This is a genomic window from Mesorhizobium sp. M8A.F.Ca.ET.208.01.1.1, assembly GCF_004791315.1.
In the GTDB taxonomy this organism is placed as follows: Bacteria; Pseudomonadota; Alphaproteobacteria; order Rhizobiales; family Rhizobiaceae; genus Mesorhizobium.
The window spans coordinates 1-115343 of record NZ_SRUT01000003.1 but is presented as its reverse complement, the minus strand read 5'-3'; the positions used below and the strand labels follow the sequence as shown (position 1 = coordinate 115343).

The window sequence follows — 115343 nt, the reverse complement described above, 5'->3', positions numbered from 1 at the left end:
GGGTATGGAGTTCATCCTTGGCTCTGTCTCGTCGGGTTCAAACCTCCAAAGGGAGAAATTGACATGAAGAAGCTCATGACGATGACCCGGCAGTTCCGCGACGATGAAAACGGCGCTGCCATGGTCGAATATTCCATCCTGATCGGCATCATTGCGGCGGCATCGATCATTGCGGTTATTGCCATCGGCGGATGGGTCGGCAGCCAGTTCACCGGCCTCTGCACGAAGCTGAACGGCAAGGGCCTGAAGGCTGATGGTACCGCTGGCGGCACCTGCTGAGGCGAAGGATACAGCCATGAAAAGGCTTATCATTGCAGCCAGGCAGTTCCGCGATGATGAGAACGGTGCTGCCATGGTGGAATACTCGATCCTGATCGGCATCATTGCGGCCGCATCGATCATTGCGGTTATTGCCATCGGCGGATGGGTCGGCAGTCAATTCACCGGCCTTTGCGCGAACCTGAACGGCAAGGGCCTGAAGGCTGATGGTAGTGCCGGTGGCACTTGCTAAAAACCTTCTGGGCCGGAATCGCTCGATTTCGGCCCAGAATTCTGCGCTTTGAAGGGGCTGACATTCGCCCGGCGGGCGATGGTGGGGTGGGAAGATGCGCGCTAATACGCTTATCATGATTGTCCTCGCCGGCGTGTTCGGCGTACTGGCGGTGGTGCTCGCCAATATCTGGCTGGCCAGCCAGCGCAATGCCATGGCGCGGACGGATGACGTCCCGCATGATACGGTGGTGGTGGCGGCCGTACCTTTGAAATTCGGTGACACGCTGACCGACGACAAGTTGCGCGAGATAGCGTGGCCGGCGGGCGCGGTTCCGGCCGGCGCTTTCAAGACAACGAAAGAGATGCTGGCTGGCGAAGGCGTAAAGCAGGCGCTGCAGGCGATCGGCACCAACGAGCCCGTTCTCGCCACCAAGATCACCGGCCCCGGCCAGCGCGCCACGCTCTCGGCGGTGCTGGGCGAAGGCATGAAAGCCGTTTCCATCAGGGTCAACGACGTGCTTGGGGTGGCTGGATTCGTTTTCCCCGGCGACCGCGTCGATATTCTGCTGACGCGCACGGTGCGTGGCGACGACGGTGCGGACAAGAGTTTCGTCGACGTGCTGCTGCAGAGCATGAAGGTTCTCGCCATCGACCAGGTTGCAGATGTGAGCAAGGACAGCCCGACCGTCGTCAAGTCAGTGACGCTCGAGGTCAGCACCAAGGACGCACAGAAGCTGACCCTGGCAGCCGGCGCCGGCCAATTGTCTCTGGCGCTGCGCCAGGCGGCGGCCAGCAAGGGCGAGGCCACCGAACGGGTGACGCTTTCCGACCTGACCGGCGAAATGCCAGAAGACGTCGCCAAGCGACAGGCCGAGCTCGAGAAGAAAGCTGCCGCGGACGCATTGGCGGAAGCTGAGCGCAAGCGTGCCGAGGACAAGATTGCCGGGCTCACCCAGGCCGTGGAGCGCGTTGGAAGCCGGCTTGACGAGCTGGGCAAGGCTAAGCCCGCTCCAGCGGCGGCAGCTGAAGTGCGGGAAGTCGTCAAGGAAGTGGTCAAGTATGTGCAGCCCGAGCCGCCGAAGAATGTGTCGGTGGGCGTGTTCCGGGGCGTGAAGCTCGAGACATATGACGTGCCGCGACAACCATGATAATATTGCGGCATAGTACCGCGCGACACGGTGGCTGCCTTAAGCAGCATTTGGGAGACGGGGATGCAGGGGACTTGGTTGAGGATGGCGGCGGGCGCGTTGGCCTGTCTGGTGGCGTTTTTGCTGTCGAGCCTCGTGGCCGAGGCGGCTGACCGCTTCATCGACGTGTCCAACCCCAGCGTCCATCGTGTTTTCCTGCCGATGTCGCAATCGGTGACAATCCAGGTAAATGCCAATCTCGGCGACATCGTCGTCGGCGACGAGAAGATCGCCGATGCGCAGCCAATGACCGACCGCACGCTCTATGTCATCGGCAAGGGTGCCGGCACCACCACGGTCAACCTGTTCTCGCCCGACAAGCGCTCGCTCGGCGTCATCCAGATCGAGGTCGGCGTCGATGTCAGCGACATGGCGGCGGCGATCCGTCAGGTTTCGCCGAGGTCGCGCATCGAAATCGGCTCGATCAACGGCAAGGTCAGGCTTGGCGGCCATGTCAAGGACGGCGCCACGCTGTCGGCGATCATGGAAGTGGCCCAGCAATATGGTCCCGACGCCATCATCAATTCCGTCACTGTCGACGACAGCCAGCAGGTCAATCTCGAAGTGCGTGTGCTGGAAGCCAAGCGCAACGCCGGCCGCGATCTCGGTGTGTCGTTCAGAAGCAGGGACAGCAATGCAACTCATTTTGGAACGGGCATCGCAGCTACCACGCCAACAGGAACGGCCCCAGGGACCCTGCTGACGGGTTTGCTGTCGAAAAGCAATCCTTTCGCGACACTGATCACCCAGATCATCGACAGCAACATCAAGGTCGACCTGATTATTGAAGCGCTCGAAGAGAAGGGCGTCGTGCGGACGCTCGCTAATCCGAACCTCACCACGCTTTCCGGTGAGCAAGCTAGCTTCAACGCCGGCGGCCAGGTCCCCATCCGAAGCGTCGACGCCAATGGCGAGGTCCAGATCGAGTACAAGCAATTCGGCGTCAATCTTCTGTTCACGCCGGTCGTGCTCGACGACGACAAAATCCATATCAGCCTTGCCCCTGAGGTCAGCGACCTGACCGGCTTCACCAGCGCCGGCGATCCGATCTTCACCAACCGCAAACTGTCAACCGTGGTCGAGTTGCGCGATGGTCAGAGCTTTGCCGTCGGCGGGCTGCTGTCCAGCAAGATCACCAGGCTGCAGGAGCAGGTGCCGTGGCTCGGTCAGGTGCCGGTCATCGGCACGCTGTTCCGCAACTCGAGCAGCCAGAAGGAAGAGACCGAACTGGTCGTCATCGTCACGCCGCACCTCGTGCGGCCGGTGAAGCCCGGCGAACAGCTGGCGACGCCTTTCGACAAGACCCGGCCCGCCAACGACCCGGAGCTCTTCCTGCTCGGGCAGCTCGAAGTGAACAAGGACATGATCCGCAAATATGAAAAAGGCGACGGCGTCACCGGCCCGTACGGCCACATGCTGGACTTCAAATCGAAGGACAAGATGCTCTATGTCAAGAAATAGCGCCTTGATCCTCATTCTGTGCGCCGGGTCGCTTTCGGGCTGCGCCGCGGACTATCTGAACCACTACGACACGGTGACCTTGGCCGCCGGCGACACGCAGAAGTTCAACTCGATGCTTCAGACGGTCGACCCGCTCAATCCGGCCTCCAGGAACACGCATATCGAAGGCGACGGCACGCGCGCCGCCGCTATCGCGCACAACTACAAATTTCCGCCGCCACCCCCGCCACCGCCGGCCATCACGGTCAATGTCGGTGGATCGGGTGTGACGACGCCGTGAACTGAACGGAAGGATGCGGAGGGCGCTGGGCATGCGAGGGGCCCTTGCGCGAGAGAGCAGAGAGTAAGGTCATGTTGGGGACCATTCGAGCCTTCTGGAACGATCAACGCGGCATAGCGATGATCCTCGTGGCAATTATGATACCTGTGCTCATCGGCTTCTCGGTGCTTGCCATCGACATGAGCCGGGTCAACGGGCTCCACAACGATCTGCAGAAGGGCGTCGATGCGATGGCGCTTGCCGCCGCCGCGGAACTGGACGGCAGATCGGATTCCATCACCCGGGCCAACTTGGCCGTGACAACCCTCGTCACCAACAACACCCTGTTTTCGACATCGGGGGATCATCCGCTGGTTTTAGCCGATATGACCGTCACCTATCTGACCGGCATCCCCGCCAGCGACGAAACCGCATTGAGCGCTGCCGGCGTCGATGCCGATGGCACAAACTGGGCAAGCACCGATCCCAAGGCTGTTTCATTCGCTGAAGTCACGATCAACGCTTCCGGCGTTGCGGCTGGCGCAGGTGCCTTCGCGACGATCTTTCCGGCAAGTCTGGTCGGCAGCAGGGACACCATGGATATCCAGCCGCAGGCGGTGGCCGGGTTCGTTCAATCAATCTGCGAAACCGTTCCCCTGTTCATGTGCAACCCGTTCGAGACAGCGGATTCTTCGACCAGCAAGACGATCCAGCAAGCCTTTGCCTCGGGCGATACTTACGGGCGAGAGTTCCGTATTTTGAAAGTCGATTCCAATCCTGGCCCCGGCAATTTCGGCCTGATCGACAACAATCTCAGCTCGCTGCGAGATGCCATTGCGATCGGCACCTCGGGAACCTGTTACAATCGCAACGCACTGACCACGAAGACCGGCGTCACCCTTGGCCAGGTCAACACTGGCCTCAACACCCGATTCGATCTCTACAGCGGCTCGTTGAACAACGACAGCAAGGACTTCAATTACAGGCCGGCGACCAACGTTCGCAAGGGCCAGAAGACCGGCTGCAGCAAGTACGATCCCGTGACGGACAACACCGCGTTGCCTTTGCCTCCGGGCACCAACTACGTCGATGCGAAGGGAATGTCCGACGCGATCGGATCGCAGAGCTTCTGGACGAGCTACTGGCAGGTCAACCACGGGACGGCGTATCCGAACGTCCCCAGCACCACCAACCCGACCGGCTCCACGAGCGCTCCCGCATCAAGATATGACGTCTACAAGTACGAGATCGCCAAAAGCCTTGTCGGTGACAAGTCGCTGAATCCGACCAAGGAAAGCGGCGATCCATCCTGCTACAAGGGTCCTAACCCGACACTCGATCCAGATCGCCGGCTGCTCAACATGGCGATCGTCAACTGCCTCGCCAACGAGGACAAGCTAAACGGTCACGTCTCGATCAAGCCGGACGGCTATGTCAGCGTGTTCATTAACACGCCGGTTCAGAAGCAGGACAACACGAAGGATCCAGACGATCCTTCCGCAGGCGAGAAACCCATCAGTCTGGAGATCGTCGACGTGGATGGCGCCTTTGCCAATAATACCCTTGTCGACAAGGCGTTTCGCAACGAAGCGCAATTGTACCGGTAGCGCCATGTTCATCAAACTAAGGCAGTTCCTCCAGCGGTTCCACCATGACGAACAAGGCTCTGCCTTGGTCGAGATAGCGATCGTCATGCCACTCGTGTTGCTGCTGTCGGCCGGCGTCTTCGAATTCTCGAACATCTTCAACACGCGCCTGCTTCTCGCAGCTGGCGTCGAGGATGCCGCTCGCTATATGGCGCGCTGCAGCAGTGACTGGAATACTTGTTCAACGTTGGCAAAAAACCTCGCGGTAAACGGGGCCGTCACGAACGGCAGCCAGAGGGTTACCGGGTGGACCGTGGGTCAAGTCACCGTCACGCCAGTACAATCGCTCCAGGCGATCGATCCCACGACCGGTACCGAGCTCTATCTCAGCAGCACCGGCACTGTCGTTGTCGTGCAGGTCAGCACCGCATATCCATATCCCACCCTGGGCCTCTGGTCTTATCTTGGCTTTGGTGCCCTTACGCTCAATGTTTTCCATCAGGAGCGTGTCTTGGGATGGTGATGTCGCGCGGCAGGTTCTGGAGAAACCAATCCGGCGCGACAATGGTGGAGGCGGCCATCGCAATGCCCGTGCTGCTCACTCTGCTGCTTGGTTTCGTCGACTTCGGTTACGCCTTCTACCAATGGAATGCCGGAAACAAGGCGGTGCAGGCTGGCGCCAGGCTGGCGCAGATTTCCGCTCCGATCGCCAGCGGACTTCTGCTCGAGGCAAAAACCCCCAGCGACCCACTGGACGTGGGAAAGGCGGTTCCAGCCAACACTTACAGCTACATCTGTACCGCCAGTGCCGCCGGAGCAGTATCTTGCAGCTGCGGAACAGGCGCCACGTGCCAGAACCTCAATGTGAGCCAAGCCGCTTTCGACTTTATCTTTAGCGGCAGCAGCTCCCGGCCGGGCATGCTGACATTCCTGCCAACCCTTCTGAAATCCGAGGTCCAGATCCAATATCAGGCTTCAGGCCTCGGTTACTGGACACGCCCCAGCGGGCCGGTGCCAACGATCACCGTCAGCATCGTCAATCATCCCTTCCAGTTCTTCTTTCTGGCCGGGTTTCTCGGATTCGGAACCATCACCATGCCCTCCATGCTGAGCACGGTCACGGGCGAAGACATGAAAAGCACCTATCCATGAACGCCATCAACACCAAGGTCCTGCCCACCAAGCGAAAGCAGGTCGCGCTGTTTTCCTCCGATCCGAATTTCAAGCGCGATGTGGCGACCCGGCTCGATGCGCTGGCGATCTATGACGTGCGGGTTGCCGAGACGGGCGACTTCCTCAAAGGCCCGCCGGCCGAGACGCGCCCGGGCATCGTCATCCTCGATCTCGGCAATGGCGAATTGCTTGGCAATCCAGGCATTGTCGAGGCGCGTGGACTGTGGGCAACCGTGCCGCTGATCGCGGTTTCGGACGAGCTGACGTCCGAACAGACGCGCGTGCTGGTGCGCATGAACGCCTCCGACTGGCTGCACAAGCCGCTCGACGGCAAGGAACTGCTCAACGCCGTCACCTTCCACGACAGCGGCAACCAGGGTACCAAAAGCCGAATCATCACCTTCGTCGGCGCCAGCGGCGGCGCCGGCGCCACGACGCTGGCGTTGTCGGCAGCTGAATTCCTGGCCTCGAAATCGACCGAGCGCGCGGCTTCGACCTGCCTGGTCGACCTCGACTTCCAGAGTGCCAATTGCGGCGCCTATCTCAACCTGTTCAACCAGTTCGACCTTGCCGGCATCATCGGCCAGCCGGAACGGCTCGATGTCGAACTGATGGATGTCATCAAGCTGTCGCGGCCTTCCGGCCTGACGCTCTATGCCTTCGAGCGGCCGCAGTTGCCGTTCGAGCGGCAGGGCGCCGATTTCGTCTTCCGGCTGCTCGATCTTGTCGCCTACCGTTTCGACGACATCGTCATCGACCTGCCGAACATCGAAACGCCCTGGCAAAATTCCGTGCTGTCGACGAGCGACGAGATCTTCATCGTCTTCGAGCTCAATGTCGCTTCGCTGCGGCAAGGCAAACGGCTCTACAAGAAGATCCGCGAGCTGCGCGGCAATAACGTCAGCATCACGCTGGTGGCCAACAAGCACAAGCGCAAATGGTTCGGCAACCACTTCTCGCGCGGCGAGCTGGAGAAGATCTTCAAGGCGCCGAACATCAAATCGGTCAGCCTCGACAACGCCCTGCTGGCCGACGCCCTGAACCGCGCGATGCTGCCGTCCGAAGTGGATGGCCGGGCCCGCTTCAACAAGGATCTGAAGAGGATGTTCCGCGAGCGGCTCGACGATGCGGCCCGCTAGCGGCCATCGCTTTCGACTGACGGCCGCCTGCCTCCTCGGCCTGGCGCTGGCGCTTCCAGCCGGACAGAGCGCGTGGGCGGACAGCCGCCCGCCTTTGCCGGCGATGGGTCCCAGCCTGCGCAAGACGGTGGCGTTTCCCACGGCCGAGAAGATTGGAACCATAATCATCCGCAAGCAGGAAAAAGCGCTCTACCTGGTGACCGGCAAGGGCGAGGCCCTGCGCTACCGGATCAGCGTCGGACGCGATGGGTTTGGCTGGACGGGTACGGTCCAGGTGGGGTCAAAGACGGAATGGCCGGCTTGGCGCCCGCCCAAGGAAATGCGCGCCCGCCGGCCGGAGTTGCCTGAGATGGTTCCCTCGGGGCCGTACAATCCGCTCGGCGCAAGGGCGCTCTATCTGCTTCGGGACGGTCGCGACACGCTCTATCGCATCCATGGCACCAACGACCCTTCGGGCGTGGGTTTCGACGGCACGTCGGGCTGTTTTCGCTTGACCAATACCGATGTCATCGATCTTTTCAGGCGCGTGCCTGTCGGCACCAAGGTGGTGGTCCAATGACAACGATCAGCGATCCCGATGAACTGCTGGCGGCGGTCGAACCGCCATTGCTCGACAAGGAGAAGAGCCGGTTCAGAGTGGCCGTTGCCGTCTGCGTCGGCCTGGCGCTGTTTGCCCTTCTGAACGCCACCGCTGCCGTCTATCTCTACCGTGGCATCAACGACCTGCGTACGATCGAGGCGCGGCTGGAGGACCTCGGCCAGTTCGAGCAGCGAATGAGCGCGCGGCTGGACACGGTCAACAACGGATTTCAAAGCCGGTTCGAGGCGCTGGACGACCGGTTGCGGGCGAGCTTCGGCGAGGTCAACGCCAGCATCGCCAAGCAGGCACCGGAAATGTCGGGAAATCACGGTGGCGACGAGCCGCGCGTCGTGGAGCTCCCCCCGCCCGCCGAAGATACGGCGGCGGTTGCCAGCGCCACCGAGGCGGAACCGGCCACCGAGGATATGCCGCGCTCAACGCGAAGGAGGCCGGCTCCGGCAGCGCCTCCCCCGCCAAGTTCCAACTACCAGCGGATCGTATCCCCGGAAGGCAAGGTCACCTATCACAAGATAAACTAGCTTTGGCCTCGGCCACGCTGCGCTAGAAATCTCTCTGCAGTGCCATGAGCCGGACACGCATCGGTTCAACGCGCATGCCGAGTTCACGCATATAGGCAAAATGGCAATAGGCGCACGCCGTAACCCCGATGACCGCCAGCAGGCAGTTCAGCCAGGTGAAGTCCATCGTCAGTGAGAACTGAAAGCCGCTCGGCGCCGAGAACCCGGCAATGGTGCTGGCGGTCTGCGAGTGGCCGCCGATCAAAATCATCAACGCCGCGAGGATCAAGGTGCCATGGTTGGCAAGAAAGAAAGCGGCCGACCTTCTGGCCTGACTTGCCATCCAGCAGATCCCCAGCGCCGCACCCAGCAGGGCGAAATCCAGGACCATCGACCCTCCCAGATAGACATCGACCTGCTGCCAGACCATTCCGGACGATGGGTGGAAGGTGAGCCAGACCTTCCACATACCGGGGCTTGCGGGATAGGTTCCGAGCAGGATCGTGGCCATTCGCTCCGCCGCCAGGATCAGCAGGACAAAGGCCGGGAAGGCGAAAAGCAATAATGGTTTGCGCTTCATGGTGCCTCGCAATCTGGCGGGCAGTCTATGCTGCATAGATTGCATGAAGCTTAACGGCGCGTTTTGCTTGCCAAATCAACAGCGTCTGCCCGTAGCGATCAGTGTCGGGGCCCACCCGTGCCACGACGGCCTCGCGTCTCCGCCCTCAAGCCGATTCTGCAAATCTGCGTGAGCTCGGCAGCCAGCGAGCCGCTGATGTGGGTCCGGCAGGCGTTCGTAGCAGACAATGAGCGGAGCCGCCGAGTCTGATCCATCGGTATCGCGAAGAGCGGCCTAAGGATTAGCCAAAGCAGAAAATGTCAGCCCTATCGCCAGTGCCGTCACTGCGTAGATAGCCGGCAAAACCTGACGGTTCACACCAATCCGAAGCAAGCTATGACCAAGGTGATCCGTGCCGCCCATCCAGGGCCTGCGCCCCTGTAGCAGGCGGCGAGTCGTTACGAATATTGCATCAATCAGCGGGACGGCAATCCACGCCAACGAGGCGTCAAAACCTCTTTTCGAGGCAAGAAGCACGATTGCCGCCCCGAGGAGAAGGCTGCCGCTGTCGCCCATGAAAACGCGGGCGGGCGGATAGTTGAAGCAAAGGAACCCGACACACGCACCCGCGCCGGCCATCCCGATATCGCCGCCGAGCCCCAGGAAGGCGGCCGTGATTGCACTCGCGGCAAGACCATCCGCATGGTCGAGCATGTTGACCGCGTTGCAAGCTATCCAAATGACGATCGGGACCCACCACAGACCTGTAATGATGCCAGCTAAAATCGCGGCAGCGGCCAATGCCGCTGCCTTGACACCGGCGGAAAGGGATCGGACGTCATCCAGCGCGCCGATCAGGCAGAAAACAGCCAGCAGAAGAATATACTCAACCGGAAGCCACGGAGACATCGCGATCAGCATGGCCGGCCCTGCCAGCCGGGGAACCTCGCCCGATGTGTGCCATCGGTCGCTCTTGACCTTTGAGACCGCTCCGATGCGTATCGCCAGACGCGCAAACAGCCACACACAAACGGCCGATATGAGCAGAGCCCCGATGAACGGGACCAATGGACCAGGTGTCAAGCCATTGCTCGTTCGGCACGCATGTGCTCGATGCAGTCGACCACTGTCTGTTTGGTGCTTCGCAGTGGTCGCCATCCGGTCATGGAGGTCAACAGACTTGTGTCAGGCACGCGGTCATGCGTCACGGCAAACCGCTCACCAAAGACCGCACTGGAAGGTTTCATAACGATGGGCGCACTCGTCCTGGTGGCGTCAACCACCATCTTGGCGAGATTTCCAATCTGAACCGCCTCGCTGCCGCCCAGGTTGACTGGCCGGCCTCGCAACGACCGGCACTGCATCACCAGAAGCAACCCCTCGGCGGCATCGGCTACGTGGAGAAACGCGCGCCTCTGCTCGCCATCGTCGTGAACCACAAGCGGTTCGCCCCGCAACGCCGCGTTGACAAACACTGGCAATACGAGGCCGGTCGCCGAGCGCTGGCGCGGTCCGGCCATGTTGAATGGTCGAACGATCCAGCTAGGGATGCCCAAATCGAAAAACAGTCCAGCAACCAGATGCTCAACGGCTGCCTTGGCAGCGGCATAACCCCATCGCGGTCGGAGATCCGTCATAACTGGATCGGACTCTGTGATTGGCCGGTCCCGACCGGAGCCGTAAACTTCTGAACTCGACGTATAAAGAAGCGGGCGCCTGTGCAGCCGGCATGCTTCGACGATTGAACAGCCTGATTCGAGAATGCCGCTGGTGACGGCGAAGCGTTCCTTGTGAGCACGCTCAACGCCGATCGGACTCGCCAGATGGAAGACGGCATCGGCAAGGCCAACCTCATCCTGGACCGCCCCATTATATGCCGGATCGCCGACCCTGAAGGTACGGATCGTCAGGCGAGGGTCACCAGTCGGCAGATTGCGAAGCAGGCCGTTCGAAAGATCATCGACAACGGTCACGGTGCAATTGCGCGCAAGCAACATATCGACCAGTGCCGACCCTACGAAGCCTGCGCCACCAGTAACCAACACATGTCCGTGCTGGCCGAATTCAACCATGTCCGCGCTATGGTTGTCCAACGTTGACAGCCTCCAGAACGACCCGTGGCCTCGCAACGCACGGGACAATCTTCTATACAGTCAGGGACGGGACGAACAACCCGTTTTTCTATCAAGCGACCAAGTTTTCATCGCCCCGATATCATTGACGAATGAATACTCCCTCCGAAAAGCCGCCACTGGTCCGATGCCCCGGTCCAGGAGCAGGACTGATTCTGGCACACGCGCACCAATGTTTAGGTTTTCGTCGCTCCACCGCGAAACAAATTGTGAGGGTATCCCCACGTTTCTCGAAATGCGACTTGTAAGTCGAATCGCGGGTGCCGCCGTTGCATATGTCCGGCCATCGACTCATGATACGCAATTGGGCTGTGAGGCCGGGAAATAACCCGGAGGGAGCCGTGAAGTCCGACTATCGGCCAGATATCGACGGATTGCGCGCAATCGCAGTGGTCGCCGTCATTCTTTTCCATTTTGACGTGCCCGGCTTTCGAGGCGGCTTCGTCGGCGTCGATATCTTCTTTGTCATTTCTGGCTACTTGATCACCCGCCTTTTGGTGGCTGAAGGCGGCGAACTGTCCCTGATCGAGTTCTACGCCAGGCGCATGCGCCGCATTCTGCCGGCGATGCTGGTAACGATCTGCTTCTCGCTCATTGCGGGATGGTTTCTGTTGCTCCCCGGGGACTATGCCGACTTGGGGCGCAGTGCCACCTATTCGACGTTCGGGTTGGGAAACTACTACTTTCTCTGGAATACGGGCTATTTCGATCGCGAGTCGGCGCTTCTGCCGCTGCTCCATCTCTGGTCGCTGGGCGTCGAAGAGCAATTCTACCTGGCATGGCCGATTTTGCTTCTGGCCGCGAACCGGTTGGCGCGGGGCCGCCATCTGCCGGTCATCGCGCTCATCTGTGCCGTCGCACTGATTAGTTTCTCGATTGCCCTCCATCTGGTGGCGATCGATCCAAAACAGGCGTTCTATCTTCCCTTCAGCCGAGCTTGGGAACTGGCTCTCGGCGGCCTGCTGGTCTTTGCGGCGCCCCTTCGCCGCCGGGGCGCTTCCGAGGTTTTCGGACTGGTCGGCCTTTGCCTGGTCGCCGCCAGCACCATCTGGCTATCGCCGAGCCAACCGTTTCCAGGCTTGAGTGCTCTCTTTCCGGTGATCGGCGCCGTCCTGCTCATCTGGGCGCGTTCGCAGTCAACGGTCTCGGCGCTGCTTGCGAGCCCGCCTTTGCGATCGACGGGAAAGATCTCTTATAGCCTTTATCTCTGGCATTGGCCGACCCTGGTCTTCTTCCGTCACTATGCGGGCACCGCAATGCCAACGACGGCAGAGGCGTCTGTCCTTGTCGCCGTGGCAGGGCTGGCGGCGTATTTCTCTTGGCGGTTCGTCGAGGAACCCCTTCGCCGTCTGCGGGCGCCTCCATCCAGGGCATTTGCCGCCGGTGTTGCCGCTGCGGTGATAGTTTGCCTGAGCGGCAATGCGATCTTCGAAGCCGGCGGTTTCACCAGCAGGATTCCGAAAGAAGCCGAGGCAATGCGCAGCCTCGAGGTGATGTGGGACTGGCCGTGTCCACAGACGGTCGTCATTCCTGAACTGGGCAGCACGTTTTGCGCGTTTGGGGCGCCCTGGGGCAAAGCGAGACATCACGCCGTCCTGTGGGGCGATAGCCACGCCGAACACCTCGCCCCGCTGTTCGATGCTGCCGGCCAGCACGAGAATACCGCCTTCTTTCTTTATCGCGCGTGCCCGGCCGCATTCGGAGAAGGTGTCCATCGCGATTTTCCAGAGCACCCCGACTACCAGGAAAGCTGCGCGTCTTCCCGAAAGGCGGTCGTCTATATGCTGAGACAGCGAAAAGATATCGACCTCGTGGTCCTGTCTTCCGCCTGGACAAACCTTGCTGACACCAATGTCGTCGCCGATGACGGCCGGCAGGCGGACAGGGTCCTGCTGTTGCGCGATGGCTTGCTCAGCCTCGTAAAAGAAATCACCGCTCGGCAACGACGCATCGGAATCATTGGACAGGTGCCTGTGCCAGGCGTGGATCTGACGTCCTGCGCGGCAATGCGCGAAAGCGGCATGCTGAGACGTTGTTCGACAGACATGGATAGCGAGCAAATCCTACGGCGTTGGTCGCCGGTGGTGACCGCGTTAGAGTCGCTTGCGGATGAAAATGGGGTGTTCTTCGTCGATCCACTCAAAGGCATGTGTCCGGACAGGCATTGCGCCACCTACATCAATGGCGAGTTCATTTACCGCGACAAAGCTCACCTGCGCCGAAACTTGACACCGGAGACCGACGTCGGCCTTGCGCGAACGATCGGTCTCCACCAGGCCCTAGCCGCAGCCGACGGGCGAACTCGTGTATCGACAGCGAACGCCATGCAGCCTTCGACAACCAGCATGAGCAATTGAGCCCGCAGCTCTGTGCCATGCGACGACAGCGCCGGACATAGCCTCTACGTCGACGATCATCACCTGTCGATCTTCGGCGCGAGACTTATTGTTCCGAAAATCATCCGGAGGCTTTAGACCGACTTGTTAGTGGCGTCACGGCAGCCACAGTTGCAATCGACCATGCAATGATCGTGCCCAGAAGAATGAAGCATAGTGCACTGACCGACAGCGGAACGGCGACCTCGTAGGTTCGGTCATTGCTGCGAGGGTCGCTCGAATCCGTGGGCGCGAACAGCACAGCATCCGGCCGGCGAAAAGTATACTCGCCCTGCCTGACGGCAGGCCATGCGTGAGAAGACCAGCCGACGCGATGTAGCGATGTTCCGTTTTCGCGCAGATAGGATGCTTGCAAAGGCGAAGTGCCAGTCAGGTTGCCTAACTGGAAAAGGCCGGGAAATTGTGGCCGCGGAAGCAGCGTTTCGTATCCGCCTCGGGCGGCAAACATGGTTTCGTTCTGCAGCCGCCCGGTAATAAGCGGTGGTGTGACGAGCAGTATCGCGATGCAGCCGGCCCCGAAGGCGGCGACGCCTGCCACTGTTCCGCAAGCAAAGCTCCAAGGCTCGCCTTTCTCTGTCGGCGACGGCTTTGCGGCAGCCAGTTTTCGTGCGGCGAGCATGCCGCCAATTCCGAGCGCGATTGGAAGAAAGAGACTTGGTGTCAGCAAGAGGTCATGCGAGGTCAGCGCCACCCCCATGACCGCGACACCAATGGCAAGATCACCGGCGTTCCGGGCAAAGCAAAAGGCGAAGCAGACCAAGCCAATCGGAATCAGCCAGCCGAGGTGACCGAAAGCGATTGCAAACAGGACGAAGGTGTTGTGCGGCGCAAGGGCTTGCGCCTGTTCAAGTCCGCGACCGAAAAAACCGCCTTCTCGATAGGCGAGCAGGCCGCGCTCGAGAAAGAGAGCCCTTGCCGAGATCGAGTTCCTCTTGCCTTCATCCGTCAGCCGTTCGCCGAGCGCCTGCATCTTGGCGACGTTCGTGGATTGGTTAGCCGCGGGCGCGGGGCCGGATGGCAGAGGAGACGAATTTACGGCGTCCGCGGATGCACCGCCCTTAGCGGCGGCCGAACCGCTCGGGGGTTCGACGGCGAGGGGCGTGGTAGTGTCAGCAGAACTTGCCCGAGGCGGAGCCGGTTGATTTGCCGACGCCCCTTCAGGCGGTGGCGCAATTGACACCGTAGCGGCTGGCGGAGATCGATCGACAGCCTTCGATGCTTCGTTGAGCGCCGTGCTTACAGACAAAATTCCGGCATAGGATTCGTCCGTGGCAATACGGAAGGAAGCATTTGTGGTCAACGCGATGCCGATCGCCCCCAGCAGTGCAAAAGCGACGACGACCGCACGGCCCAAGCCCCCAAGATCGATCTGAAAACGACGGCCGCTGCGAAATTGTTGCCAAATGCGGACGACAATCGGAACCGCCACCGTTGCAAGGGCGGCAAGAAGGGTCGAGCGAGAAAGCGTCGCGAGAAGCGTTATGGCTACGAGCACGAGGAAGCTTGCACGCCACTTTTGTGCGACGGCGCGGTAGCTCGCCGCAGCCCCAAGCAGAAGTCCGGCCGCTGCGATATTGGGATTGACCGCCAAACCGGCGGCCCGGCCAGGCGTGTTGGTGAAGCCGCTGGCAAAGAGGAGGTCGAGCAAGCAAACCACCGCATTGAGCGCTGTGACTGACGCCGAGAGGCGCAACACGATTGCGGGAGCTGAGGCAAGCATGAGCACAATCGCCGCGCCGCCGAGGAAAAGTGTGATCAGGTAACACTTGGCGACGATCCCGATCGGATGAAGCGCAACCGGGACGACTGCCATGGCGGCGGTGATAGCAAGCAGAAGGATCGCGCTACGCACGTCTCGACGCGTCACAAGAACGGCGATCGAAACAATCAGCACGCCGCCATAGAGCGCATGGAACACCAGCCTGGCGAACTCGTCCCGCCCGGTGAAGAACGGCAGAAAGTATGGCATGAACCAGGACTGGTATATGACGATGACGAACGCGCAAAGCCCTGCCGAGATGCTCGTCAGGATCGCCCGCAACGGATGCGTCGAGCTCGCCGAGCGTTCCGAGTGGGCAATCCCGCTCATTCGTCAGCCCACGAGATAGAGGCGTTCATATGCGTCGACCATAGCTCCTGTCGAATACCGCTCGCGCATCATCCGTTGCCTAAATTCCCGGTCGGCTGTCGGCTCCGGCAATCGGTCGAGAACGGCTAGAAGCCCGCGAGCCAGATCGGCAGGGTCACGAGATTTCACCAATACACAACCCGGCATACCGGAGATAGCCTCCGGATTTCCGCCGACATTGGTGGCGACAACAGGAAGACCCGCCGCGAGCTTTTCCATCAGGGCATTGCAAAAACCTTCCTCATGGGAGGCGATCACGCCAACATCCATGCCGGCGAGCAATTCCGGCACCTCGCTCTGTGATCCCAATGCATGGACTTTCGATCCGACGCCGAGCCGCCGTGCCTCTTCCGCCAGGCCCGGCCCGATGCCTCGGTCCTGTCCCGCCATGAACAGCCTCAGATTCGGCCGGCTTTCGCTCGCAAGAGCGAATGCTTGAATGAGATCCCTGTGCCCTTTGTATGGGATTAAATTCGCGACTATGATGATGCCGACTTCGTCCTGGCTGAGGCCGAGCCGCCGCCGGGTTTCGTCCCGGCGATGGACGATGTCATCGAAGCGGCTGAGATCGAGACCGTTCGGGATCACCCTTATTCTGTCGATATCATAGGCGTCGCGAGCCGCCATATCGGCCGCGACCGCATGCGAATTCGCGACCACCACATGGGAAAGCCGATTGGCGATCCGGTCCATTCGCTTGAGCCTGGGCCACCGTTCCTGATGGTTGCCGAGACCGCGTCGCGACGTGATGACAAATGGCGCCAGCGCAACCCGCCCCGCCAAGGCGCCCAGGAAATTGGTCAGCGGCAGGAAGGCGTGGACCACGCGCGGCCGGGTCAAGACGATGCGCAGGACAAGCGAAGTGACGGCTGCGCCGAGAACCAGCATCGCCTTCACACTCGGGCGCCTCGTCGGCGCCGCGCCCGACTTGGCACCCACTTTGGCCACTGTCGGCGACGCAGGTAGGGGATTCGGCCGATGAAGTCCGTACAATACCCGGATCCCGGCGCGATTCAGCGTCTCCGAGAGAACACCTCCTTGTGAAAGCGCAAAGACTTCTACCTTCCAGCCGCGCTGCTTCAATTCCTTGGCAAGCAGCACGAGCTGGCTCTCGGTGCCGCCCAGGTCAAGCGTTCCGATGACAAAGAGTACTTTGCGACGAGGCTTTCTAGCCAGTGCGGCAGAAGGCCCGGCAGCCGACTGTTGGCCTTCAGCATCAGTCATCGGAAATTTCTCTCGCAGCGTCATCCGCTCCGCCGCCTTTCCTCATTGGTCGCCGGTTGCCGCTAGGCGCAGCCGCTTGCAAGCGGAAGCCTCTGCGAGGCGATGGCTTATAGAAATGGTCACGAGCAAACGAAATCAAGAGGACCGAGCAATTCCGCGAACCCGCTGCAGCACAAGCCGGCCGCGTCCTACAAGAAGATACTGGAGCAGAATGCCGATGGTGACGAGTAAAATACCAATGGCAAGGAACGCAAGCGGCGGAGCCCATTTCAGGCGTTCGAACTTTGCCTCGTACGCACGCACGCCGTTGAAGTCTTCGGCAGTTCCGAGCGGTTGCCAGTCCTGACCATACGCCCTTCTTAGCAGAGGCAGCATCGGCCCGAATTGCGCGTAGTACGTGTCGATGATCGACGGGTCTTGTTGTACATCCTCAAGCGAGTGAGGAACGAAGACACCATAGTCGGAATCGAGAATGTTGCCATTTGACTCAACTACAGTGTGCTCGGGCGCACTGTAGATCGTCGCTTCGATGCCCTGATCGGCAAGGACAGAGTAGACGATCTTCGAAACCTGGGAACAGAACCCATAGCCGCGATCCAGTGCCTTTCGGGGAGTTACAAATTCATAGTTCCCCAGGTTTTCCCGATATTCCGAAAGAAAGCTGAGCATCCAGAGCAAGTAATTGTCGAAAACCCCGATCCGGGTGTAGGACGCATCGGCCTCCGACCAGCGGTCACCTTCTGTCCAATAGTGTACCATTCCACGCGCGACCGCCGTTGTCAGACGCTCAAGATATGGCTGCATCGGCTCACCCGTGCGGCGATAGAGATCATCAACGTCCGCAACTCTCTGTGCAAACCCCAGTGGCCCCTCAATTGCCGAAGCAGGTGGTGCCGGGTAGGCGCTGACCAATCCGAGCGGGTATGCCGACACAAAGAACAGAAATGCCGTCCCCACCCCTGCCGAGAACACGCCGAGTGCACGAAGCAATGCCGCAATTAAGGCCAGCCGCTGCCTTCGATCCCGAATCTTTATAGCGTCACCCATGATTGAAGCATATCACCTCACCGCAATCACGGTCTCTGGCCCATACGCGCAGTTGTGGACAGGTCACCTTCGCGCTTCTGTGATAAAGTTGCCAGCGGGCATCTGTTGTGACTTGTCGTGGAGCGCCGAACGTGTGCATTGAGCGCTCTGAATGCGGACATCGATTTGGCATTGAGCGGAAACCGAAACTCGGGCAGCACTCTCGACACACTGCGACGCTTGTGGCGGCAGGTATCGAAGCCTAGACAAAGGCAGTTTTTCGGCCTCCTTGTCTTGATGATGTTCGGAGCACTTGCGGAAGCCGCTACGCTTGGTGCCTTGCTGCCGTTTCTTGCGCGCATCGCCAATCCCGAGGCGGTTGGCGGCCAGTCGTTCCTCGCTCGCCAGCTTGCCGGCTTTCGGCTGACCAGCTCTTCAGACAGCCTTCTCGATTTGACGATTCTGTTTTCGGTGGTGGCGATCATAGCCGGCGCCGTGCGCATATTCCTTGCCTGGGCCACGAACTCTTATGTCTTCTCGCTGGGACACGAAGTGGGCGTGAAGGTCTATGACCAAGTACTCCGCCAACCCTACAGCTACCACGTTTCGCGCAATTCCAGTTCGGTGTTGGCCGCGCTTCGCCAGGTTCAAGCCATTACCGCGGGTGTAATGCTGCCCCTGTTGCAATCGATCAGCGGCATAGTCATCGGCGTCTTCATCGTCGCTGCCCTTTTTGCTCTGAGTTCTTTCATCACCTTCGTTATCTTCGCGGGCTTTGGGGCGGTCTACCTCGCCATGTCGCTCGTCATCCGCAAGCACCTCAAGAAGAATGCGCAAATTATCGCCAGCGCGCAGGCGGAAGGCATCCGATCTGTCCAAGAGGGACTGGGTGGCATCCGCGATGTTATCATCAACGACACCCAACCGTATTTTCTGTTGCGGTACACCGAACTCGATTTACGCCTGCAGCGCGCGAATGCAATGAACGCACTTGCCGCGGGCGCTCCGCGTTTCGCGATCGAAGCTGCGGGTATGGTGATCATCGCGGCGCTTGCTTATTTCCTCATCACCCGCTCGAACGATGCCGGCCAGGTTCTGCCGATACTTGGAACATTTGTCCTTGGAGCGCAGCGTCTGCTCCCATCCATGCAGCTTGTATACGGCAATTGGGCCCTGATACTGAGCAATCTTGCCGGCGCCGAAGTCGTGCTCCAGGCGCTCGAGGCACCACTCGGCCCAGAGTGGAACCAGCCGCCACCTAAGCGTCTCCCATTCGATCGAGCGATCATGCTCAAGGATGTGTCGTTCCGTTACGCTTCTGACCAAGCGCCGATACTCGAGCGATTCAATCTCACGATCTCGAAAGGAAGCAAGGTCGGGTTCATCGGCAAGACGGGCAGCGGCAAGAGCACGACGGTCGATCTGATAATGGGTCTGCTCGAGCCGACTGGCGGAGTGATCGAGATCGACGGGCAGCGGCTGGACGGAACCACACGGCGTGCCTGGCAAAGACAGATTGCCCATGTGCCGCAAAGCATCTTCCTGGCGGACGCCTCGATCGCCGACAATATCGCCTTCGGCATCGATCCCGCCAACATCGACCGCGACCGCGTGCGCAATGCAGCGCAGCAGGCCGCACTGGCGGATTTCATCGAAAGTTTGCCGCAAGGCTATGAGACGCGGGTCGGCGAGCGTGGAGTCCGTCTATCGGGTGGTCAGCGCCAGCGCATCGGCATCGCCCGGGCGTTGTACAGACAGGCTTCCGTGCTCGTCTTCGACGAAGCCACGAGCGCGCTCGACACGGAGACCGAGGCCGCGGTCATGGAGGCGATCCGCGAGCTGCCCGCCGGCCTGACGGTGCTGATCATCGCGCACCGGCTCACAACAGTCGAAAATTGCGACGAGATCGTCACCCTCGAAAACGGCCGGCCACATATCTGGACGAGAGCCGGCGGACAGACCGCTTAAAGCGACTTGCTCCGTTTGGGCGGCCGACTGTTCGGGCTCCGGAAAAGGAACTCCGTGCATGCCTCACCCGTAGATATCCTGACGAGCTCGAAATCGAACCGTTTCTTCAGGAAATCGATCACCGCCTGGTCGTCGGCAAACTCCATAGGCCAGCCGCCCAGCCAGTCGCGGATGTCGGTCATGTAGCTCATGCCGCGACCTTTTTTCTTTTGATAGATCTGCTTCACGAGCAAGGGCAGTTGAAGTGGATTGCGACCGAGCCCGAAGCGCCAGATGTACCAGTACTCCATCCACCGCCTTTGGCGAGGGTTGGCGCCGTTGTATCGCCGTTTCACGTCGAGCCAGAATTGCGCGGACGGCTTCACGACATTCGACGAATAGAGAGCGATGAAGAATAGACCGCCGGGGGCAACCGTGCGCGCCGCATTTTCGATCGCCTGCCACATCGCGCCGGTGTGGTGGAGCACGCCCCAGGAATAGACGAGGTTCCAGGTGCCTAGCTTCTCCATATAGTCGGCGTCGAGCACGTCGCCGCGTTCGACGATCCAGTTCGTCGGCTCACCCGCCAATTGCCGCAACTTGCCGGTTGTGCTTACCGAGAGCGGGTCAAAGTCGAAGGACTGTATCCTATCCGCTTTTGCATCGAAGGCGGCAAGCGAGTGCAGCCCGCTGCCGCTGCCGATATCGAGGAAGTCGAAGCCTTCGAGGGTCTGCTTGCCGAGGAAGGACAAGAGCTTCTCCGCCGCCATGCGGCGGCGTTCCGCCGAGTAGTGCTTGTCGATGAACGACGCCCAATTGGCTCCGAACTCGTATCGGTTCGACGATGGATTTCCCGCGAACGTCATTCTGTGGCTCGGTGCCGGGCTTCGATGATTTCCATCATATGAGCGGTAACTTTCCGAATATCATAGCGCTCTTCCGCGATCGATCGACTGTTTTTGCCCATGCATTCGGCTTCACCTGGGTTGTCGATCAAGCGGATCATGGCTTCCGCCAAGGGGGGCGCGGCGCCGACCGGCACCAGCAGGCCGCTCACGCCGGGAACGATCGGCGCGCGACAACCCGGCGCATCTGTCGTGATCACCGGGCGCCCCATTGCCATCGCCTCCAGGACAGATCGCGACGTACCCTCGCGGTAGGATGGAAGCACGAAGATACGCGAATCGGCGATCACCCCGCGGACGTCTTCCACAGGCCCGTGATAGCGGATGGTTCCGTCCGCGACCGCTGCCTCAACTTCCGATACCGGAAATCCCGCGGGATTTGGATCCGTATCGCCGACCAGGTCGAAACGGGCTTCAGGTCGAATTGCCTTAACCAGCCTTGCCGCACCCAGATATTCGCCGAGGCCTTTGTCGCGAAGCAGGCGTGCGATCATAAGAAATCGCGGCTTCTCTGGTAATGGCGCAACCTTGAATCGATCGAGATCTACCCCTGAACCGTTGGCTACATTGGCTGGTGTACGTCCGAGCAGTCCCAGACGACCGAAGTCATTGCGGTCATCGTCGTTCTGGAAGGTGGCCGTGGTGGCAACACGCAGGCTCGCGGCATAAAGAAGCCGGGCCACCGCATTGACCATCCTCCACCGTAGAGATTTGTGACGGTCCGTGAACGCATAGCCGAGGCCCGTGACAAGGGCGTGCCGGCGCGGTACCCCCGCAATCAGCGCCGCGGGTATGCCGTAGACGATCGGCTTGATCGCACAGGTCAGCACGGCCTGGGGTTTGAGCTCTCGTAGCTTCCTGCAAAGACGAAAAGCCAAAAGCGTATCGCCGAATGGCGCAATAGCCGCACGCTCCATGGGCAATGGATGAAAACGGATGCCGTTCTCGGTCAGCCAACGAACGGTCATGGCATCGACTGGCGCCAGGGCATGTACTTCGTATCCGGCGGCGCGCAGCGCAAGCAGAAGATGTCCCCGCGTGGTTGCAAGGGATCTTGGTTCGCTTACGACAACAACGATGCGATCCATGCATTCAGGTTCTTGGCTGACTGGTCCAGACCATTCGGCTCTTGTAGGGTCTTGAGGCTCGAAACCCAATCCTGCCGCATCTTATCCACAACATCGAGCGCCACGAGACGATGGCGACACGCGCATCGATCAGGCGCTATTTTGAGTGGAGAGTTCCCACTTCGCAACTACACATCGTTGAATTGGCGTGCAGCCTGCCATACAAGCGCTGGACATAAGTGACTTAGGAACTCCGCCGATGTCCGAACGCATCGCCGTTATCGGTCTGGGATATGTCGGCCTGCCGGTAGCCGTCGCGTTTGGGAAGGTTTTCCCGGGCACCATTGCTTTCGATATAAGCGAAAGCCGGATTGAGGAATTGCGTCGCGGCGTCGATCGCACCGGAGAGGTCGACACGGCGGCGATCAAGGAATCCTCGATCGCGCTTACGACCGACCGAGAGATGTTGAAAGGCGCGACTTTCTTCATCGTTGCCGTGCCAACGCCTATCGACATCAACCGTGCTCCCGATCTTTCGCCTTTGAAACTGGCATCGGAGCTTGTCGGTGAAGCGGTGAGCAAAGGCGCCGTCGTCGTTTTCGAATCGACGGTCTATCCAGGCGTGACCGAGGAATTTTGCGGGCCGATCATCGAGCATATATCCGGCCTGCGGCATCCTCATGACTTCGCGCTCGGCTATTCGCCTGAAAGGGCGAACCCAGGCGATCGGGAACACTCGCTGCGGCGGATCATCAAAGTCGTCTCCGGTGAGAACGCAGAGACGCTGGAGCGCGTAGCCAGCGTCTATGGGAGCATCATCGATGCCGGCGTCTACCGCGCGCCGTCGATCAAGGTGGCCGAAGCGGCGAAGGTCATCGAGAACACACAGCGCGACCTCAACATCGCGCTGATGAATGAACTGGCAATGATCTTTGAACGGCTTGAGATCCGCACGCAGGATGTCATTGATGCCGCATCGACAAAATGGAACTTCCTCCCCTTCAAGCCGGGCTTCGTCGGCGGTCACTGCATCAGCGTCGATCCGTATTATCTGACTGCCAAGGCGGAGGCCGAAGGCTACCATCCGCAGATTATCCTCGCCGGACGCCGCATCAACGACGGCATGGGAGCCTTCGTTGCCCAGCAAGTCGTCAAACAGTTGATCCGCTCGGACATATCAGTCAAAGGAGCTTCCGTCGGCATTCTCGGACTGACCTTCAAGGAGGACGTTCCGGATTTGCGCAACAGCCGCGTGTTCGACATGGTCAAGGAACTGAGACAGTTCGGCATCGTGCCCAAGCTTCACGATCCCCTTGCCGACGCCGAATCCGCTCGACGCGATCACGGCGAAACGATCCTGCCGCTCGATGAGATAAGCGATTTGCAGGCGCTTGTCTTGGCGGTACCGCACAACGTCTATCTCACCAGTGAGAGAGCGCGTCTTTTTCAAATGATCAAGCAGGGCGGGACGCTGTTCGACATCAAGTCTGCCATCAAGCCGAATGAAATCCCTGACAATTTGAAGTATTGGAGTCTGTAAGGCTCGGCCTGAATTCAACAGTGGGATCTACCGTGAGGTTAAGCAGGCCGATTCTGACCACCGACGCAGCCGGTCTTAGAGGATTCCATCTCCACAAGAGGCGGGCGTGGCTCGACCGGCTGAACGCATTCGTTTCGGGACTTCTATCTGGCATCAGCTAAGGCTTCGGTCATTCGGAAAGGGCGACGGTGGGAAGCTTATGAACGCGCGTTATGATTTCGGCCGCAACTGGTCCGAGCTTGCTGCGCGCTTCGAGGACGAGCATCTGGATCGGGCTTGCGAGGATCTTCGCCGCCTGGTGGGCGATCTGGAGGGGAAGACATTTCTCGACATGGGCTGCGGATCGGGCCTGCATTCAGCGGCCGCTCTTCGGCTGGGGGCAGCGAAGGTTCACGCCGTTGACTATGATCCGGGTTGTGTCGAAACGACCAAGGCCGTGCTTTCTCGCTTCGCGCCGGAAGCCGAATGGAGCGTGGAGCGTGCCGATATCCTCGACAGGGCGTCGCTTCCGACCGGGACGTTCGATGTCGTCTACTCGTGGGGCGTCCTGCATCACACGGGCGACATGTGGGCGGCGATCAGCAACGCAGCCGGCCTCGTTGGTCACGGCGGAAGATTTGGCATTGCGATCTACCTGAAAACGCCACTTTGCGGACTGTGGACGGTCGAAAAAAGGCTCTACTCCTCTCATCGCTGGCTGCGGCCTCCGGTCAAAGCGCTGTTTGTCTCGGCCTACATGTCGGCGAGAACGCTGCGCCATCGGGACACGATCTCGTTTGTAAAGAACTATCGCGCGCGCCGAGGCATGGAATTCCTGGCGGATGTCGACGACTGGCTAGGCGGCTATCCCTATCAATCCACCTCGGCCGAAGAGTTGGAGACGTCAGTCGAAAAACTTGGGTTTCGCACGAAGCTGCGCTTCAATGCAGTGCCTGGAATTGGCCTCTTCGGCACCGGCTGTGGTGAATGGTGTTTCGAGCGAATGGATTTATAGCCGCTGGTTTCCTCCTCTGATTTCGCGGCAGAGAGAGAAAGAACCGAGCCTGGTCATTGGAGAGTAACGCCGGATGTGCGGTATCGTCGGCATTGTGGGTGGAGCGGCCGCGACAAGCAGCGGCCCCTTCAGCGTGCGCCGCATGGCGGACATGATCCGGCATCGCGGACCGGATGGCGACGGCATCTGGACTGACGCCGAGGCCGGGGTCGCGCTCAGTCAGCGCCGACTGGCAATCATCGACCTGTCATCGGCCGGCGCGCAGCCGATGATTTCGCACAGCGGTCGCTATGTCATCGTCTTCAATGGAGAAATCTACAATCACGGCGAGATGCGGACGCATCTCGATCGGGACTTCGGCGCTCATGCATGGCGCGGTCATTCCGACACCGAGACCTTTCTGGCTGCAATCGAGGAGCTTGGAACCAACAAAGCGCTTGGACTGGCTGTCGGCATGTTTGCTTTCGGCTTGTGGGACCGCAAGGAGAGAACGCTCGTTCTCGGACGTGATCGCCTGGGGGAAAAGCCGTTATATTATGGCCGGATCGGCAAGGCCTTCGCGTTTGCCTCGGAACTCAAGGCCTTTCAACCGCTGCCGGATTGGCGCCCGGACATTGACCGGAATGCGCTGGCTTTGCTGGTGCGCCACAATTACATCCCCGCGCCTTACAGCATTTACCAAGGCATTCGGAAATTAAGACCCGGCCATCTCCTCGTCCTTTCCGACCCGATGCGTGAGCCACATGTCGAGAGCTATTGGAGCGCCAGGGAAGCCGCTGAACAAGGCCAGCGCGACCCTTTTCAAGGGAGCCCCGAAGAGGCGGTCGACGAACTCGAACGTCATCTTCGCCGCGCCCTCGAAGGGCAGATGATCGCTGACGTGCCGCTCGGCGCCTTCCTCTCGGGCGGCATCGATTCTTCCGCCATCGTGGCGGTCATGCAGTCGATCAGTTCGCGACCGGTACGGACCTTCACGATCGGATTTGACGAAGTCGGCTACAACGAGGCGGGCCATGCCAAGGAAGTCGCGCGCCACCTTGGCACCGACCATACGGAACTTTATCTCAGCGAGCGGGACGCGCTAGAGGTTGTGCCCAATCTGCCCGGCATTTATTGTGAGCCCTTCTCCGACTCCTCGCAAATCCCGACATTCCTCGTCTCCAAACTGGCGCGTGGCAGCGTTACCGTGGCGTTGTCGGGCGATGGCGGCGACGAGCTGTTCTCCGGCTACACGCGCTACGCACTCGCCGATGCGTTATGGAACAAGCTTTCCCGCGTCCCGATGGGGCTGCGCCGCGCGTCGGCCAGCCTGGCGACACTGCCCTCGCCCGGTCTCTACAACAATGTCGCGGGTGGGATCATGCCGCTTCTGCCGCAGCGCCTGCGCCGTGAGCGCGTCGGCGACAAGATCCACAAGGCGGCGTCGGTTCTTTCATTGCGAACAATGGACGATGTCTACCGCCGCCTCTGCTCGCATTGGGAAGCGACCGAAATCATCCCGGATGCGGACGAGCCGCCCACCATGCTGACGGGATTGGAGGCGCTTCCAGCGCTGCCGGGCAACGTCGAGCGGATGATGTACATCGATATGATGAGCTATTTGCCGGACGACATCCTGGTAAAGGTTGATCGCGCGGCAATGGCAGTCAGCCTCGAGACCCGCGTGCCGCTGCTTGACCACCGGCTGATAGGCTTTGCACTTTCGCTGCCGCTTTCCATCCTGCGAGCCGGCGACCAGACAAAGTGGCCGCTCAGGCAACTGCTTTATCGACATGTTCCGAAAGCGCTCGTCGAACGTCCGAAAATGGGCTTCGGCGTGCCCATCGACACCTGGCTGCGCGGCGCGCTTCGCGAATGGGCGGAGGCGCTGCTCGACGAGCGCCGATTGCGGGAAGACGGGTTCTTTCGAGCCGATGCAATCCGGCGCGCGTGGTCTGAACACCTCTCCGGACACCGTAACAATCAGTATCTGCTTTGGGACGTCTTGATGTTCCAATCCTGGCAGGAAGGAACCCAGGGAGCTTCATCGGCGGTCGCGGCCTGAACAGGCATCAGGGCCAGGTTTTTTCACTCGCGCAGCCGGATCGGGAGCGAGACGGTCCCGCACTATCAGATACCTGAGCAAGCAGCTATACGGGTTCGAGGACAGGGGCGAAGCACGGGTGAGCAAGGATCGTTCGAACGATTCGCACGCGACCCGGAACATTGCGAAGCAAGGCATTGAACTCGTTTACATCGCTACGGCGCCACCTGACGGCAGAACAGGTCAACCGTGGCTTCTCGATCATCTGCTTCTTTTCGCCGCCAGTGCTCGGGTCGGTGGTGAGCTTCGTATTTCATGGTGGAGCGCTCTGGTCGGTGGTGTTGCTGGTCGCCAGGCGACGCCGCTTTAACATCGACCGGCCGATGCTCGCCATGACCCTTGCGATCTATGCCTATTGCGCGGCGATGGTCCTGGCATCGATCGTCAACGGCACCCTGCGGGCTGATGTCACGCACTTCCTGCCGCTGATCACCTTGTTGGTGTTCCCGATCTCCTATTCGACCTGGAGCATCACCGACAAGGCGACGCTTGCACGCATTGCTGTGCGGGCCAGCGCGGCAGCATGTGCCGGAGCGCTGGTGCTGACCATTGTCCAATATTACTGGATCGGGATGCTGAGAGCCGAAGGAGGGGCTGGAAATCCGATCGTGTTCGCGACGGTCACCTGCCTCGCCGTGATGATGTGCCTTGCGGGCGCTGTGTCGGGAATAGAGAAAGCCTGGAAGACACTCACCGTCGCCGTACTCGCCGGCGCCGTAGCGACCGTCTATTCCGGCTCGCGCATGATCTGGGTAGCCTTGCTGATCGCCATTGTCGCCGTCCTTGTGATCAATCGCCAGAGATTCACGCGATCGAATATGAGGCGGTTGCTGGTGATTGCGGGCGCCTGCTGCCTGCTCACCGCGGCAATCACCTCTCCAATCATCGTAGGTCGCACTCATTTTCTGTTCGATGACTGGAACGCCCTCGCCACCAAGGATGATCATTCCACTCCGCTCGGGCTACGCGTTGGGCTCTGGGACATTGGGATGGATGCATTTCGCGAAGCGCCATTTTTCGGCCACGGCATATCCGCCAGCCGGGCGATTTCACAGCAGGGTTTCAAAAAGCAATTTGGGGTGAGCCAGGGCTTCAACCATTTTCACAACGGCTTTCTGACAGCCTTGGTGCAGGCCGGACTTGTTGGCGCGTTATCATTGGCGGCGATCTTCATCGTCGCGATCTGGAACGCAACGAGGGTTCTTCGCTTCAGTGCCGATCCGTTAGAGAGGTTCGGGGCGACCATGATAGTGGTCGCCGTCATCGTATACCTTGTTGGTGGCCTAACAGGCATCCTTGTCGGCCACGACATTCTCGATTCAACGCTAATGATCTTCCTGATTTCGGGCACATACTTGGCTTGCGGACGAACCGTTTCGCCGATCCGTGAAAGTCAGACGACATAACGGCTGCCGCGACGGCAGGCCCGTGATGTTCTCGCGGGCCGCGTGTCGAATTTATGCGGCCACGACGACGTGGTGAAGCCAGTCGCCCGCGATTGTCCCGCGCAGCCCTAAATCACGTACGCTGTCCATGTGGTTGCGCGCCGTGAGCACGCCCATCGATACACTCAGGTCCTGCCCTATCAGACGATCAGCAAACAATCTGGCTTGCAGGTGAAACGGCTGTGTTTCCCGCTCGCCGACCAACATCCTGACTTTTGTCCGCGAAGAGTGGGATTTGCTTATCGGCGAAAATGCCGCAACTTCCGCGTCGGTCAAGCCTATCAAAGGCTCGAGGAAGGAATGCTGAAGAGGCTTCAAATCATACAGGCCGCCGAGCAGAAGTGCCGCCGAGGGGGGATGTGTCGAATCCTCGTTGAACAAAAAGGTCGCCAGATGCGCGCCGGCGGAATGGCCACTGACGCTTAGCCGACCGGGATCGCCGCCATGGCTGGCGATATTATCCTGCACCCATTGCCTCGCGCGCCGGACCTGGTCGACGATTGCCGCCATCCTGACGGCAGGCATCAGCGCATAGTCGATCACGACCGCGATTGCCCCTGCGCTCGTGACCGTTTCGGCAACGTAGGAATAATCGCTTTTGGTGAACATGCGCCAATAGCCGCCATGGATGAAGATGTGCACCGGGAGGTCCTTGCGCGGTCCCTCCGGAAAGAACAGGTCGAGGCGCTCGGCCTCGTGCGAACCATAGGCGACATCCGCCAGCATAGGCAGCGAAGCCCGCGTCGCAGCGCTGCGGGCGACGATATCGGCCACGATGTCATCGAAATCGGCAACGTGGTCGCGGGTGCGAAAAGGATCCTTCGACATGGCGTCCGCTCAAAAGGTTACAGCGATGTATTTGGCCTCCATGAACTCGGAGATACCGTGGTGCTGGCCCCCTTCCCGTCCTAGGCCGCTCTGCTTGACTCCGCCAAAGGGCGCGGCGGGATCCGACATCAAGCCGCGGTTGAGGCCGATCATGCCGGCCTCGATCTCCGAAGCAACCCGCATGCCGCGCGCCACATCGCGGGTGTAGAGGTAAGCGGCAAGGCCGTATTCGGTGTCGTTGGCGTGGAGGATGGCCTGTGCCTCGCTCTCGAAGCGGGTGATGGGCGCCACCGGTCCGAAGATTTCTTCATGCGCCATGTCAGCGTCCGGCGAGACTTCGGACAAGACGGTCGGAGGATAGAAAAAACCATCTCCCTCAAGCACCGAGCCGCCGCACAGCACCTTGGCACCCCGATTGACCGCGTCCTTGACCAACCGGTCGATCTTGTCGACCGCTTTCTTGGTGATCATGGGTCCACATTCGGTGTCCGCCTTGGTGCCGGCGCCGATCTTGAGCGCGGCCATGCGCCGGGACAGGCCGTCGGCGAACGCATCGTGGATGCCCGACTGGACGTAGATGCGATTGGCGGCCGTACAGGCTTCGCCGGCATTGCGCATTTTAGCGATCATGGCGCCATCGAGGGCCGCACCGAGATCAGCATCGTCGAAGACAATGAAGGGTGCATTGCCGCCGAGTTCCATGGAACAGGAAATCACATGTTTGGCGGCCTCGGCGAGCAAGGCCCGGCCGACCCCGGTCGAACCGGTGAAGGAGAGCTTCCTGACGCGCGGATCGGCCAGCATGGCCGACGTCAGGGGGCCTGGGGTCGACGTCGTCAGCACGTTCACGACACCGTCCGGAACGCCGGCTTCGCTGTAGAGCGCGGCCAGCGCATAGGCCGTCAGCGGCGTCTCGCTGGCCGGCTTCAAAATGACCGTGCAGCCCGCCGCGAGGGCCGGTGCGATCTTGCGTGTCGCCATCGCGGCAGGGAAATTCCAAGGTGTGATGAGGACGCAGATGCCGATCGGCTGGTAGTCGACCACGATCCGGTTGGTCCCGGACGGAGCGGTGCCAAACTCACCGGTGATGCGAACAGCTTCTTCGGCGTTCCAGCGGAAGAATTCGGCCGCGTAGGCCACCTCGCCGCGCGCGTCGCGCAGGGCCTTGCCGTTCTCCAGCGAAATCAGCATGGCAAGCGTCTCCGACCGCTCGACCATCAGTTCGAAACAGCGCCTGAGAATCTCGGAGCGTTTGCGTGGCGCGGTCTCACGCCACCCCTTGGCGGCTTTGGCCGCTGCCTCGACCGCAGCGGTGGCGTCCTCCAGGGTCGCATCGGGAACCGCCGCGATCACCGCCCCGGAGGATGGATCGGTGACCTCGATGAGCCTGCCGTCGGCAGACGGCAGCCATTGTCCGCCAATATAGAGCCGGTGCGGGAAACCCCGCACATCGTAGGGATCCTGATCGAGCTGGAAGGCATTGTAAGGAAGGTTCATCGTCTTGTTCCTGACGTTCACATGGCGCAGGCGGTGAGATCGCCGTCATAGGCCGCCTGGACAAGGCGGCGCATGGCGGCGAGGTCGAATGGGCGCGGGTTGTTCTTGATCAGACGATCGATGCCAAGCGCCTGCTCGGCGGTCCAGTCGAGCCTGTCGGCCGGAAGCCCCAGACCGGCCAGCGTCGGAGTGATACCGATCGCGGCGAACAAGCGTCTGATCTCCTCGATGGTCGCTTCCGCCATTTCGTCGGCGCCACGACCGTTCGCCTCAAGGCCGAGAGCAATCCCTATCTCGGCGATTTCCGCCGCGGCCACACGGCTGTTGTAGCTCATGACATAAGGCATCATCGTCGCCACCCCCAGCCCATGCGGCGTGTGCGTGAGCGCGCCGGCCGGGTATTGCACCGCGTGCGCCGCCGCCGTGCCAGCAGTGCCGAAGGCGCAACCCGCAGCCAGCGCTCCCATCATCACGTCGGCGCGCGCCTCGGCGTCATCGCCGTCGGTGCACGCCTTCTCCAGACTGCGGCCGAGCAGTTTGACGGCCAGCAGCGCGAAATGATCGGTCAACGGCGTCTTGCCGATGAAAACGTGGCGCTGCGGCAGGCTGAAGTCACCGTCCCGATGCATGGCCGTGAAGGCCTCGATCGCATGGGTGAGCGCGTCGGCACCGGCGATCGCGGTCAGGCCCCGCGGACAGGTCATTGTCAGTTCGGGGTCGCAGATGGCAACCGCGGCAATGAGATGGGGGCTCGATATGCCTACTTTGAGCGTCCGGTCCGGATCGGATATCACCGCGACGGGCGTCACCTCCGATCCTGTGCCGGCCGTGGTCGGTATGGCGATGAGCGGCAGCGTTGGTCCCGGGACTTTGAACTCGCCATAGTAGCCCTGCAACTCGCCACCGTGGCTGATCAGCAAGGCGGCGCATTTGGCGAAATCGAGACAGCTGCCGCCGCCGATGCCGATCACCATGTCGGGCCGGAAGCCCCTCGCTTCCTCGACGCAGACCGCCACCGAGTCGCGCGGCACGTCAGGGAGGACACTGTCGTGAACCAGCACGTCGATCGATGCTGCCTGCAAGGATTCCATGATTTCGGCAAACACCGCCGTGCCGGCGAAACGCTCGTCGGTGCAGACCAGGGCGCGTCGGCCATGGCGACAGGCCACGGCTGGCAGTGCATGACGTTGCCCCTTTCCGAATAGAATTTCGCGTGGGAGCCGGAGGGCTGTGAGAAGGCTCATGACAGGCTGCATCCTTGAGGGGTGTCGGAGAAACTCGCATTGCAAAATCCGCACCGAAGGGAACTGAACGGCGCCGATAAAATCGTATAGGATATAGTATTGCATCGGTCAAACCCTCGTGTTAGCAGTCTCCCCTGTCGAGAGGCGAAAGATGCAACCTGTCAGTTTGAGCAATAATGGTGAGGCGCCCACGGGAGCGGGTCGCATCCAGCGCGCGAGCAGCCTGGCCGAGGACGTTTACGAGGCCATCTTCGCGCAGCTGATGTCGCTGAAGATCGCGCCCGGTTCACGCATCACCGTCGACAATCTGGTCAAGGAATTCGACGTTTCCCATACGCCGATCCGCGAGGCGCTCGGGCGTCTGGAAGGCGAAGGCCTGGTTCTGAAAACGCATCTGATCGGATACCGCGCCGCACAGCAGATCACCCGGCGCCGCTTCGACGAATTGTACGAAATGCGTCTCCTGCTCGAACCGCACGGCGCGGCGAAGGCCGCCGCCGCGATGGACGAGGCCAAACTCGGCACACTGCTTGAGGCGGCAGGCGTGATGTCGCGCCGCGAAGGCAAGGACGAGCGCCTGCGTTATTCAAACTTCGCCCGGCAAGACGCGATCTTCCACGACAAGATCATGGAATATGCCGAAAACGAGCTCATTCGCGAGACGCTGGGTCATCAACACACCCACTTCCACATATTCCGCCTGATGTACCACTCCCGCGTCACCGAGGAGGCGCTGGACGAGCATGAGGCGATCCTCGCCGCGTTCGGCTCAGCCGATCCCGATGCCGCCGCGAAAGCAATGCGCGCCCACATCGAGCACTCGCGCGATCGCCTGCTGCCGGCCTTCGATTGAGGCGAAACCGATGTCCGCGCCGCTGACCGCCAAACACAACACTGAGGAATACCACGCCCCCCACTCGCCATTCTGAGGACGGACAAAGCCAATGCGGGCGCAGCATGGTTCGCCCCGCTCTTTTCACACGACGGAGGAACCGACTATGTCAGGCAAGAAAATATTGATGCTCACCGGCGAGTTCACCGAGGAGTACGAGATCTTCGTATACCAGCAGGCGATGGAAGCCGTCGGCCACACCGTCCACGTGGTCTGCCCGGACAAGAAGGCCGGAGACCTCATCAAGACCTCCCTGCACGACTTCGAAGGCGACCAGACCTACACAGAAAAGCTCGGCCATTTTCAGGTGATCAACAAGACGTTCGCCGAGGCGGAAAAGCAGCTCGATCAATACCACGCCGTATATTGCGCTGGCGGCCGCGGCCCGGAATACATCCGCACCGACAAACGGGTGCAAGCCATGGTGCGCCACTTCCACGATACCCAGAAGCCGATTTTCACGATCTGCCATGGGGTTCAGATCCTGATTGCCGTGGACGGCGTCGTGCGCGGCAAGAAGGTTGGCGCGCTCGCCGCCTGCGAACCGGAAGTGACGTTGGCCGGCGGCACTTACATCGACCTCTCGCCGACGGAGGCCTATGTCGACGGAACCATGGTGTCGGCCAAGGGTTGGACAGCGTTAGCCGCCTTCATTCGCGAGTGTCTGAAGGTTCTGGGGACCGAGATCCGCCACCATTAGACTCGATCGGCGCGTTTCAACAATGCGCCGATTTGCGTTGCGGCAAGATGTGCATCCACGCTTCTTTGAAGCAAGCCCTCGGTCGATGAGATCGAGGGCCGCCCTACCAATCAATCGAAGAAGCCGGCATCCTCCGCCAGCAAATACTTCCTGGCCCCTTCGGCATCGATATCGAGGCCGAGCCCCGGTGCCTCCAGCAGATCGACCATGCTGTCCTTCACGATCTGCTTGGGCAGGCCGATGACGATGTCGTTCCACCAGGGGTCCGAGGCGCTGGGATATTCGAACGCCACGTAGTTGGCGGGCAAGGTGGCGCAGACATTGACCAGCGCGCCGAGGCCCAGCAGGCCGTTCGCGGTGCCGTGCGGCGCCATCAGGATCGAGTGCATATAGGCGTGCTCGGCGACCCATTTGAGCTCGGCAATGCCGCCGATGTCGGCAGGATCCGGGCCGATGACGCGCACGGCCTGGGTCTCGATCAGTTCCTTGAAATTGTGCCTGAGGTAAATCTGCTCGCCGGTATGAATCGGCGTCGAGGTCGAGGTGGTCAGTTCCCGATAGGCTTGCGGATTGACCCACGGCACGTAATCGCCGGTCAGCATGTCCTCGAGCCACATCAAATTGTACTTCTCGACCGCGCGGGCGAACTTGATCGCGTCGGGCAGCATCCAGCCCGGGCCGCAGTCGAGCGCCAGGCTGACCTTGTCCCCCAGCACTTCCTTCATCGCGATCACGCAGTCGAGCATGTGGTTGAAACCGCGCTCACTGATCATGCCCTGATCCATGGCACCGTGATAGCCGGCCTTCTTTTGCGTCACACCGTAATGGAAGTCCTCGACGGTGTCCTTCATGTTGGAATGGAACGAGATTCCCTGCTTGACCATGAAGAAGTTCTGCGGCTGCTCCATCATCCATTTTACGTCGGCGGCGTAGTCCTCCGGCCGGTCGCCCGTGCGTTTCTGGCGGATCGAGCCGTTATAGACGCGCACCTTGTCGCGCACCTTGCCGCCGAGCAGTTTGTATGCCGGCACGCCCGCGGCCTTGCCGGCAATGTCCCAAAGCGCATGCTCGATAGCACTGACCGCCGCGCCATAAGGCTTGAACGAGCCGCGCTGGCGGATCTTCAACATGACCCGCTCGACGTCGGTCGGATCCTCGCCGATCAGCGCTTCGCGGAAATGCAGCACCCAAGGCTTGAGATAGGTCTTGGTGAACTCGACTTCTCCCAGTCCATAGAGGCCCTCGTCGGTTACGACGCGAACGATGGGATGCTTGCCGATAACGGCACAGCGAAGGTCGGTGATCTTCATGGCGCAGTCCTATTTCACAGACGAGAAAGCTGTCGGCGTGAGCATCTGGCTGCTGATATTGGCAACGATCTGCCCGTCGCGCTCAGACTCGTCCCGGGCCCTGTGCCATGCCGGATCGGTGACGAAAGCCGCCCATTTCGCCTCACGCTCGGCCAGCGATTCCCAGGCGAGGAAATAGGTGAGGCGATTGCTGTTTTCGCCGATCGCCGTGGTGAAAAACCCGGCTTGGCGGATGCCATGCCTCTCCCAGATGGCCAGCGTTTGGTCGGAAAAGCGCTTAAGCAAAGCCGGCAGCCTGCCCGGCAGGCAGTCATAGATACGCAGTTCGTAGATCATGGTTTCGTCCGTTTCTTTCTTCGCCTCTCCCTTGGGAGAGGTCGACACCAATGGTCGGTCGTTGGCCCTGTGAGCGTGGGGGGAATGAGGATAAGGGGTCTGGGCTAACTCCAGGTCCGGTCCCAGCTATATTCATTGTCCCAATGCTCGGTGGATTGCCATATCCCCGTGACACCGGGCTGCAGATGCTGGCTGATCACCTCGTCGACCACATCGTCTATGCCCAGCCCCGGCTTGTCGGGCACGGTGATGAAGCCGTCCTTGACGAGCGGCTTGGGCAGGCCGGTGACGATATCGTCCCACCAGTCGACATCGGCGGAGTGGTATTCGAGCGCCATGAAGTTCTCGGTCGCGGTGGCGACATGCGCGGCGGCCATCGCGGCGATCGGACTTTCGGCCATATGGATCGCCATGGCGACACCGTGATCCTGCGCCATATCGCCGATCTTCTTGGTCTCGAGAATGCCCCCGCTGGTGAGCAGATCCGGGTGGATGACCGAGAGGCCGCCGCTCTTGAGCAGCGGCTCGAAGCCTTCCTTGAGGTAGATGTCCTCGCCCGTGCAGATCGGCACCGTGGTAGCCTGCTGCAATTGCCGGTACTGCTCAGGGTATTGCCAGGGGATCACGTCCTCCAGCCAGGCCGGAACGTATTTCTCGATACGGCGCGACAGGCGTATGCCATCCTGCAGCGAAATGTGGCCGACATGGTCGATGGCGAGCGGGATCTCGTATCCGATCACCGCGCGAACCTCGTGGATGTACTGCTCGAGCAGATCGATCCCCTTTTCGGTGAAATGCAGGCCCGTGAACGGGTGCTGCACGTTCTGCGCGTCATAAGCGAGATTGCGGGCCTTGCGCTCCTCGGGCGTGCCGCCACGGCCGCGCGGATTGGCATGAAAGCCTTCGAGCGCGCCGGCAGGCGCGGCCACGGCGCCCGGTACATGGGCGATCTGCATCAAGCCCAGGTCCATCTTGAGGAAGGTGAAACCCCGGTCCATGCGCTGCTTGAGGCGCTTTCCGGTTTCGGTGCCGCTCGGTTTCTCGGCGTCGGTATCGCAATAGACACGCACCTTGTCGCGGAATCGTCCCCCAAGCATCTGGTAGATGGGGACGCCATAGGCCTTGCCGGCGAGATCCCAGAGGGCGATTTCGACCGCCGAGACGCCGCCACCCTGCCGGCCATGCCCACCGAACTGCTGGATCCGGCGAAACAAGCGGTCGATGTCGCAGGGGTTCTCGCCAAGCAACCGGCTCTTCAGCATCAGCGCGTAGGTGGCGCTTGCGCCATCGCGCACCTCGCCAAGCCCGACGATGCCCTGGTTGGTGTAGATCTTGAGCAGCGCCGAGGTGAACGGCGCGCCGACGATTTCGGCCACCCGCATGTCGGTGATGCGAAGCTCGGACGGCTTCGAGTTGGTGTTGACCCGGTTGAGGGCCTCGTCGGCTCCATCCGTCTTTGGCATGACTTATCCTCGTTGTGGTCGGCGGGGCCTGTCGCCCCGCATGCTGCCGATGACGTTGCTAGCCCAGTTGGATCTCATGGGCTTGCAGGTAATCGCGGTTCATCTCGATGCCGAGACCCGGCCTCAACGAAAGCTTGAGGCTGCCGTTCGAAACGTCGAGCGGCCTGTCGATAAGATGATCGTACTTGCCCAAATTCCACTCCGACGTTTCGAGCTTGTAGAAATTGGGAACGGTCATCATCACCTGCGCTCCCGCAACCACGTTGATCGGTCCCGCGGCGTCATGGGGTGAGACCGGGATGTAGTAGGCTTCGCACAGAGCGGAAATCTTTTTGAGTTCGGTTATGCCGCCGGTCCAGGTGACGTCGGGCATGATGTAGTCGGCGAGCTTGTTCTCGAGTACCGGGATGAAATCCCACTTCGTGTGGCCGCGCTCGCCCCACGAGATAGCGGCGCTGACCTTGTCGCGCACCTGCTTGAGGGCGTTAAGGCTCTCGGGCGGGCAAGGTTCCTCGAACCAGTCGATCTGGCCGGCTTCCTCGAGGCTGCGACAGAGGCGAATGGCGGTGGGGACGTCGAAGCGGCCATGCGCATCGATAAGGATGTCGACATCGGGGCCTGCCGTTTCGCGGATCAGAGCCGTGAGTTCGGCCGCCTCGCGCTCGTCCTTGCGGGTCATGCCGCCATCGAGGTAGCCGTCCCGCTGTTCACGCGACACGCCGTCGGCACCGCGACCCTGGTGGGGGAAAGGATCGAACTTGAGAGCTGTGTGCCCGGACTCGACAATGTCCAGGATCTCGCGGACCACAGCATCCTTGCTGGTGAATTTGGCCTGGTTGGGATGGGTATAGAGCGCGATTTCATCGCGGACCGGCCCGCCCAACAGTTCGTAGATCGGCTTGCCGAGGACTTTGCCCCTGAGATCCCAGAGAGCTATATCGATCGCGCTCACGCATTCGACCGCGGCGCCACGGCTGCCCATATAGGTGAAGCTGCGGAATATCTTGTGCCAGAGGTATTCGATGCGCGCCGGGTCCTCTCCTGTCACCGCGGCTCCGATCTGTCGAAGGATCGTGCACAGCGCGCGGTTGGCGAGCTTGGTGGTGGTGGTGATCTCTCCCCAGCCACTCACCCCCTCGTCTGTCGTCACCTCGACGAACAGGAATTCCCCCCAATAAGAAGCACCAGACTTGATCAGCCACGGCCGAACGCTCGTGATTTTCATTTCAATACCTTTGTCAGCAATGGTCAGCCACGATGTTCCAGACTTGACCCCTGGTCCTATCCGGCCCGAGCGGCGTTGCGCGCACGCATCTGTTCGAGAACATGCCGGCCGGAACCCTCGACATGACGGGAAATGAGTTCGGCTGCCTTGTCTGCCTCTCCCGCCTTGATGAGCGCGATGAGTTCGCGGTGCTCGCGAATGATCGCCGCACGCCGCGCCAGCGTGAAATTGAAGCGCCGGCTCACCGCCCGCAGCACTTCGCGATGCTTCCACCAGAGCTCGGCGGCATGGCGGTTATAGTGCCGCTGGTACATTACGGTGTGAAAGGCGGTGTCCAGTTCACTGTGCCTGAAGGTGTCGGCGAAATTGTTCTCTTCAATCAGCGCCTGGATACGTTCGAGCTCGGCGATGTCCTCGCCTGTAGCCATATTTACGAACCATCGCGTCAGGGCCGGCTCGATCAGCACACCGATCTCGTAGATATCGCGGACGAAGTCCTGATCGATGGGCCTTACACGCGCTCCGCGGTTGGGTGAGAAGATGACGAATCCCTCGCCCCGCAACAGCTGCAGGGCCTCGCGCACGGGATTGGTGGAAGTGCCGTGGCGGCGGGCGAGATCGGTGACAACAAGCCGTTCGTTGGCGGCGAGCCGTCCCTCGATGATGTCTTCCCTTATCAGCTCGTAAAGGGAAGCGCCCTCGCTGGAGGCTCCAATAGTGTCGATCCCCGGAGGTGGTTTTGCTTTGAAATCGTTTGTTTCGGCCAAGGCCGGTTCCCCAAATTAATACACAGTCAGTCCGATATCATGCACGGTCTCCATAAACAATGTACGATCTGAAGCGTTGACAGGCAATCCGTGATCTGAAAACGTACTAAGTGATCGAGAGGATACACCGTACTGAAAAAAAGCCATCCTCGCGATCGCAGGGGCGGAGAACCAGGGAGGATACCTATGACGAGGATCATGCTCGGCAGTGCGGTCCTGCGCGGCACTGTCGTCGGTGTTTTGGCGGCATCGCTTATGTCCACATCGGCGCTGGGTGCGCCGCCGGTCGACCTGAGCAAATGGTCGCCTGAATATGTGCGCTCGATCGCCGGAACACAGGATTTCGACACGGCCGGCGATTGCGCCAAGGTCACCCCGCTCGATTACAAGGGGCGACTGACTTTCTGGTATCAGGGCGTGTTCGAGGGCGATCCCGACCTCCTGCGCCAGTACTACAAGGATTTCTTCGAGACTTTCCGCAAGACCTATCCGAACATCCAGCTCGAGGAACAGGCCCTCACCTATAACGACCTTCTCGACAAATTCCGTACGGCACTGCTGGGCAATGCCGCGCCGATGGCGGTCCGTCTGCAGATCCTGGGTGGTACCGAATTCGCCTCGAAGGGCTATCTGCAGCCGCTCAAGCCGGAGGATGTTGGCTATTCGACCGAGGATTTCTGGCCGGGCGCCATGAAGGCGGTGACCTGGGATGGGGTGACCTACGGCGTTCCAACGAACAACGAGACGATGGCGTTCATCTGGAACGCCGACATCTTCAAGCGTGCGGGCCTCGATCCGGACAAGGCTCCGGCAACCTGGGACGACGTCGTCAAATATTCCAAGCAGATCCACGACAAGCTCGGCATTGCCGGCTACGGCCTCGTGGCTCGCAAGAATGCCGGCAACACGCCCTATCGCTTCATGCCGCAGCTGTGGGCCTATGGCGGCGGCGTCTTCGACGAGGCCACCGCGAACCCGACCTACAAGCAGGTGGAGCTCGACAGCCCGCAGAGCAAGGCGGCGCTGCAAGCCTCATATGACATGTACGTCCGCGACAAGTCGGTTCCGGTCTCTGCACTTACCAACCAGCAGGCCGACAACCAGCCTCTGTTCGTCGCCGGCCAATTGGGCATGATGGTCTCCCACCCATCCGACTACAACGTCATGCTCGACCTCCAGGCAAAGGCGACCGGGACCGACAAGGATAAGGCGCAGACCGTCATCGACAACATGCGCTACGGCCTGATCCCGACCGGCCCCAACGGCAAGCGCGCCGTCGTGTTCGGCGGCTCGAACATTCACATCCTGAAGCCCGAATATGTAGAGGGCGGCAAGGTGGACGAGCCGGCCGCGAAGGCGATGATCTGCATGTGGGCTAGCCCTGAATGGTCGCTGAAAATGGCCTATGCCGGCTCCAACCCGGGCAATCTCAACGGCTTCAAGACCAAATGGATGAAGGAACGCCTGGACAATATCAAGTTCCTCGATGTCACGACCTCGATGCTGCCGTATGGCATCCCGTTCCCGGCGCTGCCGGAGTCCCCCGAGATCATGAACATCATCGTCCCGGACATGCTGCAGAATGCCCTGACCGGAGCTATGACCGTCGATCAGGCAGCGGACGACGCGGCCAAGAAGGTCAAAGACCTGATGGGCGGACTCTAGTCCGGACCTGACCTCCGATCTGGCCGGCTGCGCCGAGAGCGCAGCCGGTTCGTTCCGAAGAACAAGGGCACGCCACAGTGACGATCGTGACCGGCAAGGCCGAGGCTCGCCGAAAATTGCAACCCGGCAGGTCCGGCGTATTGCGGAACATCTGGGCTCATCGCGCCGACTACGCATACGTGCTTCCGGCAATCGCCGTGATGCTCGTCGTCATCGCCTATCCGATCTACTACACGATCGAGCTGTCGTTCTATAAGACGCCGCCCGGCCTACAACTCCGCGACAAGACCTTCATCGGCTTCGACAACTACACCACCATCCTGACCAGTGAGGTGTTCTGGAAAGTCACCTGGAACACCCTGGTCTGGACATTCGGATCGACTTTCATCTCCTTTGTCCTGGGTTTTGCGACGGCGCTGGCGCTGCATCGAGATTTTATCGGTCGCGGCGTCCTGCGTGCCATCCTGATCATTCCCTGGGTGATCAGCGCCGTCGCCGCCTCCTATATCTGGAAGTGGATCTACCATTCGGATTTCGGCATCATAGGCGCGGTACTGGTCGGCCTCGGATTGACCGACCGGCCGCCCAATTTCATCGACAACGTCAGCACGGTGCTGCCCTCCCTGATCGTCGTCAATATCTGGCGCGAGTTCCCGTTTGCCATGATCATGATGATGGCCGGCCTGCAGACAGTTCCCGACCAGTTGTTGCGCGCCGCCAAGGTCGACGGGGCCAATGCATGGCAGCGCTTCTGGCACGTCACCTTTCCGCACTTGCGCAACGTCTCGGTGGTGACGATCCTGCTGCTTGCGGTGGCCAACTTCAATTCCTTCATCATCCCCTGGATCATGACCGCAGGCGGGCCGTCGAACGCATCGCATATCTGGATAACCCATATTTACGAGCTCGCCTTCGGCCGGCAGCGCTGGGGTGTGGCATCGGCCTATTCGGTGCTCCTGTTCCTCATCCTGATGACCCTCGGCTATTTCTACGTCCGTGCGCTGAGCGGCAACGAGCGAAAAGAGGGTGGCGCATGAGCACGATCGCCGAGACAGCCTCTCGAGGCCAGACCCGTCGCCGTATGCGCTTGGACGGATGGCGGTGGGCCGGGCGCATCTTTCTTCTGTTCATGCTGCTCTACACCGCTCTGCCGATGATCTGGATGCTGATCACCTCGATCAAGTCCGGCTTCGCGGCGACGCAATTCCCGCCGCAATGGTGGCCGGACGAGCCTACGCTTGCCAGCTACCAGAAGCTGCTCGATCCGCAGAACAGCGTCGGCCAGGACTTCCTGCGCTTCTTCTGGAACAGCCTGTTCGTGTCGACCGTCACGACAATCCTCTCGGTGATCGTGGCTGTCCCCGCGGCCTACGCGTTTTCGCGCTTCACCTTCCCGGGCCGCAACTTCCTGTTCTTCGCAGTGCTGCTGCGCAACATGTTCCCGGCGGTGATCTTTCTCGTGCCGCTCTTCATCCTGATGCGCGCGATCGGGCTGGTGAACACGCATGGCTCGCTTGTTCTCACCTACCTCACCTTCGGCCTGCCACTGGCAATCTGGCTACTCAAGGGTTTCTACGACAACATTCCGGTGCAGCTCGAGCAGGCGGCGCGCATCGATGGCGCAACACGGTTCCAGGCCTTCATCATGATCGTGATGCCGCTTTCGACGCCGGGGATCATCGCCACCGCGATCTACTCCTTCATCGGCGCCTGGAACGAGTACATCTACGCCTACACCTTCCTCTCCAAGAACGAGCAGCTGACGCTGCCGGTCGGCATCCAGCGCTTCTTCTCGGAAAATACGACGGACTTTCCGGGCCTGATGGCGGCGAGCTTCATGATGAGCGTGCCCGTCGTGGTGCTGTTCCTCGTCCTGCAACGATACTTCGTACGCGCCCTGACAGAAGGCGCGGTCAAGCATTAGGGAGTTGCCGATGGCCCACGTGGTCCTCAAAGATCTCGTCAAGACCTACGGCAACTTCAAGGCCGTCAACGACGTTTCGCTGACGGTCAACGACGGCGAGTTCGTTGCGCTCGTCGGCCCTTCAGGCTGCGGCAAGACAACCACTCTCAATCTCGTCGCGGGGCTGACCCCGATCACCTCGGGCGACATCGTCATCGGCGACCGGGTGGTCAACGACCTCGACCCCAAGGACCGGGACATCGCAATGGTGTTTCAAAACTATGCGCTCTACCCGCAAAAGTCGGTTTATATGAACCTGGCGTTCCCGCTGCAGATGCGCAAACTGCCAAGGGACGAGATCGACAAGAAGGTCAAGGAGGCGGCGCGGGTGCTCGACATGACGCACCTGCTCGAGCGCAAGCCACGCGAACTTTCGGGAGGCCAACAGCAGCGTGTGGCCCTCGGCCGCGCCCTTGTGCGCGATCCCGCCGTGTTCCTCATGGACGAGCCGCTCTCCAACCTCGACGCCAAACTGCGCGTACAGATGCGGTCCGAGATCAAGCGCTTCCACCAGGACCTCAAGGCGACGATCATCTATGTGACGCACGACCAGCTCGAAGCCGTGACGATGGCCGACAAGATGGCGGTGATGAACGGTGGCTTCCTGCAGCAATACGATTCGCCGGCGCAGGTCTTTGCCCATCCGGTAAACATGTTCGTCGCCAGCTTCATCGGCAGCCCGGCGATGAGCCTCATTCCGCTGGAGATATCGACAGCGAACGGCGGCACCGTGTTGACCAGCGCGGAGGGCTGGAGCCTCGGGCTCTCGCCGCGCAACGTCCAGAAGGTCACGAAGGCAACGACCAAAAAGGTCGTGCTCGGCGCACGCCACTCGACGATCAAGCTGCACAAGACTGCAGTGCCAGGCAGCATTCCGGCCAAGGTCTACACGGTGGAGCCAACCGGAGACGTCACCTTCGTGCAGGCGTTCCTATCCGGTGCCATCGTCAACGTCAGCGTGCCACCGAACATTGCCGTGACGCCCGACGAGCGGATCTGGCTCGAGTTCGACCAGGAGCGGATGCATCTGTTCGATGGCGAAACCGAAATGGCCCTCGAGGCCAGTTGAGCAGGCGGATGCGTATGGAACGTGGGCGTGGATGACCAGGAAGCTTAAGATTACCGCGATCAAGCCCTATCCGGTGTGGGTGGGAACGCGCAACCAGATGCTGGTCAAGGTCGAGACCGATCATGGCATCTTCGGCTGGGGCGAGAGCGGCCTGAGCGGCCGCGAGAAGGCCGTGGCTGGCGCGGTCGAGCACTATCGCGAGTTTCTGGTCGGACGCGAGCCCATGCAGATCGGGCGGATCTGGCAGGAGCTTTATCGCAGCCAGTATTTCGAAGGCGGCCGCGTTCTGCAGGCGGCGATATCCGCCATCGACATCGCCCTTCACGACATCAAGGGCAAGGCGCTGGGGGTACCGGTCTACGAGCTGCTGGGCGGCAAGCAGCGCGACCGGATCCCCACTTTCGCCTCGACCGGAGACGAGGCCGAGGGCGACGTGGCCATCGAACGGGCCCGCGAACTGCACGCGCAGGGCTGGCAGGCAATCCGCTTCTTTCCCGTCGGGCAAAACAGCAAGGATGTCTTCGAGCCGCGCGAGTCGATCGGCGCAACAGCGACGATGCTGAACAAGGCGCGCCAGGCACTGGGCGACGACGTGGTCCTCGGCATCGATTATCATCATCGCCTGTCGGTGGCGGAGGCGGCGAGCTTCTGCAACAAGCTCGACCGCGGCGTGCTCGATTTCCTCGAGGAGCCGATACGCGACGAGACGCCGGAAGCCTACGAATCCCTGCGCAAGATGACCGAGATCCCCTTCGCCATCGGCGAGGAATTTGCCAGCAAGTGGCAGTTCCTGCCCTATGTCGAGCGCGGCATCCACCAGTTCAACCGGCTCGATATCTGCAATGTCGGCGGCTTCACCGAGGCGATGAAAGTCGCCGGCTGGAGCGAGGCGCACTATGTGGACCTGATGCCACACAATCCGCTGGGTCCAGTGTGCACGGCCGCGACCGTGCATCTCGCCGCCGCAGTGCCCAACTTCTCGTGGCTCGAGACCAGGGCGCCCGAAGCAAAGCTCGGTTTCGACAATTCCGACTTCTTTCCGGTGCAACCACGGCTCGACGGCCCCGATTATCCCGTCACCGATCTGCCGGGGCTCGGCGTCGAGGTCAACGAAGAGGCGGTCCAGGCGCAAAGCTTCCGTTTCTGGGAAGCGCCCCACCTCAAGCGCCGCGATGGTTCTGTCACGAACTGGTAGTTCCCATTCAATCGGAGTCCACAATGACGCATACTTCCGACATCACGCGGCCGCCCAGGGATCTGATCGACGCGCTAAAGGAGATCGGCGCCGCGACGGTTGCCGGCACGCTTGGTCATATGGGTTTCCGCAATCCGCATATGGTCGGCCCGATGGCGCAGAACCATGGCAAGTCGATCGTCGGGCCGGCGCTGACGCTGCAGTTCCTGCCGCAGCGGCCCGATCTTTTCAACGAGGGAGAATATGCCGATCCGGAGACACAGCTGCACCGGCATGTGCTGTACCACGCACAAGAGGGGGATGTGGTCGTGGTCGACGCGCGCGGCGACATGAGCTCGGGCGTGTTCGGCGATATGATGTCGACATACTTCAAAGGCAGAGGCGGCGCGGGTATCGTCATCGACGGCTGCATGCGCGACCGGCCTAATGTCGAAAAACTCGACCTGGCCCTATGGCTGCGCGGCTGGACGCCCAACTACCATGTGCAAACCAGCATCTATCCCAATGCCGTCAACGTTCCGATTGCCTGCGGCGGCGTCACGGTGATCCCCGGCGACATCATCGTCGCCGATGATGACGGGGTGGTCGTGCTGCCCGTTGCAATGGCTGCAAAGGTGATCGAGGAATCCCAGAAGCATCACGACTGGGAGGAGTTCTCGCGAGAGAAACTCATGCAGGGCGGGTCGTTGCAACGCTATTATCCGCTGCACCCAAGTGCAAATGATGAGTATGAGGCTTGGCGGAAGGCTAACCCGAAATCTTGATGGACGGACGAGGTCACGGGTATCTCCCAGTCGTCCATTGCCTTGTCAGGCACGGGCTTATTGCCGCGCCGTCGGCTCTCGCACCAAGCTGATCGCGTCACCGATACCGTGCCTGGTTCCATTTGTGGCCAAGCAGCGAAAGGATGATGATCAGCCCGTTGAAGAACTGGACGTAGAAGCCGCTCAGGCCAGCCGCCACGACGCCGGTTTGGATAAACGACACCGTGACGGCGCCGATCGCGCCGCCGGCCACCGTGCCGATGCCGCCCCAGGTCGGCGTGCCGCCGACGAACACCGAGGCCAGCACCGGCAAGAGATAACCGTCGCCGGCCGTTGGCCACCAGGTGAAGTTGATCATTACGGAGAACGTGCCGGCGATCGCGGCCCCGATGCCGACGAAGACGAACACTTTCACCCGCACGCGCTTGACGTCGATGCCCATCTGCTGGGCACTGTCGGGATTGTCACCGACCACCCTCACCTGCGCGCCGAAGCGGTGGCGGTTGTAGAGCATCGCCGAAAAGACGACGAAGGCGATCGCCCAAAAAATCTGCACCGGAATGCCCCAGATCTGGCTGGAGAAGATCCGGTAGGCCCAGCTGTCGGCAAGGCTGGTCAGCGAGGTCGATCTGCCCTCATTGATGATCTGGATCAGGCCGCGCAGCAGGAAATTCATGCCGAGCGTGGCGATCAGCGACGACAGCCCGCCATAGACCACCAACGACCCGACGAGGAAGCCGAGCAGCGTGCCGGTGACCAGCGCTGCCGCAATGCCGAGGAACGGATCATAGCCGGCCTGCACCACCAGCGCGAAGACCCAGGAGGCGAAACCCATCGTCGCGGGAAACGACAGGTCGATCTCGCCGCAGGTGACGACGAAGACCAGCGGCACGACCACGAACAGCGCCACCGGAAGCGTGGTAAGCACGGCGCTGTAGAGATACCAGGTTGTGAAGACCGTCGGGTTGGCGATCATGAAGACCGCCATCATGACGATGAACACGGCGAGCGTGCCAAGCGACGCCCGATTGTCGAGGACGAAGCCGCGCAGCCAGTGGTCGGACGGGTGCTTCCACTCGTTCCGGGAACTGCCTTGGCGGGAGATGCCGGCCGACGGCTCGTGCAGATCGGGCTCCATGGTCTTGCTCATCGTGCTCTCCGCTCCGCGTCGCCGGTGTCGTGCAGTCCGGCCAACCCGCCCGGATGCGCGATGTCTTCCATGAAGTTGATGAGATCCTCGGCCGACTTGACCTCGCTCCGGTCGGCGGTGAGCGCGACCTTGCCGCGGTCCAGCACCACGAAGCGATCGGCGATGTCGAAGACATGATGGATGTTGTGGCCGATAAACAGGATCGAGCGGCCGCTCGCCCGCACCTGGCGCACGAAATGGAAGACCTTGGCGGTCTCGGTCAGAGACAGTGCCGTCGTCGGCTCGTCGAGGACGATCAGCTCCGCCTGCTTGTAGATGGCGCGCGCGATCGCCACGCCCTGGCGTTCGCCGCCCGACAGCTGGCCGACGATCGAGTGCGGCGTGAATACTTTCGAGGTGAAGCCGATCTCGCGCATCAGCCGACTCGCCTCCTCGATTTCCTTGCCGACCTTCAGCCAGCCGAGAAAACCGGTGAGTTCGCGGCCCATGAAGATGTTGCGCACGATCGTCTGCTGTACGGCCAGCGCCCGGTCCTGGAACACCGTTTCGATGCCGGCCTCGCGCGAACGTGCCGCATTCCATCCGGTCACCGGCTTGCCGCGGATGAGGATCTCGCCGCTGGTCGGCTTTACCACGCCGGAGAGGATCTTGATCAGCGTCGACTTGCCGGCGCCGTTGTCGCCGATGAGGCCGACCACCTCGCCGCGGTCGACGCTGAGATTGACCCCGCCAAGTGCGTAGACGTGGCCGTAGGACTTGGCGATATCGCGCAGTTCTATGAGACGTTCGGCCATCGGATCCTCGCTTGATTATCTCGCACCGGCCTTCTCGCCGGCGGTGCCGCCGGCCGGGGCCTGATCCCGGCCGGCGGCTTGGGAGGTCAGCGCAGCGCCTGTTTGGCGAGTTCTGCGACGATTGCGTAATTTTCGGGCGTCACGAAACCGGCGCCGGTGTCGACATTCATCGGCGCCAGACCCAGCACCACTTGCTGGCAAAGGCTGAGGATCGGCAGATAGCCCTGCAGGAATGGCTGCTGGTCGGCCGTCAGCTGCACCCAGCCGCCCTTGAAGCCCTCGACGATCTGCGGGCTGGTGTCGAAGCCGAAATTGAAGATATCGCCGGGCTTGCGCCCCGCCGCCTGCATGTAGGTGGAGACATTGCCGAGCATCTGTCCGCCGGGATAGCCGACCGCCTTGATGTCGGGGTGATTGAGGAGCGCCGCCGTGATCACCGGGATGGCGAGGTTGGGGTCGGACGCCCACTCGCCGCTCGGCGGCGAGGACAGCTGGATGACCTCGACCCCCGCCTCCTTCAGCGCCGCCACCGTGCCGCGCTCGCGCGCGCCGCGGTTCTCGTTCTCGAACGGACCGATCATGATTGCCTTGTCGCCGGCCTTGAGCTTGCCGAGCTTGAACGCTTCGGCGCCGAGCGCGCGGCCCTGCTGTTCCTGCTGCGCGCCGACATAGCCGCCACCAAACGCCGCCGTCACCTTCGGCACCGGGACGTTCTGGTACATCATCTTGATGCCGTCCTTATGCGCCTCTTCGGCGAGCGGCATGATCGCGGCGTCGCCCGGATGGCCCATCATGGCGATGCCCTGGGGCTTGACCGCGACCGCTTCGCGCAATTGCTGCACCATCTTCTCCGCGTCCCACTGGGAGAAGATGTAGTCGACCTTGGGCCCGAGATCGGCCGCGGCCTGCTTGGCGCCATTGTAGACGATTGTGCCGAAGGCGTCGCCCTCGGCCCCGCCGACGAAGAAGCGGATGTGGACGTCCTTGCACCATTGGGCGTCGAGCGCCTGCGCCGGCAAGGTGGAGATTGCGGCGGCAAGCGCCGTGGCCGTCGCCACGACGGTCGTGCGCAGAAGTGTCGTTCTGGTCGCGATGCTCATGCACGTTCCTCCCATTGTTTCCCTCGTCAGCCGAGGGGTTTTTCGAACGATTGCCTTGGCAGTACCACTTACGGCCGGCTCCTCCCGCCGACCGGTCCTCACGCCGGATTTGGCAGGTAGCTCGCACCTCCCCGGCATAGCTTGAGATACTCCAGGGCGCGTGCTTGTCCCGTGATCTCGAGGTCACCGCGATAGACCGGATCGTGCCAGCCTTCGATGTCGATGGCGCCCTTGTATCCGGCCAGCCGCAATTCGCTGATCACCCGCGTCCAGTCGCTGTCGCCGAAGCCCGGCGTGCGCATCTGCACGAATGGCAGCCGGCCGAACACGCCGTGCTCGCGAATGACGTCCCAGCGCACCGTCGCGTCCTTGCCATGGACGTGGAAGATGCGCGGCGCCCATTTGCGGATCTGTGGCATCGGATCGATCAGATAGACGAGTTGGTGGCAAGGCTCCCATTCGAGGCCGAGATTGTCGTCAGGCAACTCGTTGAACATCAGCTCCCAGGCGTCCGGATTGTGGGCGATGTTCCAGTCTCCGGCAGCCCAGTTGCCGTCCATCGCACAGTTCTCGAAGGCGATGCGAACGCCCTTGTCGGCGGCTCGCCTGGCCAGCGGCCCCCACACCTCGCGAAAGCGCGGCAGGCTGTCTGTCAGCGGCTTACCGCGGAGCCGGCCGGTAAAGCCGCAGACCATCGAAGCGCCGAACAAATGGGCATTGTCGATGACCGTCTCCCAGGCCTGGAGGACGCCACGGTCGACATGGCCGCCCTCCAGCGGATTGCCGAAAACGCCGATCGAGGACACCGTGACATCGGCATCGCCGATCGCCTCGCGGATCTGGCCGGCCAGCCGGGGCAGGTCCTTGCCACCAAGTGTCTGCCAGAAGAAGGGTTGAATGCTCTCGAAGCCGAGCGGCAGGATTGCCTTGATGTAGGCGGCCGGGTCGTCGAGGTTGGCCCGCACCATGGTGCCGATCCTGATGTCGAGAAGCGGGTTTGGCATCATTGTGCTTCCTCTGCGATCATCACGCGACGCCCGGTTTCGGCGCTTTCGATGGCGCCAAAGACCATGGCCAGGCTCTTGATGTTGTCGGCGCCGCGCGTTTCCGGTTCTGTGCCGGTCTCGATGGCACGCATGAAATCCCTGATGATGCCGAGATGGCCGTCGACGCGGTCGGCTGGATCGAGCGCCGGCACCTCGATTGGCTGGATCTTGTCGAACATGCCGTCGCGGCCTTGCACCACCACTTCCGCCTTCAATCCGTCATGGCCGTCCCAGATCAGGCTGCCCCGCTCGGCGACGATGCGCCAGCTGCCCTCCCAACTGGTGCGGAAGCCGGCCGCGCACCAGCTGCCCGCATAGGTGAAGATCTTGCCGCCGCCGAGATCGAAGACCGCGCTGGCCGATGAGCCCTGTCGGTACCAGGAATTGGCCGGTTCCCATTCCTGGCAATGGACGGCGGCCGGCTCGCCATTGACCATGTAGCGGGCGGCGTCGAACGTGTGGATCGCCATGTCGAGCAGCAGCACGTGCGCCATCTCTTCGCGAAAACCGCCGAAATGTGGTGCGACGAAAAAGTCGGCGTGGATGCTGGTCGCGGCACCGATGGCGCCGGAGTCCAGAAACCTCCGGATGCGTCGGACATTGGCGACGTAGCGGCGGTTTTGGACGACGGCATGGATGCGCCCGGCCTGGCGGGCGGCCTCGACGATGGCGCGGGCATTCTCCGGGCTATCGGCGAGCGGCTTTTCCGTCAGCAGATGGCAATGGTGGGCAAAGGCGGAAAGCGCAACGTCGCGACGGGCGGCGGGAACCACCACATCGAACACCGCTTGCGGTCGGGTCTGATCGAGCACAGCGTCGAGACTGGTGCCGATGACGGCACCACCGAGATCGTATTCGCGAGCCCTCGCCTTCGCCCTGTCGGCATCGAGGTCGACAAGGCCGACAATGGCGAGCCCGTCGATCTGCCGCGCGGCATCGAGCCAGGCCTTGCTCATCGCTCCGCAGCCGACAAGAACGGCGTCGATCATCCAGTGCTCCTCCTCTCGGCCCCTCCAGGCCGATGGTTCCGGCGTTCACGGCGTGACCGTAAACGTTTTTCCGTAAACGTTTACGAGAACACACCCGAAGGCGTAGAATGTCAATCGGCCGCCGGCGAAAATCGTCATTGCGCCTTGGCCCCGGCGGCCACCGGTGCTAGCCAAGCAAGGGGAGAACAGTCACTTGGCGTCCAGCATTCACGACCTTGCCCGTCACCTGAACATTTCGATCGGCACGGTGTCGCGGGCACTGAACGGCCGCGCCGACGTCAATGCCGACACGCGCCAGCGCGTTCTCGAGGCGGCCAGGGCTCTCAACTATTCGCCGAACCAGTCCGGCCGCAGTCTCAGGCAAGGCGCTACCCACTCGATCGCCTTCATGCTGCAGCCGCATCCGGGCGACCAGGAATATGGCGAGCCGTTCTTCATTCCGTTCCTGACTGGGTTGCAGGGCCGGCTCGCCGAAAGCGGACTGGACCTGATCGTGGTGATGGGCGCGCCGGGCGACTATCAGCAGGAGCGCCTGCGGCGTGTCGTCGAGACGCGCCGTGCCGACGCGGTGGTGCTGGCCTGGACGCGGCGCGAGGACGAGCGCATCGACTATCTCACCCAGGCCGGCTTCCCCTTCGCCACGCTCGGCCGTAGCCGCTCCGGCGACAAGGCCTACCCCTCGCTCGATCTCGATTTCGAAAAAGCAGGCGCCGACGCGGTCGACCGGCTGGTGGAGCGCGGCCACCGCCGCATCGCTGCCATCCGCCCATCGCTCGATCTGAATTTCGGCTATCTGTTCCTCGACGGTTACCGCAAGGCCTTGCGCCGGCATGGCATCGCGGTCGATCCCCACCTGATTGCCGACGGCTTCATCAACGAGGCCGGTGGCTACGAAGTGACCCCGCGGGTGATGCGCCGCAAGGACCCGCCGACCGCCATCATCTTCAACAATGACGCAATGGCGCTAGGGGGATGCAAGGCGCTGGCCGAGATGGGGATCAAGCCGGGTCACGACATGGCGGTGACCGTCATCGTCGATACGCCGCTCTGCCGCTATTTCTCGCCGGCGCTGACTGCTTTCCGCCCGGCGCTGCAGCCGATGGGACGGCGGCTCGCCGAAATGCTGCTGGCGTCGCTTCCTGCCTTCGCCGGCCCGGAGGGTCCACGTATCATGCGCGACGTCTGGCCGCTGGAGCTAATTGCGCGCGATAGCGATTGATGTACCAGATCCCGGTTCGGATCGAGGCCGCGGCCGCCTGAACGAGGAGCTTTGCCGGATACCAATTGTCCGTGGCCCGGAAACGATGCCGCTTCAAGCGATCGCGGTTCGGCTTCCACCGGATCACGGCAGGCGTCGCCGGTGACCTGCCGGGCGTCAGTCGCGCGACATGGACAGCCCCGTGAGAAGCGGAGCGTACGCGGCGAGCCTGCCGGATACGAACTCCGTGAAGAGCCGCACGCGCTTCGTCTTGCGTGTGTCCCCCTGTGTGAGAAGCCAGAGCGTTCCGTACATGTGCAGGTCGGTGCCTGGCACCCTCACCAGCAGGGGGTCGGCATCTCCGACGAAGCACGGCAGCGTCGTGATCCCGAGCCCTTGCCGAACGGCAACGATCTGCGCCTCGCCGTCCGTGGTCCTGAATGGAACCCCGGTTGTGCGAACCTCGCCCTCGCTGGCCCAGTCCGGTATTCCATGAATGCTTATGACGATCCACCGGATGGGATCCGGCGCGCCCGCACGCCACGCGGCCAGTCGATCGCGGGACATGTAGACGCCGCCGAACAGCTCCGGTCCCTTCAGTCCGTGAAGATTGAGCGGCAGGGTTTTGCGGTCGTAGACGACGCGGATCGCCACGTCGGCCTCTCGGTTGGTCAGATTTGCCAGCTCGCCGACCGACAAGATTTCCATCTCGATGTCGGGATGCAGACGCGCGAAATCGGCGAAGTCCGGCATGAGCAGGTGTGTCGCGAGGGGCGGTGCCAACGTCACCCGAAGAAGCCCGCGCACACTCTGGTCGCGACCGAAGACGCGGGTCTCCAGCTGGTGCGAGGACGCTTCCATCTGGTTCGCGAGCTCGAGGACCTCTTCGCCTGCGGCCGTCAGGCGGTAGCCCGAAGGCAGCTTTTCGAACATCTGCGCCCCGAGGCGTTCCTCGAGCTGTGCGATGCGTCGCAGCACGGTCGAGTGATACACCCCGAGGCCCTCGGCGGCTGCCCGCACCGAGCCTCCGCGCGCGACGGCGAGAAAATAGCGAATGTCATCCCAGTCGATCATGGTGCAATCCAGCACCGCGCGGTGCGCCTTCCAAAGCCCGTATCTAACGCCATCGTACAGCAGTACGGCCGTCATCATAGCCTATGTCGATGAGCGCAGCCCAATTTTCGAACGGCAGACACCGATCACCGTGGCTGGCATTAGTCGTTCAACCGGATCGATTTTGCACCACCGATGTGCGCCCTTCCGCACTCAACGCCTGGCTGCAGCGAACCCATCTTGAGGTTCTCGGGGGCCTCCCCGAACGACCAAAGTTGGAGTTTGAAAGGAAAAATCATGGGAAAGCTCGAAGGTAGGGTTGCCGTCATCACGGGTGGATCGAGCGGCATGGCGCTGGCGACCGCCAAACGGTTCGTTGAAGAAGGCGCGTATGTTTTCATCACTGGCCGGAGGCAGGAGGCGCTCGACGAGGCCATCAGGCTGGTTGGCCGGAACGTGACCGGCGTGCGCGGCGATGCGGCCAATCTCGACGACCTCGACCGCCTGTTCGATACAGTCAAGCGGGAAAAGGGCAAGATTGACGTCCTGTATGCGAGCGCCGGCACGGGCGAAGCCGTCCCACTGGGCGAGATTACCGAGCAGCATTTCGATGCCACCTTCGGCCTGAATACGCGCGGCACACTGTTCACGGTGCAAAAGGCGTTGCCGCTGTTCAACGATGGCGGATCGATCTTCATGACCGGATCAGTTGCTTCGGTGAAAGGTTTTCCTGGTTACAGCGTGTATGCGGCGAGCAAGGCGGCGTTGCACGCATTCGCACGCGGATGGCTCAACGAGCTGAAGAGCAGGAATATCCGGGTGAACGTGCTGCACCCCGGGCCGATCGCCACACCGATGCAGGACCAGGTTCTCACCGAGGAGGCGAAGCGGATGTTCGAATCCCTGATCCCGCGGGGAAAGATGGGGCGTCCCGAGGAAATTGCGGCGGCCGCGCTGTTTCTTGCTTCAGACGATTCGAGCTTCGTGAACGGGCTGGAGTTGTCTGTCGACGGAGGCTTCTCGGCGATCTGAAATCGCGCCGGATAGCGGGAAACGGCTGATCGGCGAGAACGGACAACCCAGCGCCGTTGAAGGCCCGGGAATCAATATCAACATGGATCGGAGAAATATTATGAGCTACGCAATTGTAGGGTTCGGTAAGGTAGGCCAGGCCCTCGCCCACGCCTTCGCGCGTAAAAACATCAAGGTTGCCGTCGCGAGCCGCCGGCCGCCCGAGGCGTTGGCGCCGCAGGCTGGGGCAATTGGACCCACGGTCGTCGCCAAGTCGCTGCGGGACGCACTCGAGGCCGACACAATCATCCTGGCGGTCCCGTTCGGGGAGCACCGCGAGGTTGCGAGGGCCCTGCCGAGCTGGAAAGGCAAGACGGTCATCGACGCGATGAACGCGTTAGTCCCCCCTGAGGAGTTGGACGGTCTCCTGTCCTCCGCCTTCGTCGCGAAGGCGTTCTCCGGCGCCAAGTTCGTGAAAGGTTTCAATCACCTGATTGCGGCCACTTTGGCTGCCGATCCAACCGTGGAGGGCGGCCACCGGGTCGTGTTTCTGTCTGGTGACGACGAGGACGCGATCGCTCCCGTGGCGGCCTTGGCCAAACAACTCGGGTTCGCACCCGTCAAGCTGGGAAAGCTCGACGAGGGTGGCGCGCTGGTGCACGCACGCGGCCGCATTTGGGGCCAGCTCATCTTCCAGGATTTGTTCAAGAAGGAGCAGTGATCGATGTACGAACGTGTGATCTGGCCCGAGAAGTACGATCCCAAAACGTCGGCCATCTATGCGCTCAATGACATCGACGTGAAGGCGCCCCCTCAAGTGGTTTGGAGGCTGCTGGCCGACGCCGAGAACTGGTCGAGCTACTTTCCTGCCGAAGACCAGGTCAAGATCCTGACCGGTGAGCCGGAACTGGCGCTCGGAACCAAATACAGCCGGGTGACGGTCGGATTCCCGATGAGTCTGGTCGTGACGGAATGCGCGCCCTTCCGCAGGCTTGCGTGGTCGACGACCGTCGATGGCGACGAGACCGGCTCGAGCGCGTACCACGGCTGGGTCATCACACCGACGGCCAACGGCTGCCATGTGCTGACCGAGGAAACGCAACAAGGGCCCTGGTTCATCGAGGAGCTCGGACACAAGCATCCCGGTGCGCTCTACCGCTATCACCAGAAATGGGTCGAAAGCCTCGCCCGCGCGGCGGAGGCGGATGTCGCGAAAAAGGCAGGTTAGTGCATTTGTCCTGAGGCTTGGGCCGCACGGGCCAGGTTTCAAGGCTCTCGGTCGAGGGGAACGATGCGCTTCGGCGCATCGATCGCCTTAGCTGCTCACAATAGGAGATGAATGACATGAATATCGAACTCAAGGGCCGCACAGCGATCGTCACCGGGTCGACGGCAGGCATCGGCCGCGCCACCGCAGAAGGTTTAGCTCGTGCAGGGGCGTCGGTCGTCATTAATGGTCGTGGGAATGCCCGGGTCGACGAGGCGGTGCGGCAGATGCGCCAGTCTTTCCCGGACAGCGAGATCTCCGGCGTCACCGCCGATCTTTCGACCGCGGAGGGCGCCGAGACATTCTTCGCGCAGGCGCCCGACGCCGATATCCTCGTCAACAACGTGGGTACGGCTCACATCCGGAACTACAACGGCATCGAGGACATCGCGAAGATCCCCGACGACGACTGGCTTGGCCTGTTCCAGCTGAACGTGATGAGCGGCGTGCGCATGACGCGCCACTACCTGCCGCGGATGGTGGCGAAGGGCTGGGGCCGCGTCGTGTTCGTGAGCAGCGAGTCCGCGGTCAACATTCCCAAGGAGATGCTCGACTACGGCATGACCAAGACCGCACAGCTGGCGGTCTCGCGCGGTCTTGCCGAGGCGGTCGCGGGCACGGGTATCACCGTCAACGCCGTCCTGCCGGGGCCTACCCGGTCTGAGATCCTGGGTGACTTCATGGCGAAACAGGCTGAGGCAAACGGAATCATGCAAGAGGAAGCCGAGCAGGGCTTCTTGAGGGCTATGCGTCCGACCACCCTCATCCAGCGTTTCGCGACGACCGACGAGGTCGCCAACATGATCGTCTATGTGTGCTCAGAGCAGGCTTCCGCAACCACTGGCGCGGCTCTGCGCGTGGATGGCGGCGTGGTCCGCTTCGTCGCCTAAGCGTCTAGACTAGTCTAGGGGCCTTCGCCGGCTTTGAGGTCTCGTTGCCCGCGAGGTAGACTGCTCGCATGACCTTAAGGCTCATCTTCCTCGGCACCTCGGCCAGCGTGCCCTCGGCCGAGCGCAACCACCCGGCGCTGCTCGTTGAAGCCGGCAGTCAACGGGTGCTGGTCGATTGCGGGGAAGGCACCCAGCGTCAGCTTCTGCGCAGCGGCGCCGGATTCAGGCGACTTGATCGCCTGCTCCTCACGCACGCGCATTTCGACCACGTGCTCGGAATTCCGGGCTTGTTCTCGACGCTGCGGCTCCGGCAGAGCGAGGACCTTGTGACCATTCATGGCAGCGCCGACACTCTCGAGGTCGTCGCCCGCATGCTCGCTGGCCTTTGGGGTGAGGGACGCGCGCCGATCCCGCTGCAACTGGTGCCGCTTGTGCCCGGAGGCGTGTTCGACGTGGATGAGTTCACGGTCGACTGCTTTCAAGTTCGCCATCGCGACACCGACAGCTACGGCTTCGTCTTCGAGACGCCGGCGCGTCGTCACCTCGTTTCGGACCGCTTGGCAGCTCTCGGTGTGCCAGACGGCCCGATCCGGAAGGACTTGGCCGAAGGCCGCTCAATTTCTCTCCCCGACGGCAGGACGATTGCTCCCGAAGCAGTTCTCGGACCACCCGAGGCTGGCAAGAAGCTGGTCATTGTAGGTGACACCGAAACCACCGATGGATTGGCCGACAAGGTGAGCGGCGCCGATCTGCTTGTCATCGAAGCCACATTCCTGGAACGAGATGCAACGATGGCGCGCGACTACGGACACCTGACAGCCGCGGAGGCAGCATCGCTGGCAGCGACCAGTGATGTAAAGCAACTCGTTCTTACGCACATCTCCGGCCGCTATCCCGACGACGAAATTCTCGCGGAAGCCGTCCGGACGTTTACGAACAGCCTTGTCGCAACGGATTTGAGCACCCTCACCGTCTGATGGCAGAGCCATGACATTCAGAATTGGCATCATCTCGGACACGCACGGTCTGCTGAGGCCGCAGGCGCTGCGCTGCTTGGCCGGGGTCGACCACATCATTCATGGAGGAGACATCGGTCGCCCTGAGATCATCGCAGCGCTTCGCGGTATCGCACCGGTTACCGCAATCAGAGGAAACGTGGACACCGGTGGGTGGGCAGTGGAATACGCGGAAACCGAGCTCGTCCGCCTCGCCGGGCGAGCAATCTATGTGCTTCATGATCTCAAGACGCTGCAGATCGACCCGGTTGCCCAGGGCATCGATTTGATCGTGTCCGGTCACTCGCATGTGCCAAGCATGGAGACAGTGGATGGCGTGCTCTATTTGAATCCGGGCAGCGCTGGCCCACGGCGGTTTAAGCTGCCTGTCACCCTTGCGACGGTCGACATCACCCGGGACAGCATGCAGCCCTCGATGTGGAGCTTGGTAAGCGGCTGAACCGCGCACGCATACACACGTCCACGCTTATATCCGACGGTCTCTTGGATTCTTCACCAGACGGCCAGACGCGCCGCAACGCGGAGAGAAGCATTTTCCACGATAGGTCGGCGGGGGTTCTCGCCGCGTCGGGAGTTCTCGCCACGCGCGGTGTTGGACTGAACCGTCATCTCTGGCGAAACGCGGAGTGGAACGACACAACCAGCGGGCCTAAAATGTAGTCGAGTGCCGTGCGTTGCTCGGTAACGATCATGACCGACGCCGGCATGCCCGGATAAAGCGCGATCTGTGGGGCCGCGGCTAATTCCACCGGATCGACCGCCACGTCCGCGAGATAATAGGGAAAGCCGGTCTTGGTGTCGGTGATGCGATCCGCCGAAATGCGGGTGACGCGTCCATGAATGATGGGTATCGAACGCTGCTTGTATGATGTGAAACGAACTTCGGCGGCCATGTCGGGACGCAGGTTCGATATATCCTCGACGCGAACCTGTGCCTGGACGATCAGCGAATTCTCGGTCGGCACGATGTCGAGGATGGTCTGGCCCGGCGCCACGATCGCACCGATCGAGAAAACGCTTAGATCCATCACTTGGCCGTCATAGGGCGCGCGCACTTCGGCCCGGTCCATGGCAGCCTGGGCGGCGAACATCTTGGGTATGAGGTCGGACAGGTTCGATTGCGTATCGATCAACATGGCCGACAACTTGGTCCGGCGCTCATTGGTCAATTGTGCGATCTGGCTCTCGAGTTCGGCTTTGCTCTGTTGGCTGCCGCCGATGGCGCCGAGATTATCGTCGATCAAGCCCTGCAAATCCGAGGCCAACCTTTCCAGTTCCAGGATGCGTGGGCGGGTCGTCAAACCGGCCTTGAGCAGCTTCGACAGGCTGGCCTTCTCGTCGATCGTCGATTTGAGCTGGGCCTGGTAGGATTCGACTCGGGACTGCTTGCCCCGTATCTGCTCCTCGAGCTCGGCAATACGCCGCTGAAGGATCTGTTTGGCGCCGGCCATCGAGGCGCGTTGGCTTTCCAGGTCGGCGATCTGGTTTGCCATTGCGTCCTTGAGGTAGTCCTCGTGCTCTTTGAGGATGTCCTTGGGAAAGGCAACAGCCTCGCTGCCGTCCAGTTCGGCACGGATCCTGGCATCGGCTGCGCGCAACAGCGCATATTGCTGGGCATAGAGATTGAACTCGGACCGAATCCTGGTGTCGTCCAGCTTCAGCATTATGTCGCCCTTCCTGACGACGTCGCCATCCTTGACGCGGATCTCCTTCACCGTACCGCCGTCGAAATGCTGGACGCTCTTGCGATTGCCTTCCACCTTGACGATGGCATCGGCGAGCACGGCACCGTTCAGAGGGGCAAAGGCTGCCCAGCCGCCGAAAATGCCGAAAAAGGCCATTATGATCAGCAGGCCGATATAGGCCGGCACCCGGATGGAATCCGGAGCCAGGATGCCGGCCTCGCCGGGCAGGCTATGGTAAGTGAGTGCGCTGTCGCTCATCGATCTCTCCGACCACGGCTCATTGGGTCGCCACCGCCATTGGCGCCGCGCGCTGGTTGAGCAGCGCCACGATCTCGTTTCTCATGCCGAACGCCTCGACGGCGCCATCGCGCAACAGGAGGATCTTGTCGACATTCGCCAAGGTCGAGGGACGGTGCGAGACGATGATAACCGTGCTGCCGCGTCGCTTGAGCTCGATCGCGCAGTCGCTCAGCGCGCGGTCGCCATCGGCGTCGAGATTGGAACTCGGCTCGTCGAGAATGATCAGTTTCGGCGTCCCAAACACCGCCCGGGCAAGAGCAATCCGTTGCCGGTATCCTCCCGACAGCACGGCGCCGCCCTCGCCGATCTGCGTCTCGTAGCCCTGCGGCAGGCGGATGATCATCTCGTGTACGCCGGCGAGCCGCGCGGCCTCGATCACCTCCTGGTCGACATTGGTCTTGAAGCGCCCAATGTTGGCGGCGACTGTATCGGAGAAGAGTTCGATATCCTGCGGCAGGTAGCCGATGTGATCGCCGAGCGCGTCGTGCCCCCATTGCGACAGGTCGGCGCCATCCAGCCTGACCGTGCCTCGGCTGGGTTGCATGACGCCGGCAAGGTGGCGCGCCAGGGTCGACTTGCCGGCGCCGGAGGGGCCAACGATCCCGAGCGCCTCGCCAGCCTCCAGCCGAAACGACACCTCGCGCAGAAGCACCTTCTGCTGGCTGAGAATTGCAAAGCTGACCTGTTCGACGGAGATCGTGCCACTGGGCTTGGGCAGGTTGAACGCTCTTTCGTTGCGCGCGCCGCCGTCGACCAGCTTCTCGACCCTTGCCAAGGCAGCCCGCGCCAGGATCAGGCTGCGCCAGAGGCCGACGATCTGCTCGACAGGCTGCAGCCCCCTGCCCAGCAGGAGACTCGCCGCGAACATGGTGCCGCCGGTAATTTGCCGTTCGATCACCAGATAGGCGCCGAGGCCGAGGATCAGCGATTGCATGGTGAGCCGCAGGAACCGGATAAGGCCCGACATCAGGGCGGCGCGGTCGCTTGCCTCCGCCTGGCGCCGCAGCGCCAGGTTGCGGTCGCGCCCCCAGCGGCGGATTAGACCGTCGATCATCCCCATGGCGCGAACGACTTCCGAGTTCCTGAGACTCATCTCGGTGAAGTTATAGTTGTTCGTCGCCAGCTCGTTGGCCTGCTTCAGCGGCGAGCGCACGAGATACTCGTTGAGCACGGCCATGCCGATCAAGAGCAGCGAGCAGCCGAGCGCGAAGAAGCCGAGCCAAGGATGCAGCAGGAAGATGATGCCGATGTAGATGGGCGACCATGGCAGATCGAACAGGGCGTGGATGCCGCTGCCGGTGATGACCTGCCTGAACGTATCGAAGTCGCGGATCGGCTGGCTCGGCGAGGAGCCGGGCGATGGGGTTTCCACGGACGCGGCGAGGATCCTTGCCGAGAGCAACCGGTCGAGCCGGGCGCTGGCACGCGTCAGGATCCAGGCGCGGACAAGGTCGAGACCGGCCAGCGAAAGGAACGCCGCCAGCAACACCAGGGTCAGCATCACCAGCGTGGTTTCGCTGCCGCTGGTGACAACCCGGTCGTAGATCTGCAGCATGTAGAGTGGGGAGGCGAGGTAAAGCAGGTTGATCGCCAGGCTGAATGCCGCCGCAACCAGGAAATAGCGGCGGCATGCCCGAAGCGCATCCTTCACAATTCGAGACTTGCTATCCACTTCCAGAACCCCACTCGATACTCGTCAGGTCAAGGGAGCCGCCGCAGCCGGCGGCCCTTTTCGCTCACACCACCAAGTCGCTCGAAATCGCCCCACTGCCGATGCCGGTCAGCGTGAATTCCGCCGGATTGTACGAAACGACGGTATGGCCCTGGCCATCGTCGGCAAGCTTGAAGGCGTTCGCATCATAGCTGCCGACCAGATGCAATGCGGCGCCATGGGTGCCGTCCGAAACGGTCAGCGTTCCGCCGCTGCCATCCTGGTTTGCCTGATAGACGGCCGTCGTTCCCGCACCGAACAGGATATCGCCGAGGTCCAGTCGGTCATCATTGGTGATGCCGCCGATGCGTCCGCTGTAGTCGAAGGAATCGTCGAGTTGCAGCGTGCCGGCAGCGTCGTGTCCGAAGGTGACGTCCGTCGACGAGGCGCCGCCGAACTCCAACTTCGACAAGTTGCCGATGGTGGCATCGCCGTCGCCGGTGACTTGGCCATGGATTACGATGTCACCGCCATTGGCCCAGAGCATGCCCGAATTCGCCAGGCCGCCGGTGATCGTCAGCCCGCCCGAACCCGTTGCTTCCAGCGTTCCGGAGTTGGTGACGACACTGCCTCCGGTATCGATGACCAGCGCATTCGAGCCGGAGGCGATGATGGTCCCCCTATTGTCGAGGCTGAGCATGCCGCCGCCCAGCTGGCCGGCGCCCGAGATCGTGTTGTCGACGTTGACGAGAGTGACATCCGGCCCGGTGCCGGAAATCATGTTGGCGGCGCTGTCGGACAACAGGATCTGCCCGCCTCCCTGCAAGGTCACGCCGTGCTGGATAACCTGCAGCAGCGTATCGCTGCCGGTCGAGCCGAGCGAGATCAGGCCGCTGTTGTTGATGATGCCGCTCAGCGGCAGCAACGCGCCGTCGCCGATCGTCATGGTGCCTGAATTGTTGACCACCGGTGTCTGGTCGAAGACGAAATTGCTTGCCGTGAGTGCGCCCGAATGCACGCCGTCCAGCGTGATCGACTGTCCGTCGCCGAGCGCGATCACCGCATTGCCGTTGGCATCGTCGGCGATGTGCGTCTGGAGGTCGGCAAAGTCTGCCAATCCACTGTAGCCGATGAGGTCGATCTGGTCGGCCGCAGCGTCGAAATTGTGCACGGTGTCGGCGCCGATCGGCTGCGAGAAGACGAAGAGGTCGTTGCCGTGCGAGCCGGTCAGCACGTCGTCGCCGGACCAGGCAAAGATCGGCGATCCCGGAGCGTAGGCCTCGACATTATCGGCGATCGACGCGCTGCCCAAGGTCCCGTCGGCGTTGATCCAGCTCATCTGGACGTCGAGCACGGCTGCACCGGTAAAACTGGCCGGTGTGGTGACGGTCAGCCCGTGCAGGTCGTTGGTCTGCACCGTCCAAGATCCATCGGCGTTGTGCGTCGCGCCGTCGATGGTCCAGCCTGAGGGAACGTCCTTCACGGTGACGGTGATGAGTGCGCCTTCATGTGAGGGGTCGGTGAGGGCGAGGTTGATGGGCTCGCCGGAGGTGCCGGCGGGGGCAGCTACACTGATTGTCACATGATGGACGATGCTGGTGTTGGTGCCATCGCTGGCGACGATGTCTATATTTCGAGCCGGATTAGAAATGTGCGAGCCAGGTTTTGTATCGGAATACTGAACTCCCTCCAAAATGTTTTGATATGTGCTGGCCGACGCAGTGCCAGTTATGGACAGTGTGACCGGGTCACCATTGTTCGCGACGCTCGACGTAAATGTTACTGTCAGCCCCGCGGCGGTGGCGGCGGCACTCGCCGCTGCGTTAAGGGAGAGTATCTCTCTTATGCCTCCACCGCCCGCACTGTTGTCCTGCGGATTAGTCAGGGTAATTGTCAAGGACGCTAGATTTGCCGAATCGGCGTCGGTGATTGTTCCCAATGGCATGATCAAGAGCTGCGAGACTCCATGAGGATAGCTCGCGGTGGCATCGTTTCCCGCGCCTGATCCATTGAGGTCGACAATCGGGGCTTGACCGCCACCAGTCACATTGATTGTCGCGGTAGCCGAGCCGGTGTCTGTACCGCTGTTGGCGGTGCCGTCGCCGTCCACGAGTGTATAGGTTACCGTCTTCGTGGTCGTGGCGCTGGTTGCATTCGAATAGAGGATATGATCGGCAAGGGCCTGCGCTGCCGCCTGCGTAGCAGCGGCATTGAAGGTGACAACCAGGCTCGACCCGCTCGTGCCGCCGGTGAAAGTACCGATGATCGTTCCGCCATAGGTGACATTGCTGCCGCTGACGCCGATCTGGCCGGCGCCCGTGCCCTGGTTCTGGATCGCCAGTTGATCGGCGGGCGTGCCATTTGCTGTGAACGCGACGGTCAGCGAGCCTCCGCCGAAGTTGGCGGAGTCGATATCAGTTACTGTTCCCGCAGGAGCGATGGCAGTGGCGGCAGATCCAGCGGTGTAGCTGAGGCTTGTAGATGTGCCGGCCAGCGCGCCATTGAGATCAACCGTTGGCGCATCGTTGGTGCCGAGGATGTCGATATGCACCGAGGTCGGAGTGCCGTCGGCGCTGACCACGTTGAAGTTCTCGGTGTAATGCTGGCCGGCGGCGAACTCGTTGTGGGCCGAGCTTGCCGTGTAGGTCCAGGCGCCAGCGCTGTCGATGGAGAACGAGCCATAGGTTCCAACGGTCGCGGCCTGGGCGACGAAGGTCGCCGGGCTGTCGACATCCGAGATGGTCAGCGTGCCGGAGCTCGAGATGTCGGTGGCCGAGTTGGTCTCGGTCAGGTTGCGCACATCGGCCGACAGGATGGCGGCATCGTTGGTGCCGTCGATGTTGATGGTCACCGAGGTGTGGGTGCCGTCGGCGCTGACGACATCGAAGGTGTCGGTGTAGGTGGTGCCGGCGGCGAACTCGTTGTGGGCCGAGCTTGCCGTGTAGGTCCAGGCGCCGGCGCTGTCGATGGAGAACGAGCCATAGGTTCCAACGGTCGCGGCCTGGGCGACGAAGGTCGCCGGGCTGTCGACATCGGAGATGGTCAGCGTGCCGGAGCTCGAGATGTCGGTGGCCGAGTTGGTCTCGGTCAGGTTGCGCACATCGGCCGACAGGATGGCGGCATCGTTGGTGCCGTCGATGTTGATGGTCACCGAGGTGTGGGTGCCGTCGGCGCTGACGACATCGAAGGTGTCGGTGTAGGTGGTGCCGGCGGCGAACTCGTTGTGGGCCGAGCTTGCCGTGTAGGTCCAGGCGCCGGCGCTGTCGATGGAGAACGAGCCATAGGTTCCAACGGTCGCGGCCTGGGCGACGAAGGTCGCCGGGCTGTCGACATCGGAGATGGTCAGCGTGCCCGAAGTGCTGATCGCGGCCGGCGTATTGCCTTCCGTGAGGTTCCGGACATCGGTCGACAGAACGGCCGCATCATTGGTGCCGGCAATATTGACGACGATATTGTAGCTGGCGCTTCCGTCGGCCGACTTCACCGTCAGAGTGTCGGTGACATGCTGGCCTTGGGTCAGCGGGTCGGCGAGAGTCTGGTTGAGCGTATAGGCCCATACGCCGGTTGTCGTATTGAAGGTGAAGGCGCCATAGGTGCCCTGCAGGCTTGGGGGAGTCTGGAAATGGTTCTGGCCGACATCGGGGTCGGTGATGATCAGCTGGCCATGCGCGTTGGGATCGTTCAGCGTGCCATTGGCAACGCCGCCGGCCTCTACCACAGTCAGATCTGCACCCGGAACGGCGGTGATGATCGCGCCGTCATTGGTGCCTTGAATGTTGACCGACACGCTGGCCCAGCTCAGCGTTCCGTTGCCGAGTTTGATCGCATAGGTGAAGGTCTCGTTGATCTGGTCGCCCGCACCCATGGCTTGCAGGCTGGCGAAGCCATGCGCCGCCAGATATCCACTAAGGTCCATCTCGACCTTGCCGTTGTTGATGCGGATGGAAACCCCGCCGCCGATGCTTTCCCAGGCGGAAATGCCGGTCGCCTGAACGTCCTGAGTCGTCAGGTCGATGGGGGCGTATTGCTTCGTGGCCGTCGATGCGGAAATCCCATCGTCCACCGAAAAGAGGGACTTCGCGTTTCCACCCTGATCGTTCGCCATCACATCGAGAACTATGATGGTTTGCGAACCTGAAGCGAGGACGACCGTATCCTCGGTGAGATTGAAAACGTCATTGTTCGCTTGCGGTGTATTGGAGAACGACGTCGTGGTGCCGCCGGCACCGGTGACCTGAGTAGCCATTTTTCAACCCCTTTTCCCTATGACAGACGCCCCTACGCCTGTTTGTTGACAGCCCTGCACGACCACGCCCTGTCCGGGCGTCGATCCCAAAAATCGGCACACAACTGGGTTGGAAGTGCAGTGCGCCATCAGCGCGCCTGCCGGGCAAGAAATGCCGGCTGGAGCTAGCGGATGATGATCACATGATGGCGGCGGCGACGACGTTGGTCGCTGCGCTACGTCTCCCTACCCCAATTACATCCTCTAAATCGTCGGGTTTCCGATCATGATATTTAGAAGATGCTTATATTAGGAGATTATTAACTCTACTGGAGAGGAGGCGTCAACGCCCAACTTTGGAGGACAGTTAATATTCGAAGTCAGATGCGGCATGAGTTCACGGCCTGGTGCACAGGTGACGGCTCGCGGAGCCTGCCTGACGCCTCCGAGAGAGATAACCCACGCCCGGCCCAATCGTGGGCACTGCGAAAGAAAAAGCGACTGACATAGCCGTCAGCGCCACAGCTATGGTGGGCGATCCGTCATGCTTGCCCGCCAAGGCTAATGAAGGCGGCCAGATCGCGAGGAATGAGCTTTAGACAGCGTCATGAGACGTCAGATCGATTTGAGTGCGGTCGATTTCTGGCTGGAGGACGACTCATGCCTGGTCAGAGAACGCTCGATGGATCGGATGATCGCGATCAGCAGCAGATTGATCACGAGGTAGAGCACGCCAGCAATTGCGAAAATCTCGAAGATCGCGAAGGTCTGGCTCATCAACCGCTTGGCGTAGCCGGTGATTTCGAGCACCGTGATCGTCGAGGCAAGGCTGGTGCCCTTCACCACAAGGATAAGCTCATTGCCATATGCTGGCAGCGCCTGGCGGATGGCGAGCGGGAACTCGATGCGGCGGAACCGCAGCATGCGCGACATGCCGCATGCCTGGGCCGCCTCGACGAGACCGACCGGAACCGATATCAATCCGCCGCGCAGTATCTCGGATGTGTAGGCGGCCGTATTCAGCGCGAGTGCCAGGACGGCGCAACGCGATCCGTCGCTGATCACCCACCACAAAACCGCGTTGTCCTTGATCAGCGAAAGCTGGCCGAGCCCGTAGTAAAATAGGAAGATCTGCACCAGCAGCGGGGTCCCGCGAAAGACGTTGCTGTAATATTTGGCGAAGCCCGACAGGAGCCAGTTCGACGACAGCCGCATAAGCGCCAGTCCGAGGCCCAGATTGAAGCCGATCAGCACCGAAACGAAGGTCAGCGCGGCTGTGACCCACAGGCCCTTGAGCAGAACGGGAACCGCAAGCTGGATGAGGTCTATCATACTGCTTTTCTCGTCCGTAGCCTGAGCAGGCGTTCGATCCCGTCGAAGCCGGCCTGGCTTACAAGCGTGATGGCGAGATAAACCACCGCCGCAATCAGGTAGAAGATGAACGGGTGGCGGGTGGAGTTGGCGCCGATGAAGGAAATGCGCATCAACTCCTGAAGGCCGACCACGGAAACCAAAGCGGTGTCCTTGATCGTCGTCTGCCAGACATTGTTGATGCCGGGAACGGCGATGCGCAGCATCTGCGGGGCGATGATGCGGCGGAAGATGCGTGCGCCCGGCAGCCCGAGCGCTCGAGCTGCCTCGATATGCCCATTGGGGATGGCGCCGAGCGCCCCGCGCACGACCTCGGTCGAATAGGCCCCGGAGATCGCGCCGATGGCGATGACCGCGATGACGAACGCATAACCGCTTTCCGCAACTCCGGCATAGCCGAAGGCAGTCACGACCTTGGTCACGAATTCAACCGAACTGAAAAACAGCAGGTAGATGATAAGCAGTTCGGGCACGCCACGCACAAGCGACGTATAAGCATCGACCACCAGCGAAAGTGGAAATATCCGGGCCCATTTGATCAGCCCGCAGACAATGCCGATCACCAGACCGGCCGCCATGCTGACGAAACCCACAAGGATTGTGATCGCCGCGCCACGCAGGATGACGGTCACCCAACCCGCTTCCCAAACTTGCCAGAGACCGAATTCCATCTGAGTTGCCCTAGTCTGTCTTGCCAATGAGACGCATGCGCCCGGCTGTCCGGGCGCATGCCAGAATTCCAAGGCGTTATTTGCAGGGCCGGGAAATGTCCGTCTTGAACCATTTCTGGCTGGCCTTGCCGACCGAGCCGTCGGCGATCAACTCGCAAAGCGCCTTGTCGATCTTGGCCTTGAGCTCGGTGTTGTCCTGCGCGATGCCGACGCCGATGCCTTCGCCAAGCGTCGGGTCGAACGTGCTCTTTATCTCAACACCTATCAGCTGGAAGTTCTTGCCATCCGGCTTGTCCAGAAAATCCTGCAAGGCGGATTGATCGGCGAAAGCCGTGTCGATACGGCCGCTCGCCAGGTCGATCTGCATCTGATCGAGCGTGTCGTAGGTTTTCAGGTCGGCATTCGGCGCACGCTTCTCGAGGAAATGCGCGTGCGTGGTGCCAGCCTGCACGCCGACCTTCTTGCCATCGAGCGATTTCAGCAGCGTGTCGACGTCGGTGATGGCGGCGAGATCAGAACCCTTGGCCGCGACGAACATGTTGGCCAGTTCGGCATAGCCGACGCTGAAGTTGATCTCCTTCTTGCGATCGGCGGTGATCGACATGCCCGAGATGATGACGTCGAAGCGCTTGGCCTTCAGCGCCGGGATCAACCCGTCGAAGGCCTGCACCACGAAATGGCAGGTCACGCCAAGTTTGGTGCATAGCAATGCGCCGACATCGGCGTCGAAGCCGGTGACGTTGCCGTTGGCGTCGGACATGCTCCATGGCGGGTAGGCGCCTTCCGTACCAATGGACAGCTCGCCTTCGGCCGCCCATGCGCTGCCCATGCTTCCCGCCAGACAGGCGACAAGCGTCAAGACTTTCAGTTTCATATCAGTTCCCCTTCTTGTTGATCTTCATTGCCGTTGTCCGGTGCGAGCCGAACGCTTCGAGGGCTTGCTTCACAGTGTCCGTGCCAGGAATTGGCGCAGACGCTCCGAGCGCGGGCTGCCGAACAGCTCCGCCGGCGCACCCTCTTCCTCCACCTTTCCCTGGTGGAGAAACAGAACCTTGTGGGAGACCTCGCGCGCGAACTGCATCTCATGCGTCACGAGGATCATGGTGTTGCCTTCCTCCGCCAGTTGGCGGATCACCCGCAGCACCTCGCCGACCAGCTCGGGGTCGAGCGCCGATGTCGGCTCGTCGAAGAGGATGACCTTGGGCCGCATCGCCAGCGTGCGGGCAATCGCCGCCCGCTGCTGCTGGCCGCCGGACAACTGGCCGGGATAGTGGGCATGCTTGTCGGCGAGCCCGACCTTCTTCAGCAGGGCATGCGCGTGTTCGAGGGCCTTCTCGCGAGGCTCCTTCAGCACATGCCGGGGCGCTTCGATGATGTTCTCCACCACCGTCATGTGCGGCCACAGATTGAAGTTCTGGAACACCATCCCGACCCGGGCGCGGATGCGTTCGACCTGCGCCATGTCGGCCGGCCCGAGACGGCCGTTCGACAGCGGCTTCATCTTGATGAGTTCGCCGTCGATGGCGACCTTGCCGCCATCCGGCTGTTCCAGAAGATTGATGCAACGCAGGAACGTGCTCTTGCCCGAACCCGACGAGCCAATCATGGAAATGACTTCGCCGGCATGGGCGGTGAGATTGACGCCCTTCAACACCAGAAGCGAGCCGAAGCTCTTGTGAAGCTCGTCGATCTGCACTGCCGGCGTCGTGATCTTCGCTTCGTCAGCAGGCGTCGGATCGGCCACAGCGGCCGGAGCGGTTGGCGGCGTCTGTTCGCGCCTTATGGCCTCGTCCTGGGCTACCTCGACAGTCTGTAGCTCGGCCAGTGCACGGTCGAAATAGCGCAGGCTGCTGGACAGGCAAGTGCGCTGCCAATCCGGATCATCGGGAATGAAGGCCGAGCGCAGCGTCTCCCGGATTCGCTTGCCCAGCGGCGAATCGAGCTTCCCGAACAGATGCAGCCAGTTGTCGGCTTGCACCGCTTCCATGACCGAGGGGCCGTCCAGCGTGCCGCATTCGACGACAAGCGGCAGCACGCGCGCGTCCGGCATTGCCTTGCGGACGGCGTCGGAGACATAGCCGGTCGCCGTCGCAGCGATGCCGGTGCCGGTCTTGGCGCCCGGGCCGGTCAGCACGGTCGACAGCGCCGGCCCGAAGATGGATTTGCCCCAGGCAAGGCCAGCATGCTCGGAACTCGCGACCGAAAGCAGAGCCGGGTAGCCGTAAGGCCCCGCCCCCGTATGCAGGTCGAAAACGATGACCTGGCGCGCCGCGCCGGCAAAAGCCTTCAGGATCTCGTTCAGCGTCCTGTTCGACCAGACCGGGCCGCCACCGCCGTAGAACATCCCGTCGGCGAATTCATACTGGCCGGCCTCGACGATCGCCGCCAGCCCGGCATGCCCAAGCCTCTTGCGCGCTGCGGCAAGTTTCTCGTCGGCCGCTGTGCGGTCCGGCCCTGCCCATTCGCGGTATGCCACGGCGTCGTGGAGGCCGGCATAGCCATTGTTGACCGGAGCGCCCGCCGACCAGTCGATGAAATTGCGGTTGAGGTCGACATTGTCTTCGTTGACGCGCCGCGACCACGCCGTGCCCCAGGGATTGATGAGGTGGATGGCAAGGATCGCCATGTCGTCAGGCAAGCGCCGCAGGTTCTTCTGGCCGAGCCAGGCGGTCTGGCAGGTCGAGCCGAACGGCCCCTCGACACCATGCGTGCCGGAAATGAGCACGATCAGCTTGCGCGCGTCGCGACGGCCAAGCAGTGCCACATCCGTCGCCAGCGGCCCGCCATCGGGCCCGTTCAGCGGATGAACATATTCAGACAGCTCCGCGCCCGCCCGCTCGGCCGCTTGGCGAAATTCCTGGCGCAAGGCGCCGAAATCAGAGGCATAGGCCGGGGCCAGCTCGTCATGGCGCTTCGTCGATCCCAATGGACGGCTGGCGGTCAATCCGTTCATTCCCTGTGATTCCGGCATGGGGTTACTCATCGGTGAGGTTGCTCACGTTCTTAAAGCTGCCGGAATGAGATGGCCTGGAAGACCGAACGAACCAGGCATCGCGGGGAAGCACCTTGTCGGGGTTCATGATCGACTGATCGTCCAGCACTCGTTTCACCCGCTCCATCACGGCGAGCTTCGTCGGGTCGGCTGTCGCCAGCAGGGAATGGATGCGCTTCGACCCAACACCGTGCTCGGCGGAAAAGGAACCGCCAATCTCCCGGAGCTGTTGATACAGGACACCCTCGACACCCTCGGCAATTTCGGGCGCCAGCGGACCCCGGCGGTTGAGGATGATATGCAGGTTCCCATCGGCCAGATGTCCGAAGATATAGGGAGCCAGACCGGGTTCGATCGCAGCGAGCTTAGGCAGGATTCTGTCGAGATATGCTGGAATTTCCGACAATGGCACCGACACGTCGAAAGAAGGCGCATCGGGATGGGCGCGATAGAGCACGCTGGTGTCCTCGCGCAGCCGCCACAGGTCGTCCTCTTGCCGCCGCGAGCCGGCGATGATGCCGGTCGCTTCGGGATAGCGCTCCATTACTTCCGAATAAATCCGCTCGAAATCCTCGCGCAGCGCCTCTTCGCGCGCGCCGCCAAGCGACAGCAGCAAGAACAGCGGCTGGTCGAGCGGCACGCCTGGTTCGGACCATCCATGCGCGGCGGCGGCCAGACCGAAATACGAGGTCCACATCGCCTCGGCCGCGCGCAGATGCCCGGCCTCCGATTCAAGAGCCAGGCGAATGGTCCGCAGAGCAGCCTCGACCGATGGCAGCCCGAAAAGCGCGGTGGCGCTGGCTAGCGGCGAAGGGTCGAGCTTGACGACCACGCGGGTGACGATGCCGAGCGTGCCCTCGGCGCCGATGAAGAGATGTTTCAGATCATAGCCGGCCGAATTCTTCACCACCCGGGTGAGATCGGAATAGACCGATCCGTCGGCCAGAACGGCCTCGAGGCCAAGCACGCGGTGGCGCATCACGCCGTTGCGAAAGGCCATCACGCCGCCCGCATTGGTGGACACCATGCCGCCGATCGTTGCCGAGCCGCGCGCGGCAAGATCGATGCCCGGTTCCAGCCGGTGTTCGCGCGCGGCCTCTTGCAGCGCTTCAAGAGTAACGCCGGCGTCGACGACGGCCACCCGCTCGACAGGATCAAGCCGCTCGATGCGGTTCATGCGCGTCATCGAAAGGACGATCTCGCCTGGCCGCGAAACACTGCCGCCGACCAGGCCGGTCTTTCCACCTTGCGGCACGATCGCGATCCCGTTCTGGTGACAGATGCGCGCCACCGCCGCGACTTCACCGGTCGATAAAGGCGCAACGACGATGCCGGCGCCACAATTCGCGCCATTCGAGCCAAGGTCGATCGCCTCGGTATCCTCTCCGGTGCGCACATTCGAAGCGCCGACGACATCGCGGAGCGCGTCGACAAACGACAACGGCACCGCCTGGTCGATCCAGTTCGTTTGCCCTTGGGGCGCGAGGCCGGTCATCGTCCCACCAATTCCTGAAGTGCCGCAATCAGCCGGTCATTGTCCGCCGGCAAGCCGATGGTGGCACGCAGATAGCGTTCGTAGCCGGCTTCTCGCCACGCCTTGACGATAATCCCCTGCTTCAGAAGATCGGCGGCGAGGCTCGAACTATCACCCTTGCAGTCGAAGAACAGGAAGTTTGTCTGCGACGGCGCAACCCGGAAACCAAGGCCAACAAGAGCGGTGGCTGTGCGCACGCGCTCGGCCCTGACCCGGCTCGCCGACGCCTTCATCCAGCTTTCGTCGGCGAGTGCCGCGATCGCGGCGGTCTGTGCCGCTGCGTTGACGTTGAATGGCGTCTTGGCAGCGGCGATCACCCGTGCCAGTTCGAGGCTCGAACAGACGGCATAGCCGACGCGCAGCCCCGCCAGCCCATACGCCTTCGAAAACGTCCGCAGCACCACATGGTCGATGCCGTGACCGCGCAGAACCTCGATGCCGTCGGGCGCACCTGGATCGGCAAATTCGAAATAGGCTTCGTCGAGGACAAGAAGCGTGCCTGGCCGCACGGCGCCGATCAGCCGTTGCAAGCCGGAATGGTCGAGACCGGGTCCGACCGGGTTCCATGGCGAGGATATGAAAACGATCCGTGGCCTGGCGGCGATCGCCGTTTCCAGCGCGGCAAGGTCGAAGCCCATTCCAGGCGTCATCGCAACCTTGACGACATCAGCCCCCACTGCCAGCGGCTCTATCTCATGCAGGCCGAAGCTCGGCACCGTGGTGACGACGGAGGCGCCCGGCACCAGGACGGCGCGCGAGATGGCGGCGATCATCTCCTCGGAGCCGTTGCCGGCAACGATCAGGCCGGGATCGACCGCCAGTCTTTCGCCAAGCACTGCCCGCAGCGCCGTGCAAGCCGGATCGGCATAGCGCCATGGTTCGAACGATGACGAAGCCAATGCGGCCATGACGGCGGGAGAACAGCCGTCCGGGTTCTCATTGCTGGCCAGCCGGGCGATGTCTTGGCGGCCACTCAGCGCCCGCGCCATCGCTATGTTCATGCCGGCATTGTAGGGCGGCAAGGCGGCGATATGCGGATTGAGCGGCAGGCTCGACACTGGTTTGACCGACTGTTCCAAATTCCGACTTCCGTTTCCCCGCGCCCATACGCGGCATCGCGATCTTGTCAAATATCCAGGACGATTGATCCGCTCGGCCTGGAGCAGCACAGCAGCACTTCGCCTGCCCCAAGCTCGTCCAGCGGTTCTTCGAAATAGGCGACGTCACCCGAGACCAGCCGCGACTTGCATGTGCCACAGATGCCCGACCGGCAGCTGAATTCCGGTTTCAGACCGTGATCCTCGGCAAAGTCGAGCAGCGATGCGGCGGAGCCGTCCCAGATGGCCTTGAGTCCCGATTTTCGGAACTTCACGGTCGTCGCCTCGTCTGTCGGCACGATCCTTGCCGGCTGCGCAACAACCGCCGAGGTCCGAAATGCATCAGGCTCAAGCACCGTCGACGGACCGAAAAATTCGTAGGCAATGCGGTGCTTCGGCACGCCAAGCGCTCGCAACATGGCGTAAATCGCCTGCATGAACGGCGGCGGACCACAGAGATAGAAATCATAGTCGTCGATCGGCAGCAGGCGTTGCAGCACGTCCCGCGAAATCATGCCTTCGCTGTGGAAGTGCTGCTTGGCTTTGTCGCGTTCGGACGGAGACCGATAGCAGTAGTGGGCGGTCAGGCCGGGCCGTGTCGCGACAAGGCCGCTCACCTCGTCGCTCAAGGCATGCACGTCGCCATTCTCGCAAGCGTGGACGAAGAGGGCACGGCGGTCCGGCATCGAAGCCAGCGCATGCAGCATCGACACCATCGGCGTCAGCCCGACGCCGCCGCTGAGCAGCACGACCGGACGGCTGCTCGCCTTGTCGAGCACGAAATCGCCGCGCGGCCCTTCCGCCTGAAGGACGTCACCGACGTCGATCCGGTCATGCAGGAAGCATGAGCTTATCCCATCAGGCAGGCCAGGCGCGGATGCTGCTTCCCGCTTCACGCTGATCCGGTAGCGACCCTTGCTGGCCGGAGAACAGGAGACGCTATAGTTGCGCAGCACATATCCCTTTTCGCCTGCCGCGTGCGGCACGGGTATCTTGAACACCAGGAACTGGCCCGGCTCGAAATCGCGCCAGTCCAGTGGATTGACCGGTTCCATGTGGAACGACGTGATGATGGCGCTTTCGCGCACCTTCGCAACCACCCTCAGGTCGCGAAACCCGCTTCTTGCGATGGTGCCGCGAGCGGTGAATGCGTTCATTCGGCGGCCGCCAATTGCTGGCTCTCGCTGGCGATCAGCTTGGCCAGGTTGCGGCGAAAACGCAGCGGCCCGACATCGATCTTGAGATCGAGATTGGGCGTGCGCTTGTTGGCCATGCCCTTGTGCACCGCGTTGAGCACGGTGCGGTCCTCGTCGAAAGCGCCGCGCACGGAGGTGGCGAACCGGCGCGACACCTCCAGATCGTCGGGAGCGAAATTGCGCATCTGGAACCAGTAATATTTCGTCTGGTTCTCATCGACAGGCGTCATGAAATTGTAACTGTCCATGAGGAACACGTCCTCGTGCAGCGGCTTGCCTTCGCCGCCGGTGCGTGCCGGCACGAAGATCGCCTTGATGATAGCGTTGGACGGGTAACGCACCTCGTAGTGCTGCTTGCGGTCGCAATTGCCGGAGAATTTGAGGAAGGGTGCATAGAAGGGCGCCGGTGCGGCATCGACCACCCAGCGCCATACCGTTACGCCGTCTTCGCCCACGGTGGTTTCGAGCGGCGCATCCTCCATGGCCTGGACACCACCGAAGGAGGACTGATGGACCCAGGACACATGCGAGGGGTCGAGCAGGTTATCGGTCATGTAGAGATAGTTGCAATCGAGCGCCATCGACTCGCCGCGGTTGACGCCCCATGCCGGGTCGCCCCAGTGATCGACAGCGAAAATCAGGTCGGGATCGGCCTTTGCCGCCTCGCCCATCCAGATCCAGAGCAAGCCGTAGCGCTCGGCAATCGGATAGGAACGGACACAGGCGACATGAGGTATCTTTTCCGCGCCCGGCACCCGCGTGCAGGTCCCCGTGCTGTCGAAGGTCAGGCCGTGATAGCCGCACTCGACCGTGTCGCCCTTTATGCGACCCATGGACAGCGGCAGCTTGCGATGCGGACAGGCGTCTTCGAGCGCCGCTACCACGCCATCGGTCCGGCGGTAGAGGACGATATCCTCGCCAAGAATCCGGGTCGACACCAGCCGGTCGGCGACCTCATGGTCCCACGCGGCAACGTACCAGCAGTTTCGAAGAAACATGGCGTCCTCCCAGCTTGTGAACCCCCAAACGAATATCTTGCGGATCCTGGACGACATAGGGCTTGCATCTGCGTTCTATTTTAGAAAAACTAAATCAAGCTGACCCCAGGATCCTTGCCCAGGTGAACAAGACGCCGCCGCTGCGTGCGATACAGGCCTTCGAGGCCTTCGGCAGACGCGGCAGTATGACGGCGGCCGCGACCGAGCTTGGCGTCTCCGTTGGCGCGGTCAGTCAGCAGATACGCAAAGCGGAAGAGGCCCTCGAGGTCAGGCTGCTGGAACGGCGCGGCAGAAGCGTCGCCCTCACAGCGCTGGGACGTGTGTATCACGCGGCGGTTTCCCTCGGATTCGACCAGATTCGTGCGGCTCAAGACATCATCGATCGCGCCCAGTCCGCGAACACGCTGACAATCTCCTGCCTGCCATCGCTGGCCAGCAAATGGATCGGCCCGCAATTGCTGGATTGGCAGATTGCACACCCGGGCGCGACGGTACGTCTGGTCGGCGCGGAGACGGAACCCCGATTGGATACTGAAGGGGTCGACTTCCGCATTTCGTACGGCGAGAAGTATCGCGATTTCAACCACTATATCGAACTGTTCACGGATTGGGTGGTGCCGGCATGCTCACCGGCGCTGCTGGCAAGGCACCCGGTGCGCAAACCCGCCGACATTCTCGACCTGCCACTCCTCAGCATCGAATGGGCTCGCGACCACCGCTCACCGCCCAGTTGGACGGAATGGGCAGCAAGCATCGGAGCGATGTACCAAAAGGCTTCAGGTGAAGTCGCCTTCTCCTTGTCGAGCGCCGCTATCGATGCCGCGACGAATGGAAGAGGCGTTGTGCTGGCGCAGCTATCAATGGCCGCCGAGGATATCGCATCCGGCCGCCTCATCGTACCTTTCAATCAACGGCTCAAATTGTCTCAGGCCTATTTCCTTGCCTGGGACCGTGCAGCTCTGGAAAAGCCCTTCGGCCCGGAACTGCGCGCGTGGATCGTGTCGAATTCCAAGCGGATGGGCGCAGCTTTAATGGCTAGCTGATGTCCTCAACTGTTCACTCCCACTCGATTGTCTTTGTCCCTATTAGGTCATTGATCGCTGACATGCCGGACTGCAGGCGGTATCGCGTGATCGAGATGCGCTCGGGCGATCGATCCTCAATCACGCCAGCCCGAGCCGGGCGACGACGAGCAGAACCACCCGCTGGTTGATTGAACCTAGCCCTCTACTCTGCTTTCGTCGGGACCGTCATCCTGATGCAGGTGCCGCGGCCTAACAGTCTGCTGGCATGGCCGGTTGGCTTCCGCGATCGCGTGACAACTGGGATGTCACCAGTGTTAGCCTTTCGCTGGGGCAAGCCGTCGCCTACTCGACGTTGTAGCGCAACCATTCGAGCAACGTGACCGGGGCGGGTTTCAGACGCCTCTCCGGCACGAGCCACCGTGCGGGACCTGTTACATTTTGTGATTTGCACGATACCGCTGACGGGCGTTCTGATGAATGGAGGCCTTTCCGGCTTCAGGCACTTGGCGGAAAGGGCGGGGGTGTGAAAGGTGGCCAACCATGGCCCAGGCAAGTACCATTGTCTTAAGCGGCGATTATGGCTACACCCAGTATAAGGCATCCGGCCTGCCCGCCGACACCATTATCGATGCCACCGACGCCTCGTGGATCGTCGCCAATCAGGGAAGCCCCATCAACCGCTATCCCTTCTCGATCGTCGACCCCGGCGACAACCTCCTGGTTTTTGGCGGCACGATCAACGGCACCGTCTCCCAAACCGGCGACTGGGAGAACATTTACGTCAACTCCGCCGCAGTCCGTATAAATTCAGCCCACAACTTTGTCATCGACGATTGGACGGTTACCCAGCCCTGGGATGGCATTCGTGTCGGCGGCACTGGCCACTTCGTCATCGAGGACAGCTATGTCGGCTACTCCCGAGACGACGCGGTCGAGGACGATGACGTCATCAGTGGCACGATCAAGGATTCCCTGTTTGACAACGTGTTTTCCGGAGTGAGCCTTGGTGACGGTGAAGTGAATGGGCATAACAACACGGTCATCATGGATGGCATGCTTCTGGGCATGAAAGAATACCTTCGCAAAGGCGAGATGACCCACGGCTCGCCGTTCAAACTCGACAACGGCACAGGCGCTAACGATATCTCGCCAAGCCTGCACTTCATCGACTGCGTGGTGGCGATCACCGACGTGCACCACAACGGCATGGGGCGGCTGCAGCACGCCTGGGACAAGACGGTCGAGTCGCACGGCAATTACTACCTCAACCTCTCTGACACGCCGCTGCCGTCCGATTATCCAATGCCGCCCGCCGGCTGGACGGTCCTTCAAGGCCAGGCGGCCCGCGATTACTGGGCCAATGCCAAGGCGGTCTGGCATGCGGCCCATGACGGGATCGACCAGCCACCGACACCGCCGACCGACCCGACCAAGGGAACTACCGGGAACGACACTTTTGTCGGCACTGGCGCGGCCGATAACTATGATGCCCTGGCTGGTAACGACATACTGTGGGGCCGAGGTGGCAACGACGTGCTCCACGGAGGCGCCGGCAAGGACACCTTCGTGTTTGACACGGCCTATGGCCCTGGCAATGTCGATAGGCTCCCGGACTTCCACGCAGCGGACGACGCGCTCTATCTCGACAATGCCGTCTTCACCAGCCTCGGCCCCGGTTCCTTGTCCAGCCCGACGCAGGTGAACTCGTCGTATTTCGAGTTGCGCGAACACGCCACCAGCCATAACGACTACCTGCTCTACGACCGGACCACGGGCATCCTGTACTATGACCCCGATGGCTCGAGATCGGCCCCTCAGGTGGAAATCGCCCACCTACAGGCCGGGGCGGCCCTGACCTATCATGACGTGTACATCATTTGATCGCCCATGCGATCGCACATGGCACTACGAAGCGCGAGCGCGTCACCGCTGGTGTTCCAGTTGCCACTAACAGCGATCAAAAATAGCGACGGATAGCGCCGATCTAGTAGATCTGCACAGAGGTTACGACTCTTTGGAAATCGGCTTGGGATAGACTTCGACCAGGCGCTCCCATGCAGCCCTGTCTGCGACGAGGAGATCCTAGCTGTCGATGCGACGATCGAGGCACCCCGAGCCACAACCACCCTTGCTCTCCTTTGGCAAAGGGGAGACCTGGCGAGTTCCAATTCGCAACCGAAGGCGATTATCCGGACCGAGGGTGGACGTCGGCTAAGAAGCGTGCGCGACTAGTGCTCGCGCGCAACCAGCCAACCAGATACTAGCCGGCCGAGTGGGCCGATGATCACGCTTGTCCAGGTCGTGGCGCGCTCTCGGCGGTCTTTGCATTCTTGACGGATCATATTTTGGACTTCAGAGCAACCAAGTGGCGTCAGTATCCAGCTGTCAAGCTGAGACGATTTTCTCCACGTTGGACTGTTGTCGTCCGCGTAGCCAACCGGGAGATTAAGACGCTCCGCCTTCCGGATCAGTCGCCGGGTTTTTATCTCCGCAATCTGTTCATAATATAATAACGTTTCCCAATAATGTCGGTACTCGGCCTTTTCCCGCTCCGCAGGCGTGCAAGCATTTGTCAGGTCGATGTTATAGGCGTGGTCGAGCGTCCTGATGGTTAGCCGGTACGCCATGACCTCCAATAAATCTTTGATTTCTAATAATATCGTCATACGACATCCCCGAGCCATCGTGTCCAAAAAAAGAACGCTACAACCTCCTATGACGTTCAGTCCATTCCACTACTTGGATGAACTTAGAAGGCAAAAGAACTAGATAGCGAGTAACATCGGGACGATCTGGTTCTCGAAAAGCTCCGGCTCGCCAAAAGCCGCCACGAATCGGCGATAGCAAAGACAAAGTGGTCTCGCCAGCAAGGCCGGTTAAATCAAGAAGGTATCGGCGAAGCGGAAGACGAAAACCAACTTCAAGTAACAGCCGTTGCTTAAGAGCGCATTTTTCCCTTACCGGCCAACGACCGAACAATCCTGACATCGGCGCTACACTGGCACCACCGATAGGATTAATTGCGCATTACCTAATGTCCCCTGTAAATTGACCGGTGCGGGTGCGTACTTAAGCCCGCCGCAGTGGCCGGTGCGGTCCTCACGTCCCCGGAGGGCTGCCCGCCGCACCGGCCATTTTGCCTACGCTTTGGTTAGCGGCGACGTTCGCTTTGGCCTCGATGCGCTGGGCCGCCAGCGCCCAGCCCCTGAGCGGCGACTGTTGGTCTTGGTCCAGGTCTCATCAATGAAGACCCGTCGCGTGGATCGATCCGGCCCCGATATTTCATCCACTGCAGCCGCCGTCGTGCGACATCGGGGCGATTCTGTCCGTTGGCGATCAGCGTCTTTTTTGTGAGTGAGCTTCTCGGCATGCACGAACTCCCATACCAATCGGTAGTCGACCTTCAGACCAGCTCGGCCACAAGGCCGCGCAAGGTGAAGCCCGGTCGTGAAAGCGCTCGATCAAGCTGTTGGGCCACACTCCCGAGAGTTTCTTCGGTTTGTAGCCGCGGACCTGGCGAGGCGCCGCACTGCCAGTCTCTTCGACACGCTATTAGCCACGCTATGGCCCCGCTGTAGCTGACGCTAAAGCGCGCCGTGGCGGCGCCGCGACAGCCCTTCCATCTTGACCGCGGCAACAACCCGCCCGCGAAAATCCATCGAATATCCTGCCATCCCGACTGGCCTCCTCCAGTATGAATGTTGAATCAGAGCAAAGGTGATTTGCGAATCTCACGACTCCATCCCGCTCTAGCAAGAGAGTCCGGGGCACCGAAGCACATACCCGCGAGGAAGCGCCAGTTGCGGTTGAGACCAGAACTAAGCTTGATGTCAGCTCGAAATGTAAGACCGATCAAATCCGGCCGTTTTTATAAGTTCCGCGTGGTCATGCAACTCGACCACACCATTGCGGAATGAAGCCAGTCCACTTTCCCGCAAATCCTTCAACACGCGACTTACATGCACAGCCGAAAGCCCCAACGCGTCGGCCATCTCGGCTTGGGTCAGCGGGCATTCAAAGCGGTCCGGATAACTCGTTGGCGATCGATGTGCCCGGCAGCCCAGTTCGAGAAGAAGATGCGCCGTGCGTTCGACAGGTCCCCGTCTGCTGACTCCTGCCAGATGTTCCGCAACCCTTGCGTACCGCCTTACCTCAGCCAGCAGGATAGCCTCGCAAATGGACTGCGGGTAGCGCGAAAAACAAGTATGGACAGGACCGGTCAGCTCGATCGCGGTTACATCGGAGAGCGCAGTTGCCGTCTCGCCCCCTTCGCCGGAGAACTCGATCAAGGCAATTTCGTGAGGAAGCGCGAAATCAACGATGAGACGCGAGCCATTCCGCAACGTTTTGCCGAATGCCGCCCAACCCGCAGTCATAACCAGGATGGAGGATTTGGCCTGATGCTCGCGTGCAATCGTGGTGTTCGCCGGATAGAGGCGGCGCAAAGCCCCCGGCAATACTGAGATTGTCCTTTCCCAACTCGCGTCGGCAAGCGCGGGTCGCCTCTCCAATTCAAGAGCCTGCTTTGATAAGCCCATTTGTCTTGATTACCCCACTCCGCGATCGTCCCTCCGATCAATCTGCAGCTTCAACCCATTAATTACACAAACGTTCCGCCTATCTTTTCATCCAAATGGCGTCGCGGCCTACCGCCATGGGATGCTACCCTACCACCTTGGGGGTACTTGTACCATGCAGAAGGTTCTCAGCCCACTTTACTGGATGGGCTTCAGCAAGTTCCCGTGGCCTGCCGGCATTCAACGCCGCCAGTCGAACTTGTCCTTTGGCTGCTGCGCCCCGGCGGACCATCACGGCTACTTTCACGTCCCTTCTTTGGTTGAAAACCCTCGCCAAGCAGAGCTGCTCAACTTGAAAGCAGCCGCGTTCGATGCCCTTCAGAAAGCACGTCGGGTCCTGCTGGTCGCGTTGATGCCGGAAGCGCGGATCCCACTGGCGGATCGGGCGGTTGCAACTCTTGCCAAGGCGGACTGGGGATCGCCTGCGCCGTGCTTCCGGGACTCTCCGTTGCACCTGCTGTAACGACTTGCTCCATTGTGCTGGCTGCCGGTTTTCGGCGCGGGTAAAGCCGCGAGGGACGCCTGGCATTGTAAGTCTGCCGTCTTTCCTCGGCAACTTCCAGGTCATCGATTGCGGATATGACCGATGCAAGACGATCCTCGATTTGGCTAAGACGCCTGCGGGTGGAAAACAGGGCGACTGAAACCAGCAAACTGTAGGCAAGTACGACAATGACTGCTCCTACGGGAGTTTCGATGCCGAACACAATTAAAGTACCAGCTCCAATAAAAACGGCAGGAGCTCCATAGCCCAGCAACCTGTCTTTCTTCATAGGAAGCATCAACGGCCAGGTTGCGGACAGCATAAGAATGGCTGCCGGTCTGTTGATCACCCAATCTAAAAACCCCGGAACGATTTCGCTGAGAATATCCATATCAACCTCAAGCAAGACACGGCCGGCTGCTTTGTTGTCGTCAGGAAGTGCAGGCTCTCCTGCGCGCCCTGGACGCTGCGGCGCCTTAGACCTTGCGGAAGCGCGATCTATGGTCCCGGCGACATCCTAAAGGTCTGGAAGGCTTGTCGGGTAGACCAGATCAACCTTTAGCCGATTTACTACTCAATAATGGTAATGGCGGGGATATCCGCGAAGCTGTTATGTTTCCAACTGACCGGCGACGCGATCGCTCGGTGGGCGGGAAAAGAGCGACTGCACATGCCGGATGGCGGGACGCGAACCCTTACATTTCACGCGCTCTGAGCGCTTACACGCAACTGCCCGAACTACTTTGAAGTGAAGCAAATTCAGCCGACGCTGGAGGGGCGGGAGTTGTGCTGTTGATTGCAAGGATTCGGAAATGGCAAGTTCAATTGACAGTCCGACCATGACCAGAGAATTACTGCCGCTCGACGTGCGGGAGATTCTTGATTTCTTTCTCCGCCGCTGGAAGCTGGTGTGCAGCATTGCTGCGCTCACCTTCGCCGCATTTGTCGCCGCCGCCTATCTCCTTCCACCATCCTACACGGGCGTCGCACAAGTGTTACTTGACGCCCCGATAGACTATATGACTCCGCAGGATTATTCGAATTCTGATTTTGCCGACAATTCAACATTTATCGAAAGTCAGATTGCGGTCCTGAGATCCACCTCGCTCCTTCAGAAGGTGGTCGACAGTGAAAAGCTGACGGAAGACCCAAAGATCGGACCGGGGGCATTAATATGGCTACAGAACGCCCTTGGAGTTTCGCGCGTTGGATTGGCGGATGTTATCGAGATCTCGGTGACCGCCTATGACCCGGGGAAAGCAGCATCGCTGGCGAACGCAATCTCCCAGGCCTACCTCGCTGATCGAGTAAGGTCCCGCTACGAAGGGGCCAAGAAAGCGTCCACATGGCTCAGTGAGCGGGCCACATCTCTGCGAGCGGAATTGAGCCTTTCGGAACAAGCCGTCCAGAAGTTTCGGATCGATCACAATCTATTGGCGACGCCAGCAGGCAGTTTGACTGACCAGCAGCTGTCTGAATTGAATGTCGCATTAATTACTGCACGCGCCGAATTGTCGGAGAAACGGGCGCAATATCAACAAGTTGACAAATTGCTGACCAGCGGAGGCGACATCCAGTCGATGCCGGACGTCTTGCAGTCCGTAGTTATCAGCGCGCTTCGGGCCCAGATCGCTGGAGTGACACGGCGGGAAGCCGACCTCAAATTGAAATACGGCGATCGGCATCCGGATGTCCTGGCGGCGCAAGCCGAGCGCCGCGACATCGAGGGGCAGATTACCGCCGAAGTCCAGCGTCTCATCGGCAATCTGAAGAATGAAGTGGACGCTGCCGAGGCCCGGGAAGCTTCTCTCAGCCGAGCCTTGAATTCGGTATCCAACCGATCCGAAGTCGAAGGTCAGGTTGGCGTGCAGTTGCGCGACCTGGAAAGGATTGCCGCCGCGAACAAGGAGCTGTTTGAGACATTCCTTTCACGCGCCAAGCTCACCGAGGAGAAGTCTACCCTGCTGAACAGCGGCGTACGCGTGATAACCGATGCGGTTGTTCCGGGTTCGCCAAGCTTTCCGAACAGGCCTCTATTCGCGGCGTTGGGACTTGTGCTCGGCTTCTTCGTCGGGGGGGCAGGGGCAGTTCTTCGTGAACTTTTCGCTTCCGGCTTCATGGCAAAGAAGCAGATAGAGGAAGAGCTGTCCGTTCCGGTTCTTGCATCCATCCCACGGATGGCGGGCTGGTCGAGAGACGCCCATTCCCAAGCCCAACCTGTGGCCTATCTCGAGCGCAGACCACTATCCAGGTTTAGCGAAGCCGTGCGGCGGCTCCGCCTGGGCATCGATGCGACGCCCGAACAGGCCCGCTTGCCGCGCCTTATGCTGGTGACATCGGCGATGCCCGGCGAAGGAAAGACAACCTTGGTATTGAGCTTGGCCTGCTCCGCAGCGGCCGACGGCGAACGGGTTCTGGTCGTCGATGCGGACTTGCGGCTTTCGGCCACCACGGCCTTCTTCGGCATGGTAGACAAGGTCGGGCTGGTCGACCTTCTGACATTGCCGGTGAAGGCAGCAAACGCAATTCATCGGGACGAACGCTCGGGGATATCCCTACTCCCTGCCGGCGCAAGGACCCGGAACCCGCCTGCCCTTCTTGCTTCGGCGCGGATGCGCTCGGTTTTCGAAGAGCTTCGCGGAAAGTTCGACACGGTGATCATTGACGCACCACCTGTTGGAGCCGCGGCCGACGCCACGATCCTGGCGCGGTATGTCGACAAGGTCCTCTTTGTCGTGAAGTGGCGCGAAACTTCGCGCGAGGCCGTTGCAGAAGGGATTCGACACCTTGGCGGTCGGTCGAAGATTGCCGGCATCGCCTTGACAATGGTGGACGAACCAAAGTTGCCAAAATATGGCCGCTACACGTCCATCGAAAGTAGTGTTTCGGACAGTTACTATCTCAACTAGAGAAATATTTCGCCATGCAGCACGCTGAATTATACCAGGATCGCTTCCCGGTAGGAAAAACTTACGGCGGGGACCCTACGCGTTGGTACGTGATCCAGACGCACCAACATTCCGAGAGCTTGGCGGAGCGGCACCTGCTATCGCAGAACTTCCGAACATACCTGCCCAAGCGAAGGCGAACCGTTCGCCACGCTCGCATTGTCAGAAACGTCGCAAGTGCGTATTTCGACTGCTATCTGTTCGTCTCGCTGGCTGCTCAGCAGAGTTGGTACCCGATCAACTCAACCGTCGGCGTGCGAAAACTTGTCATGAGCAAAGGGATGCCGGTCCCGGCACCATACGGTGTGATCGAGTCCTTGATAGCCGCAACCGACGAGGACGGAATTTTGCACCCCGATATCTTATTGAGGCCAGGTCAAAGAGTTAGAGTCATAGACGGGCCGTTTTCGGAGCAGCTTGGCGTTCTTGATCATGTCGGAAGTGCTGGAGCGGTAAAAATTCTTCTTGATATAATGAACCGTTCGATTCAAATCACGATCGACCGAGATAAACTTTCGATTATATCCTGAATTCTATCCGTTATTTCTCGTATGATATTTTTTTCTCGGACGATGCCGAAACTATCCGGCGAAGGAAGGATGAGTTGGCCACCCAATTCACCCTCGATGCGGCAGCTTGCAAGGCGACGTCCGAGGCTGCAGCCCGGCACCGAAAACATCGGGGGCTGCGTCTCAACGAAATCAGCGCCAATAGGCTGCCGATACGATGACCGGCGACGATGAGCGAATGACGCTCGACGCGATCAACCAGGGGAACCCCTTGCAACCTTCACGTAAATCCAAACCCGGAAGCTACTGTCCGGCGGATCCTGGAGAGCCTAGGGACGGCCTGCAGCCGCAACAATATCGGCGCTGGGTTCCAAAAGCCAAGGCAAGCATGGTGGTCGAAGCGTTGACGCCGGGGGTGAACGTTCCAGCGCCAGCCAGGGCGGTTGGGGCGAGCCCGTCGATCAACAAAGCAGATGTCGGTGTTTCTCAAACCGACGCAAGCGCCGCCTTGCTGCCCCTCGAAACAGTCCCGGCCCTTCCGACAGCCACCGAACTGTTTCGAGCATTCAATGAGAGCGGCCTGAAGTACGGAATAATTCAGGATCTCGCGTCCCTGCAAAGCGGACTTGCGGGCCGCGACGATCTGGATCTCCTTTTGGACAAGCACGACTACCCGGTCTTCTGTTCGATCGTGAGCAAGCTGCACGGTCGTCGCGGCGTCAGCCTGTCTTGCTACGACAATGTCTGTGCCGGCCGGGAGGACTGGTTCCTGCCTGACTTTCCAAATGGCCGCTATCTCCATCTCGACATGCATATCGGGATCCGTGTCGGCTGGGAATTCCGCAAGCGATATCCGGTATTCGACTATGCGGCGATTACACGATGGGATTCAATTTGTGTGGATGGGGTGTCTATTCCGGTCGTCTCCCCCGAGGACGAGATTCGAATAGCCATTGCCCGCTTCGCCTTCCGGACCTGGGCATTGCCTTGGCGACAGTGGATCACCGTTGGTGGTGATTGGAGGGACCAGTTTGCGCGCCCGCCACTGCCGTCAGGCCAGCAAGGCCTGGATGTCGCGGAATACACGCTTGGCGGCAGCAGACTGGCGAGCTGCAGGTTTCTGCAAAGCGTCGACGGTTTGATGGCAAACCGCAGGGATGTTGCCAGGCTCCGGCGTTCAATCCGTGAAGCCTGCGGTTTTGCAGGAGGTTACGGGATCGCCGATGCCGTTGTTCACCTGGCCCGCAAGACCTCATATCTGGCGTTGAGGGCCCTTCAGCGCCTGATGCCCGGCACATTCCCACCAAAGAGACGGCCTGCGGCTGGTGGCTTTGTAGTGGCGCTCGTCGGTCCTGATGGCATGGGAAAGAGCACTCAAGCTGATCGGCTGACACGGATATTTCGATGGAAATTCGGGTGTGCGCAAGCCTATGTCGGAATCGGAGACGGCAATGGGTGGTGGCTCCGCAAGGCGTTGCAGACTCTGGTTTTTCCCTACAGACGCCGCCTAAAGTCGTTGGCCCAGCACGATGGTGGCAACAGCTCCGTCAGCCGAAATTGGTCGAAGGGAGGACTCGCCGCTACCGCGCTGGCATTCTGGGCAGTTTTGATCGCGTTTGAGCGATACGCTGTCGTGAAACGTGCGCATCGATGGGCTACGCGCGGCCTGATCGTCATTTGTGACAGGTGGCCGCAGGCGCTGTGTAGCGGATATCTGGACGGGCCGACCATCCCACCGCACCTCTTCTCCGTCCCAGGCCTGTCAGTTCTCGCTCGCCTCGAGCAAAGGCTCTATCAAAAGATGGCACAATGCCGGCCACACCTCACTTTGCACCTGGTTTCAGATTTTGCCGTCTCCGAGCAGCGAAAGCCGGGAGAAATCAGGAAAGAAGCCTTCGACGCGCGGCTATCGCTGATGGCGGAGTTGCGAGCCAAGGATAAGAACATCCGAACCGTTGACGCAAGCGCTGGCATCGAGGCGGTCGGACGGGAACTGTTCAGGCATATCTGGCTGTCTTTGTGAGAGGCAGGGCGGGCAGCTCATCGGCCAGTATCCAAACAGACCCCGATGCGCGGCCTTCCGCCATCGCGAAACGACAGGTGTTCCCTGCGAGGCGTGGGAAAGCCGCCGAACGCTCGCGCTCGATAGCGGCGCGCCGATAGAGCCTGTTTCATCCCACGATCGGCACGGGGCTCTGACTTGAACGAGTGAATATGGCTCCGTTTCGGGGCGAGCACCTGTCCCATCCGGCCCACAACAGCACGCAATGACGGAGGTTGCCATGTCCGAAACCATACGCAGGACCGGCAGTTGCCTGTGCGGCGGCGTGCAGTTCTCGGTCCGCGGTCCGCCGCTCCGCATTGGTCTTTGCCATTGCAAGGATTGCCGCAAGGCCGGCGGCTCGACCTATTCGGCCTTTGCCATCTGGCCGCGCGAGGCCTTCGAAAAGACGGGCCTCGTCAGCTCCTACGGCACGCGCAGCTTCTGCCAGACCTGCGGCGGCCGCGTCGCCCGGGTCGACGACAATGAGGCTGAGGTGATGATCGGCAGCCTCGACGTCGTGCCGACCGATCTCGTGCCCGAATATGAATTGTGGACCTCAAGACGCGAGACCTGGCTCCATGCCTTGCCCGGCGCCGAACAGTTCAAGCATGACCGGCCAGCGGCGAACAGCGCAGAAGTGCCGGCGCCGCGGTCGCTGTCGGACGTCGATGCGGCCGCGTGAAATTCGATTTTGCGCTCGAATGCGCCGCCCTGGATTTCATGTCCCCTAAGGTATTGGCAAATGAAAATCCTCCATGTGCTCACCCGACTTCTTCGGGGAGGTTCCGAAGAGAACACATTGGCCTGCTGTCTCGCTCAGGCGCGGCACGGCCACGAAGTGCGTTTGGTTCACGGCGAGGAGTACGATCCGAATTTGCGGATGTCAGTTGCCGAAGCCGTTCGGGTTGAGACTCTTGAGCGGCTCATCAACTCGATTTCGCCATCCCGTGACATTTCTGCATTTGGCCAACTCACGCGCCTTATGCGCGACTGGCGGCCTGACATCGTGCACACCCATCAAAGCAAGGCCGGCATCGTCGGCCGCCTCGCTGCAAGGGAAGCCAATATCCCCTGCATCATACATGGCGTGCACATTTTGCCCTTCGTGCATGTGGGCAATGCGCAGAGGCTGATGTACCTGGCTGCCGAACGCCTGGCCGCGAAGTGTACACAGGCTTTCATCGATGTCAGCCAGGCTATGCGTGACATTTGCATCGCCAATCATTTGGGTAGCGCCGATCAGCACCACGTCGTCCACTCCGGCTTCGATCTGAAGCGCTTCGCGAACGCGCAATGGCCACAGCAATCGCATCTGCTCCTGGGGACGGCTGTCGGAGAGCCTAAGCCACCGGTGATCCTGATGCTGGCCGCGCTGGAACCGCGAAAACGCCATATAGAGTTCATTGAAGCATTTGGGCAGGTCGTCGACCGAGTTCCGAACGTGCGGCTGCTCTTGGCCGGCGAGGGGCCGGCGCGATCCGCTATTGAGTCGGCGATTGCACGATCCCCGTACGCAAACAACGTTCGCATGATCGGCTACCATAGCGAGCCCGAGCGACTGATCAGTCTGGCGGACGTGTGTGTGCTGACCTCGATGCGAGAAGGACTGCCTCGCGTCATGATGCAGTACCTGGCGGGCGGTCGAGCCAGTGTGGTCTCGCATCTGCCGGGAGTGGAAGAGGTTGTAAAGCATGGCGTGAATGGAATTGTGACGCCGGCAGAAGACGTTGGCGCCGCGGCGGCGGCGATCGCCGACCTTCTCCAAAATGAACACTACCGCGCTCGATTGGCTGAGAGCGCGAAACTCACCGACCTGGCATCCTGGGGGTTGGATACAATGTGCGATAGGGTCGAGCTGATCTATCAATCCGCTCTCGAGTCAACCCTTTCAGCAGGAAGGCCAAACGACCCGCGAATTCGCGACGGCCTCGCCAAGCAACCTTTAGGACTGCCCGGATTTTGATCCCTTTTCTCCTTCGACGGAGTCCGGATTTTCAAGGCTTACTGCTCGAACCCTACCTTGCTGTCACGCTCCGTCCGACGAATGTCGATTGGTCCTGACCGCAGGCAAGACAACGGAGTACGACGATGCGTTTGCGTGCAGACCAGCACTTTCCTTCCGGGCCTTCGCTAATGGAGGATTGGGTCCGACGGCTTTTTCCGGCCAGCCGCACGCTCGCAATGATTGGCGGTCTGGCCATTGCCATTGTTCTGCTCACCGCAGATGCATCCCGTGCGGACGGCTATACGTTCGACACCGGTGACGTCCTGCGTGTATCCGTGATTGGCGAGCCATCCTATCCGCTGGAAGTCGTGGTCGATGATCGCGGTTCGATATCGCTTCCCATGTTGGGCGATGTTCAGGCGCGCGGCCTCACCAGCGTTGTCCTTTCGAAGGCCATTCAGCGTGCATTTCAGGAGCAGAAGCTCATCCTCGATCCTTTCGTGAAAGTGGAGATCGGTCAGTACCGGCCATTCTTTATTTCCGGAACGGTGGCTCATCCCGGATCGTACCCGTTTCAACCCGGAATAACGGTTCGTCATGCACTGGCTATAGCAGGTGGCTTTCGGGCTACCGCCGTGGGAAACACGGAGCCGGCCTTGCAAATAGCTGATCTGCGCAGCGCGCGGGCAGGTCTGGCGATCGAGGAATATCGCCTAAAGGTTCGGCTCGCCCGGCTCCAGGCGGAAAGCCGCCAGGACAAATCTTTCGTTGCTCCGCCCGATCCGCCTGTCGAGTTTGGCGGACACTTGATTGACGACATCGTAGCGTCTGAACAGGCGCAGTTGGACGCCCGCCTCGCCGCATATCGGGACGACATTTCCTACCTTGATGTCTCGTTGGAGCGGGCCAGGAAGGAAGCGGATATGGTCGCTGCCACTCGAAAGGAACGAGAAAAGACCGCGGACATTCAACTCGAGGAACTGCAGTCTGCCCGGTCATTGCGGGAAAAAGGCCTGGTCACCAATTCGAATGTCATGACGGCCGAACGAGCACATACCAGCTATCGCGCCGAACTTTCGCAGACCGAGCTGCAGCAGGAGCAGGCGCAGCAGGCGATGCTGACCGCTGAAAGCGAGCTTCGAAAAAAGAAGCAGAGTTATGAAATGGACTTGATCTCGCAGACCCAAGACACGCAGGTCGAGCTGGGGAAAATTCAAAGCCAAATAAGGTATGTCGCCGACAAGCTTCTCTTTATATTTACATATGGCGAACAGCGGACCTTCGACGACTTGCAAGGCTCCGTGAAGATCTCGATCTTCAGGCGCGACCGGAAAGTCGCCCACGACATCATCGCCAATGAAAATACGGAAGTTCTAGCTGGCGATGTCATCGAGGTTTCGATCGCGGCCAACAAAGGGTTCTACGCGCCGGACACTTCCGGAACAATGGGGAGCCCAAATGCGGAGGGCCTCCAGCCAAGCATTGTCGGCCAATAGCACGAATATGCCCACTTCCTCGAGCAAAGCTTTGCTTCAGGGCCGCGATCGTTGCTTCGCAACGCTCTTGGGTTCGTTGTGCCTTGAACGGCCTGAGATAGTCCGACCTTGGCACCTCAGGGGTTTGACATGAGCCTTGGGCCAGCACTGACAGTGGTGGGAAATCGCTTCCGCCGGGCGAATTCCCAAGCCAAAGCGGAGCAGAGGCGGCTCAATCTCCTCCGTGCAACGGCGCGCCGCAAGACGACGGTGCGTTACGCCCCGCGCCACCGCGCCATCATCCGATCGCGCATTCCAGGTGCAATCCTGCTCCTCCTCGCTCTTGCGCTTGCGGGAGCTGCATTTCTGCGGCGCCACGTTGACCTCGGCCGCAACTGGCTGCCGCGACCGTGGACCGATTTCGTGGTGGACCGGGGATACTTCTCCGATCCACTGGTCTTGCTGGCTGGTCCAGACGCTCTTCCGGTTTGGCTGGCGTTCGCGGCGGTGGGCTTGCTGCTGCTCGCAGCCGCCCGCAAGGCAAGGCGAAGGGGCGGCTTGCCAAGCGCGTCCACGAACGCCGGCGCCAGCCCCTCGGCAAGAGACATCCAGCCGGCGCCTGGTTCGGAACTGGCCTGTGCGTTGCGTTCCTGCAAGGCAGCATTCGCGGGAGTCGCGGTTTTTAGCGGCGTGAGCAACATCCTCATGCTGACCGGAGCGATGTTCATGTTGCAGGTCTACGATCGCGTACTGCCAAGCCGCAGCGTTCCGACTCTGGTAGCCATGGCGATATTGGCCGGCGTTCTGTTTGTCGGGCAGGCGGTCATCGATCTCGTGCGCAGCCGCATTATGACCAGGATCGGTGGAGAACTGGACGAAACGGTCGGGGGACGCGTATTCACAGCCGTGTCAAGGCTGCCCTTGTACATCGGCCACCAGGGCGATGGGCTGCAGCCGCAACGCGATCTCGACAACATCCGCGTGTTTCTGTCGAGCCCGGGGCCAAGCACACTCTTCGACTTTCCGTGGATGCCCTTTTATCTGGCAATCATATGGAGCCTTCATCCGACCCTCGGAATTGCGGCGATTTGCGGTGCAATCGTGTTGGTGGCGCTGACGGCGGCGACCGAGGTCTTCACGCGCAAACCAATGGGCGCCGCGGTTTCGACGGGCGTGAAGCGCAACGGCTTAGCCGAAGCCAGTCGCCGCAACGCGGAGGTTCTCGCGGCAATGGGAATGGGCAGCCGCCTACACGACCATTGGCGGGAGGCGAGCCGCGAATATCTCACGCAACAGCAGCATGTCAGCGATATCGTAGGCGGCTTCGGCAGCTTCGCCCGCGCCTTGCGGCTGATGCTCCAGTCGGCAATGCTTGGTATAGGGGCCTGGCTGGTGATCCAGGGCGAGGCGACGTCCGGGATCATCATCGCCGGCTCCATCCTCGCGGGCCGTGCGCTTGCACCTGTCGATCTTGCCATCGCCCATTGGCGCAGCTTCGTGGCCGCGCGCCAGAGCTGGAGCAGGCTGAGCCAGTTGCTCGCCCGATTGCCGCAAGACGCTCAGCCGATGGCACTTCCGGTGCCCGGTTCGAACTTGACGATAGAGAACATCACGATCGGTGCACCAGGCGTGCAACGGATCATCGTGCGAGGTGTGGACTTCAGCCTGGACGCCGGCTCGGTGCTTGGCATCATCGGACCAAGTGGCTCCGGCAAATCCAGCCTGGCTCGTGGGCTGGTAGGCGCATGGCGACCGCTGGCGGGGCGTATCAAGCTTGATGGTGCCGCGCTCGATCAGTGGTCGTCGGAGCGTCTTGGCCGCCACATAGGTTACCTTCCGCAGGACGTCGAACTGTTCGCTGGAACGGTTGCCGCCAACATCGCCCGCTTCGATCCTGGATCGGACCCGCGGGCCATTGTCGCCGCCGCCCGCGCGGCGGGCGTCCATGAGCTAATCATCGGTTTTCCGAATGGCTACGAGACGCAGATCGGAGAGGGCGGGACCGCGCTGTCAGCCGGGCAGCGCCAGCGCGTTGCCTTGGCACGGGCACTCTATGGAAATCCGTTCATGGTCGTCCTCGACGAGCCCAACTCCAATCTCGACATGGAAGGCGAAAGGGCGCTCGCCGAGGCGATCCTCGCAATCAAGGCGCGCCGCGGCATCGTGGCGATCGTCGCGCACCGTCCGAACATTCTCACCACTGTGGATTTCGTGCTGATGATGAAGGAAGGGCGGATGCACATGTTTGGAACGAAGCAGTCCGTTCTGTCCAAGCTCTTTCCGATGTCACAGGCCAATACAGCGGACCTGCAGCCGGTTTCAACCTCGCCTCGACTGCCGAATTGACGACTTGCGGCATATGGGAAACAGGCAATCATGGCTCCTGTCTTGAACCGATCGCTTTCAAACCGGCGATCCATTCGCCGCAATCTGCTCGGTGGGATGACTGTCGTCGCACTGCTCCTCGGCGGAATGGGAGTCTGGGCCGGGACAGCGGACATTTCGGGAGCCATCATTTCGCATGGCTGGGTGGTCGTCGAGAACAGCGAAAAGAAGGTGCAACACCCGACGGGTGGCGTGGTCGGCAAGATTCTCGTGCGCGATGGCGACCGTGTCCGGGCCGGGGATATCTTGGTCCAGCTTAGCGACACTATCCCGCGTGCCAGCCTGGCTTACGTGACAAAGAATCTGGATGAGCTCTACGCGCGAAAGTCCCGGCTCGAGGCGGAGCGTGACGGCAGCGGGCGGATGACACTTGCTCCGATGCTTGCCACGCGAATGAACAACCCGGAGATTGCCAGCACCGTGGCTAGCGAACAACGACTTTTCGAACTTCGTCGAACCGAGGTTTTTGGCAACAAGGCGCGCTTGCGCGAACGCATCGAGCAGTTCGGAAAGCAGATCGAAGGTTACTCGGCTCAGGAATCGGCAAAGAGCAAGGAGATCGAGTTGATCAACGATGAACTCGTCGATATCCGCAGCCTTGTCGACAAGAAGCTCACACTCAAGTCGAAGCTGACGGAATATGAACGCGAGGCAACACGCATCGAGGGTGAAAGGTCTCAGCTTGTGTCAAGCATGGCGCAGGCACAAGGCGCCATCGCCGAAGTTGAGCTCCAGATCCTTCAGCTGGACAAGGAGTTCTCCAGCGAGACTGGCAGCGAACTGCGCGATGTCGACGCCAAGATCGCCGAATTCGAGGAACGAAAAGTCACCGCCGAGGACCAGCTGTCACGCATCGATATTCGCGCTCCCTCCAGCGGCACGGTCCATCAATCTTCAATCCATACCGTGGGCGGCGTGATCAGTGCGGGCGAGCCGATAATGCTGATCGTTCCCGACACCGACACTCTCACGGTCGAGGTGAAGGCCGCTCCGCAGGACATCGATCAGATCTTGGTCGGCCAACGCGCACTTCTTCGCTTCACCGCCTTCAACGTCCGCACTACGCCCGAAACGGAAGGCGTGGTGTCCATGATTGCGGCCGACGTAACGCGCGATCAGCACACCAATGAAGTCTACTACGTAGTCCGCATCACCCCGGACCCGAAGGATTTGACGAAACTTGGCCCTGCCTCGCTCATTCCCGGCATGCCGGTGGAAGCGTTCATACGGACTGGTGACCGCAAGATGCTCTCCTACCTGATGAAGCCTTTGACGGACCAGATGATGCGTGCGTTCAGAGACCAATAGCCGCGCGGCGACGCTTGTCGCGCGGATCGGCGCGACCCCGGCTAACCTTTTAGCGACGGAGACTTGTCATGGCAGCAACAGAGCTGAAACCTCCGATTTTTCTGATCGGCAACTATCGGTCGGGGACCACAATTGCACAAAAATTGATCGGGCTGCATCCCGACATCGTTACCTGGTACGAGCCAAAAACATTGTGGCTATATGCCGATCCGGCGCGGCGTCATGACGAATTTGGCGAAACCGATGCAACCGAAAGGGTCGCACGTTACATTCGCGGCAGGTTCCTCGAATATCAGTCGCGGCACGGCGGCCGACAGATCATGGAAAATACCCCTGCCAATGTCTTGCGCGTGCCGTTTGTCCACGAGATTTTTCCGGAGGCTATATTTCTCTATATTACGAGAAATCCATTTTCGTACATAAGCTCGATGGAGCTTAAGTGGCAGAGAGCAAAGTCTCTCAAAGGTTTAATACGCCTTTTGAAGATCACTCCGGTAACGCAAATTCACTATTATGCAAAAGATATTATAAAACAGGTGATCGCGAAAAGGGTATTGGGAAGAAAATACACATCGATCTATGGGCCGCGTTACAACGGGATAGAGCGAGATTTGAAGGAGAATGAGAAATTGACGGTGATCGCGCGCCAGTGGGCGCGCGGCAATCGAAAGGCCCGAGAAGATCTCGCCAAGCTGGGCGACGGCCGCGTGCTGTCTTTTCGCTACGAGGATTTGATACAGGATCCCGAGTTGGTTTTGCGCCGCATCTTTGAACATTGCGGGCTGAACTGCACCGACGATATCGTCCGAACGGCCAAGGAGATGATCGATCCAGGCCGCCAGCAGAAGTGGCTCCGTCTCGAAAGGAAGGATCTAACGGCGATCATACCGGAGGTCCGGGACGAGATGGAGTTCTATCGCTACGAAATCCCCTCGCTTCTTCGATAGGTAAGGCGCGCTGGGCGCGGGCGGACGGCACCGCGGCGGAGGACCCTTCATGACCCATGCGATCATAACTTCGTGCAGGCGCGGGCGCGTGGCTGCGCATCATCCAACGTAATCGTGTCACTCGGCGGATCCGGCAAGGACGCAGTGGCCGCCTGTTTGGGTCGGCCGAGGCGATTGGAGAGAGGCGTGAGCAACAACCAGCGCGGGCTAGCAAAACAAAGTGTCGTGGGCATGTTCTGGACGTCCCTGTCCATGGGTGCCCTTGCGGTTGCGGAGCTTGTCGCCCTTCTCATCCTGGCTCGGCTGCTCTCGCCCAATGAGTTCGGCCTCTACTCCGCAGCGCTGATCGTCATCAAGTTTTCGGCGATCTTCCAGGGACTTGGCATTACCCCCGCGATCGTCCAGCGACCGGTGCTGGACGAGCGACATCTTCGGGTCGGCTTCACTTTGTCATGCCTCCTCGGCCTCGCTGTGTCCGCGTTGGTCTGGGCGATGGCACCGGCAATTGCCGGGCTGCTTCGCCTCGCCGATCTGGCTCCGGTCGTTCGTGCCATCTGCTTCGTGTTCCTTTTCCAAGGCGCTTCCATGGTGGCATTGGCCGCGGCCCAGCGCGCGCTGCGGTTCCGCTGGCTGGCGTTGGTCGACGCCAGCGCCTTTGCCTTGGGTTACGTCGTTGCCGGTCCGATTCTGGCATGGCTCGGCTTGGGCATCTGGGCGCTTGTCGGCGCGCTCCTGATCCAGCAATTCATCCGCATGGTCGTGCTGCTCGCCGGCCAGCCGCATCCGATGCGGCCTTTGCTGGAGCGGCGCGCCATCGTCGAACTGCTCTATTTCGGAAGCGGTTTTACCATCGCCCGGGTCTTCAATTACCTCGCCACCCAGGCGGACAGGCTTGTCGTGGGCCGCTGGCTCGGCGCTGATGCGCTTGGCCTGTACGGCCTGTCGTCACAGTTGATGACGACGCCCGCGGTCATCGTCGGTCAGGTTCTTGATCGGGTGCTGTTCCCAACCATGGCGCTGGTCCAGGAGCAGCCCGCGCGGCTTGCTCGTGCCTATCGCAGCGCAGTCGCGGGGTGCGCCCTGCTTGTCCTGCCGGCCAGTGTGGTCGTGGCCATCGTCGCGCCGGAGTTGGTTGCCGTCATTCTCGGGCGGGGATGGGTAGCGGTCGTCGCCCCGCTCCAGATCCTGGCGTTCAGCATGCTGTTCCGCACGAGCTACAAGCTGAGCGATTCCGTCTCGCGCGCAACAGGGACTGTCTACGCGCGCGCCTGGCGCCAGGCGGTTTTCACCATCGGCGTCTTCGCCGGCTCCCTCATAGGGCAACTCTGGGGCATAGAAGGCGTGGCGTTCGGCGTCGGCGCGGCTTTCGGGATCAACTTCTTCCTGATGGCACAGTTGAGCCTTCGCGTGACCGGCATGACCTGGGGAGACTTCCTTATGGCCCACGTACCCGGTCTGGCACTCGCGGGCGTGGTCGGAACCGGCGTATGGGGGCTCGTGGAATGGCTACGCGAGTTCCGTCTATCTCCCCTTCCCCTGCTTATCGATACGGCATTGCTGGCATCTGCCGGGGGCTTGCTGCTGTGCTGGATCCTGCCGTCGCTGTTCCTTGGGCGGGACGGGCTATCACTGCTGCGCTTGCTCGCGGCCGTTGCGCCCGCCTGGCCAAGGATGAGGAAGGTAACTGACTGATCCCGTAGAATTCAACGCTTGACCGCACGGCCATGGATTTCGGGCGACGGCTTTCATGTCCAACGTTACCCATCGCCATGCTCGATCTGGGGTCGCAACAGCCCCCGGGTCGGGCACGTCGAGATTCCGATTTAATCGAGAAATGTGCAGAGGAGATTCGACGTGGTAAAACTCGCTGGGCTTCCCTGGAATGACGCGAAGCTCTTGATAACGGAATCCGGCACTGACTCCGGCATCAATGGCGACTGGCTGACCGACGACAATTGGACCCAGCCGAGCGGAAGAGCGATCGGCAACGAAACGGCTCGGGTGCTCTCCGATATCGGCGACGGGCTGGCTGCCGAAACCGGCAATGGTAGTCACACTACCAGCTTGGATCCAGCCGCGAACAAGCTGGATCTTAGCACCGCAGATGGGGTCACGCCGACTTTGGGGGGCGATGGCGGATTGAAACTGACCGGCCTCACCGAGACGGCAGCCGGACTTGGCATTCATCCCGACAGCAGCTTTCTCGACTTGTGGCACGATGCGGAAATGGGCCATGCCGACAGCCATGTCACCTACATCGCCACCACCCCTGAGGCAGTTGCTGACATCGGCACGGTCTCGACACGCGCAGCGGTCACAACCAGCAGCCTTCTCGCCGCCAGCTCCAGTGCGATCGACCCGATCTTCGAGACAAGGGTGGCGACCGCCGGCGACGATGTCGAGGAGAAGGGCTCCGGTACGATATCGGGCAATGTCGACGATCTGGAACTGGGCTATGACGGCAGCACCCGCCAGACGGTCGGCCTCCGCTTCACCAGCATCGACCTCCCGAAGGGCGCGATCATCACCAGCGCCTATATCCAGTTCCAGGCCAATGAGGTGAAGACCGGCGCGGCGTCGCTGCTCATTCAAGGCGATAATGTTGACGACGCCAGCCCTTTTACGGCCGTCAACTTCAACGTGTCCGCGCTTCCGAGGACGACAGCCTCCACGGCCTGGACGCCGGACCCGTGGACCATTGTGGGCGAGCATGGCCTGGCCGAGCGCACGCCTGACCTTTCGGCGATCGTGCAGGAGATCGTCAACCGCTCGGGCTGGGCCGCACTCAACGACATGGCATTTTTGGTCAGCGGCACTGGCACGCGCACGGCCGATTCCTACGAATACAATCCGGCCACCGCGCCGCTGCTGCACATCGAATATCTGCTGCCAGGATCCGGCAATCCAGTAGCCTTCAACACCCCGCCGGATGCCAACACTGCCGCCAACAAGATCGCCGAGCTTGCCGCGGCAGGCGCATCCACCGGAATCACCGCCTCGGCGACGGATCCCGATGCCGGCTCGACGGTCACCTACAGCATCAATGACACGCGCTTCGCCATCAATTCCAGCAGCGGCGTCATCACGCGCTCGGCCACCGGCACGCTCGACTTCGAGACCCAGTCGTCGATCAATCTGACAGTGACGGCAACCTCGTCCGACGGCAGCACCGCCAACCAGGCCTTCACCCTCGCCGTGCTCAACAGCCCTGAGCCGGTCGCTTTCAACACCCCGGCCGACGCTAACGCCGCCGCCAACCAGATCGCCCAGAGCGCCGCCGCCGGCACGGCGGTCGGGATCACCGCCTCGGCCAGGGATCCCGATGCCGGATCGACGATCACCTACAGCATCGACGACTCGCGCTTTGCCATCAACGCCAGCACCGGCGTCATCACACGCTCGGGCACCGGCACGCTCAACGCCCAGTCCGAGCCGTCGGTCGCCCTCACCGTCACGGCGACCTCGTCCGATGGCAGCATCGATACCCATGCCTTCAACGTCAACGTCACGGCCCACCAGCTGCCGACGTCGGTGACCTTGTCACACACAATCCTGACTTCGCAGTGGTCGCCGCCGAGTCCCGACCCGACTGATATCGTCTATATCTCTCACCTCGGCACGTTGCTGGTTGCCGACAGCGAAGTCGAGGAGATACCTGCGCTTTTTACTGGCAAGAATCTCTACCAGATGAATTTGAACGGCACCCTTGCGGGCACGCTCACGACCGTCAAGTTCTCCGATGAGCCGGCCGGGGTGGCTTATAATCCTGCTAACCACCATCTCTTCTTCGCGGACGACACTGCCCCGAAGAGCGTGTACGAGCTCAACCCCGGGATAGACGGGCTTTACAACACGTCCGACGATAAGGTGACCTCTTTCAAGACATCCGCGTTCGGCAGTTCGGATCCGGAGAGCGTCGCCTATGACCCGAACCATAAAGTCTTGTATGTCGCGGATGGCTCAACCCAGACGATTTACGCCGTCTCACCGGGTCCCAACGGCAAATTCGACGGCGTCGCGAGTACGGGCGGCGACGACATCGTGACGAGTTTTTCTGCGCAAGCGCTGGGGAACCCTGGCGACGAAAGTATTGCGTATGACCAAGTCAACGACCTCCTTTATATCATTACGTCGACAAAGTCGGTAGCAATGGTGACGCGTACCGGGCAGTTATTGGGCACGCTCGATATCTCCGCAGCCCACGCGCACAAACCATCGGGAATAGCGCTGGCGCCGAGCAGCGACGATCCGAGCCACCATATGAGCCTGTACATCGTGGATCGGGGCCTGGATAATGACCCATATCCAACCGAAAATGACGGCAAGATCTATGAATTCCAATTGAATGGTTGGCTGCTCGCCTGATCCGGCAGGACGCGTTGCTTCAAGGTCCTGTCGTGATCCATTTCACTGCAGCCTGCCCGGATGCCCAGCAAGCACATCGCCTCCACACACGCCTCTGACAGCCGGAGTCCTCGATCGCCGCGGATCGGATCTGGCCGTGGCGTCGATATCAGGGCCTAGCGAGGCCCAAGTGCGGAAAACGGCGGCAAAGGAGTTCTGCGATGTCCAAACCACATCGGCTTCCAGACAGCGGCAATGCAATCGGACTGCTCGCGACGGAGCTCGGTTCGACGCCTCTCCTCAAAAGCCTTCAACCGCTCGATCACGGCTCGGTCACGGCATTCGCAACCAGCGCTCCGAAGATTGCAGAGCACCTGCATGGCGATGACGGCGAGCCGCAGGCTTCCGGGGCATCCGATGGCGTCAGCCTCGCCGTCGAAACCGGCAAACAAAGTGACAGTCATAGCGCCGTCCCGATCACGGCAACCGGTGGCGAGCTGATCGGGCTGGCGGACGCGGCAGCCGGGCTTGGCATCCATCCGGATAGCACCTTTCTCGACAGCGTGGCGACGAAAGACACCGGCCTCAGGCAGTTTGCGGGAACGGGCTATGCCGGCAGCGGCGTCACCTTCACCGCCCCTACCCCCACCGCTGACGCCGGCACGGTCTCGACCGGCGCTAATGTCATCACCACCAGCAGCAGCTTCCTCACCGCCAGCTCCAGTGCGATCGACCCGATCTTCGAGACAAGGGTGGCGACCGCCGGCGACGATGTCGAGGAGAAGGGCTCCGGTACGATCTCGAGCAACATCAGCGATCTGGAACTGGGCTATGACGGCAGCACCCGCCAGACGGTCGGCCTCCGCTTCACCAGCATCGACCTCCCGAAGGGCGCGATCATCACCAGCGCCTATATCCAGTTCCAGGCCAATGAGGTGAAGACCGGCGCGGCGTCGCTGCTCATTCAAGGCGATAATGTTGACGACGCCAGCCCCTTTACGGCCGCCAGCTTCAACGTGTCCGCGCTTCCGAGGACGACAGCCTCCACGGCCTGGACGCCGGACCCGTGGACCATTGTGGGCGAGCATGGCGCTGCCGAGCGCACGCCTGACCTCTCGGCGATCGTGCAGGAGATCGTCAACCGCTCGGGCTGGGCCGCGCTCAACGACATGGCATTTTTGGTCAGCGGCACTGGCACGCGCACGGCCGATTCCTACGAATACAATCCGGCCAGCGCACCGCTGCTGCATATCGAATATCTGCTGCCAGGATCCGGCAATCCGGTAGCCTTCAACGCACCGCCCGACGCCGATCCCACCACCAACCAGATCGCCGAACTCGCCGCGGCGGGGGCAACCACCGGGATCACAGCATCGGCAACGGATCCCGATGCCGGCTCGACCGTCACCTACAGCATCAATGACTCGCGCTTCGCCATCAATGCCAGCAGCGGCGTCATCACGCGCTCGGCCACCGGCACGCTCGACTTCGAGACCCAGACATCGATCAATTTGACGGTGACGGCAACCTCGTCCGACGGCAGCACCGCCAACCAGGCCTTCACCCTCGCCGTACTCAATAGCCCGGAGCCGGTCACTTTCAACACCCTGGCCGACGCTAACGCCGCCGCCAACCAGATCGCCCAGACCGCCGCCGCCGGCACGGCGGTCGGGATCACCGCCTCGGCCAGGGATCCCGATGCCGGCTCGACGATCACCTACAGCATCGACGACCCGCGCTTTGCCATCAACGCCAGCACCGGCGTCATCACACGCTCGGGCACCGGCACGCTCAACGCCCAGTCCGAGCCGTCGGTCGCCCTCACCGTCACGGCGACCTCGTCCGATGGCAGCATCGATACCCATGCCTTTACAGTCGGCGTCACGGCCAGCCAGTTGCCGGTTGCCTTCAACGCACCGCCCGACGCTGATCCCACCACCAACCAGATCGCCGAACTCGCCGCGGCGGGGGCAGCCACCGGGATCACAGCATCGGCCACCGATCCCGACGCGGGCTCGACCGTCACCTACAGCATCAATGACACGCGCTTCGCCATCGACGCCAGCAGCGGCGTCATCACGCGCTCGGCCACCGGCACGCTCGACTTCGAGACCCAGTCGTCGATCAATCTGACGGTGACGGCAACCTCGTCCGACGGCAGCACCGCCAACCAGGCCTTCACCCTCGCCGTCCTCAACAGCCCGGAGCCGGTCGCGTTCAACAACCCGCCGGATGCCAACACCGCCGCCAACCAGGTTGCCCAGAACGCCGCCGCCGGCACGGCGATCGGCATTACAGCATTGGCGACGGATCCCGATGCCGGATCGACGATCACCTACAGCATCGACGACCCGCGCTTTGCCATCAACGCCAGCACCGGCGTCATCACACGCTCGGGCACCGGCACGCTCAATGCGACGTCGGAGCCTTCAGTCAACTTCAACGTGACCGCAGCCTCATCCGACGGCAGCACCGATACCCATGCCTTCAGCGTTGCTGTCTCCGGGACGGGCAACACCACGCCTGTAGTCATCGAGACAAGGGTGGCGACCGCCGGCGACGATGTCGAGGAGAAGGGCTCCGGGGCGATCTCGACCAACGTCACCGACCTGGAGCTGGGCTATGACGGCTCCACCCGCCAGACGGTCGGCATGCGCTTCACCGGCATCAACATCCCGCAGGGCGCCATCGTCACCAACGCCTACATCCAGTTCCAGGCCAACGAGGTGAAGACCGGCGCGACTTCGCTGCTCATCCAGGGCGATAAGGTCGACGACGCCAGTCCTTTCACCACCGCCAACTTCAACGTGTCCTCGCTTCCCAGGACGGCCGCATCCACGGCCTGGACGCCGGACCCGTGGACCATTGTGGGCGAGCATGGCGCTGCCGAGCGCACGCCTGACCTCTCGGCGATCGTGCAGGAGATCGTCAACCGCTCGGGCTGGGCCGCGCTCAACGACATGGCATTTTTGGTCAGCGGCACTGGCACGCGCACGGCCGATTCCTACGAATACAATCCGGCCAGCGCACCGCTGCTGCACATCGAGTATACCCTGCCCGGTCCGGCCGGCAGTCCGGTGGCTTTCAACACGCCGCCCGACGCCAACACCACCGCCAACCAGATCGCCGAGCTTGCGGCGGCTGGCACGGCCGTCGGCATCACAGCCTCGGCCACCGATCCCGACGCCGGCTCGACCGTCGCCTACAGCATCAATGACACGCGCTTCGCCATCAACGCCAGCAGCGGCGTCATCACCCGCTCGGCCACCGGCTCGCTCGACTTCGAGACCCAGACATCGATCAACCTGACGGTGACGGCAACCTCCACCGACGGCAGCACCGCCAACCAGGCCTTCACCCTCGCCGTCCTCAACAGCCCGGAGCCGGTCGCCTTCAACAACCCGCCGGATGCCAACACTGCCGCCAACCAGATTGCTCAGACCGCCGCCGCCGGCACGGCCATCGGCATCACGGCCTCGGCCAGGGATCCCGATGCCGGCTCGACGGTCACCTACAGCGTCAACGACTCGCGCTTCGCCATCAATTCCAGCACAGGCGTTGTCACGCGCTCAGGCACCGGCACGCTCAATGCGGCAACCGAGCCGTCGGTCAACCTCCACGTCACCGCGACCTCGTCCGATGGGAGCGCCGCGGGCCAAGACTATGCCGTCAGCGTGACCACAGCGCCGATTTTCGAGAAAAGGATCGCAACCAGCACCGACGACGTCGAGCAAGGTCCCAGCGGCGGGATGGACCTCACCAGCACCGATCTCGACATGGTGGTTGACGGCACCAAAGTCCAGACGGTCGGAATGCGCTTCACCGGCGTCGACATTCCCTACGACGCCGTCATCACCAGTGCCTACATCCAGTTCCAGGCCCAGAATACGAGCACCGGCGCCGTCTCGCTCCTGATCCGGGGCGAAAGCGACGAAGCCGTCCCCTTCGAGAGTGAGCAAAGCGATGTCACCTCGCGCCTGATGACGACTACTTCGGTGACGTGGACGCCACCCGACTGGACCGTGAACAATGAAGCCGCCCTTGCCGAACGCACCCCGAACCTCTCGGCAATCGTGCAGGAGATCATCAACCAGCCAGGCTATTTGCAACTCAATGACATGGCATTCGTCGTCAGCGGCAGCAGCGGCGCGCGCAGGGCCAATTCCTTCGATGGCAGCGCCACCGGCGCACCGCTCCTGCACGTCGAGTACTATGTGCCGACGACCGGCCCGGTCGCCTTCAAGCATCCACAGGATGCCGACCCTGCGGCCAACCAGATCCCCGACCTTGCCCCCGCGGGCACTTTGGTCCACATCACAGCCTCGGCCAAGGATCCGGACGTCACCGATACGGTCACCTACAGCCTCAACGACCCGCGCTTCGCCATCAATTCCAGCACCGGCGTCATCACGCGCTCTGGCACGGGAACGCTCAATGCCCAGACCGAGCAGTCGATCAACCTCCACGTCACCGCAACCTCGTCCGACGGGAGCACCGCCGCGCAGGACTATACGGTCAGCGTCGTCCCGACGACGCCGCCGCAGGTCTTGTACCGGTACGCGGTCTTTGGTGACTACGGCGACACCGATCTCTCCGGCGAGAAGGCGGTGTCGGCGATGGTCCATGCCTGGAACCCCGATTTCATCCTCACAATCGGCGACAACGTGTATGCTCCGCAGACCTTGGATGCCGCCGTCGGCCAGCAGTATCATGACTACATAGGCAACTATCAGGGCTCATACGGCAGCGGCAGCGCCATCAACCGCTTCTTCCCCACGCTAGGTAATCACGAATACGAAGAAGGCAACGTTACCAACTACCTGAATTACTTCACGCTGCCCGACAATGAGAGGTACTATGACTACCAGATCGGGCCGGTGCATTTCTTCGCTCTCAGCAGCAACAAGCAGGAGCCGGATGGCCGCAGTTCCACATCCGTGCAGGGCCATTGGATGCAAGACCTTCTCGCGAATTCCGACGCGAGTTTCGACGTCGCCTACTTCCATCACACGCCATTCAACCCGAGCGGCTCCACTGCCACCATGCGGTGGCCCTTCGAGCAGTGGGGTGTAAACGCGGTCTTTGCCGGCCATCAGCACAACTACTACCGGGAGAACCGGGACGACAACGGCGACGGCGTCTTTCTTCCGTACACGACCACCGGCCTTGGCGGAGCTGGCAAGACCGTTCCCAATGTCGGCGCCAATCTGGTGACGATCACGGACGCGGGCATGCTGATCGAGTTCTACAAGGTGAGCAGCTTCAACGGGACGACTGCAACCAGCATGCTCACGGATTCCTACTTTGTCCCGACGCCTGTAGGGCGCACGCCGACAATCGTCAACGGCGGCTACGTCCTGAACGGCACGACCGGCGCGGACTATCTATGGGGTCTGGGCGGGAATGACACGCTGATCGGGGGACGCGGAAACGACACATTGGTTGCCGGCAACCAGCACAATCTGTTCGTGTTCGCCCACGGCGACGGTCAGGACACCGTCATGAATTTCCTGCCCGGCGCCGGCACCGGCGACGTCCTCGATCTCAGAGCCTTTGGCATCTACAACACCAGCCAGTTCCTGCAAGCGGCGACAAACCAGGGCTCGAATGTCGTGGCGTCGCTGGGCGGCGGGGATCAGATCACGCTGACCGGCGTTCAAGTGGCCCAGTTCCACGACGACAACTTCCTGAGCAGTCTGCTGCTTGCGTAGGGCCGCCTTCCTGCATGCTCAAAGGTCCGCGTCGCGCGGTTCCGAAGATCAGTGCGGCGATCCATTTTGCGCTGATTTGCAGTTCGGATGATGGCCGCCCCGGCAAAGAAAAGCCCGGACCGCTCGCGGCACTTTTGCGTGCCGCGAGCGGTCCGGGCTTTCAAATGACAGGCTGGAGCCCTATGTCCTCAAAACGCTGTTTTCAGCGACCATGATGGTCGAAGGGCTTACCCCTGGCCGGGAGGGCCGACGTGAATATGGTTCTTGTCCCCCCAGCCATTGCCCGGTTTTGATCCACCCGATTTGGCAATCGCCCTGGAGTTCAAGCTTGTGCCAAGCAAGAGCGTCACAGCCGGCGGAGTAACCGCCGCAAAACGCCCCGCCTTCTTGAGAAAGTCGCGGCGCGCTTGAGCCTCCGAGACCAGGGTCTCCTGGGTCCGTTCCGAGCGTTTTGTGCCTTCCGGTGACATGTCAAACCTCCCACAAACTTTCTCAAATTCACGGATTCATCTTATGCCTTCTGATCCAGTACACTAGTTCTCCAAAAGGCTTAGATTTTCGTGCGAGGGTCGAAGAGCGTACGAGCGATGCGCCGCAAGAGGTACGGCGGTCCACGTCGCGCCAAACCGTAGGCGCGTGAAAACCGCCATATGCCCCACGTCAAATTACCGGCCAGTCGCAGAGGGGCGCCAATGACGGGGTGTGTCGCCGTGAAGACGCGCCTCCAGTGCTGGAAACGGACGATCGGGCGTTTTGCACATTTTGCCGGGATTCGGGTTCCAAAGAAATGGTGCATGGCCAGGAGCTGGGTTTCGAGCGCATTGCGGGCGCTCCGGTCCGACATGGAACCCTGCAGTGACATCCAGTCCACGTCCTCGTTTTCCGCCAATCGAGCCAAGTCATGGAGGTGCCTGAGATCTATCCTTCCGCGCCAATAATCTCCCTCCTTGAGAAGGTCGTGTACCATCCAGTGCATGGCGCGAGACTGAACGGGAGGAATTTTCACCCGAAGGCCGTCTCGCTGGATGAGCTTGGGGGAGTGATAGCAGTCCGCTCGGGTAGACCGGAGCTCCAGCATTCCGGCGTCCTGCTGGCGGGCCATGCCTCGACCCCCCGCCACATCGACGTAGCCAAGCTCTTCAAGACAGTCTCTGGCGACCTTCTCTTGGCGTGGATTCACGGCTAGATCGAGGTCACTCGTCATCCTGCTGGGGACCAGGCCGGCCGGCGAAAGGAACAGGGGAACGGCCCCCTTGAGCAGGAGCGGAGAGATATCGCTGCGGTTGAGGGCGGCAACGGCTTCACCCAGTTGGGTACGCAACCGCAGATTCCGTTCCCGATTGCAGTCGTGAACGAACCGAAGGTACTCGCGCACGTCCTCTGGCAGCTGGTGGATTTGTCCGGCGCGCGCCAGGGACGAGAACAAATCGGGTGTAAGCAGAGTGCGATTTGCCAGAGCAATCACGGCCTGCCAGTCAGCCCTGTCCGTCGGAGTGCCGCGAAGTCCGGCGACCAACGCCTCAAGTGCGTTGCCCCTGTTGCTCCTGCTTATCATCGACACGCTTCCGAGATAAGGCGCACCGCATCATCAAGCCCCGAATAGGTCAGGCAATAGGTTTCCGTCGATCCGATGAGTTGGGTCAGCGCTTCGAACGCGGTGACACCCAGCTCTCCGCCGGGCGCAAGCGCGCCATTGAGAAGGCCGCGCAATGCGTGAGCTGGATCGATCGGCTCCAGGCTGGCTTTCGAGTCACGACCTCGACGGAGCAGGACCACACAGCCAATGGGCAGGGGAGCGGGAGGCAAGGGCACGAACGCCTTGGGCACGGCAAATCGTACACGCTTGCGGTCCGGGCGGCGACAGATCGGAACGGCATCAAGGCCGGGGCAGTATTTGGCCAGCAACGGCCATGCTCCCGCCTTGACCGCCGGGGCAAACGGAAGGCCAACGCCATGCCCCCTAGAGTCCAGCAGCGTCACATCATCGGCGACAAAGCCAAATCCTGCATGGACCAGTGCCAAGGTCAGCGTCGTCTTGCCCGCGCCCGGATTGCCACAAAGAAGGACGATGCGTTCATTTCTGAGAAGCGCAGCCGCGTGGAGGGCAAGTTCATAGGCGCCGTAATCCAGAACCTCGGTCAGCAATTGCCCCTTCAGCATGACGGGTAATTCGTCGAGGGAGCAGGACAAAATCCACTTGCCATCCCGCAGCAGATGGACTCTCCCTCCCTGCCCAACCACCTCGAGCAGTACGTCGGCAGTATCTCCTTTGACCTCAAGGTGGCGAAATACGGAAATCGCGGGAAAGGCGCAGGCTGCCGGATAGACGATGCGTATGTTGAGGCCCGCGACTGCGACCACCTGGCTCACAGGCTTTTGAGCTGACGAAGTAGACAACGGCGCGCAGGGCCGTATCAGGTTCAGCCGCTGCCAATCCTCGAGTGCAGCCTCGACATGCCTGTCTGCCTCAAGTCTATCAACGCCACTGCGCGCCATCTCGACCGAAATGGCGTGCGGTGGCATGCCTTCTTCCAGAGAGCGCCAGATGTCGGCAGCAGTATCGTTGACGGCGAAAATGGCGTTCTGGGAAGGGCTGAACAGGATATTTTGTCCCCTGACACGTACCAACCGCCCTAGGATCACAAACGTCGCAGAATTCCAATCGGCCGGGCCTGATGCCACCACAGTTCTGTCAATCGCGTCGTGCTGATTCATCGCCGTGACGGTCCAAGCTGTTGTTGCCAGCGGTGCATTCAATGGGCGAGCGCCAAATGCCTTCGCAGTTGGAGTAATCGTTGCCGAGCGCTGCGACTTCTCACAGCACTTCGTCAGAGAACCGGACCACGTCCTGATGCGCCGCGACCCATTGGGAACGGACCTTGTTCCAATAGCCGCGGGCGTCGGCGCCCGTCAGCAATCTGAAACCAGACGGTGGCAGTGGCAATGCGGAAGGGATCGGCTCGTCGGGCAGCCACAGCAGCACATTGTCGCGGCTTTCAATCGTCAGCCGCCATGTTCTTTCCAGGCGATGGAATCCACGCATGTTGGCCGCGGCCAATGCGAAAACCGATTCCGTGATCCTCAACCTGGGCGACTGATCGACAGCCTTGATCGGCGCCTGATGTGTGATTTCGCCCTTGGACAGAAAGGCATGCATGCGAATGAGGGATTTGTCGACCCGCACCGTTTGCCCCGTTCCGTCCCGTTCGTTTGACGCAGGGTCCAGGCTGATCCCCGAGAAACATCCGTCGAACAGGCAATCTTCAATGATGCCGCTGAGGAGATAGTCGTTCTCCACCGCATCATCCCTGATTTCGCTGAGCCAGCACCCTTTTAGCCGAAAACCGTCGGCGTGCTCGGCGAGGCGAATGCCATCCCAGCAGCGACGGGCACGCACCCCCTCAATTGTCGCATCGGTGGTTCCGTCCCTGACAAGCAGAGCCGCGCTGTTGCAGTAGGTGTCCCGCCAATCAGACGTTAGCGGTACCTGGCCGTCGAAGCGGCCGCCGACAAAGCGAACCCCTGGACAGTTGCGGATGACGACGGGATAGCGATTGACCGGCAACGGCCCCTCGTCGCAGCCCATCGCCGCGTTGGGATCGCGGTTTCTGCTGTTGGCAACTGTGAAGGAAGCATTTCGAGCGTTGATTGTTGCTCCCGGCTGCAGGTTCCGTATCGATTGCTGTTCGAAGCCATAGTCACCTGCCAGAACGAACTCCTTGCCTGCCGGCGTTTGTCCGCCTTGCGCTTGGCACGAGCCCGCCAACAGAGCGATTAGAGGATACAAGCCGGCGACGCCCATGAATGAACGGCGGTTCATTGTGGTGCTCATTGGCGTGCCGAACCGCTCAGCCGATGTCGTTCGAGGCAGGCCGGAAGCACCACCTCAAGAACCCTTTCGGCGACATCTTCGGGCGATGCCAACCTTTCCACGTCGACCGCCGCCAGCACGCCGACGTGATCCTCCGTTTCCATTCTTCGCTCAAGGTCGGCCAAAATCTGGCGGCAAGCACAATCCGCCGCCGACCAAAGATGACGGTCGCAGTCAGGAGATGCCCTTTGTATCCGCGAGGACCTATCGCCCCTTTTCAGAAGTCGACTTCGTGCTAGGCGAATCTCACCGCGCAGATGGACAAAAACCATGTCATGCACGCCAATGGCGAGCAGGATGTCAAACCACTTCTCCGAAGTTTCCCGGTGCTTACTCTTGAGCAATACGGACAGGAACCCCTGCAGAAGCCCCTGATCCATTATGATGATGGTATTCTTTCCTTGCCTCTCGGTCTGAATATAGGCAACCAAAACCGAAAGGTTCCAGATAACCCTGATTACATCGACAACCGATGATTGCCCGCTTTCGATGACAAAACGTGCAATTCGGGCGAGCAGCGAGCGAAACTGACGGTCCTTGAGCCTTGGGGTAACAATACCGATCCTGTGGATTTGGCGGTCGATGAACGCTCTTGTCCCCCACGCTAATTGCACATCGCCTGCCAGCGGGCCGCACCGTCGCAAGTCGTTCGCCAACAGGGTGGAGGCCGTGGTTTTTCCGATCCCAGGGAGACCAAAAAATTCCACGAATCGAATGTCTGTTTGAAGTGGGCGTGGTTCGACGCTTGGCGGCAAGCCTGCCGTCAGGTCACGGACTGTGTACGAAGCCATGGGGATCAGGGGATAAAAGTTGGTTTTCCGAAGATTGAAAAAACAGTTCAATATTGAAATAGCTGGGACCCTGGAACCGCGTACAATTTCGGACGCTCAGGGCCGGTCTGCAGTGATCGTTGGATGCCGCGGTAGAAGATGAGCAAAGCCAACGGCAGCCAGAAGAATGGCGCTGTCGATGGACCGAAGGAGTCGCTCATCTGGTTTGCGATGATATAGTTCCACAGGGAAACCGACGTTCCAAGCACCATCACATTCACTTCCGCCGCATGGTCGCCCCCCCTGTCATTGCCGAACAATGTGCAGAACACGACCCTGGAAAGATATGCCATGACCACGAGAACCAGCATCGACACCAACGCCAAGCCGGGCACTCCCAGTGTTCTAAAGAAGTCAATGAACAGATTATGGCTGTGGGGCGCGATATCTTCCACCCATTGCCCTGCCCCCACACCCGTGAACGGGTGCGACAGGCCGAGATCGATCGATATGGACCACAGTCGCTGCCGCGATACCACCGAATGCGCCTCGCCTCCGGAAAGTTGAATGGCCAGCAGGCCGTAAGCCCGTGGATTTAGGAACTGCAATGTCAGCAGGCTCGCTTCGAACAATATCGGAGCGGCAATGGTTCCCACGATTACTTTTAACGGATTCTGCTTTCTTCTGATTAAATATATACTGTATAGCGCAAAGAAAAGACCAAGGCCCACCACGCCGAGGACGAAGTTTGTCTTCGAACCCGATTTCACCAAACCCAGGAGCACCGCAGCGAGGCAGCCGATAAGGAGAAGTCGGTACCGGCGGGATGTGACCAGCTTCGCCGCGACAAGCGGCAGACCAGCCGACAACGCGATCCCGAGTTGGTTCGAGTGCTTGAAATAGCCTTCAGCCCGATCGGCGAATCTGGCATCGCCCAGCCCGATTGCGACAAGACAGGATGTTACGACAGTCATGATGACTATGGTCGTCACAACCCTGTCGATTGCCACGAGACCCTTCGGTCTCATGGAGATTGCCGCGACCGCTGGAATGATCGCGAAACCAAACACTTGTGAGAAAACCGCGCGCATCGTCCTCATCGGATTGTCTGCGTAGAGCATCGACAGTAGAGAGAGAACGATGATGACAGCAGATATCGTCAGCACCGCAGTCGTCAGGGCGGCCTCAATCCGATGGAGGCGTCTTGCTGTTTCCGCATAAGTACCGACACTTAGCAAAGCGCAGAACAGTGCCAGCAAGAAGGAAAGCGAGCCATCCGTTCCGGCAATCCGCGTGGCGCCAGGGAACCAGATGGACAGGATCAGCAAAAGGACAGATACCTGAAGCATAAGTAGAATGTCACACTAGAGGCATTATGCGGGGACTGCGCGCCGACGCAGGCTCGCGTCGATGAGCAACGTCCAGAGCCTTGTTGTCCTGAATAGCCGCACTGATAAACACAGGCTTGGCGTCCGGATCATAAATCATTGCATGCTGCCGCACGGCGGGTGAATTTCCGCATACCTATTTCCAAGCAGCGTAGGCTTGGCGGGTGGACAAGGAAATGAGCGAAAAGGGGGCATTCGGACAGGGTGCTCTACGCCTTTTGTGTAGCGCGGGGGAGTGTACGGCGATTTCCGCCCCTCGACCGCTCGTCGGCGAGGCGGCGCAGCCGGATTGAGTGTTGGTACCGATTCGCAGATGTGGGAGACTTGGAGATGGCACACTGAGTCTTCCACCCATAGGAGATCGCCGTGCTTTGGGGCCTTGTCGTCGTCGGTGTTATCGGCATTTTGCTGGGATTTCGTTTTCGAGCTGCCGCGCTCATCATCATGACCGCGGTGACAGTCGTGGGCGGCGTCGTTGCAGGCGGCATCGGCAGTGTATTTGACTGGCACCACCTCATCTCAATCCTGCTTCTCGTTGTTGTTCTACAGGGGGCCTACTTGCTCGGCCTCTTCCTGGGCGTAGTCTGGCGCCAAGGCATGTCACGTGAGCAGTAATGGTCTGCGGCTGCCATTTCGCCGCGGCCGACCGGCGCCGCACCTTTCGCCATTGCGGTCGCGGTAGCACGCTGCGGTTTTTAGGCAGAGCAATGCATCGGGCAAGATTTTGCGATGCGCATTAATCAAGACGCACGATCGAATTTCATCACGGCGCCCACAGTCTGGACGAGAATGACAACATCGGCCCATAGGGACCATTCCCGCACATATCGGCTGTCGATAGAGACACGACTGGGATAATCCATTGCGTCTCTGCCAGCCACCTGCCAAAGGCCAGTTAACCCAGGCCGGGTTTTTAGATAATCGATCGCAGAGGAGCCGTAACGTTGAAGTTCGTCGGGAACGACCGGACGAGGGCCGACGCAACTCATCTCGCCGCGCAGCACGTTGATGAGTTGAGGCAGCTCATCCAGGCTCGACTTCCTGAGAATGTGCCCCAGGAATGTGATCCGCGGGTCATTCTTGAATTTCCAATTCTGCTCCCACTCCTTGGCGGCTTCGGGATTGCTCGCGAGATAGTCTGCCAGAACCCGCTCCGAGTTGGCCACCATGGTCCTGAATTTGTAACAGGCGAAGCGCCTGCCGTTGAATCCGATCCGGGTGTGTGAGAACACCGCCGGTCCGCCGTCGGTCACCAATATCAAAAGGGCAACCGCCAGCATGACCGGAGCAGCAAGGAGAAGCGCGATCAATGCGACAGTGATGTCCACCATTCTTTTGCGCCGGCCTCCAAGCGGACGGAGGTTTTGGCCGATGTGGATACCAGCTCTGCGGCGCTTTATGTCGAATGCGCTGATTGTCATGGGATTTCACCAAGAAACGCTGTTGGTGTTGCTGCCCAACTTCACAGCGGCTTGTCATTCTTCGCAAGAGAAGCAAAGGAGGTAGCGGCGTACCCGGCGCCCGTTACTCCTAAGCCTGATCCACGCGTCGCTGGTGTAGTGTCTTTAAGCCTTCTGATCAAACGGCGTATCACCTAGCATCCGTTTGCTGCGGTAGCAGTTCGGGCAGGTTCGGCTGTATTGCCAGAGCCTGCATTGGACCTGGCGCAGCCGCCAAGAGATCGGAGTGCCAACCAGATCCAGGCAGTCATGCTCGTGGCGATAAAGGAACCACGTTTGCTAAATGCGCGAGGCCGCAAAGGCATCCGTCAAAAAACAATGCAGGAAATGCACGTGCATCGTGCCAAGACAAGATCCGGCAGGGCGGTTGATCCGCTTAAGGGACATTGCAGGCTTATTTGATAGTGGAGCGCGCAACCTAGTGCCCAGCTTGATGTCTTTACCACATGATTTTGCCGGAACGTCGTTTGCTCGTGGTGTTCTCGAGATCGACCCTGCCGAAATGCTTGCTATCGTGCGCAAGCAAATAGGCTTGCTTGATCTCGATCTCTCCGGCCTCACCGTGGTCGTTGGCGCCACGACGGGATATCAAGCTGTGACTGCCACAGCGGCGGCGCTCGCCAATGCCAGCCGTGTCGTTGCGCTCACGCGCACATCTTCCAGACATCCAAGCCTGGCGGCCATCGCAGATGCGACGTTGGCATTTGCCAAACACGCTAGGGTCTCCAAACGCGTTGAAGTGACGAACCGGATCGACAGCCGCAAATGGCAGGATGTCGACCTCGTCACGAACTGTCTGCAGGTCGCCCCGATTTCGAGATCGCTCATCGAACTCTTACCCTCGCATGCGGTTGTTTCGCTAATGGCTGAACCATGGGAGCTTCGTCCGGGCGTTGTGGACTTCAACGCCTGTGACGAGGCCGGCATCAAAGTCGCGGCTCCCAATCTGAGCCACCCAGCCATAAACCTGCTGCCGGAATTCGCGCGGTTGTGCTGCATCTTGCTCCGCGATGCCGGTGTCGATCACCGTGCCGCGAGGCTCGCCATCGTCTGTGACACGCCCTGTGCCCCGTCCCTCGAGCGTACGCTAAGCGAGGGTGGGGCGAGAGTAAGTGTTTTTTCGCACCCCATGCTCCTGACTGACGACGCATGGGATGTGATCGTGGTCGCGATGAGGCCAACTGACAAACCACCAATGGACATCAACTGCCTGGGCCGTATTGCCCGGAACTCTCACCAAGCGCTACTGGTGCAGTTCAGCGGCGGGGTCGATCGCTCAGCCGCCAGCTATTTCGGCCTCAGCATCTGGCCACCGAAGCGACCCACCCGTGGTCAGCTAGGCCTTCCCCTTGACGCACTCGGACCGGCTCCAATGGTCCGCAGACTGACGGGTGGGCTGAAGGCCGCCGAAGCCGCGTATCGTGGCGCGGAGCTAGCAGGGGACAGCGTTGGATTTCTCGTAACAGCGGCGTCCGCGACGGTTGGCTAAGAACGTGCCTCGACACACGCCGAGCCAGCCCGTTTCGCGAAACCGCTCGGACGAGGCCATCGACCTTAGATCAGAACGCCGAACCCCTGGTCCCGCCCTTAACGCACCTGTTATTGCCAGAGCCGGCCAGGCAAAGACCGATCCGAGGCAGCCTTCAAAGCAACATTTGTCTAAGCTTGTACGCTACCTCGGTGCGGTTGGTAGCCTTGAGCTTTTTCATGATATTTCGGATGTGGACTTTGACGGTGCTCTCGCACAGGTTGAGCTCGTAGGCAATTATCTTGTTCGCCTTGCCTGTCCTGAGCGCCTCCACAACCGCAGCTTCGCGTGTGGTGAACATGCCGGAGAGCGGACGGACACCGTTTGCGGTCGAGTGGATGATCTCTCGCAGCGCCAGCACGCAGCTGGCGGGTACAAAGATCCCTCCGGCACGAGCAAGACCAATGGCCTCGGCAGCGACCTTCACCGTCACGCTTGTGGGAATATAGCCTCGGGCGCCGCATTCGAGAGCCGCGAGAACCTCCCCTGGCTCATCGGAATCCACCACGACGATTACGGGTACGGTGCCAAACTCGGAAATTAAGTGCGCAAGTTCCGCCCGAACACTCTGGTCCGTGACCTTCCTGGCGCCAAGAATTACGAGGATCGCGGACGGCTCCTCGTCCCCGCCAATGTGCTGGATTTCGTCAAGCGATCCTACCGCGCTAACGCGCAAGGTGGGATTGTGTTCGATAAGGCCGCGCGCAAGGCATTCACGCTCAAGCGCTCGCTTGTCGACAATCATAACCAAGCCTTCGCTCGGACGTCCTTCGTCGAGATCGGACCTGCCAAGACCATTCGCGTCCGGCAGATGTCCATTGTGTAACGGTTTTGTTGCATCGTTCCAAAAATCGGAAATTTGGGGGTGTGCCATCGCTTTACCTACTCCTCTCCATCGCGCTGACTTGCTTTTCTCCTCTTTGGTTTGGCTCCCTAGCAAAGCATGTCAAAGGCGTGAACTAATACGCTCATCGTCTGTCAGGCTGACTAGATGTTGACCGAAGATTGGATTCAAGGAGTAGGACATACGCCGTCCCAACACACCGACGTATGGCTTCCGCGCCCTATGGAGGTAACCCAACCTGGAGTGCATAGTACGATGCTGTGGAAAAGGCGCATTAATCCTGGTTAACAATTTGGTAATTATATCTTAGGTGACTAATATATTCAAAGTTATGACAACCTGTAATTGCACATAATTTCCCCGCACTAATAAGACGAGTATGCAGCCCATTCCAGGCACAGTGGCTTTGTGCGATCCTTTGGAAGCCTTGGCCCCATGACGGCAATGGAATCAGATCGCCAAGATCGGCGCCGCTCCGTGTAAGATATCGTGCGCTTTTAGATTGCCATTGGCGAGAGTGGCCGATTTTGAGAGACCGTCAAGAATGGTCTGCAGATTGACAAGTTCTGCCTCGATCACCAGCGAGACCTGTCGTGCCATCTGCAAAGCGTCCCGTTCGAAGCGGGTTGCTGTTGCAGTGCATACTGGACGCGCAGATATGCCGCGAACAGCCAGACCGGAGCCGACCGACGAAGCACGCCCGTGTCCTCTTTTTTGGTTCCGCTAAAGCGTAGTGCAAGCCGCGAAACGACAAGCGTTAGCTATATTGAACCGAAGGTGCGCTGTCGCCGCCGCTACTCCTCCTCCCGCTGGGTCATAATCAGCACCAGCGCGGGTTCGACGTCGGTCGTCACCGGCTTATCGGCCATCGGCTGCCCCCCGAATTGTCGCTCTCGTACTTCGTTCGTATGCTTTGCGCGTATTCAGCATGAGCGCATATAGTCCCTCAGCCCCGGCGCCGTTTCTCACAAACAGCCCGTCGGTTAGGCCCGGTGTCCTAGCCCCATCCCAACAAAGGGGTGCCGGGCCGCTCCGTCAAAGCCCCTCGTTGCTAAAGGCCCGCCGCCCCATTTGCGAGGCGACGGACCTCGTCCCAGCCCACACTCTATCAATGCAATTGCGGTGCCAGGCGTACTGACCCGTAACGGGTCACATTTGGCCGAGCGGATGGGCTTTGATCATGATGATCCTGGCGCAGTGTCAGGCGAACCTGACCCATTGATTGGACCATTCCATGGAGGTGCCCCAATGCGGTATGATGATTCAGCAGTCTTCTTGTCTGATCTTCCGGAAGCGCAGATCGTGGGAAGACAGCGGCGAGGAGGAGGTTATGAAGAGCCAGTGATAGGGTTGGAGACGACCATGTCCATCAGGAACCAGATCGGATCGTTCGGCCTAGCACAGGCCCGCCTTTCGGATTGCATCGCGGCCGACTGCCGTGGATGAGGATCGCCGGACGCCAATCCCTGACTTGTCCTTTTCCACCGCGAGAAGCGTCCGCGACTATCTGGCCGCGCAGGAGAAGAAGTCGCTGCTGCGCTTCCTGACCTGCGGTTCGGTCGATGATGGTAAGTCGACGTTGATCGGTCGGCTGTTGTCCGACACCAAGCAGATTTTCGAGGACCAGCTCGCCGCGCTCGAACGCGATTCGCGAAAGCATGGCACGACGGGCGACGACATCGACTTCGCGCTGCTGGTTGATGGCCTCGAGGCCGAGCGCGAGCAAGGCATCACAATCGACGTCGCCTACCGCTTCTTCGCCACGCCGAAGCGCAAGTTCATCGTCG

At 60.9% G+C, this 115343-nt stretch carries 93 protein-coding genes and 2 pseudogenes; 49 read left to right on the top strand and 46 right to left on the bottom strand.

Going from position 1 to position 115343, the window contains the following annotated elements:
- The first annotated feature begins 63 nt into the window (after positions 1 to 63).
- The 11 genes from EN851_RS17290 to EN851_RS17240 all read left to right on the top strand — a co-directional run bounded on the left by EN851_RS17290 (position 64) and on the right by EN851_RS17240 (position 8416).
- Entirely contained in the window at positions 64 to 279 is a 216-nt protein-coding gene (locus EN851_RS17290; protein WP_135864980.1) for a Flp family type IVb pilin, read from the top strand.
- A 16-nt stretch (positions 280 to 295) separates the two neighbouring features.
- Complete coding sequence (locus EN851_RS17285) at positions 296 to 511, top strand: Flp family type IVb pilin (RefSeq protein ID WP_135864977.1); 216 nt, start codon at positions 296 to 298, stop codon at positions 509 to 511.
- Positions 512 to 605: 94 nt separating this feature from the next.
- Positions 606 to 1640: a Flp pilus assembly protein CpaB gene (gene cpaB / locus EN851_RS17280; RefSeq protein WP_135864975.1), complete on the top strand. Its 1035-nt coding sequence runs from the start codon at positions 606 to 608 to the stop codon at positions 1638 to 1640.
- A 63-nt stretch (positions 1641 to 1703) separates the two neighbouring features.
- The gene (locus EN851_RS17275) at positions 1704 to 3140 is read left to right on the top strand and encodes a type II and III secretion system protein family protein (protein ID WP_135864972.1); all 1437 of its coding nucleotides are present in this window, start codon (positions 1704 to 1706) and stop codon (positions 3138 to 3140) included.
- Between the two features lie 4 nt (positions 3141 to 3144).
- A complete protein-coding gene (locus EN851_RS17270; RefSeq protein WP_245511741.1) occupies positions 3145 to 3420 on the top strand; it encodes a hypothetical protein in 276 nt (91 codons plus the stop codon).
- A 71-nt stretch (positions 3421 to 3491) separates the two neighbouring features.
- Positions 3492 to 5006, top strand: coding sequence for a pilus assembly protein TadG-related protein (locus EN851_RS17265; protein ID WP_135929656.1), 1515 nt, complete (start codon positions 3492 to 3494; stop codon positions 5004 to 5006).
- 4 nt (positions 5007 to 5010) lie between these two features.
- Positions 5011 to 5508, top strand: a complete 498-nt coding sequence (locus EN851_RS17260; protein WP_189521875.1) for a TadE/TadG family type IV pilus assembly protein — start codon at positions 5011 to 5013, stop codon at positions 5506 to 5508.
- A complete protein-coding gene (locus EN851_RS17255) occupies positions 5502 to 6137 on the top strand; it encodes a TadE/TadG family type IV pilus assembly protein (protein ID WP_127870457.1) in 636 nt (211 codons plus the stop codon). Before EN851_RS17260 ends, EN851_RS17255 begins: the two co-directional genes overlap by 7 nt.
- The gene (locus EN851_RS17250; RefSeq protein ID WP_135929654.1) at positions 6134 to 7297 is read left to right on the top strand and encodes an AAA family ATPase; all 1164 of its coding nucleotides are present in this window, start codon (positions 6134 to 6136) and stop codon (positions 7295 to 7297) included. Before EN851_RS17255 ends, EN851_RS17250 begins: the two co-directional genes overlap by 4 nt.
- The gene (locus EN851_RS17245; RefSeq protein ID WP_127275394.1) at positions 7284 to 7856 is read left to right on the top strand and encodes a L,D-transpeptidase; all 573 of its coding nucleotides are present in this window, start codon (positions 7284 to 7286) and stop codon (positions 7854 to 7856) included. Before EN851_RS17250 ends, EN851_RS17245 begins: the two co-directional genes overlap by 14 nt.
- Positions 7853 to 8416: a hypothetical protein gene (locus EN851_RS17240; protein ID WP_135916052.1), complete on the top strand. Its 564-nt coding sequence runs from the start codon at positions 7853 to 7855 to the stop codon at positions 8414 to 8416. The genes EN851_RS17245 and EN851_RS17240 overlap by 4 nt, the downstream gene beginning before the upstream one ends.
- Before the next feature lie 22 nt (positions 8417 to 8438).
- Here EN851_RS17240 and EN851_RS17235 read toward each other — a convergent pair whose 3' ends face one another.
- From EN851_RS17235 to EN851_RS17225, 3 genes are all read right to left on the bottom strand, one after another.
- A complete protein-coding gene (locus EN851_RS17235; RefSeq protein WP_135929653.1) occupies positions 8439 to 8975 on the bottom strand; it encodes a hypothetical protein in 537 nt (178 codons plus the stop codon).
- Positions 8976 to 9248: 273 nt separating this feature from the next.
- Complete coding sequence (locus EN851_RS17230; RefSeq protein ID WP_245464228.1) at positions 9249 to 9875, bottom strand: MraY family glycosyltransferase; 627 nt, start codon at positions 9873 to 9875, stop codon at positions 9249 to 9251.
- A 158-nt stretch (positions 9876 to 10033) separates the two neighbouring features.
- A complete protein-coding gene (locus tag EN851_RS17225; protein WP_135864959.1) occupies positions 10034 to 11047 on the bottom strand; it encodes an NAD-dependent epimerase/dehydratase family protein in 1014 nt (337 codons plus the stop codon).
- Between the two features lie 380 nt (positions 11048 to 11427).
- On the opposite strand from EN851_RS17225, the gene EN851_RS17220 reads away from it, so the two are divergent.
- The gene (locus tag EN851_RS17220; RefSeq protein ID WP_189521873.1) at positions 11428 to 13443 is read left to right on the top strand and encodes an acyltransferase family protein; all 2016 of its coding nucleotides are present in this window, start codon (positions 11428 to 11430) and stop codon (positions 13441 to 13443) included.
- 100 nt (positions 13444 to 13543) lie between these two features.
- Here EN851_RS17220 and EN851_RS17215 read toward each other — a convergent pair whose 3' ends face one another.
- The 3 genes from EN851_RS17215 to EN851_RS17205 form a co-directional block, all read right to left on the bottom strand.
- On the bottom strand, positions 13544 to 15571 hold the full coding sequence (locus EN851_RS17215; protein ID WP_135929651.1) for an O-antigen ligase family protein: 2028 nt from the start codon (positions 15569 to 15571) through the stop codon (positions 13544 to 13546).
- A 3-nt stretch (positions 15572 to 15574) separates the two neighbouring features.
- The gene (locus EN851_RS17210; protein WP_135929650.1) at positions 15575 to 16858 is read right to left on the bottom strand and encodes a glycosyltransferase; all 1284 of its coding nucleotides are present in this window, start codon (positions 16856 to 16858) and stop codon (positions 15575 to 15577) included.
- A 111-nt stretch (positions 16859 to 16969) separates the two neighbouring features.
- Positions 16970 to 17881, bottom strand: coding sequence for a hypothetical protein (locus EN851_RS17205; RefSeq protein WP_135929649.1), 912 nt, complete (start codon positions 17879 to 17881; stop codon positions 16970 to 16972).
- Between the two features lie 138 nt (positions 17882 to 18019).
- Here EN851_RS17205 and EN851_RS17200 point away from each other — a divergent pair, with 138 nt between their 5' ends.
- Positions 18020 to 19828 (top strand): ABC transporter ATP-binding protein, encoded by a 1809-nt coding sequence (locus EN851_RS17200; protein WP_245464227.1) that lies wholly within the window; start codon positions 18020 to 18022, stop codon positions 19826 to 19828.
- On the opposite strand, the gene EN851_RS17195 is transcribed toward EN851_RS17200, so the two are convergent.
- A complete protein-coding gene (locus EN851_RS17195) occupies positions 19825 to 20673 on the bottom strand; it encodes a class I SAM-dependent methyltransferase (RefSeq protein WP_135864954.1) in 849 nt (282 codons plus the stop codon). The two genes, EN851_RS17200 and EN851_RS17195, sit on opposite strands and share 4 nt — an antisense overlap.
- On the bottom strand, positions 20670 to 21800 hold the full coding sequence (locus EN851_RS17190) for a glycosyltransferase family 4 protein (RefSeq protein WP_127275384.1): 1131 nt from the start codon (positions 21798 to 21800) through the stop codon (positions 20670 to 20672). The genes EN851_RS17195 and EN851_RS17190 overlap by 4 nt, the downstream gene beginning before the upstream one ends.
- A 238-nt stretch (positions 21801 to 22038) precedes the next feature.
- Between EN851_RS17190 and EN851_RS17185 the strand changes: the two genes are divergently transcribed.
- The 4 genes from EN851_RS17185 to EN851_RS17170 all read left to right on the top strand — a co-directional run bounded on the left by EN851_RS17185 (position 22039) and on the right by EN851_RS17170 (position 27802).
- Complete coding sequence (locus tag EN851_RS17185; protein ID WP_127275383.1) at positions 22039 to 23319, top strand: nucleotide sugar dehydrogenase; 1281 nt, start codon at positions 22039 to 22041, stop codon at positions 23317 to 23319.
- Between the two features lie 199 nt (positions 23320 to 23518).
- On the top strand, positions 23519 to 24313 hold the full coding sequence (locus EN851_RS17180; RefSeq protein ID WP_135929648.1) for a class I SAM-dependent methyltransferase: 795 nt from the start codon (positions 23519 to 23521) through the stop codon (positions 24311 to 24313).
- Between the two features lie 73 nt (positions 24314 to 24386).
- On the top strand, positions 24387 to 26357 hold the full coding sequence (gene asnB / locus EN851_RS17175) for an asparagine synthase (glutamine-hydrolyzing) (protein ID WP_135929647.1): 1971 nt from the start codon (positions 24387 to 24389) through the stop codon (positions 26355 to 26357).
- Positions 26358 to 26533: 176 nt separating this feature from the next.
- Positions 26534 to 27802 carry an O-antigen ligase gene (locus EN851_RS17170; RefSeq protein WP_135929646.1) on the top strand — a complete coding sequence of 423 codons (1269 nt, stop codon included), beginning with the start codon at positions 26534 to 26536 and terminating at the stop codon, positions 27800 to 27802.
- Positions 27803 to 27853: 51 nt separating this feature from the next.
- Here the strand turns inward: EN851_RS17170 and EN851_RS17165 are convergent, their stop codons facing one another.
- From EN851_RS17165 to EN851_RS17155, 3 genes are all read right to left on the bottom strand, one after another.
- A complete protein-coding gene (locus tag EN851_RS17165) occupies positions 27854 to 28615 on the bottom strand; it encodes an alpha/beta hydrolase (RefSeq protein ID WP_348629800.1) in 762 nt (253 codons plus the stop codon).
- 63 nt (positions 28616 to 28678) lie between these two features.
- Positions 28679 to 30166 (bottom strand): NAD-dependent succinate-semialdehyde dehydrogenase, encoded by a 1488-nt coding sequence (locus EN851_RS17160; RefSeq protein ID WP_135929645.1) that lies wholly within the window; start codon positions 30164 to 30166, stop codon positions 28679 to 28681.
- Positions 30167 to 30183: 17 nt separating this feature from the next.
- Positions 30184 to 31410, bottom strand: a complete 1227-nt coding sequence (locus tag EN851_RS17155; protein ID WP_135929644.1) for an iron-containing alcohol dehydrogenase — start codon at positions 31408 to 31410, stop codon at positions 30184 to 30186.
- Between the two features lie 151 nt (positions 31411 to 31561).
- Here EN851_RS17155 and EN851_RS17150 point away from each other — a divergent pair, with 151 nt between their 5' ends.
- On the top strand, positions 31562 to 32263 hold the full coding sequence (locus EN851_RS17150) for a GntR family transcriptional regulator (RefSeq protein WP_135916045.1): 702 nt from the start codon (positions 31562 to 31564) through the stop codon (positions 32261 to 32263).
- Positions 32264 to 32408: 145 nt separating this feature from the next.
- Positions 32409 to 33002 carry a DJ-1/PfpI family protein gene (locus EN851_RS17145; RefSeq protein WP_135916044.1) on the top strand — a complete coding sequence of 198 codons (594 nt, stop codon included), beginning with the start codon at positions 32409 to 32411 and terminating at the stop codon, positions 33000 to 33002.
- Positions 33003 to 33112: 110 nt separating this feature from the next.
- Here the strand turns inward: EN851_RS17145 and EN851_RS17140 are convergent, their stop codons facing one another.
- From EN851_RS17140 to EN851_RS17120, 5 genes are all read right to left on the bottom strand, one after another.
- Positions 33113 to 34312 carry a mandelate racemase/muconate lactonizing enzyme family protein gene (locus tag EN851_RS17140; RefSeq protein ID WP_135916043.1) on the bottom strand — a complete coding sequence of 400 codons (1200 nt, stop codon included), beginning with the start codon at positions 34310 to 34312 and terminating at the stop codon, positions 33113 to 33115.
- A 9-nt stretch (positions 34313 to 34321) separates the two neighbouring features.
- A complete protein-coding gene (locus tag EN851_RS17135) occupies positions 34322 to 34648 on the bottom strand; it encodes an NIPSNAP family protein (protein ID WP_127275484.1) in 327 nt (108 codons plus the stop codon).
- 104 nt (positions 34649 to 34752) lie between these two features.
- Positions 34753 to 36111 carry a mandelate racemase/muconate lactonizing enzyme family protein gene (locus EN851_RS17130; RefSeq protein WP_135929643.1) on the bottom strand — a complete coding sequence of 453 codons (1359 nt, stop codon included), beginning with the start codon at positions 36109 to 36111 and terminating at the stop codon, positions 34753 to 34755.
- 58 nt (positions 36112 to 36169) lie between these two features.
- A complete protein-coding gene (locus tag EN851_RS17125) occupies positions 36170 to 37336 on the bottom strand; it encodes a mandelate racemase/muconate lactonizing enzyme family protein (RefSeq protein WP_127870437.1) in 1167 nt (388 codons plus the stop codon).
- Positions 37337 to 37392: 56 nt separating this feature from the next.
- A complete protein-coding gene (locus EN851_RS17120) occupies positions 37393 to 38103 on the bottom strand; it encodes a GntR family transcriptional regulator (RefSeq protein WP_135929642.1) in 711 nt (236 codons plus the stop codon).
- A 186-nt stretch (positions 38104 to 38289) separates the two neighbouring features.
- On the opposite strand from EN851_RS17120, the gene EN851_RS17115 reads away from it, so the two are divergent.
- The 6 genes from EN851_RS17115 (at position 38290) to EN851_RS17090 (ending at position 44759) form a co-directional block, all read left to right on the top strand.
- A complete protein-coding gene (locus EN851_RS17115) occupies positions 38290 to 39768 on the top strand; it encodes a sugar ABC transporter substrate-binding protein (RefSeq protein WP_135929641.1) in 1479 nt (492 codons plus the stop codon).
- A 77-nt stretch (positions 39769 to 39845) separates the two neighbouring features.
- Complete coding sequence (locus EN851_RS17110; protein WP_127275489.1) at positions 39846 to 40805, top strand: sugar ABC transporter permease; 960 nt, start codon at positions 39846 to 39848, stop codon at positions 40803 to 40805.
- Positions 40802 to 41692, top strand: a complete 891-nt coding sequence (locus tag EN851_RS17105) for a carbohydrate ABC transporter permease (protein ID WP_127275490.1) — start codon at positions 40802 to 40804, stop codon at positions 41690 to 41692. Before EN851_RS17110 ends, EN851_RS17105 begins: the two co-directional genes overlap by 4 nt.
- Positions 41693 to 41702: 10 nt before the next feature.
- Positions 41703 to 42800 carry an ABC transporter ATP-binding protein gene (locus EN851_RS17100; RefSeq protein ID WP_135921911.1) on the top strand — a complete coding sequence of 366 codons (1098 nt, stop codon included), beginning with the start codon at positions 41703 to 41705 and terminating at the stop codon, positions 42798 to 42800.
- Between the two features lie 31 nt (positions 42801 to 42831).
- Complete coding sequence (locus EN851_RS17095) at positions 42832 to 43995, top strand: mandelate racemase/muconate lactonizing enzyme family protein (protein WP_135881783.1); 1164 nt, start codon at positions 42832 to 42834, stop codon at positions 43993 to 43995.
- 23 nt (positions 43996 to 44018) lie between these two features.
- Entirely contained in the window at positions 44019 to 44759 is a 741-nt protein-coding gene (locus EN851_RS17090; RefSeq protein WP_127275493.1) for a ribonuclease activity regulator RraA, read from the top strand.
- A 97-nt stretch (positions 44760 to 44856) separates the two neighbouring features.
- Here the strand turns inward: EN851_RS17090 and EN851_RS17085 are convergent, their stop codons facing one another.
- The 5 genes from EN851_RS17085 to EN851_RS17065 all read right to left on the bottom strand — a co-directional run bounded on the left by EN851_RS17085 (position 44857) and on the right by EN851_RS17065 (position 49838).
- Positions 44857 to 45909, bottom strand: coding sequence for an ABC transporter permease (locus EN851_RS17085; RefSeq protein ID WP_127275494.1), 1053 nt, complete (start codon positions 45907 to 45909; stop codon positions 44857 to 44859).
- Positions 45906 to 46703, bottom strand: coding sequence for an ATP-binding cassette domain-containing protein (locus EN851_RS17080; RefSeq protein WP_135929640.1), 798 nt, complete (start codon positions 46701 to 46703; stop codon positions 45906 to 45908). The genes EN851_RS17085 and EN851_RS17080 overlap by 4 nt, the downstream gene beginning before the upstream one ends.
- Before the next feature lie 86 nt (positions 46704 to 46789).
- Positions 46790 to 47803, bottom strand: coding sequence for a substrate-binding domain-containing protein (locus EN851_RS17075; protein WP_135921909.1), 1014 nt, complete (start codon positions 47801 to 47803; stop codon positions 46790 to 46792).
- Positions 47804 to 47901: 98 nt separating this feature from the next.
- A complete protein-coding gene (locus tag EN851_RS17070) occupies positions 47902 to 48810 on the bottom strand; it encodes a sugar phosphate isomerase/epimerase (RefSeq protein WP_135929639.1) in 909 nt (302 codons plus the stop codon).
- Positions 48807 to 49838, bottom strand: coding sequence for a Gfo/Idh/MocA family oxidoreductase (locus tag EN851_RS17065; protein ID WP_135929638.1), 1032 nt, complete (start codon positions 49836 to 49838; stop codon positions 48807 to 48809). Before EN851_RS17065 ends, EN851_RS17070 begins: the two co-directional genes overlap by 4 nt.
- A gap of 193 nt (positions 49839 to 50031) precedes the next feature.
- Between EN851_RS17065 and EN851_RS17060 the strand changes: the two genes are divergently transcribed.
- A complete protein-coding gene (locus tag EN851_RS17060) occupies positions 50032 to 51057 on the top strand; it encodes a LacI family DNA-binding transcriptional regulator (RefSeq protein ID WP_135929637.1) in 1026 nt (341 codons plus the stop codon).
- Positions 51058 to 51213: 156 nt separating this feature from the next.
- Here EN851_RS17060 and EN851_RS17055 read toward each other — a convergent pair whose 3' ends face one another.
- Positions 51214 to 52110: a LysR family transcriptional regulator gene (locus EN851_RS17055; protein WP_135929875.1), complete on the bottom strand. Its 897-nt coding sequence runs from the start codon at positions 52108 to 52110 to the stop codon at positions 51214 to 51216.
- A 276-nt stretch (positions 52111 to 52386) separates the two neighbouring features.
- Here EN851_RS17055 and EN851_RS17050 point away from each other — a divergent pair, with 276 nt between their 5' ends.
- The 6 genes from EN851_RS17050 to EN851_RS17025 all read left to right on the top strand — a co-directional run bounded on the left by EN851_RS17050 (position 52387) and on the right by EN851_RS17025 (position 56712).
- On the top strand, positions 52387 to 53121 hold the full coding sequence (locus tag EN851_RS17050; protein WP_135864914.1) for an SDR family oxidoreductase: 735 nt from the start codon (positions 52387 to 52389) through the stop codon (positions 53119 to 53121).
- 100 nt (positions 53122 to 53221) lie between these two features.
- Positions 53222 to 53821 (top strand): NAD(P)-binding domain-containing protein, encoded by a 600-nt coding sequence (locus EN851_RS17045; RefSeq protein WP_135864911.1) that lies wholly within the window; start codon positions 53222 to 53224, stop codon positions 53819 to 53821.
- A 3-nt stretch (positions 53822 to 53824) separates the two neighbouring features.
- Positions 53825 to 54328 carry an SRPBCC domain-containing protein gene (locus EN851_RS17040; protein WP_135864909.1) on the top strand — a complete coding sequence of 168 codons (504 nt, stop codon included), beginning with the start codon at positions 53825 to 53827 and terminating at the stop codon, positions 54326 to 54328.
- Between the two features lie 116 nt (positions 54329 to 54444).
- Positions 54445 to 55257: an SDR family oxidoreductase gene (locus EN851_RS17035; protein ID WP_135864907.1), complete on the top strand. Its 813-nt coding sequence runs from the start codon at positions 54445 to 54447 to the stop codon at positions 55255 to 55257.
- A 68-nt stretch (positions 55258 to 55325) separates the two neighbouring features.
- Complete coding sequence (locus EN851_RS17030; protein WP_135929636.1) at positions 55326 to 56234, top strand: MBL fold metallo-hydrolase; 909 nt, start codon at positions 55326 to 55328, stop codon at positions 56232 to 56234.
- Between the two features lie 10 nt (positions 56235 to 56244).
- Complete coding sequence (locus EN851_RS17025) at positions 56245 to 56712, top strand: metallophosphoesterase family protein (RefSeq protein WP_135864903.1); 468 nt, start codon at positions 56245 to 56247, stop codon at positions 56710 to 56712.
- Between the two features lie 166 nt (positions 56713 to 56878).
- Here EN851_RS17025 and EN851_RS17020 read toward each other — a convergent pair whose 3' ends face one another.
- From EN851_RS17020 to EN851_RS16970, 11 genes are all read right to left on the bottom strand, one after another.
- Entirely contained in the window at positions 56879 to 58216 is a 1338-nt protein-coding gene (locus tag EN851_RS17020; RefSeq protein WP_135929635.1) for an HlyD family type I secretion periplasmic adaptor subunit, read from the bottom strand.
- Between the two features lie 19 nt (positions 58217 to 58235).
- A complete protein-coding gene (locus EN851_RS17015; RefSeq protein WP_127870428.1) occupies positions 58236 to 59930 on the bottom strand; it encodes a type I secretion system permease/ATPase in 1695 nt (564 codons plus the stop codon).
- Positions 59931 to 59994: 64 nt separating this feature from the next.
- A complete protein-coding gene (locus EN851_RS17010; RefSeq protein ID WP_135929634.1) occupies positions 59995 to 64155 on the bottom strand; it encodes a VCBS domain-containing protein in 4161 nt (1386 codons plus the stop codon).
- A gap of 594 nt (positions 64156 to 64749) precedes the next feature.
- Positions 64750 to 65466 carry an ABC transporter permease gene (locus EN851_RS17005; protein ID WP_135929633.1) on the bottom strand — a complete coding sequence of 239 codons (717 nt, stop codon included), beginning with the start codon at positions 65464 to 65466 and terminating at the stop codon, positions 64750 to 64752.
- On the bottom strand, positions 65463 to 66176 hold the full coding sequence (locus EN851_RS17000; RefSeq protein WP_127276466.1) for an ABC transporter permease subunit: 714 nt from the start codon (positions 66174 to 66176) through the stop codon (positions 65463 to 65465). The genes EN851_RS17005 and EN851_RS17000 overlap by 4 nt, the downstream gene beginning before the upstream one ends.
- 76 nt (positions 66177 to 66252) lie before the next feature.
- A complete protein-coding gene (locus EN851_RS16995; RefSeq protein WP_135929632.1) occupies positions 66253 to 67050 on the bottom strand; it encodes a transporter substrate-binding domain-containing protein in 798 nt (265 codons plus the stop codon).
- A gap of 69 nt (positions 67051 to 67119) precedes the next feature.
- Complete coding sequence (locus EN851_RS37700; protein WP_135929631.1) at positions 67120 to 69129, bottom strand: DUF2817 domain-containing protein; 2010 nt, start codon at positions 69127 to 69129, stop codon at positions 67120 to 67122.
- A 22-nt stretch (positions 69130 to 69151) separates the two neighbouring features.
- Positions 69152 to 70663 carry an FAD-binding oxidoreductase gene (locus EN851_RS16985; RefSeq protein WP_135929630.1) on the bottom strand — a complete coding sequence of 504 codons (1512 nt, stop codon included), beginning with the start codon at positions 70661 to 70663 and terminating at the stop codon, positions 69152 to 69154.
- On the bottom strand, positions 70660 to 71781 hold the full coding sequence (hisC, locus tag EN851_RS16980; protein WP_127873496.1) for a histidinol-phosphate transaminase: 1122 nt from the start codon (positions 71779 to 71781) through the stop codon (positions 70660 to 70662). Before hisC ends, EN851_RS16985 begins: the two co-directional genes overlap by 4 nt.
- A gap of 47 nt (positions 71782 to 71828) precedes the next feature.
- Positions 71829 to 72956 carry a 2Fe-2S iron-sulfur cluster-binding protein gene (locus EN851_RS16975; protein WP_135929629.1) on the bottom strand — a complete coding sequence of 376 codons (1128 nt, stop codon included), beginning with the start codon at positions 72954 to 72956 and terminating at the stop codon, positions 71829 to 71831.
- A complete protein-coding gene (locus EN851_RS16970; protein WP_135929628.1) occupies positions 72953 to 73993 on the bottom strand; it encodes an aromatic ring-hydroxylating dioxygenase subunit alpha in 1041 nt (346 codons plus the stop codon). The genes EN851_RS16975 and EN851_RS16970 overlap by 4 nt, the downstream gene beginning before the upstream one ends.
- A gap of 122 nt (positions 73994 to 74115) precedes the next feature.
- Between EN851_RS16970 and EN851_RS16965 the strand changes: the two genes are divergently transcribed.
- The gene (locus EN851_RS16965; protein ID WP_135884072.1) at positions 74116 to 75036 is read left to right on the top strand and encodes a LysR substrate-binding domain-containing protein; all 921 of its coding nucleotides are present in this window, start codon (positions 74116 to 74118) and stop codon (positions 75034 to 75036) included.
- Between the two features lie 522 nt (positions 75037 to 75558).
- The gene (locus tag EN851_RS16960; RefSeq protein WP_135929627.1) at positions 75559 to 76899 is read left to right on the top strand and encodes a calcium-binding protein; all 1341 of its coding nucleotides are present in this window, start codon (positions 75559 to 75561) and stop codon (positions 76897 to 76899) included.
- Positions 76900 to 77246: 347 nt separating this feature from the next.
- Here EN851_RS16960 and EN851_RS16955 read toward each other — a convergent pair whose 3' ends face one another.
- The 4 genes and pseudogenes from EN851_RS16955 to EN851_RS16945 all read right to left on the bottom strand — a co-directional run bounded on the left by EN851_RS16955 (position 77247) and on the right by EN851_RS16945 (position 80485).
- The gene (locus tag EN851_RS16955) at positions 77247 to 77684 is read right to left on the bottom strand and encodes a hypothetical protein (RefSeq protein ID WP_135929626.1); all 438 of its coding nucleotides are present in this window, start codon (positions 77682 to 77684) and stop codon (positions 77247 to 77249) included.
- Positions 77685 to 78236: 552 nt separating this feature from the next.
- Positions 78237 to 78692 (bottom strand): annotated as a pseudogene (locus EN851_RS37200) (IS630 family transposase); the annotation flags it as partial.
- Between the two features lie 156 nt (positions 78693 to 78848).
- Positions 78849 to 79475 (bottom strand): Crp/Fnr family transcriptional regulator, encoded by a 627-nt coding sequence (locus tag EN851_RS16950; protein ID WP_189522182.1) that lies wholly within the window; start codon positions 79473 to 79475, stop codon positions 78849 to 78851.
- A 407-nt stretch (positions 79476 to 79882) separates the two neighbouring features.
- On the bottom strand, positions 79883 to 80485 hold the full coding sequence (locus EN851_RS16945; RefSeq protein WP_135929625.1) for a hypothetical protein: 603 nt from the start codon (positions 80483 to 80485) through the stop codon (positions 79883 to 79885).
- Between the two features lie 406 nt (positions 80486 to 80891).
- On the opposite strand from EN851_RS16945, the gene EN851_RS16940 reads away from it, so the two are divergent.
- The 12 genes from EN851_RS16940 (at position 80892) to EN851_RS37195 (ending at position 103695) form a co-directional block, all read left to right on the top strand.
- Complete coding sequence (locus tag EN851_RS16940) at positions 80892 to 82988, top strand: polysaccharide biosynthesis tyrosine autokinase (RefSeq protein WP_127276027.1); 2097 nt, start codon at positions 80892 to 80894, stop codon at positions 82986 to 82988.
- A gap of 14 nt (positions 82989 to 83002) precedes the next feature.
- Complete coding sequence (locus EN851_RS16935; protein WP_127276026.1) at positions 83003 to 83557, top strand: transcription termination/antitermination NusG family protein; 555 nt, start codon at positions 83003 to 83005, stop codon at positions 83555 to 83557.
- 196 nt (positions 83558 to 83753) lie between these two features.
- The gene (locus EN851_RS16930; RefSeq protein WP_245520762.1) at positions 83754 to 85559 is read left to right on the top strand and encodes a hypothetical protein; all 1806 of its coding nucleotides are present in this window, start codon (positions 83754 to 83756) and stop codon (positions 85557 to 85559) included.
- 259 nt (positions 85560 to 85818) lie between these two features.
- Positions 85819 to 86262: a GFA family protein gene (locus EN851_RS16925; protein ID WP_127276025.1), complete on the top strand. Its 444-nt coding sequence runs from the start codon at positions 85819 to 85821 to the stop codon at positions 86260 to 86262.
- A gap of 60 nt (positions 86263 to 86322) precedes the next feature.
- A complete protein-coding gene (locus EN851_RS16920) occupies positions 86323 to 87543 on the top strand; it encodes a glycosyltransferase (protein WP_127276024.1) in 1221 nt (406 codons plus the stop codon).
- 125 nt (positions 87544 to 87668) lie between these two features.
- Positions 87669 to 89021 carry a polysaccharide biosynthesis/export family protein gene (locus EN851_RS16915; protein ID WP_245464263.1) on the top strand — a complete coding sequence of 451 codons (1353 nt, stop codon included), beginning with the start codon at positions 87669 to 87671 and terminating at the stop codon, positions 89019 to 89021.
- Between the two features lie 129 nt (positions 89022 to 89150).
- Entirely contained in the window at positions 89151 to 91346 is a 2196-nt protein-coding gene (locus EN851_RS16910; protein ID WP_245520761.1) for a type I secretion system permease/ATPase, read from the top strand.
- Between the two features lie 42 nt (positions 91347 to 91388).
- Entirely contained in the window at positions 91389 to 92693 is a 1305-nt protein-coding gene (locus tag EN851_RS16905; RefSeq protein ID WP_348630725.1) for an HlyD family type I secretion periplasmic adaptor subunit, read from the top strand.
- Between the two features lie 68 nt (positions 92694 to 92761).
- Positions 92762 to 93640 carry a sulfotransferase gene (locus tag EN851_RS16900; RefSeq protein ID WP_135929623.1) on the top strand — a complete coding sequence of 293 codons (879 nt, stop codon included), beginning with the start codon at positions 92762 to 92764 and terminating at the stop codon, positions 93638 to 93640.
- Positions 93641 to 93826: 186 nt separating this feature from the next.
- The gene (locus EN851_RS16895) at positions 93827 to 95332 is read left to right on the top strand and encodes a lipopolysaccharide biosynthesis protein (RefSeq protein WP_245511849.1); all 1506 of its coding nucleotides are present in this window, start codon (positions 93827 to 93829) and stop codon (positions 95330 to 95332) included.
- 162 nt (positions 95333 to 95494) lie between these two features.
- Positions 95495 to 98005 (top strand): RTX toxin, encoded by a 2511-nt coding sequence (locus EN851_RS16890; protein WP_245520760.1) that lies wholly within the window; start codon positions 95495 to 95497, stop codon positions 98003 to 98005.
- A 200-nt stretch (positions 98006 to 98205) separates the two neighbouring features.
- Positions 98206 to 103695: a metallophosphoesterase gene (locus EN851_RS37195; protein ID WP_245520759.1), complete on the top strand. Its 5490-nt coding sequence runs from the start codon at positions 98206 to 98208 to the stop codon at positions 103693 to 103695.
- Positions 103696 to 103961: 266 nt separating this feature from the next.
- Here EN851_RS37195 and EN851_RS37190 read toward each other — a convergent pair.
- The 6 genes and pseudogenes from EN851_RS37190 to EN851_RS16850 form a co-directional block, all read right to left on the bottom strand.
- Positions 103962 to 104165, bottom strand: a pseudogene (locus EN851_RS37190) (hypothetical protein); the annotation flags it as partial.
- Between the two features lie 80 nt (positions 104166 to 104245).
- The gene (locus EN851_RS16870; RefSeq protein ID WP_135929622.1) at positions 104246 to 105250 is read right to left on the bottom strand and encodes a nucleotidyltransferase family protein; all 1005 of its coding nucleotides are present in this window, start codon (positions 105248 to 105250) and stop codon (positions 104246 to 104248) included.
- On the bottom strand, positions 105247 to 106452 hold the full coding sequence (locus tag EN851_RS16865) for a PqqD family protein (RefSeq protein ID WP_245520758.1): 1206 nt from the start codon (positions 106450 to 106452) through the stop codon (positions 105247 to 105249). The genes EN851_RS16870 and EN851_RS16865 overlap by 4 nt, the downstream gene beginning before the upstream one ends.
- A 58-nt stretch (positions 106453 to 106510) precedes the next feature.
- Positions 106511 to 107515, bottom strand: a complete 1005-nt coding sequence (locus EN851_RS16860; RefSeq protein ID WP_135929621.1) for a hypothetical protein — start codon at positions 107513 to 107515, stop codon at positions 106511 to 106513.
- Positions 107516 to 107523: 8 nt separating this feature from the next.
- On the bottom strand, positions 107524 to 108357 hold the full coding sequence (locus EN851_RS16855; RefSeq protein WP_189521870.1) for a hypothetical protein: 834 nt from the start codon (positions 108355 to 108357) through the stop codon (positions 107524 to 107526).
- 47 nt (positions 108358 to 108404) lie between these two features.
- Complete coding sequence (locus tag EN851_RS16850) at positions 108405 to 109664, bottom strand: O-antigen ligase family protein (protein WP_189521869.1); 1260 nt, start codon at positions 109662 to 109664, stop codon at positions 108405 to 108407.
- A 426-nt stretch (positions 109665 to 110090) separates the two neighbouring features.
- On the opposite strand from EN851_RS16850, the gene EN851_RS16845 reads away from it, so the two are divergent.
- Positions 110091 to 110339: a hypothetical protein gene (locus EN851_RS16845; RefSeq protein WP_127276356.1), complete on the top strand. Its 249-nt coding sequence runs from the start codon at positions 110091 to 110093 to the stop codon at positions 110337 to 110339.
- Positions 110340 to 110464: 125 nt separating this feature from the next.
- Here EN851_RS16845 and EN851_RS16840 read toward each other — a convergent pair whose 3' ends face one another.
- Positions 110465 to 111145: a sugar transferase gene (locus tag EN851_RS16840; RefSeq protein WP_245520757.1), complete on the bottom strand. Its 681-nt coding sequence runs from the start codon at positions 111143 to 111145 to the stop codon at positions 110465 to 110467.
- A gap of 322 nt (positions 111146 to 111467) precedes the next feature.
- Here EN851_RS16840 and EN851_RS16835 point away from each other — a divergent pair, with 322 nt between their 5' ends.
- The gene (locus EN851_RS16835; RefSeq protein ID WP_135929619.1) at positions 111468 to 112673 is read left to right on the top strand and encodes a hypothetical protein; all 1206 of its coding nucleotides are present in this window, start codon (positions 111468 to 111470) and stop codon (positions 112671 to 112673) included.
- A gap of 154 nt (positions 112674 to 112827) precedes the next feature.
- Here EN851_RS16835 and EN851_RS16830 read toward each other — a convergent pair whose 3' ends face one another.
- Positions 112828 to 113586 (bottom strand): response regulator transcription factor, encoded by a 759-nt coding sequence (locus tag EN851_RS16830; RefSeq protein WP_127873506.1) that lies wholly within the window; start codon positions 113584 to 113586, stop codon positions 112828 to 112830.
- Between the two features lie 420 nt (positions 113587 to 114006).
- Entirely contained in the window at positions 114007 to 114156 is a 150-nt protein-coding gene (locus EN851_RS36355; protein WP_189343812.1) for a hypothetical protein, read from the bottom strand.
- Between the two features lie 871 nt (positions 114157 to 115027).
- Here EN851_RS36355 and EN851_RS16820 point away from each other — a divergent pair.
- A partial coding sequence (locus tag EN851_RS16820; RefSeq protein ID WP_245520756.1) for a GTP-binding protein occupies positions 115028 to 115343 on the top strand: 316 nt, incomplete at its 3' end.

Bases quoted from the DNA above. Each gene is read 5' to 3' on its own strand.
- EN851_RS17230 (WP_245464228.1), bottom strand. From the start codon at position 9,875: ATGCTGATCGCGATGTCTCCGTGGCTTCCGGTTGAGTATATTCTTCTG.
- EN851_RS37195 (WP_245520759.1), top strand. From the start codon at position 98,206: ATGTCCAAACCACATCGGCTTCCAGACAGCGGCAATGCAATCGGACTG.
- EN851_RS16970 (WP_135929628.1), bottom strand. From the start codon at position 73,993: ATGTTTCTTCGAAACTGCTGGTACGTTGCCGCGTGGGACCATGAGGTC.
- EN851_RS16920 (WP_127276024.1), top strand. From the start codon at position 86,323: ATGAAAATCCTCCATGTGCTCACCCGACTTCTTCGGGGAGGTTCCGAA.
- EN851_RS17140 (WP_135916043.1), bottom strand. From the start codon at position 34,312: ATGAAGATCACCGACCTTCGCTGTGCCGTTATCGGCAAGCATCCCATC.
- EN851_RS16855 (WP_189521870.1), bottom strand. From the start codon at position 108,357: ATGGCTTCGTACACAGTCCGTGACCTGACGGCAGGCTTGCCGCCAAGC.
- EN851_RS17235 (WP_135929653.1), bottom strand. From the start codon at position 8,975: ATGAAGCGCAAACCATTATTGCTTTTCGCCTTCCCGGCCTTTGTCCTG.
- EN851_RS16930 (WP_245520762.1), top strand. From the start codon at position 83,754: ATGACCGGCGACGATGAGCGAATGACGCTCGACGCGATCAACCAGGGG.
- EN851_RS17065 (WP_135929638.1), bottom strand. From the start codon at position 49,838: ATGATCGACGCCGTTCTTGTCGGCTGCGGAGCGATGAGCAAGGCCTGG.
- EN851_RS17180 (WP_135929648.1), top strand. From the start codon at position 23,519: ATGAACGCGCGTTATGATTTCGGCCGCAACTGGTCCGAGCTTGCTGCG.
- EN851_RS16835 (WP_135929619.1), top strand. From the start codon at position 111,468: ATGCGCGAGGCCGCAAAGGCATCCGTCAAAAAACAATGCAGGAAATGC.
- EN851_RS17095 (WP_135881783.1), top strand. From the start codon at position 42,832: ATGACCAGGAAGCTTAAGATTACCGCGATCAAGCCCTATCCGGTGTGG.
- EN851_RS37700 (WP_135929631.1), bottom strand. From the start codon at position 69,129: ATGAACGGATTGACCGCCAGCCGTCCATTGGGATCGACGAAGCGCCAT.
- EN851_RS17135 (WP_127275484.1), bottom strand. From the start codon at position 34,648: ATGATCTACGAACTGCGTATCTATGACTGCCTGCCGGGCAGGCTGCCG.
- EN851_RS17285 (WP_135864977.1), top strand. From the start codon at position 296: ATGAAAAGGCTTATCATTGCAGCCAGGCAGTTCCGCGATGATGAGAAC.
- EN851_RS17105 (WP_127275490.1), top strand. From the start codon at position 40,802: ATGAGCACGATCGCCGAGACAGCCTCTCGAGGCCAGACCCGTCGCCGT.
- EN851_RS16870 (WP_135929622.1), bottom strand. From the start codon at position 105,250: ATGATAAGCAGGAGCAACAGGGGCAACGCACTTGAGGCGTTGGTCGCC.
- EN851_RS17075 (WP_135921909.1), bottom strand. From the start codon at position 47,803: ATGAGCATCGCGACCAGAACGACACTTCTGCGCACGACCGTCGTGGCG.
- EN851_RS36355 (WP_189343812.1), bottom strand. From the start codon at position 114,156: ATGGCACGACAGGTCTCGCTGGTGATCGAGGCAGAACTTGTCAATCTG.
- EN851_RS16860 (WP_135929621.1), bottom strand. From the start codon at position 107,515: ATGAACCGCCGTTCATTCATGGGCGTCGCCGGCTTGTATCCTCTAATC.
- EN851_RS16955 (WP_135929626.1), bottom strand. From the start codon at position 77,684: ATGACGATATTATTAGAAATCAAAGATTTATTGGAGGTCATGGCGTAC.
- EN851_RS16985 (WP_135929630.1), bottom strand. From the start codon at position 70,663: ATGACCGGCCTCGCGCCCCAAGGGCAAACGAACTGGATCGACCAGGCG.
- EN851_RS16960 (WP_135929627.1), top strand. From the start codon at position 75,559: ATGGCCCAGGCAAGTACCATTGTCTTAAGCGGCGATTATGGCTACACC.
- EN851_RS17100 (WP_135921911.1), top strand. From the start codon at position 41,703: ATGGCCCACGTGGTCCTCAAAGATCTCGTCAAGACCTACGGCAACTTC.
- asnB (WP_135929647.1), top strand. From the start codon at position 24,387: ATGTGCGGTATCGTCGGCATTGTGGGTGGAGCGGCCGCGACAAGCAGC.
- EN851_RS17260 (WP_189521875.1), top strand. From the start codon at position 5,011: ATGTTCATCAAACTAAGGCAGTTCCTCCAGCGGTTCCACCATGACGAA.
- EN851_RS16935 (WP_127276026.1), top strand. From the start codon at position 83,003: ATGCAGCACGCTGAATTATACCAGGATCGCTTCCCGGTAGGAAAAACT.
- EN851_RS17035 (WP_135864907.1), top strand. From the start codon at position 54,445: ATGAATATCGAACTCAAGGGCCGCACAGCGATCGTCACCGGGTCGACG.
- EN851_RS16900 (WP_135929623.1), top strand. From the start codon at position 92,762: ATGGCAGCAACAGAGCTGAAACCTCCGATTTTTCTGATCGGCAACTAT.
- cpaB (WP_135864975.1), top strand. From the start codon at position 606: ATGCGCGCTAATACGCTTATCATGATTGTCCTCGCCGGCGTGTTCGGC.
- EN851_RS17055 (WP_135929875.1), bottom strand. From the start codon at position 52,110: ATGATCGACTGGGATGACATTCGCTATTTTCTCGCCGTCGCGCGCGGA.
- EN851_RS17010 (WP_135929634.1), bottom strand. From the start codon at position 64,155: ATGGCTACTCAGGTCACCGGTGCCGGCGGCACCACGACGTCGTTCTCC.
- EN851_RS17070 (WP_135929639.1), bottom strand. From the start codon at position 48,810: ATGATGCCAAACCCGCTTCTCGACATCAGGATCGGCACCATGGTGCGG.
- EN851_RS17240 (WP_135916052.1), top strand. From the start codon at position 7,853: ATGACAACGATCAGCGATCCCGATGAACTGCTGGCGGCGGTCGAACCG.
- EN851_RS17115 (WP_135929641.1), top strand. From the start codon at position 38,290: ATGACGAGGATCATGCTCGGCAGTGCGGTCCTGCGCGGCACTGTCGTC.
- EN851_RS16925 (WP_127276025.1), top strand. From the start codon at position 85,819: ATGTCCGAAACCATACGCAGGACCGGCAGTTGCCTGTGCGGCGGCGTG.
- EN851_RS17125 (WP_127870437.1), bottom strand. From the start codon at position 37,336: ATGAAAATCACGAGCGTTCGGCCGTGGCTGATCAAGTCTGGTGCTTCT.
- EN851_RS17085 (WP_127275494.1), bottom strand. From the start codon at position 45,909: ATGAGCAAGACCATGGAGCCCGATCTGCACGAGCCGTCGGCCGGCATC.
- EN851_RS17185 (WP_127275383.1), top strand. From the start codon at position 22,039: ATGTCCGAACGCATCGCCGTTATCGGTCTGGGATATGTCGGCCTGCCG.
- EN851_RS17005 (WP_135929633.1), bottom strand. From the start codon at position 65,466: ATGATAGACCTCATCCAGCTTGCGGTTCCCGTTCTGCTCAAGGGCCTG.
- EN851_RS17090 (WP_127275493.1), top strand. From the start codon at position 44,019: ATGACGCATACTTCCGACATCACGCGGCCGCCCAGGGATCTGATCGAC.
- EN851_RS17000 (WP_127276466.1), bottom strand. From the start codon at position 66,176: ATGGAATTCGGTCTCTGGCAAGTTTGGGAAGCGGGTTGGGTGACCGTC.
- EN851_RS17025 (WP_135864903.1), top strand. From the start codon at position 56,245: ATGACATTCAGAATTGGCATCATCTCGGACACGCACGGTCTGCTGAGG.
- EN851_RS17150 (WP_135916045.1), top strand. From the start codon at position 31,562: ATGCAACCTGTCAGTTTGAGCAATAATGGTGAGGCGCCCACGGGAGCG.
- EN851_RS17045 (WP_135864911.1), top strand. From the start codon at position 53,222: ATGAGCTACGCAATTGTAGGGTTCGGTAAGGTAGGCCAGGCCCTCGCC.
- EN851_RS17290 (WP_135864980.1), top strand. From the start codon at position 64: ATGAAGAAGCTCATGACGATGACCCGGCAGTTCCGCGACGATGAAAAC.
- EN851_RS17265 (WP_135929656.1), top strand. From the start codon at position 3,492: ATGTTGGGGACCATTCGAGCCTTCTGGAACGATCAACGCGGCATAGCG.
- EN851_RS16915 (WP_245464263.1), top strand. From the start codon at position 87,669: ATGCGTTTGCGTGCAGACCAGCACTTTCCTTCCGGGCCTTCGCTAATG.
- EN851_RS17215 (WP_135929651.1), bottom strand. From the start codon at position 15,571: ATGAGCGGGATTGCCCACTCGGAACGCTCGGCGAGCTCGACGCATCCG.
- EN851_RS17080 (WP_135929640.1), bottom strand. From the start codon at position 46,703: ATGGCCGAACGTCTCATAGAACTGCGCGATATCGCCAAGTCCTACGGC.
- EN851_RS17130 (WP_135929643.1), bottom strand. From the start codon at position 36,111: ATGCCAAAGACGGATGGAGCCGACGAGGCCCTCAACCGGGTCAACACC.
- EN851_RS16910 (WP_245520761.1), top strand. From the start codon at position 89,151: ATGAGCCTTGGGCCAGCACTGACAGTGGTGGGAAATCGCTTCCGCCGG.
- EN851_RS16830 (WP_127873506.1), bottom strand. From the start codon at position 113,586: ATGGCACACCCCCAAATTTCCGATTTTTGGAACGATGCAACAAAACCG.
- EN851_RS16995 (WP_135929632.1), bottom strand. From the start codon at position 67,050: ATGAAACTGAAAGTCTTGACGCTTGTCGCCTGTCTGGCGGGAAGCATG.
- EN851_RS17190 (WP_127275384.1), bottom strand. From the start codon at position 21,800: ATGGATCGCATCGTTGTTGTCGTAAGCGAACCAAGATCCCTTGCAACC.
- EN851_RS17160 (WP_135929645.1), bottom strand. From the start codon at position 30,166: ATGAACCTTCCTTACAATGCCTTCCAGCTCGATCAGGATCCCTACGAT.
- EN851_RS17250 (WP_135929654.1), top strand. From the start codon at position 6,134: ATGAACGCCATCAACACCAAGGTCCTGCCCACCAAGCGAAAGCAGGTC.
- EN851_RS17275 (WP_135864972.1), top strand. From the start codon at position 1,704: ATGCAGGGGACTTGGTTGAGGATGGCGGCGGGCGCGTTGGCCTGTCTG.
- EN851_RS16840 (WP_245520757.1), bottom strand. From the start codon at position 111,145: ATGACAATCAGCGCATTCGACATAAAGCGCCGCAGAGCTGGTATCCAC.
- EN851_RS16975 (WP_135929629.1), bottom strand. From the start codon at position 72,956: ATGAACGCATTCACCGCTCGCGGCACCATCGCAAGAAGCGGGTTTCGC.
- EN851_RS17195 (WP_135864954.1), bottom strand. From the start codon at position 20,673: ATGACGTTCGCGGGAAATCCATCGTCGAACCGATACGAGTTCGGAGCC.
- EN851_RS17205 (WP_135929649.1), bottom strand. From the start codon at position 17,881: ATGGGTGACGCTATAAAGATTCGGGATCGAAGGCAGCGGCTGGCCTTA.
- EN851_RS17020 (WP_135929635.1), bottom strand. From the start codon at position 58,216: ATGAGCGACAGCGCACTCACTTACCATAGCCTGCCCGGCGAGGCCGGC.
- EN851_RS17155 (WP_135929644.1), bottom strand. From the start codon at position 31,410: ATGAGCCTTCTCACAGCCCTCCGGCTCCCACGCGAAATTCTATTCGGA.
- EN851_RS17245 (WP_127275394.1), top strand. From the start codon at position 7,284: ATGCGGCCCGCTAGCGGCCATCGCTTTCGACTGACGGCCGCCTGCCTC.
- EN851_RS17030 (WP_135929636.1), top strand. From the start codon at position 55,326: ATGACCTTAAGGCTCATCTTCCTCGGCACCTCGGCCAGCGTGCCCTCG.
- EN851_RS17040 (WP_135864909.1), top strand. From the start codon at position 53,825: ATGTACGAACGTGTGATCTGGCCCGAGAAGTACGATCCCAAAACGTCG.
- EN851_RS17145 (WP_135916044.1), top strand. From the start codon at position 32,409: ATGTCAGGCAAGAAAATATTGATGCTCACCGGCGAGTTCACCGAGGAG.
- EN851_RS17210 (WP_135929650.1), bottom strand. From the start codon at position 16,858: ATGACGCTGCGAGAGAAATTTCCGATGACTGATGCTGAAGGCCAACAG.
- EN851_RS17050 (WP_135864914.1), top strand. From the start codon at position 52,387: ATGGGAAAGCTCGAAGGTAGGGTTGCCGTCATCACGGGTGGATCGAGC.
- EN851_RS17255 (WP_127870457.1), top strand. From the start codon at position 5,502: ATGGTGATGTCGCGCGGCAGGTTCTGGAGAAACCAATCCGGCGCGACA.
- EN851_RS16940 (WP_127276027.1), top strand. From the start codon at position 80,892: ATGGCAAGTTCAATTGACAGTCCGACCATGACCAGAGAATTACTGCCG.